Origin of the sequence: Peptostreptococcus anaerobius 653-L (genome assembly GCF_000178095.1) — a bacterium.
GTDB classification, from domain to species: domain Bacteria; phylum Bacillota; class Clostridia; order Peptostreptococcales; family Peptostreptococcaceae; genus Peptostreptococcus; species Peptostreptococcus anaerobius.
The window spans coordinates 1-81004 of record NZ_ADJN01000072.1; the positions used below are offsets into that span (position 1 = coordinate 1).

Below are 81004 nucleotides of genomic sequence, written 5' to 3' on the forward strand. Positions count from 1 at the left end.
AGGTCTACTCTCTTTTTTTAAGAACAGTTACTATAGTATTCCCATAGATTCTAATGCTTTTAAAGAACCCATTTTTGAATGATCATAAGTCATACCACCCTGGAAGTATACATTATATGGTGGTCTTATAGGTGCATCTGCGCTAAGTTCTATTGATGAGCCTTGGACAAAGGCACCTGCAGCCATGACTACCTCGTCGTCATAGCCTGGCATAGCCCATGGAACAGGTCTTACAAATGAATCAACTGGTGCAGCAGCCTGAACACCCTCACAGAACTTAACAACCTCTTTTCCATTGTGTAGCTGGACTATCTGGATGATGTCACTTCTAGGATCATCATAGGCTGGGTTGACCTTGTAGCCTAGTCTTTCATACAATCTTGCACAGAAGACAGCTCCCATGACTGCCTGTGATACTACATAAGGCGCTATAAACAAGCCCTGTAGGACATTTCTAGTAGTACCAAAAGTCAAGCCACATTCCTTTCCTATACCTGGGCATGTAAGCCTATAGGAAATTAGCTCTATAAGATCTTTTCTACCTACAACATATCCACCAGTAAGGGCAAGTCCACCGCCGGGATTTTTGATTAGGGACCCAGCCATGACGTCAACTCCTACATCTGTAGGTTCTAGGGTCTCTAAAAATTCACCATAGCAGTTGTCTATCATTACTATGACATCTGGTTTTACAGATTTAACGGCATCTATGGCCTCTTTTATATCCTCTATAGATAGGGACCTTCTCCATGCATATCCCTTAGACCTCTGCATCATTACAAGCTTAGTTCTATCATTTATAGCTGCCTTTGCACCCTCTATATCAATAGATCCATCTTCTAAGAAGTCTACTTGCTTATATGTTACTCCATATTCAGATAGGTCTCCCTTTTCTTTTCTGCTACCTACAACTCCTTGAAGTGTGTCATATGGTGCAGATGTTATAGAAAGTATCTCATCACCAGGTCTTACTATACCTTGGACTGTAAGAGATAGTGCATGGGTACCATTTACTATTTGTGGTCTGACTAGGGCATCTTCAGTATGGAAAACATTTGAGAATATCTCCTCTACCTTTTCCCTACCTATATCATTGTAGCCGTAGCCAGTAGTCCAGTTGAAGTGGTTGTCACTTAGGTGGGCCTTTTGCATGGCATTTAGGACCTTTAACTGGTTGTATTCTCTTATTTCCTTGATTTTTTCAAACTGTGGTTGAATCTCCCTATCCACATCCTTTGATAGTTCAAAAATTTTCTCATTGATTCCGTATTCTTTTAGTAGTAATTCTTCTGTTTCCTTTAACATTAAAATCTCCTCTTATTTTATAAAATCTTTTATTGCCTCGATTTGATCATCAAGTTCTGTAACCTTGTCTAAGTCTAACCAAAGGGCGTTTTCATACCTCTTAAACCAGGTAATCTGCCTTTTAGCATATCTCCTAGTTCCCTGCTTTAGTATATCTATGGATTCTTCAAGGGTCATCTTACCATCAAAATACTCTAGGACTTCCTTGTAGCCTATCCCCTTCATAGACTGCATCTGACTAGTATAGCCCATTTGGTGTAGTCCCTTGACCTCATCTAGTAGCCCCATGTCAAACATCATATCAACTCTCTGGTTTATCCTATCATATAAGATGCTCCTATCCCTGTTTAAGACGATTATTTTGGCATCAAATTTTGGGTTGTATTTTAGATCATTTGAAAAGTCTCCCATGTCTCCACCTGTCTTGTATACCTCGATGGCCCTGATGACCCTCTTAGTGTTGTTGGGGTGGATTCTTTTGGCTGCTTCAGGTGATAGGTCTTGAAGAAGCCTATAAAGGTAGTCTTTTCCCTTGTCATTTAGTATTTCTTCTAGGTCTTTTCTAATGCTAGGGTCTGAATTTGTACCTCCAAAGTCCATATCGTAAACTAGAGAATTTAGGTATAGTCCTGTACCACCAGTAACTATTGCCAGCTTTCCCCTCTTGTGTATGTCACTTATGATTTGACTTGCCATATCATGAAAGTCTGCAACTGAAAAATCCTCATCTGGATCTACTACATCTATCATATGGTGGACTACTGAGTCCATCTCTTCTTGGCTTATCTTGGCACTGCCTATGTCCATTTTTCTGTATATTTGCATGGAGTCTGCCGATATTATTTCACCACCTAAGACCTTTGAAAGCTCGATAGATAGAGCTGTTTTTCCGACTGCTGTAGGCCCAGTGAGTATAAGTATTGGTATTTTATCCGTCATTCCTACATCCTCCTCTTAAATAGCTTTTCTATTTCATATCTTGTCATCTTGACCATAGTAGGTCTACCGTGTGGGCAAGTGTAAGGGTTAGAGCATTCCTCAAGTTGTCCTATAAGGTGCTTGGCCTCTTCAATCGAAATCTTGTCATTTCCCTTTATGGCCGACTTACAAGCTATTTCTGCTATTTCGTCATACTTTGTGTCGTATATATTATCTATTTTACCTAGACCGTCTATTAGTTCATAGATAAACCTCTTTGACTCTGGCTCACCAAATGTATTAGGCAGTCCCCTAATTGATATTGACCTATGTCCAAACTCCTCAACAAGGAAGCCAAAGCTAGAGAATACATCTATATTTTTTCTGACAGTATCCATGTCATTGGCATCAAGATCCATAATTATAGGATCAATTAGCATCTGGACTGATATGTCATTGGCCTTGTACTTTGACATATACATTTCAAACCTGATTCTTTCATGGGCTGCGTGCTGGTCTAACATTATCATATCGTCATTTTTACTGAAGATTATATAAGTGTCAAAAATTATACCTATAAACTTTAATCCAATAAAATCCGGGTTTCTATCAGGACTCTCCTCTATAAAACTAGACTGTTGGTATTCCATTTTTGAATCGACTTCCTTCTTATCTTGTATGCCACCATTGTTTATATCACTTAACCTTATAGGTGTCTGTATCATATCAGCTTGGACTCTTGGAGACTCATTAGTATTTTGATTGCTACAAGAATTACTAACGTCTTCTCTAATAGCAGTGCTTGTAAGATTATTTTCCACCTCTTTGGGTGAATATGAAAAAGAGTTAAAACCAGCAAAGGAGTTTTTATTATAGAGGTCTTTACCCCTACTATTATCCTTATATCTTCCAACCAAACTAGACTTTAGGAGTATACCTCTTACAAAGTCCGAAAGTTCGTTTAGTATTTCCTCTTCTTGGTCAAACTTGACCTCTAACTTGCTAGGATGGATATTTACATCTACCTTGGCAGGGTCAACACTTATGTTTACAAAATATATAGGATACTTGTTGATCGGTATTATAGCCTTGTAGGCATCGTTTATTTTCTTGCTTATATTGGGGCTCTTGATATATCTACCGTTTATATATAGGTGCTGGTGGTTTCTGTTGCCCCTGTATATATTGTTATTGCCTAGGTAGCCACTTATGCTAAAGTATTTTGACCTATAGTCTATCTCAATTAGGTTTTCAGATATATCACGTCCGTAAATCATCCTAATAGCGTTTATGATAGACCCATCTCCTAGGGTTTCATAGATGGTTTTAGAATTATTTATATACTTTATTTTTATAGAAGGGTTACCTATGGCTATCTTGTTTACGATATCTGTTATGGCCTGGGCTTCAGCTTGGTTTGACTTTAGAAATTTCCTTCTCGCAGGTGTATTGAAAAACAAGTCCCTTACAGATATTTGCGTACCCCTATTGGCACTTGTAGCTTCTTTTTCTCTTATCTTACCTCCATCTAAGACAATCCTAAGACCAATTAGGGCTTCTTCTGTTTTTGTAAGCATCTCAAGTTTTGAAACAGCAGATATTGATGCAAGGGCCTCACCCCTAAATCCTAAGGATTCAAGAGATGATAGGTCTTCTACTGTGTTTATCTTACTTGTAGCGTGCCTTAAAAAAGCCTTGTTTACATCATCTTTGTCTATGCCCGAACCATTATCCACTATCCTGATTAGGTCTTTACCTCCGTTTTCTATCTCTATGCTTATATATGATGATCCTGCATCTATTGAGTTTTCGACCAACTCCTTGATTATTGAAGAGGGTCTTTCAACGACTTCACCAGCCGCTATCTTATTGATGGTTGAATCATCTAGTATATTTATTTTTGCCATAAGACCTCCTTACTTTGTTTTTACTTTATCTTTTTAGCCTTGTCTTGTAGCTGATATAATATATTCATCAGCTGTAATGGCGTTGTGTTCATCATATCTATATTCTTTATCTCGCTGATTATATCCTTATATGGAGATAGGTCTATTTGTTCATCCATAGGAATATTTTTCTTTGATTCCCTTTCAAGTACAAAATCAAAACTAAGCTGGCGGATTTCTTCTTCATTTTCTTCTTTAGGATATATACCAGTAGCTTGAGATATTGACTCTGAGTTATTTAGGTGATTTTTTTCTAGGTCTTTTAAGATAGAGTCTGCCCTTTTTATCAGGTCATCTGGCAACTTGGCAAGTTTGGCAACATAAATACCATAACTCCTATCAGCTGCACGGTCTACTATCTTCCTTAAAAATATAATGTCATCTCCTTCTTCTTTTACATCCACAGAGTAGTTCTTGATATTGTCATAGGTGTTTTCAAGGTCTGTTAACTCATGGTAGTGAGTTGCAAAAAGAGTCTTGGCCCCTATCCTATCATGTATATATTCTACTATGGACCAAGCAAGGGATATACCATCATATGTAGATGTACCCCTACCGACCTCGTCAAGGATTATAAGAGAGTATTTTGTTGCATTTTTTAGTATCTGGCTGACCTCATCCATCTCTACCATAAATGTCGACTGGCCTTGTGATAGGTCATCGCTAGCCCCTACCCTAGTAAATATCCTATCTAGGATTGGTATCCTTGCTGATGATGCAGGTACAAATGAACCTATATGGGCCATTAAACATATAAGGGCAGTCTGTCTCATATATGTGGACTTACCGGACATATTTGGTCCTGTAATTATATGGATCTTGTTGTTATCATTCATGGATGTCTTGTTTGCTATAAAGTTTTCTTGCCCCATTATTTGCTCAATAACAGGGTGCCTACCATCTATTATTTCAAGTTGACCTGATTCTGATACATAAGGTCTTGAATAAGAATTTTTGTTGGCTATGATTGCATTTGAAACATATACGTCAAGCTCAGCTATGGTGTTGGCAACAACTTGAATCCTGTCTATATTATCGTAAATCGTGTTTCTAATATCCTTGAAAATAGAGTACTCTAGGCTCTTTATCTTGTCTTCTGCATTTATTATCTTGTCCTCAACTTCTTTTAGTTCAGGAGTTATAAATCTCTCAGCATTGACCAAGGTCTGCTTTCTGATATATGAATCATCAAGGTCTAACTGGACTAGGGCTGCCTTAGTTATCTCTATATAGTAGCCGAATACTTTGTTGTATCCTATCTTAAGGGTCTTGGCTCCAGTTCTTTCTTTTTCTCTTTTTTCTATGTCCTTGATTATACTAGACCCGTTGTTGTATATGTCCCTAAGTTCATAGAGGTCCTTTGAATACTGGCTCTTAATGATATTTCCGTCCTTAAGGCCCTGGCTTGGTTCCTCGAGGATTGACTCATCTATTAGCCTGTATATATCGTACAGGCAGTCTATTGAAGACTTGAACTTGTCTAAAGCAGGTGAATCTGAGTTTGCTATTGTAGTCACTATCTCTGGTAGCTTGGCTATAGAGTTCTTAAGGTTTATCAGGTCCTTAGGATTGACCTTATCATAGGCTACCTTTGCACATATCCTCTCCAAATCGTATATTCTTTCAAGACTTTCTCTTAGATTTTCCCTCAGGTTAAAATCACTCAAAATAGCCTCAGTTATATCTAGTCTCCTATTGATAAGGTCTACATTCATTAGGGGTTGCTCGATAAATTTTCTGAGCATTCTTGCCCCCATAGGAGTAGATGTAGAGTCTATAACCTGTAGTAGAGATCCCTTTTTATTGGAGCTTCTAATAGTCTTTGTAAGTTCAAGATTTACCCTTGTAAATAGGTCAAGTACCATGTAGTCATTTGATTTGTATACATTTATCCTATTTATATTATTAGAAGATATCATCTGTGTATTTCTTATATAGTTTAGGACTATTGACAATGAAGATTCCATAGGGTGATTATTAAATATCATATTTTTTTCTAGGTAGGACCTATCAAAAATATCATTTAGGATATTCTTGTCCAGCAAGTCTTTATCAAAATCTTCATTCAAATAAATATTGGCAATTGCTGCCAAGGACCTAATAGAGTCCAAAAACTCAGGTCTATTTGTAATCAGTTCTTTGGGACCTACCTTGGCTATTTCATCCTTCACTTTTTTAGGATCTATCATTGTTGTATTTAGTTCACCAGTTGATATATCAGTATATGATATAGAGGCTGCATCATTCCCAAAGTATACTGCCATCAAATAGTTATTTGAAGTGTTTTCAAGACTGTCCTCTTCAAGCAATGTGCCCGGAGTAACTACCTTCACGACCTCTCTTTTTACTAGACCCTTGGCAGTAGAGGGATCTTCTACCTGTTCGCCTATAGCTACCTTGTAACCTGCTTGGATCAACCTTGTAAGATAGGATGACACTGAGTGGTAGGGAACACCACACATAGGAGCCCTTTCTTCTAGACCACATGCCTTTCCAGTAAGGGTGATATCTAGTACCTTAGATGCCAAAAGTGCATCATCAAAAAACATTTCATAAAAATCGCCTAATCTATAAAATAATATACAATCCTTGTATTCTTCTTTTGTATCTAAATAATGCTTCATCATAGGGGAAAGCTTTGACTTATCTATTTCCATATATACCTCCAATACGCTTGTAATTATGATTTTATTGCATAATCTCTAATATATTATTATAACACAAAATTCATTTATATAAAAAGAACCCAGCCAATTATTGACTAGGTTCTCAAGAATATTTCTTATGTAAGTAAGGATAGTATTTCGGATTTTAGACTTGCTCTTTTTTCTGGATTGTTTTTGCTTATTTCATCCACTGTAAATTCTTTTTTAACCATGGCTGGTTTAGTAGATAGAACATATATCCTATCTGATAGGCTGATAGCTTCATCAATATCATGGGTTATAAGCAAAATAGTCGAATTCATCTTTTTTCTAACTCCTGAAAACCAATCTATAAGAGATGCCTTAGTGATTGAGTCCAGGGCGCCAAAGGGTTCATCAAGTAACATTATATCTCTAGAGCATACATAGGTCCTCAAAAAATTAGCCCTCTGCTTCATACCACCAGACAATTGTCTTGGATAGCTTAACTCATATCCCTTAAGGTCAAATATATCGAAATAGTTCTCTACCTCTTGTCTGGCCTTGACCTTTGACATACCGGACAATACTAGGGGTAGGGACACATTGTCTATGATAGTCTTGTAGGGTAATAGGAGATCCTTTTGATACATATAGCCAAGGTGGCCATTTACATATACCTCACCATTATCCTTTTCTTCTATTCCGCTTATTATATTGAATATAGTAGACTTGCCACAACCACTTGGTCCGACAATAGATACCAATTCACCCTTGTTTAGGACTATATTTATGTCTTTTAGTATGGGTTCACCAAGATAGAATTTATCTAAATTTTTGAGATATATCTTATTTTTCTGCTGGTAAGAACTCATTAGTATACGCCTCTTTAACATTTAAGTCTTTCTTTATAAGACCATTAGATTTCATGAAATCAGCATAACCCTTCCAAGTTTCGTCCTTCATCTGTCCCCATACTGGAGCATCATCCTTGTACTTAGATGCTAAGAATTCCTGGCTCTTTTCCACTAGTGTCTTGTCTAGCTCTGGAACTGCCTTTGATAGGATAGCTGCAGAGTCCTTTGGATTTTTTATAGCAAAATCGTATCCCTTGGCAGTGGCTTGCATAAATTTCTTTACTAGGTCTGAATCTTCATCTATTATCTTTTTGCTAGTTATTATAATAGGTGTATAGTAGTCAAGCTTAGGATCAATATCCTTTATCGGTATGTAGTTTAGGTCTTCCTTAAGTATTTTTGATTTTACAACATCCCAACCTTCAAATACCCATGCAAAGTCTATGCTCTTTTTAGTAGCAGTAAAGAAGTCATCCTGACCTATATCAACTCTTTTAAGTTTGCTAAAGTCTGATCCATTTTTTTCCATAGCAAGTTTTATTATAGCTTCTTCAGACGGAGAACCCCAACCTCCATAAGTCTTTCCTTCAAAGTCCTTAGGTGACTTGATGTTCTTGGCTACTGGAGATGCAAAGCCTGATGTGTTGTGCTGAATAATAGCAGCTATTGCCTTTATTGGAAGAGGATCTTTTTCCTGTGTAAGAGCATATGTCACATCTTCCTGGTAAGATATACCAAACTGTGCTTGGTTTGTTGCAACTACAGTAGTTGAACCACTATCTGATGGCTGAACAATATTTAAGTCTATGCCCATTTCCTTGTAGTAACCCTTTTCTTTTGCTACATAGATACCAGTGTGATTAGTATTAGGTGCATAGTCCAATACTAGTGTAACCTTTTTAAGCTTATCAGATTTTTCATCTGCCTTTTTGCCAGAACCACTGCATCCTGACAGTATTCCTAGGGATAATGCCCCTACCAGAGTAAGTGATAATAATTTCTTTATTTTCATGTTTACCTCCTGTTTTTAAAATATAGATTTTTTAATAAAGTAATAATACCAACAAAAATCAAACTGAATATTACTACTAAAATTGTACATGCAAATACCTTGTCCAAGGCATATGAAGATTTTGCTCTGACCATATAGACTCCAAGTCCTATGCTACCTCCAAGCCACTCTGCAACTGTTGCTGCTACAAAAGCATAGGTTGAAGATATGGTTAGACCAGTGAAGAATTTGTCCATAGACATAGGGAACTTTAGGTGAATAAAGGTATTAATCTTGCTTGATTTCATTACCTTAAATAAATTTAAGTAGTCTCTGTCAATTGACTCTATCCCAGCCATAAAGTTGATAAGGACAGGAAAGAAACAAGTCAATACAACACACAATACCTTAGACTTGATTCCAAAACCAAACCATATAACCAATAAAGGTGCTATTGTAATCGTAGGTATCATCTGAGTTATATACATTATTGGATAAAAGCATTTTTTTATAATTGGAATAAAATCCATAAGTATACCCACAAATAGGGCAAACACAATTGAAATCAAAAAACCAATTATAGTCTCTTCAAGTGTTACCATTGAATGCATAAATAAAAGCCTGTAATCATCCCTAAATTCGAGTCCTATATCACTAGGCTTTGGCAGTATGTATGATGGCACACTCATTTTAACGCAAATTAACTCCCACACAAACAATAGGCTTATAAAGGTAATTATGGGATAGAATAATGTCGACTTATATAAGAACCTATCTTTACTAAGATTCTTAGCTTTATTATCTGTGATGTTGTAGTTTTTCATCAATTGTTATACCACCTTTTTTCTGGTCAACTCTTACGATTGTAATTACTCTTTCACATCCCAATTCAAAAGGTAAAAGGTGGATTTTTTTAGAAAGTTCGAATACATCATCTAAATCCCCCTCTATAGTGGTAGAGTTGGCTCCTATTTCATACTTAAGACCACTTTTCTTAGCAAGTTCTATACACTCGTCTACTATTTTGTACATTTCCTCTTCACAACCATATGGACGCAAAGGCATTACGGCTATATCTGCTATCACCATATCTAATATCTCCTTGTATTTTATTGATAAGCTAAAAAAAAGTCCCCGTGCTGGAGACTTTTATAAACTCCGGCATTATCCAAAGTCTTATGGGTCGAATATTTATTCCTCTCAGCAACCGCTCCCCTTACATTCAGTTTATCTATTATAATTATATCACAGAATTACAAAAATTAATCATTATTTTCATTTTAACGAATTAAGTTGTATACTGATAAATCTACCACATAAATAAATCTAGTACATAAAATCAGAGCATCTCTACGAAATTTCTTACCATATTTGCTGTTATACCCCAGATAATAAATTCTTCATACTCATAAAAAGGTATATCATAATACAGAGTAGGCCATGAATAGGACTCTTCTCCCTTTAGTGGTATATTTAGCCTTTCTAGTAGTCCTGATAGCTCTAATTTTTCGTCTGGAACAATTACAGATGCATTCTTAAATACAAGAGGCTTTTGGTCCTTGAAAAATGATATTGGCACTGTGAATAGTCGCTCTACTTCATCATTTGATATTGAAAGATCAATATTTTTATCTATCCTAGCAAGGTAACAGTGTATTAGACCTCTAGTAGGAGTTGCATATTCAAATATCCTAGATATAATCTCTAGCTGGGATTCTTCTGCCTCAATTTCCTCGCAAAATTCCCTAATTGCAGCGGCCCTTGACTCTTCATCTTTTTCTACCCTTCCACCCGGAAAAGATACCTCGCCAGGTTGGTGCTTTAGCTTAGAATTCCTAAGTTCAAAGAGTATATGGTCTTCACCAGTAATTTCTATAACTGGCAATACGACTGAAGAGTGCATCTGGTAGGTTGGGCTTAGAATCTTAGTCCCTACATTTTTAAACTTGTCTATATCATACATGTCAAAACCTCCTACTAAAATCTTAGGGGCTAGACCAAATGGTCAGCCCCTGTAAAGTCTTTTATTAAATTGCTATTTAAAAAAATTACTTAGATGATTGTTTTTTTGCCCTTATTAAGGTACTCTTTGATATGCCAGTCATCTCTTCTACTTTTTTGTAAGAATATGAATTAAGCATTTCGACTGCTTGGTTTATTTGTTCATCAGTGTACTTCTTTGGTCTACCCTCTCTAAATCCACTAGTTTTCTTGGCCTTATTCTTACCAGACTGTATCCTTTCCACAAGAAGGGCTTTTTCAAACTCATTTATAGCAAGGATTGTATCGTAGAGAATTTTACCCAAGACTGAAGAATCGAAAAGACCGATATTCAATATATGGATATTTATGCCTCTAGACCTAAGATCCCTAATTATCTCAAAGGTATCACCAATAGATGTAGCAAACCTATCTAACCTGGTAACTACTATAGTGTCATCTGCCTTAAGACTCTTAAGAAGCTTGTCAAACTCAGGTTTTGTGTTCATATCTAGAGAAGTTTCCTTTAAAATATTACAACCATAGTACCTGTCTGTTATTAAATTCTCTTGTTCCTCTAGATAGCCCGACTCTATTTGTTTTGCAGTCGTTGCTCTACAATAACCATATATCAAGTCCAACACCTCCTGATGTTTCATAACTTATAACTAAATTCTAAAAACTTACATATAATAAATCCAGTAAAAAAATGGAAAAATATCCCTTAGCACACACGTTCTTACAAGATGTATTATATCACAGGTGGGCGTCCAAAAACAATAACTAATGTTCAAAAATTTAAAAATATTTTTGGTAACTAGATATGACTGATAAAAAGACCTAAAAGACTTTATGACAACTATTTATTGGTATAAACTATAATTTATGAATACAATTTACAAATCAATTAATGAATTTTTATATTTTTCTGTCTAAAGTATTCATTTTATATATTAAAAAGTCATATATAAGTCACGGTATCAAAATGCAACTTATATATGACACTATTAATTTGATTAATTTTTCTTATTCTACTTTATTGCTATTGCTGAACTATCTTATTAAGTAGTCCCTGAATTTCTTCGCTCTCAATAAAGTCATCGAAGTTCATCTTTCTATCAAGTATTCCATTTTCACCTATAAATATTATTCTATTTGCTATAGAGTCTATAAACTGGTGGTCATGAGATGTGAATAGTAGAACTCCTGTAAAGTTTTCTAGGGCCTTATTGACTGATGTTATAGATTCAAGGTCAAGGTGGTTTGTCGGATCATCTAGCAATAGTACATTTGCATTTGATAGCATTAGCTTGGATAATAGACACCTAACCTTCTCTCCTCCACTTAGGACATTGGCTTCTTTTAGGGCTTCATCACCTGAAAATAACATCCTACCCAAAAATCCTCTTATATAAGACTCACTCTTTTCTTCTGAATACTGTCTTAGCCAGTCAACTAGTGAATAACTACAGTCATCGAAAAAATTATTGTGGTTCTTTGGCATATAGTCCTGTGATGTAGTTACACCCCACTTGAATTCACCTTCAAAGTCTGTATCATTTTCAGTAAGTATGTTGAATAGGGCTGTTGCTGCCATATCATCACCCATAAACACTACCTTGTCTTCGTTGTCTAGTCTAAATGATATATTATCTAATATCTTTACACCGTCAACAACCTTAGTTATGTTCTTTACTTCTAGTACTTCATTTCCAATTTCTCTTTCAGGCTTGAAAGCTACGTATGGATACTTACGTCTAGAAGGCTGTATTTCCTCTATATTCAACTTGTCTAACTGCTTCTTTCTAGATGTAGCCTGCTTGGCCTTAGAAGCGTTAGAAGAGAACCTAGCGATAAATTCCTTTAGCTGGGCTATCTTTTCTTCGTTCTTTTTGTTCTGGTCCTTCATAAGCTGAAGTGCTAGCTGGCTTGATTCATACCAGAAGTCATAGTTACCAGTATATAACTGGATTTTACCAAAGTCTACGTCAACTATGTGAGTACATATAGTATTTAGGAAATGTCTATCGTGGGATACAACTATTACTATAGTGTCATCTAGACCTATAATAAACTCATTTAACCACTTTATAGAAGCGTAGTCAAGGTGGTTAGTAGGCTCATCCAGTAGTAGTATCTCTGGGTTACCAAATAGGGACTGGGCAAGTAATACCTTAACCTTGTCTGAACCTGTCATTTCATTCATTAGGCTATAGTGGAATTCCTTGTCTATACCTAGTCCCATAAGAATCTTTTCTGCATTTGTCTCAGCATCCCAACCGTCTAACTCAGCGAATTCTCCTTCAAGTTCTGCTGCCTTTATACCATCTTCATCAGAAAAATCTTCCTTCATGTATAGGGCATCTTTTTCCTTCATGATAGTCCAAAGTCTCTCATGTCCCATTATAACTGTATCTAGTACAGTAAACTCATCATATTTAAAGTGGTCCTGCTGTAATACAGACATTCTTTCTTTTTCTGTTATTGATACACTACCTGTATTTGGCTCTATTTCCCCTGATAAAATCTTAAGGAAGGTAGATTTACCAGCTCCGTTGGCTCCTATGATACCGTAGCAATTTCCCTTTGTAAACTTCAGGTTTACTTCTTTATATAGTTCCTTGTCTCCAAATCTAAGACCTACATCTGTTACTTGTAACATATTAATTTCCTTTCTATTCTTGTTTATAATCTCTTTTAATCTTATTTAACGTTCGTGTTTTGTCTGAAACACACTGCCTCTATTATACCATACAGGACCAATTTAAATCTAGTCCAATAGGCTATTAATAATATAAAATACAAAAATATTGTTTATATATAGTATAAAAATAAAAGGCCTAAAATATTAAAACATATCTTAGACCCTTGTACTTATTTCTTATTTTTAATAGATGCTATCCTACATAAACATCAGCTTTGCAGCAAATAATATAGCAAGTATAATCATTACCCAAGATACATGCTCCCTATCTTCCTTCTTAGAGAATAGGTTGTATAGTAGGTTGATTACTACATATGAAAGTATACCTATTGTAAGACCGTCACCTATTGAGTATGTAAGTGGCATTGCTACAACTGTTATAAATGCTGGTAGACCTTCAGTTACATTGTGTATATCTATATTGTGTAGTGAAGATATCATCAAAAATCCAACATATATTAAGGCTGGAGCTGTTGCGCAAGCAGGTATTGCAATAAATATTGGAGAGAAGAACATAGCTAGTAGGAAAAGAACTCCTGTAGTTATAGCTGTATATCCTGTCCTACCTCCCGCAAGAACACCAGTAGATGATTCAACGTATGTAGTAACTGTAGAAACACCTAGTAAAGCACCTATAGTAGTTGCTATAGAGTCAGAAAGAAGGGCTCTACCTACATTTGGAACCTTGCCCTCTTCATCTAGCATATTAGCCTTAGAACAAACACCTACAAGTGTACCAACTGTATCGAAGAAGTCAACGAATAGTAGTGTACAAACAACAACTAGGAAATTACCTATGTGGTTTGGATGTGCTAAGAATGAAAAGTCTACCTTACCAGCTATTGGATTTATAGACTCGTACTTAAATACACCTGCTGGAAGGTATATACCAAGCTTTGTAGCTGTTTCTGGATTTATAAGTGCATAGCCCCATGCTAGGAATGAAGAAACAACTATTCCAGCAAGGATAGCCCCCTTTATATTTTTCTTATCAAAAATTCCTATTACTAAAAGACCTACAAAAGCGAATATTACAGTAGGGCTTATATGACCCATGCTTACTAGTGTTGCTTCATTGGCAACTATAAAACCACTACCCTTAAGACCTATAAATGCTATAAAGATACCTATACCTGCAGTAACAGCATGCTTCATATTAAGTGGAATTGAGTTAACAACCGCCTCACGAACCTTGAATAGTGTCAAGAAAATAAATATAATACCTTCTACAAATACTGCTGAAAGTGCAATTTCCCAAGAAACTCCACCCTTTAATACTACTGTGTATGCAAAGAATGCATTTAGTCCCATACCTGAAGCTAGGGCAAATGGTAGATTGGCTATAAAGCCCATCAAGAAACAACCTAGGGCTGCTGCTATACACGTACCTGTTACTAGGGCACCTGCATCCATACCAGTCGCTGCTAGTGTGCTTGGGTTAACGGCTATGATATAAGCCATTGTCAAAAATGTTGTGATACCAGCTACAATTTCTCTTCTCATATTAACATTCTTTTCTGCTAATAGAGGAAATAGTTTCTGAATACCAGTCAATTCGTTAGTCGAATTCATTGAATACCTCCTATATGTAATCATTATTTGACTTATTGTAAGCCTTTATATCCACTATAAAAACAGTAGAGTTTTCCTTACAATAGATGTCATACCTGCAGCCTTGCTTTTTTAATAGTTCTGAAACAAGGTAAAGGCCAAGGCCGCTACTACCAGTATCCTTGTTTCTTGATGAATCGACCCTATAAAAGGGTACGAACACATTCTTTATTTTATCATCATGGATTGTAACACCTGTATTCTCCACTATAAAGCGTATATATGTAGGTGAAAAAACTTTCTTATATTCGTATACTGATATTAATTTTTAGAATATTTTTTCAAGTGTATAACCTATACCCTTCACAGTTCTTATATAAGGAATCTTTAATTTTTTGCGTATGTTCTTGATGTGAGCATCGACAATCCTTGTATCTCCGTAGTAATCATACCCCCATATTTGATCTAAGAGACTCTCTCTTGTTATTATTTGCGGATACTTTTCTATCAGTGTTTTTAGGATGTTAAATTCCTTAAGTGTAAGTTCTACTGTATTTCCATCAATACTTATTGAATATGTATCTAAATCTAGATGCATCTTGTCAAAAACTATGCTATTAGTTGGTGAAGTCTCAGAAGTTCTTTTAAGAACAGCCTCTACTTTCTTAACTAGTAGGTTAAATGAAAATGGTTTTGTTATATAGTCGTCACAACCCAGTTCATATCCTTTTAGTTGGTCATTCTCAGCATTGAGGGCCGACATAAAAATTATAGGGACCTTAGATGTATTTCTAATCATTTTGCATGTAGTATAGCCGTCTAAATTGGGCATCATAATATCCAAGAGTATCAAATCGTAGCCTAGGTTATCCCTAAATAACTTAATGCCTTCTACTCCATTATTGGCGCAATCTACACTATAGTCATTCGCTGTGAAAAACTCAGCTAGAAGATCCTGAATACTCAGGTCATCATCTATAATCAGTATTCTATGTTGATGCATTATATCTCTCCTTAAAAATTAATCTCAGTTATTAAAAATATACATCAATTATATCATAATTTTTAACTAATATCAAAATAGCTTGTTGCAAAAGTACGAATATTTTTATTAGAATATAATTATAACATTCAGATTGGTAATTTGGCAAGTGGATTTTTATAAAGACTTTTAGGTTTTAAGTAGATTAACTGTGATTGCTAGTATATAATAGTAGTAGATAAAAAATATTAGGAGGCGACTTATGCAGCATATTGTAATGTTAAAGTTTGATAAAAAACAGGACGAATCTACACTTGGACCAATAGTTTCATCTATATATGATCAGTTGAGAGATGAATATAAGGTTATAGATTCTTATAAGTACCATACAAACTGTCTTGACCTAGATCCTAACATGGACTTAGTAATATTTGTGAATATACCTAAGGGACAAGAATTGTCAAAGTATATAAAACACCCTCGTCATGTAGACTTTCTAAACAAGATGAAGGAAATTGGCCTAGCATCAAAAGCGGCTATAGATATTGAGATATAAATAGAGGAATATAAGAAAAGAACTGGCACATACCAGTTCTTTTCTTATATCTAAATCTTAATTAAAATGGAAAAGGCTTAATTGAAAGTCTTAAAACTCCTAAGTCTTAGGGCATTTGTAACAACGCTAACAGAAGACATACTCATTGCCGCAGCGGCTATCATAGGATTTAAAAGCGGCCCTCCAAATATATGAGCAATACCTGCTGCAAATGGAATTCCTAAGATATTATATATAAAGGCCCAACCTAAATTTTGCTTAATATTTTTAATGGTTTCCCTACTCAACTTTATCGCATTGGCTACATCGCTTGGGTCATTTTTCATAAGGACTATATCGGCTGATTCAATGGCCACATCTGTACCATTACCTATAGCTATTCCAACATCCGATACTGCCAGTGCTGGAGCATCATTTATGCCATCACCTACCATTGCAACAAATTCACCGGTCCCTTGTAGCTCTTTTACAACATCTGATTTTTCAGAAGGCAATACCTGTGCATACACCTTGTCGATACCAACTTGTGAGGCGATTGCCATAGCTGTATCCCTGTTATCCCCAGTAATCATAGCAACTTTTATTCCCATAGAGTGTAAAAGATCTACAGCTCTCTTGCTGGTATCCTTTATCGTATCTGAAACGTATATTACAGCTGCAAGATCATCATTTATAGCCAAAAACATAGGTGTCTTTCCTTGCTTGGCTAGTATATTTGAATTTTTTAATATATCTGAATCTATATCAAGACCCTCCATTAGTTTTATGTTGCCTAGCATGACTCTGTCTCCAGCAATTCTAGCCCTTATACCCATACCAGTTATGCTATCAAAATCTTCTATTTTTTCTATATCGACATTCATAGACTTGGCTTTGGTCATAATAGCTTCGGCCAAAGGATGTTCTGATTTATTTTCTAGTGATGCTGCTATTCTTATAATGTCACTTTCACCATAGGCCTCGTTTACTATGCCTATATCAGTAACCACCGGCTGTCCATATGTTATTGTACCGGTTTTGTCAAATGCAACCATACTTATCTTATGGGCAGACTCTAGTGAATCTCCACCCTTTATAAGCATACCATTCTCTGCCCCCCTACCAGTACCGACCATTATAGCTGTAGGTGTAGCAAGTCCAAGTGCACATGGACAAGCTATTACAAGAACCGATATAAATATTGTAAGGGAAAATTCAAATGTCTCTTGTCCAATAAAATACCAGCCTAATCCTGAAATAAGGGCTATCGTCATAACAAATGGCACAAATATTCCAGACACCTTGTCTGCCAAGCTGGCTATTGGAGCTTTCTTGCCTTGGGCTTCTTCAACGAGTCTTATTATCTGAGAAAGGCTAGTGTCCCTACCTACCCTCTCTGCCACAAATTTAATATAGCCATTTTTGTTTATACTGGCTCCAACAACCCTATCTCCAATAGACTTTTCTACTGGTATTGACTCTCCTGTCAACATTGATTCATCAACCGAGCTCTTGCCTTCGATTACTCTACCGTCTACAGGTATCTTGGCACCCGGTTTTACTATTATTATATCTCCAACTATAACATCTTCCATAGCAACTTCTTTTTCTATGCCGTCTACTTCTATTATGGCTGTCTTGGCTTGGAGCTGTATCAGTGACTTGATGGCTTGGTTGGTCTTGTTTTTGGATCTTGTCTCAAGGTGCTTGCCCAGCATTATAAGGGCTATTATCATTGCGGATGATTCAAAGTACAAGGGCAAATGGTGCCCATTGTCCATGATAGCCATTGTAAATGAAGGGTCAAGCCACATCTTTATCGTATTATACACGGAAAATAAAAAGGCAGCTGTTGTCGATACCGCCACTAGAGAATCCATATTAGGATTTTTCTTAAATAGTGATGAGTATCCGTTTGTGTAGAACTTCTTACCCGCAATCATAACAGGTATGACAAGCAATAATTGCAGTATTGAATGATTCATTGGGCTGTGGTGTGGAGATATTATTTTTGGCAACCTAATACCCATCATAGGCCCCATAGAAATAGTAAACAGGATGGCTGCAAGGGTAATTGCCACTGTAAAATTCAACCTACTGGTATTTTCTCCAGCATCATTAAGAGCCTCTTCGTTAGTAACAAGTTTAAAACCTGCCCCTTCTATGGATTTTTTCATATCTTCAAGACTACACAGGTCTGGATTATATACTACACACGCCTTTTCTGTAGCTATATTGACGCTTGCACTAGTGATACCTGATGTCTTATTCAAAGATCTTTCAGCAGCCTTAGAACAAGCAGCACAAGACATCCCCTTTACATAGAAATCTATCTCTCTAGTAGGACTAGTGTCTGTAGAAACTGTATCTTTATTCGTGTATTTACCCAGGCTTTTGTTTCCATACCTGTCATTTTCTATGACATTATCATTGTTTTTATCTATATATTTATCGCTTTTATTAAATTCTGTCATTGTATACCTCCTATATTTCCTACAATAAGTATACCCCTCATAGGTATTTTTATCAAGTAGAGAATGATTATTTATTTAAAAATACCCCTCTTATATTTATTTAAAAATACCCCTCTTATATTTATTCAACTATATACTTAATCGTCTGCATAAATAAAGACTTAAAAATTTAGGCAAATATCTACTTGAATAGCAATTCAACTAAATTTTAAAACATCTATCCATATAGCTAACAATAGTCTGCAAACGATTGAAATAATAGAAGAAGTATCTTATAATATAGCTTATAAGAAATTATTTTTTATTTATACTAAATTATCACAGGAGGATAAGCAGGATATTAGTCTTGCTTGAATTAAAATGAGTAAATCAACAAAATATCTGCTATATTTTATAGCTATGTTCTCTGCTTTTTCTGCAGTTGGAACCCTAATATCAAGTATGATAGGTGGTCATGATGTCCCATGGAAAATAGTAATAGGTGGACTTGCTTGCGGCTTTATACTTACCTATCTTGTAAGGTCTTATGACAATGACAAGGATGATTTTATGCCAAAGAAATAAAATACTTAATTTTTCAAATTATATAAGGGCATTTTACTAGCTTTTACAATTAAAATTAAGAATGACAATTAAATATTTATACGAGATTGTATGTACAAAACGCTCCATTTTTGATATACTTATAAAGTTGACTAATTTTAATAATACAAGACTAAGATCTAGTAATATATACCAGGTTGGTTTAGTAACATAAATAAAAAGAAGGAGCGTTTTTTGTGAGTTTAGAACATAACATTATCAATATTGCGGTTATCGCGCATGTCGATGCCGGAAAATCTACCCTAGTAGATGCATTTTTAAATCAGAGTGGTGTCTTTAGAGACAACGAAGTAGTAAAAGACTGTGTCATGGACAGTAATGACCTAGAACAGGAAAGAGGAATCACAATATATTCTAAGAACTGTTCAATCAGACATGACAAGTATAAGATAAATATAGTGGATACACCAGGCCATAGTGACTTCTCTTCTGAAGTTGAGCGTGTACTTAAAACAGTTGATACAGTAATCCTACTTGTAGATGCTACAGAAGGACCAATGCCTCAGACAAGATTTGTTCTTCAGAAGTCTCTAGAACAGGGCCTAAAACCTATCCTATTTATAAATAAGATAGACAAGAAGGACCAGAGGGCTGAAGAGGTTGTAAACGAGGTATTCGACCTATTTGTAGAGCTAAATGCTACAGATGAACAGTGTGACTTCCCTATAGTATATGGTATAGCAAAGCAGGGAATCGCAATCAAGGAACTAGATGAAGAAGGCAAGGATCTATCTCCACTATTCGAAACAATAATCAACCATGTTGATGCCTACCCAGACTACGATGAAGAACCACTTCAGGTCCAGATATCTGCCCTAGCCTATGATGACTATATAGGTAGACTTGGTATAGGCAGAGTTTTCAAGGGTAAGCTAGATGCATCAGAACCTATATCTATATGTTCTGAAGGCAAGGAAGCTAGAAAAGGAAAGATTTCAAAGCTATCTGTATACGAAGGTCTAAAGCAGGTACAGACTAATGAGGCTGTATCAGGAGAAATGGTTGTAATAGCTGGTATATCTGATATATCAATCGGAGAAACTATATGTGCAGTAGACAAGCCACTTCCAATGGGAGCTATCCTAATTGAAGAGCCTACCCTATCAATGAACTTTATGGTAAATGACTCACCATTCGTTGGTAGAAGCGGTAAGTTTGTAACTACAAGACATATAAAGGAAAGACTAGAAAAAGAACTAGAAGTAAATGTAGGTCTAAGAGTTGAACCTCTAGAAACTACTGATGGATACAGGGTCAGCGGCCGTGGAGAACTTCACCTTTCTATCCTAATAGAAAACATGAGACGTGAAGGATACGAACTAGGTGTATCTAAGCCTCAGGTATTGATGCATAGGGATGAAGAAGGTAACTTGTTTGAGCCAGTTGAAAGAGTAACTGTATCTTGCCCAGAAACATACTCAGGTTCAGTAATCAACGAACTAAACCTAAGAAAGGGTATGATGGAATCAATGGAGATTCTTGAAGGAGACTATGTTAAGATACAGTATATAGTTCCTACTAGGGGGCTTCTAGGATACAGAAGTGAATTTATAAATGTTACAAGAGGTGAAGGTACCCTACTTTCATCATTTGAAAGATTTGAAGAATACAAGGGTGAAATACCTTCAAGATTAAATGGTGTTCTAATATCTCAGACACCAGGTAAGACAATGGGTTATGCCCTAAATGCCCTATCATCAAGAGGTACACTATTTGTAGATCCAGGTCTAGATGTATACGAGGGTATGATCATAGGTATGAACTCTAGAAAAGAAGACATGGTAGTAAACCCATGCAAGAACAAGAAAATGAGTAACGTCAGAGCATCTGGTTCAGATGATGCTATCAAGCTCGCTCCACCTAAGATATTTACACTTGAAGAATCACTTGAATTTATAGAAGATGACGAGCTAGTAGAAGTAACACCCGATTCTATAAGACTTAGAAAGAAAATCCTAAATGAACAGGATAGAGTCAAGTACAATAGATCTCTACAGAACAAGGTTATAGACTAATAATTTATAGATTTAAATAAGGCTGCCATTTTGGCAGCCTATTTTTTCATCTTTATATAAGTTTGTTTACTTGTTAGTTTTGGTGATATGCAACTTCCCAAAGTCTCTAGGCCCATATCTCCTATCCTGTAGATTGATATCTTCTCCCTGAAATTATTAGAAGTAAACTGATCACCGCTAGTATCTATATCCATCATGTGGTTAAATACCGTCTTATCCTCAAGATAGTCTATAAAATCCATGGATGGATAATACATTATGATATCAATGGGTCTTTTGAATTCCTCATAGGACCCTATAATATTGTTTACTACATTTATAAATATCATCTTGTTGAATGGGTTAAAAAAGAAGAACTTGTTTTCAAACCTAGATATTGCATATCTTTCTGCATAGTCATTTACAAAGAATATCTTGGTCTTGTCAGCATTTTTCTTAGCCTTTAAACCATCAAACAAGTTTGACTTTTTTGTTTGGCAAGCCTTGTATGATTTGTAGTTACTTATTGACTTGTCGTGAAATTCAGTAACTAGTTCTACACCAGTAACTCCTGCACCTGTAAAACAATTTAAAAAGAAGGCTACCCTACCCTTACCTGACCCAAAATCGACTATGTGGTCTTGGTCTGATATCTCATAGCTATCCAATAGCTTCTCTAAGACCTCATAGGGCGTTGGTTCATACCTATTGTAGAGTTTGCAGCTATCCATACGGGTCTCTGCCCTCTTTGTATCTATAGACAAGAATTTTTCATAATAAATCTCTTTCATAATAATTCCTCTTACAAGAACTTTTTCTTAACTAGATATATAGTTGACACGACACATATAAGGGCTGTAATAACATTTACTATCAAAAATCCAAGTGGATGACTAGAAAAAGGTATACCGCCAACGTTCATACCGAATAGACCGGATATGATAGTTGGAACTGCCATTATAATAGTGATTATAGTCAAGTTTGTCATAACAGTATTCTGGTTGTTGGATATTATAGCAGAGAAGGCATCCATAATCCTACTAAGGATATCTCCATACATCTTTGACATCTGAAGTGCCTGCTTATTCTCTATAATAACATCTTCTAATAAGTCATTATCTTCTTCATAGTGCTTTATAATATTTTGTTTCACTATCCTATCTAGGGTAGCTTCATTGGCTGTGAGCGACGTAGAGAAATATACCAAAGACTTCTCCAATTGTAGCAACTGGTTTAGCTCTTTATTTTTCATTGATGAGTAAATTTCATGCTCTATTGCATTAGTTCTCTTGTTGATCCTTCTTAGGTATAGTAGGTAGTAAGATGCGTTTCTATACAAAATCTGAAGTATAAACCTTGTTTTCATAAATGTATAAAACTCCTTAACGTGACCTACTATAAAGTCATTGATTATCCTAGACTGCTTGGAGCACACAGTTAAAATACAATTCTTAGTAAGAATTATACCTATAGGTATAGTTATATAATTTGATGCCTCTGTATCAGACATATCGAAAGGTATATCTATTATAAGCATTGTATAATTTTCATCATATTCTATTCTTGAAGACTCTTCATCGTCTAGGGCAGCTGATAGTATGTCTACTTCGATATCAAGTAAGTTTGCCATATCATCTATCTCATTTGATGTAGGTTCAGATATGTTAATCCAACACTCAGGTTCAAAATCATTTATTCTTTCTAGTTTTAGATTAACTGTCTTGTAGTATCTTATCATACTATCACCTCCTAACTTGTAATTTATATATCAAGGTCTTCCACTTCACCTTGGTCTACAGCCATCCTAACTTCTTTTGGCTTAATATATTGTGTTATATCCTCTTGTATATCTATAATGTATAGAGGTTCTACATCTTCTTTTAATTCTTCATACATCAATGGGCTGACCTTAAAGTCTGTCATAAGAAGGTGATCATCTATAAAGTTTAATATTTTTATATCATTAGACAGTTCACTCGTGTTCTCGTAACTAATATTGGAAAGAGCCTTAAACATATCCATAGATTTTCTATAGTAAAAGGCTGCCAAAAAGTACTCGCATCTCTTATTGCCGTATTCTGTACCCAATTTTAGGTATCTCTCTGCTTTATCGTATTCATATAGTCTAAACAGGAGTTGGGCAAGATTGTACATGGATTCAGTACATTTTAGGTTAGCTGCTTTCTCATAGTATTCTATGGCCTTTTTAGGGTCTTTAAAAAAGTTGTCGTACATGACTCCCATAGTATTTAAAGCATATATATTGTTGAGTTGGGCAGGTCCTTCTAAGTACCTTTTTGCCTCTTCATAGTTTGCCTCAAGGAAGAACAACCTTCCTGCATATAACTTGGCTATATCATGGCCGTGTTCAGCTGCAATCTGATAGTATCTGATTGCTCCTTTTGGGTTGCCGGTCCTTTCATATATAGTAGCTAGTTTAAAACAAGACTCCAAATCACCATTATCTGCTGCTTTTTTATACCAATTAGTCATGTTATCTATGTCATTCTTTTTTTCATAGATATTTGCAAGTTTGATTTGGCATGATATAGAATCAGGTATCATCTTATAGTAGTTAAGGGCAAGATCATATTCTTTTAACGCCCTACACAAGTCACCCATGTTTTCAGCTGAATTATAACAACCATCTTTTATAGCTTCCTTATAGTATTTTCCAGCCTCTTTGAAGTTTTTGTCTTCAAAAAGTATTCCAGCTAGGTTGTTTTTTGCCTCTTTGACGCCATCATCCGCAGCTTGTTTATAGTATATTCTAGCATTGTCTGTATCATTGTTCCTGTTATATAGGTTGGCCAACCTGTATTTTGCAAGGGTAAAGTCCTGTGCAACTGCCAACTCATAGTAGTGGATAGCATCAGATTCTTTTTTCTTCTTGTCTAATATGTAGGCTAATCTATATTGGGCAATGGCATTTCCTTCCTCAGCAGCTATTGTGTACACTTTCTCTGCCTCGTTAAAATTGTCGCCTAGTTCTAATAAAATACCTAAGTTTATACAAGCATTGATATGTTTCTTCTTAGTCAGTCTCTTGTATAGTTCCATAGCCCTATCATAGTTGCTCCTGTCCATTTCAATGACTGCCATGTTGTATATAGCATCCTCATCAGAAGCCTCAACACCCTTATTGTACATGGATTCAGACATTTCTTCCTTGTCTAGCTCATGGTTTAGTAATCCTAGGTTGAAATAGGATTTTGAAAATCCTTCGCCTGCCGCCTCAGTAAGTATCTTCTCAGACATCTCATAGTCTTCAAGAATATAGAAGATCACTCCTAGGTTGTTCTTAGCAGCAAGTATGCCCCTTTGAGATGCCAACTCATACCAATACAGGGCTGTATCATATATCTCATTGTTATAGTACATATTTCCGAGGTTAAATGCAGCGTAATCTATACCACTATTAAAGGCCAACTTATACCAGTTTTCAGCCTTTTCTATTTCACCCACACTATCATAGAGTTGACCAAGTATCAACTGAGCCTTGTCATAACCAGCTTCTGCTGCTTCGACAAACTTCTCTACTGCCAACTCTGATTTACCTATTTTTTCATAAAAATTCCCTTTAAGAAAATCTACTTTCGGGTTTTGCGACATGATTTCACCTCTTTGCACATAATAACTCATATTTTATTTTACAACAAAGACTGACAAGTGTCAATGAAAGACGCGACCTTGACAGTGATGGATTTTAAAAAGTGGTACCCATTTTACAATTGGATACCACTTATATTAGTTTTGATATGGAGAAAGCGAATAGTAAGTAGCGAGTATATAAGCAACCTGACTATTCACTGGTTCAACTCTTACGTCACCATTCACCCTTCTAAATGTATAATTGTATAGGTCCTTAAAGTCCTTACCCATACCATAGCTAGCTTTATAGGCTCTGATTATTTCTATATCCTTTTTTATAGCATGGCTCTGTGAAGACATCAATCTATTGTATTCTATCTTATCAGTTACTTTCAACCCCTCTGAAAGTGATTCCAACATAGAAATATAAGCTGAATATCTCAACTTTTGATCAGGAGAATTGATTAGGGCGAGATATGAATAAAACTCTGCCTCATCCTCTTTTACAACTCCTCTTTGGTATGCCATGTACTTGCCTAATATAAATGGCTGATATAAAGATGGTAGCTCGTTACTTACACTCACCTCATTTGTCAACATATAGTACCTAGCATCAAGCCCCATGATATTAAATACTGGCGACTTGATAGAGTACTTAGGTAGGCAGTAATGACCACCTAAGATAGGGAATTGGTCTGATATAATACTGTATCCCTGACTGATCTGAGCTGATATATCCCTTATGTCCCAGCTGGAATTGTCCGAATCACCAGCATCACTATTGGTATTTAAAAGTTCTTTTGTCTCAACAGCCTTTGACTCTATATACTTGTAAACTTCGACCCTTTTGGCATTGTCAGCATTTACCTTGACCTCTGTTGAATACTTGTGATTGTATTTTTCTATTAACGATGTCGATAGGTCTGGTATATGATAATTAAGTCCAGCAAGTAAAACATATATGAACATAGATACACATATGACATTTACACTGCCCCAGAACAGCCTATAGATATATGTGATCCATTTTTTGGGTCTTACTATATTCTTGATAAAGTTTATTATTGCCAATAAAATAAATATGATGATAACTACAGTTACTATATCCCCAACTGGAACAGATATCTTATCAAATATCAGACTTAGTTTTTCTCTAAAAAATCTGTTTATAACATTTGTATAAATCAATTCGGTTGCCTTGTTATACCTCGATGCCAACCCTATAAAAAACACCGACACTATAAATAGCATAATAGGTCCGATCTTAAATTTAAACATTTCCTCACCCCCAGCATGATATATTATAACACAATTTTAATCTGTTATGTATACAAAATATCCATATCTGGTCTTCTTACAATACGTTTGTAATCTAGCTGAAATTGGTCTATAAGTGAGTCATCTCCATTGATAAGTTCTTCCTTCTCTTTCTTGGAAAATCTATTTTTTATAAGGGCCTCAAGTCTCATAGCATCAGACTTTGAGTATAACTCTATATATAGTTCCAAGCTCTTCACTTTTTTATTTCGGGTATATTTGGCTCCCTTTCCATCCTTATGCTTTTTGTACCTATTGGCAATATCCGTTGTATATCCACAGTAGAGGGACCCATCCTCACACCTTATTAGATATGTGAACATATATTATCCCCTACAAAATCCCTTAGGACCAATAAAGCTTTTATGTCTATTGGGCTATTTGAATCCATTATCTGTCTAGCTTCTTCTCTTGTAACCAAAATGGTATCTATATCTTCACTGATTTCCTGGTAGTCTTTGGATATATTCCCTCTCACCTTTCCGTATACTATGGCTAGTGATTCATCTGACATACCAACGGAAGCGTATGAATTCTCAACGGTAAGGTCTTTGTTAATGTCATATAAATCAAGACCTGTCTCTTCCTTCATCTCCCTTATTGCAGACTCATATATGTCTTCATCCTTGTCTATTAAACCAGCAGGCAAAGAATATATATAGTCATTTATTGGGACCCTATATTCTTTTATAAGGACTAGTCTATCGGTATCTGCTTGCTTGTTCATACCTACAATTAATACTGCATCAGCACCGAACTCCCTATCTTTGTTTAATAAATCTGTGTAATCTTTTTTGTTTTTTCTTGAGGCTACAATCCATTTTTTGTCCTGGTTTAGTTTATTTTTATACATCACCTCGTATACATTCAGAAACTTAGATTTATATCTAACTTCAATTAATTTAATTCTATTTTCATTTTTACTATAAAAACTCATATGTTTTGCTTAAACTCCTTTACTTTCACTTAATTATGCTATATAATATATTTAATAAAACAGGTAAATGTTTTCAAAAATTCAACATAGAGATTTGTTTAAGGGGGGTGTAATTATGTTGAACGCTAGAAAAAGAAGACCTTTGAGTTTCAGTGAATTTATTGATGAACATATGAATGAGTTTGTAGAACTTGATTCATATCTATCAAGAAAAAAACTTTATGGTGTAATTTCGGACGTAGACGATTTGTCACTTACCCTAACTCATACTTCAAAAAACTCTACGATTGAAGGAGCAGATGAAAACCATAACTTATATATTCCTATAAATTCAATAAAATCAATAAAGAAACTTTAGTTACAACTAATGACTAGCCAAGATAAACTTAGCTAGTCATTTTTTATTTTTATTTACTTTATCAGTGCTTATTTACCAAACATTGACATACTGTATTTCCTCTTGTAGTTCTCAACCTTTTTAGTCATAGCAACTACTTCTTCTTTTAGGCCTGGGCTAAGTGACTTGATACCATTGTTTGTAATGTCTATCACTTCTGCTGACATAGGTAACTCACCTAATAGGTCTAGGTCGTATTCCTTCAAGAAGCTGTCCAAGTTGTCATCCTTGAATATTCTTATCTTTTCATCACATGATGGACATGGAACGTAGCTCATATTTTCAACCAATCCAATAACTGGTATATCCATCTGCTTGGCCATGTTAATAGCCTTTGCAACTATCATAGACACTAGGTTCTGAGGTATAGATACCATAACTATTCCTGTAAGTCTTATAGACTGCATTACTGTAAGGGCAACATCACCTGTTCCAGGAGGCATATCAATTAATAGGTAGTCTAAATCTCCCCATACTGTGTCATTGTAGAACTGCTGAACAGCTCCACCTACCATTGGCCCCCTCCATATAACTGGAGCCTCTTCTTCATCTATCAAAAGGTTTAGTGATACTACCTTTATGCCTGACTGAGACATAACTGGAACTATAAAATCACCATCTGAATATGCCTTAGCATCACCCATATTAAGTAACTTTGGAATACTTGGACCAGTTATATCTGCATCAAGTATTCCTACAGTGTGGCCATTTTCAACTAACTGCTGGGCTAAGAGTGTTGTCACAGTTGACTTACCAACTCCACCCTTGCCACTCATAACGCCTATAACCTTTTTGATATTGTTGTTAGGCTTATTTGTTGAATCACCTATTGCTCTATTTTCTTCTGTCATTTTAAAACCTCCAAAAAATTTATTAATTTATATTAGGGCTAGTAATTTATTTTTTACGGCCTCGGATGCAAATGAAGATTTAACAGCATTTACATATAGGTTTTTATACCCATTTTTGTCCAAATTCAACATATCAAAAACTATTGATAATTCTTTACTTAAGTTGGTATTTGATACCCTTGTATTGTCGGTATTAAAGGATACGTTAATTCCTTCTTTATAATAGTCAATAAAAGGGTGGGCATCCATTCTTTCTACTGTAGAGGTCTGTATATTACTAGTTGGACAGATTTCCAATAAAATTCCCCTATCTATTACTATACCATATGCATTAGAATTGTCAAAAATTCTTACACCATGACCTATCCTCTCAGCTCCTAAGAGTTCTATAGAATCTGCAACATTTTGTCCAGAAGCAGCTTCGCCCGCATGTATGGTAATCCTATAGCCATATGATTTTGCCAATTTCATAGCATCTATAAACTTGTGAGCAAAGCCTTCACATTCTGGTCCAGCAAGATCTACTCCTACAACACCTTTACCTATAAATTTTTTCCCAGCTTCTATGGTTTCTATTGCCTGGTCCTGGGATAAGTTCTTCATACAGCAAAGTATTATATTTCCATATATAGGATAATCCTCTGTAGCCCTGTCCATACCTCTTTTTACTGCCCCTATGACATCAGCTAGGGATAGGCCTTTTTGAGTATGCAGTACAGGTGCAAATCTCAGTTCTAAGTATACCAACCCATCATTATAGGCATCTTCAAAAAATTCATAGGTAAACCTTTCAAGGGCCTGACTTGTCTGCATAAGTTTTATAGGTAGATCAAAGCACTTCAGATAATCTACTAAAGAAGCTTCTTTTTCCTTGGCGGTAAGTCTAGACTCAATGTCCTTATAATCACCTATGTCAATACCTTGTTTTCTTGCTTCATCAATTACAGATTCGACCCTCAAAGACCCATCTAGGTGTCTATGTAAGTCTATTTTTGGCAATTTTTTTATATCTATATTATCTCTACTAAGCACATTATCCTCCATTTAAAAATATTCTATAAGAAAAAAGCCCCAAATGGGGCTTTAACTTATATATGTCCCTGCATTCTGTTCATCTCTTCAACTATGTTCTTTGAGTGGTCAGAAATTCTCTCAAGGTTTGAAATTATATCTAAGAAGTATATACCTGCTTCAACAGAACAAGATTCTTCGTGCAACCTTGCCATATGTGAGTTTCTAGCACTTTGTTCAAGTAGGTCTACCTTCTTTTCTCTTTGAGCTACTGTCTCAGCCAGCTCAAGATTGTTTGTTTTAATTGCTGTTATAGAGTCATAGAAGTTATTTGATGCTATATCAAATATTAGATCTAACTCCTTTATAGCTTCTTCTGAAAATACTACATTTTTATCAGACAATTCCTGTGAAATCTCTGCTATATTCTCAGCGTGATCACCGACTCTTTCTATATCGTTAACTATATGAAACAAGACATCAGTCTTTATCCTTTCAGCGTCACTAAGGTTTCTAGTAGTTAATTTAAATAAGAAATTAGTTATATCGTACTGTAAAGAATTAACTATTTGCTCGTAGTCAAATGATTTTGATCTTAGTTCATCACTTCCAGACTTTATTGAGTCGTAGGCGTAATTAAGAGACCTTGTAGATCTACTAGCCATTCTAATTATTTCATCCACTGTATTTGATAGGGCTATTGAAGGTGTTTCAAGCATTCTATCATCAAGGAACTTAGTAGTTGCTAGCTTTTCATCCTCATCCTCTTCGTTTAGTGGAACAAGTTTATAGGCAAGTTTGACTATATAATTACTAAACGGAAGAAGTATCACTACATTCACTAGGTTAAATAGTGTATGAGCATTGGCTATCTGTCTTGGAACATTAGTAGGGTCTACATTCTCAACTATTCTAATTATAGGTCTTGAAAGTACAACTATGAATAGTATTGTACCTATAACATTGAAACATAAATGCATAAGAGCAGTTCTCTTAGAGTTTCTGCTAGCACCTATAGTAGATAAAAGTGATGTAACACAAGTACCAATATTATCACCGTATAGAACAGGTAGAGCAGCTGTAATTGGTAACACACCTTGTGACGCAAGAACTATCAATATACCTATTGAAGCACTTGACGACTGTATAGTACCTGTAATCATAAAACCGGCCAAGACACCAAGAAGTGGGTTCCTACTCAAATACAACATGGCATTGTGTACTGACTGCATCTCTGATACTGGAGCTGCTGCTGCCTTCATAAAGTTCATACCAACGAAAAGTATACCAAAACCTATCAAGATTTCGCTAAAATTCTTTACTGTAGTGTTCTTTGAAAATAACCAAAATAAAACACCTATACCGATAGCTATCGGAGCATACTTTTCAATACTAAAAGATACAAGTTGGGCTGTAACAGTAGTACCGATATTGGCACCCATTATAATACCTATGGCTTGTTTTAATGTCATAATTCCAGCATTTACAAATCCAACTGTCATAACTGTAGTAGCACTTGAAGACTGTATGATTCCAGTAACAACTGCACCAACCAAGACTCCCATTATCCTATTGGTAGTCAACATTTCAATAATTTTTTTAAGTTTATCACCGGCTGCCTTTTGTAAACCATCTCCCATTACGTTCATACCGTAAAGGAACATACCCAGACCAGCAATCAAAGATATTGCTATCTCCATTTCTTCACCTCTCCTAATCGATTTGCTTATAAGGCATTCCTCAAATTTGCATGGCTATATATTAAGCTACATACCACAATACCCTACAGCTAATATAATATCACGAATTGTAAAAAAAATGTTAAGATAAGGTTAAATTTAACATCATCTTAACATAATTTCATATATTGAGCTCGACTAGATAAATAAACTAAACACCGAATTTAATTTTGTTAAAAAGTATGTTCATGGCCATCTTGTCGTCTAGCAATGGTTTGATAAAATATTCATTTTTCTGTAACTGACCTACATTCATATATCCCCTATTAGAAATATTTATCCTCCTTAGGTCTTCCTTGTATTCTCTATGATTTTTAGTTATTATTCCTATTCTTCCCTTGGCTTCGTATATCCTAAAATAATCACCAAGACTCTTTTCTTCACCTTTTTCTTCAAGTATGCCTTCTGTGTTGTCTATAACCTCTCTTAGGTCTAAGTAGCCTCTTTCATATACCTTTGGGTCTATGCCGTATGGGAGCAGTTCAACTAGCCTGATATCTATATCATTAGATATAGACAACTTCATAAAATCAAGCAACTCGTCATCATTAAAGCCCTTTATTGCTGTACAGTTTATCTTTACTTTTACATCTGCTGACCTACAAGCATCAATAGACAAAAATACTTCCTTAAGGTTGGCCCCCTGCATCAAGGCCTGGTACCTATACTCTTTTAGGGAGTCTATGGATAAATTTACATTTGTAAGACCCTTAGCCTTAAGGTCTAATACTCTAGTACCAAGTCCAAGTCCATTAGTAGTAATGCCTATATCTTCAATACCGGACTTGTTTGCATATTCTATAAGTTGGTCCAAACCCCTGTATTCAAGTGGTTCACCACCCACAAACTTTATTTTTTTGAGCCCTCTTTTAGCAAAGAAATCAATCGATTTTTTGTAGTCATCTAGCTTCATGGCTTGACTATCCTGATCAATAATATTTGCTTCTATAGTAGGTTTTAAATAAATTGGTTTGTGGCTATTCTCCTCGGTTAATATCAATCTTAGATATGATAAAGCCTCTTTCATTTTGTTCACTTCCTTTACAATACTCTTATTTGAATATTTTTATCAAAGAATCTTCCATAGTTTTGGATATTATCCTTCTTTGCTCCATGTAATCATAGTAAGTATCAAATTCATAACATACATACTCTAGACCTTCTGATGCTAGCTTGTTTATCCTACTAATATTATAGTCATAAAATATTTCGATACGTCCAACCTCTAGGATCATTTTATATATGCACTTGTACATATCATCTATAATCCTATTGCTGTATTCACCAAACCTATCGACTATATTTATGATACTCTCTATATTTATAAGAGACTTCTTGTAAAAACTCAAGAAATTCTTAAAGTCATCCGTATTTGAATCAGGTTCAAGTTCAAATAGTATTCTAAAGAATAAATTCCATGTCACTTCACTATTCATCTTCTCTATAAATATTGCTGACACATCAGAGAAAAACTCATCCTCAAATTTAAGGTCCTCATCTATTTCAAGTGTTGCATTAAAGTCTATGTCCTTATTTATAAAGCCGTTTATCTTCCTGTATTCCTCTGTCATAAAGGCACTTAGGGAGTCCGGATGTTTCTCATACTTATTCATAGAATAACTAAGGATGGTCTCACAAGGCTTCTTGAAGTCTATCTTAAATGAAAGCTGGTTTTCCATCTTGACAGTAATAGCGTCATATAAAAATTTAGCAAATAGGGAATGTATCTCATCTTTGCTAGTATTCTTATCTACACTGTTTCCAGACTTGAAATTATCGTATATATTTAGTAGCTGGTCATCTATCATTGTAAGATTATTCTTTATAGATGACATCATATCCTTCAAAAATTTATCTTCTAACAAGTAGGTAGAATTTTTATATATAATTTTGTGTTCAATTTCACTCCAAAAGACATTTACAAGTGATTTAATCTGGAGTTCAAACTTGATTTTCCTATTCAAGAATGTATACTCACCGTCAATCTTGTAGATTTCAAACCCATTTTTTTGTCTTAGGGGCTGCCTATCAAACATATATAGCAGGATATTCTTGTTTGCCTTTGAATAGAAAAACTTACCATCATCAGTCATGTTGAATAACTTTTTAATTCGCATAAATATTTCTTTTTCATCCTTAACAAACTTGCACTCGATCCTAACACCTATAAGGTCAGGTATATCAGATATAAGATCTTTGGCCCTATCATAGTCTACCATATATCTATTTCTAATTATTTTTTCTTTTAAACTACTTTCAGACTTGATTCTGGAGCTAACGGCTATTAACTGGCCATCCTTAATTGGGAGTGATCCAAAATACCTTACCAACTCATCTTCTATAACCTCAAGGGCTGGTGTTTGCTCCTTTAACAAGGAAATAGCATCATCAATAAATTCAAATTCTTTTAGACTCATACTGTCCTCCACGCACTCTCATTAAGTTAATTATACCACAAATTTATAAAGCTATATAGTTAATCAACAAAAAAACTGACTAGCAAGGTTAGGTATAACCTTACTAGTCAAGTATTTATACATATTATTTACTTTGCAATTTTAAAAGAACTCTTAAGAGGTACTATCCTGTTGAACACTAGATTGTCTTGTCTTGAGTATTTTGTATCTAGGCAGAAGAATCCATTTCTGATAAACTGTAGTCTTTCTCCTGGCTTAATACCTTCTGTACCAGTCTTTTCAACAAAACCATTCTTAATTATTAGAGAGTTTTCATTAATCTGATCTAAGAAGTGCTTGCCTTCATTTTCAGGATCATTGTCAAGAATTAATGGTTCATATAGTCTGAACTCAGCTGGTCTACAATTGTTGGCATCTACCCAATGGATTGTAGCCTTTACTTTTCTACCTTCAAAGCCTGAACCAGACTTAGTAGCAGGATCGTATGTGCAATGGATTTCTGTAACTTCTCCATTTTCATCCTTTATAATGTCGTTGCATTTTACATAGTATCCACCCTTTAGTCTGACTTCGTTACCTGGATACAGTCTATGGTACTTCTTGGCCGGAACTTCCATAAAATCGTCTCTCTCAACATATAGGGTACCTGAGAATGACACCATTCTCTTGCCCATTTCTTCGTTCTTTGCGTGGTTTTCTATTTCTATTTCTTCTGATTCCCCTTCAGGATAGTTAGTTATAACTAGTTTAAGTGGGTTAATAACAGCCATTGCAAGTGGAGACTTAGGCTGTAGGTCTTCCCTAAGGAAGAAGTCAAGCATCTGGCTATCTACTACAGAATCAGCCTTTGATACACCTATTTCCGCACAGAAGTTTCTGATAGCCTCTGGTGTGTAACCCCTTCTTCTAAGACCTGATACTGTAGGCATTCTAGGATCGTCCCAACCATCAGTTATACCATTGTCAACCAATAGTTTTAACTTTCTCTTAGACATTACAGTATTAGTCATATTAAGTCTTGCAAATTCTATCTGTCTAGGAACCTTAGGCATTTCACATTCCTTTACTACCCAATCATAGAAAGGTCTCTGGGCTTCAAATTCTACTGTACAAATAGAATGAGTTATACCTTCAATTGCGTCTTCTAGTGGATGGGCAAAAGTATACATAGGGTATATACACCACTTGTCACCAGTATTGTGGTGAGTAGAATGAGATATCCTATATATGGCGGGATCTCTAAGGTTGATGTTTGGTGATGCCATGTCAATCTTAGCTCTTAATACCTTAGCACCATCTTCAAACTCTCCATTTTTCATTCTTTCAAATAGGTCTAGGTTTTCTTCAACTGTTCTATTTCTATAAGGTGAATCCTTACCTGGTTCAGTAAGAGTTCCCCTGTACTCCTTCATCTCTTCGGCAGTAAGGTCATCTACATAAGCAAGCCCCTTCTTGATTAATAGAACTGCTCTTGAATACATCTCATCAAAATAATCAGACGCAAAATGAAGTTCGTTCCAATCAAAACCAAGCCATCTTACATCATTTTTGATTGATTCTATGTATTCAACGTCTTCTTTTACAGGATTCGTATCATCAAATCTCATGTTTACCCTTCCACCAAACTCTCTAGCTAGGCCAAAGTTCAGACATATAGACTTGGCATGACCTATGTGTAGGTAGCCGTTTGGTTCTGGTGGAAACCTTGTTATAATACTGTCATGTTTTTTAGATTCTAGGTCATCTATTATTATGTTTCTTATAAAGTTAGAGTTTTCTCTGTCGTAAGCCATACTTACCTCCTGATTATTAATTTATATAGATTTTAAATTTTTATAATACATATTTTATCTGGATATATGTTTGATCTCTCATCTGACCTAACATTATCTTGTTTTAACTTAATGGATTAACAGGGTATCGTCATATACAGAAATCAAATTCTTTTGAACCTGGTCAAGTTTTGACCTATCATTATCATCAAAACTTCCGTCTAGCCCTAGTTTTAACCCATCTTCAATGGACCTCAACATTTTTACCATCGTTTCAATATTGTGGGGTACATTCTTTTTAGAGTCTTTCATCTTATCATCATAGACCTTGTCCTTTATATTGTTCTTTGACTGGTCCTTTGCAACCAAGTCTATTGCTTTTTGAACCTTCTTAGGGTCAATACCGTCTACTTCCTTGATTTTATTATTCACAAGTCTTATCTGTTCCTTAACTTTTTGTGGTTCTATCTTATAGTCTCTGTCTTTTAAGGGTTGAATCAGATTACTTATATAAGTATTATACCAGTTATAGCCACTATCAACTACTGAATTGTTATAAAATTCGTATTCAACCTTATCTTCCTTTACATCTGTAGAGACTATATACTGCTCTCTATCTATTTTTTCTCCACAACCCACTAGGAGGCTGGTAGCAAAAAACAATAAGGCTATTATTTTTTTATTCGTCATAGTCCACTCTCCTATTATGATACTACCTCAGCTAGCTGCCCATTAAGCGAAAATGACTTAGGATCAGTAATCTTGACATTTACAAGCCTACCTACTAGAGACTCATCCCCTCCAGTGAAATTCACAGTCTTGTTTTGTCTTGATTTTCCAGTCATAATACTAGAATCTTTCTTGCTAGCACCTTCTACTAAGACTTCTACAATTTTACCATCGTATAGGTGATTTTTCTCACCTGATATCCTATTTATTACAGAAAGGACCTTGTCAAACCTCTTATGCTTGATTTCTTCAGGTATTTGGTCTTCCATTTTTGCTGCAGGTGTTCCCTGTCTTTTTGAATATATAAATGTAAAGGCCGTATCAAATCTTACCTCTTCACATATATCTATTGTATCCTGAACATCCTCGTCTGTCTCTCCAGGGAAACCTATCATAATATCTGTAGAAAAGGCAAGATCAGGTATCTCTTCTTTTGCCTTCTTGATAATATTTAGATAGTCTTCCTTAGAGTAGTGTCTATTCATCTTCTTTAAAAGTGATGTAGAACCTACCTGGAATGGTAAATGTAAAAACTCACAGACTTTTTTACAGTCCCTCATAGCGTATATCACATCATCTGATATGTCCTTTGGATGAGAAGACATAAATCTTATCCTCTCAAGCCCCTCTATTTCATTAACCCTTCTTAGTAAGTCTGCAAAACTAATCCTATCCTCTTCTTCCAATGTCTTACCATAAGAATTGACATTTTGACCAAGTAATGTAACCTCTCTAACTCCGCCCTTTACTAGATCTTCTATCTCAGAAATTATATCTTTAGGCTTTCTAGATCTTTCCCTACCCCTTGTATAGGGAACTATGCAGTAGGTACAGAAATTGTTGCAACCATACATAATATTTACAAAGGCCTTTATATCAAATTTCCTGTTTGACTTTAAACCTTCAACAACTTCGCCATCTATATCCCAAACATCTACAAGTATCTTGTCTGATTCAAATGTACTTGCTAGTAGCTCTGGGAACTTGTAAAGATTATGAGTGCCAAATACAAGATCTACATGTTGGTGCTTTGCCTTTATTTCTTCAACTATATGCTCTTGCTGCATCATACAGCCACAGACAACTATCTTCATGTCTGGTCTTTTTCTCTTGATTGACTTTAGGTGACCTAGGTTACCATACACCTTTAGCTCAGCATTTTCCCTTACTGCACATGTATTGTATATTACAATATCAGCAGTATCTTCTGATAGAGCTCTTGAATAACCAATTGACTCTAACATTGAAATTAACATCTCTGAGTCATGCTCATTCATTTGACAGCCAAATGTTTGTATAATAAAAGATTTTCTTTTTCCAGTTTTTATAAACTCATCCTCATTCTTTCTATGAAGCATTTCTATATATTTTTCTTGCTCTTCTATTTTTTCCTTGGATATTTCTATCTGTTTTCTTTCCGACACTTTAATTCTCCTCACTATAAAGGCACTGGTTACAGTGCCTTATTTATTTACTATATTCTATTTTACCATATAATTTATATTTTTTGTATTTTGATTTCATTGTATATATAATATTATAACACTATAGATAATAATACAACGGTTTTCAGGCGTAATTTAAGCTAAATGCAAATATTTTTAGCACTATCTATGTTTGAAGTATGTTAGCATACCTAATCCTGCCGAATCAAATGAATTTGTATTTACTACAGGATATCCTAAACAAGTATATTTATCTTCAACCTTACCATTGGATTTCAGCAACCCCACCTGTCCCGATTTCGCACCCAACTGAATTATTATTGTATTTTTAGGATAAATTAATATAAACCTCATTTTCTGCACTAAAAAAGCACCCTAACGACTGTTAAGATGCCTACATATTATAAATTATAATATCCTGCCATATATCTTTTATAGGTTTATCGTTTATATAATGGTTATTAACTAAATCCTCTGCATCCATATAAAAATCTTCAATTTCTCCAAAATCTCTTGATATAAGCAGTTCTCCCTGTGGTGCACCGATATAATATCTAACACCATATAAATCAAACTCAATGTCTAAACCCATTTCAATTGATTCTATAAGTTCTTCTAGGTTAACAAACTTATCATCTGCCATAACTAACTCCCCCTTATTAAGTCTCTATTAACAATAGTATCAGCTTTTGTTAACTCTCCACCTTCTTTTTCTCTTATATATTTTCCCTTATCCTTTTGAACAACCTTCCAGTTATGAGCGCGAGGCACTGCCGGATGTTTCTTCAGATTTCCATGGTCGGTAAAATCTAATTATTTTTCCATGATACATCAGGATACAACCCTTGTAAATCCTTATATGCGTTACTATTATTATACTTTATATCCATAAACTTATCAAGGGTATCAGCCACATTAGACGGTGTAAAGATTTTGTAGGGAAAAACTATAGACTTTACCTTAATTTCCCCTACAAATATTTTACACTAGCTTTGAAAATATCGTCGGTAGATTTTGTCTTCACCTAACAGTGAGGATTTTTTTCTACCAAGGCTAAAATGTGTAGAGCCATACTATCCATACAGCAATATTAAAGCGCCATTATATCATCATAAAACAAGTATTTGTCACCCTCAACAAGACAAGGTATACCTATATAACCACCCTCTCTGATAGGTTCAAACTCTTTTTGAGTATCCCTTATTTTTAGAAACTCCTTTAAGACTGATATATCTTTTTGTATATCGAGTAGCTCATATTGTACTTGTCTACTATTCAAATGCTCCATAGCTGGCGGACAGTCTGGACATAAATGGCTAATATATAATTTCATGATTATCTCCTATTATTTTATAATTCACCTAAACTTATCTACTATTTAACTATATCATCTATCTTTGTATCTAAGTTTGCTATTCTATGACCCTTACTTAATTTTTTCAGACTCTTAGCTAGATATACTAGGGCTACAAGACCTGATCCTATGTCACTCACTGCATTGGAGATATAGACCCCATCAACACCTAAGAACCTAGGTATCAGATAGATAGCTGGTAATAATATGCCTCCATATCTCAGTACATAAAGTATTGTAGCTGACCTTGGTTGCTTTGTAGACTGCAAAAATGTAGTCGCCAAGGAATGGCAGGCTATAAATGGGATACCCAATAGGTATATCCTAATATTTTTATTTGTAATCTCAAGAAGATCTCTTTGGCTTGTGAACATCCTAGTAAAAACATGAGGAAATACTTCTATTGCTACTAAAAATGACAATGACACTGCTAGCATTATCATAAGTGATAACTTTACAGTTTCTTCCACCCTCTCATATCGCTTAGCTCCAAAATTGTAGCCTATCAATGGTTGTGCACCCTGACCTATACCATATATTATCATAGTCACAAAAAGACTTATCGAACTTATTATAGTAACTGAAGCTAACTGATAATCGCTTCCATAATGGATTATTGACCTATTCAATACTACAGCAACTAAAGTTCCAAATATCTGCATATAAAAATTTGGTAGTCCATTAAGAGCAATATCCTTGACCTCTTCTAATGTCAGCTTGATTCTTCCTTTCCTAAGCTTGATATGCGTATCCTTATTTTTAAGGAAAAAATATATTACATAGACTGTAACAATTGTCTGTGATATAAGTGTTGCTATTGCAGCTCCTCTTACACCCCACTTGAAAATATATATAAATATAAAGTCTAATACTATATTTATTACCGAACTTATAAATACTATGTACATTGATGGCTTGGCAAATCCCAAGCTCCTCACAGTGTTGTTGAGACAATACCCAGTAAGTCCAGGAGCCCCACCCATTAATATTATAACTATATAGTCCTTAGCAAGTTTATATACCGACTCTGACACACCCAACAAGCTAAATAATGGGTCTAAAAATATCAAGCAAACTGCTGTGACTAGAATCTGTGTTATAACTATCAGTACAAGAGATGACGACAAGAGTCTTTCAGCCCCATCATAGTCTTTCTCTCCATTTTTTATAGATATAAGCGTAGACCCTCCAATCCCTATAAGAAGGACAAATGCCATCTGCATAACCTGAAAAGGCATTGTTATGCCTATAGCAGTAAGCCCTAGTGGATCTGATTGACCTACGAATATCCTGTCCACTATATTGTATATGGCTGCAATAAGCATGCTAACTATAGCTGGTATACTTAATTTCACCAGAAGTGACGATACCGAATCATTTTCTAAATCTTTGTTCATAATTACACCCTAGGACACAATAAATCTATTGTGTCCCACTCTTTCTACTATCATTATTAATACTGAAACTTATCTCAGTTCCCTCATTCTTTTTACTTTTTATTACCATTTTTCCACCATGAAGCTTAATTATCTCTTCACTTATAGCAAGCCCCAAGCCACTACCTGTCTTATGGTAGTCTTCTTGGAAAAACTTTTTAGATACTTTGTTTATATTCTGTTCATCAATACCTATGCCAGTATCTGTAACACTAATTTCTGTAACATAGGTAAATTGGTCAACCTCTAGATAAATATTACCACCCTCAGGTGTGAACTTAATAGAGTTCTGTATTAAATTGATCAAGACTTGCCTTAATCTGTTTTTATCCGCATATATTGTCTGCATATTCTGGTTTACAAACTCAAAAGAAAGTCTTAGGTTTTTGTCCACTGCAATGGACCTCAGCTGGTTGATAACACTTACAACAAGGCTCTCTATATTTACAGGCTCAAGCTGCAACTTTATCCTGTCAGATGACAACCTTGAAAAGTCAAGCAACTCTTCTACTAACTTAATCAACCTCTGGGCTTCATCCTGTATAATATTTAGGCCCATCAGTTCCTCTTCCTTGGATATATTGTCAAGCTGTAGGGTCTCACTCCAACCGTTGATTGATGTTAGAGGAGTTCTCAACTCATGCGATACAGAAGATATAAATTCATCCTTTAACTTTTCGCTCTTTTGTATTTCTTGAGCCATATTTTCAAAGGTCCTGGCCAGGTCACCTATTTCGTCATCTGAAATACGCTCCTTGTTCATCTTGATATTATAATTACCCTTTGCTAGCATATTTGAAAATATCTTTAACTCAGTAAGTGGTTCTATAATAGATTCCGCAAACTTCAAGCTAAGCCCTATACTGAATAGTAGGACTAGGATACCTATTAGAATCATATAGGCTACCATCTTTACTATTTCCTTATTGAGGTCTTCAAGGGATATTGAGAATCTTACTACACCATCAACTGTACCATTGACTTTGATTGGAACAGATACACTCATTACCCTTTCGCCTGTGTACTTTTCCTCGTAATCTAATGGCACGATATTACTTGAGTTTTGAAGAGCCTTTTTAACATCTGGATAGTTCATAGTATCCTCTGTATTAAATCCATATTGGTCTATTACAACCTTTCCACTCTTGTCTATGATATTTATGGCTATCTTATTGCTAATAGCATTGTTTTTGTTTTCTAAAATATTGATTGCCCTGTCCATAAATCCTACATTTTCAATATAGGCAGCATTAAATACTGCATTAGTATAGGATACCTGAGACATCAAGGACTGCTTGATAGATGTATAATAATACTTGGTTATAAATACAGACAACAGTATCTCAAAGGAAAAAACCACAAGTATAATGATCATTATAAAGTTCTTTAATACTTTTTTTCTTAATCCTCCAAAATGTAATGTCATTATTCATCTCTCCTAAAAGAGTAGCCATATCCCCATACAGTTTGTATGAACTTAGGCTTTGATGGGTCATCCTCAATCTTATTTCTTATTCTTCTAATGTTTACGTCTACTATCTTGTAATCATATAGGTCAGCAGAACCCCACACCTCTTCAAGTATCTGATCACGGCTAAGGCTCTGAGAGTCATTTGTCATCAGGTACTTAACTATAGAAAACTCAGTTGGTGTAAGATCTACTTCTACTTCATTTTTATATAGTTTTCTCTTGTTTGGATCTAGAAGAAATGGTGGTGTGTTTATCATATTGTTCTTTTTAGAATCAGAATCTTTCTTTACACGTCTTATTAGTGCCTGTACTCTCATAAGTAACTCCTTTATTGAGAATGGCTTAACTATGTAGTCGTCTGCTCCTGACTGGAAGCCTTCTATCTTGTCATCCTCCTGAGACTTGGCTGTAAGCATTATTACACCCATATTATCAAACTCTTTTCTAATATACTTACATATTTCTATACCACTTGTATCTGGCAACATTATATCAAGAAGAGCCAAGCTAATATTCTTTTCAGTAGATAATTTTTCTATTGCTTCGGCCCCTGTTCCAGCCTCTATAACTTCATAACCCTCTCTTTTTAGGTTAATACTAACAAAACTTCTAATTCCAATTTCATCTTCCAAAATTAGTATCTTATCCATTTTTCTCTCCTATCTAAATTTATTTATTGATTATTTCAAATGACTTTTGCACTTCCCTATAGTTTGTACCCATAAGCTTGCAGGCACTCTGATTTATATATTTAAATGTGTATATATAATCTTGATTTTCGTAAAGAACTGTATTAGACTGCTTATCGCTACTACCAGCATCCTTATTTACTCCATTATAATAGTCGCTATTTTTGTCTATTATAATTATCTTGAAATAATCAATCTTGTTACTCATTTCATCTCTAGTAGAAAATACATACTGGACCTTGTCTTCATCAGATTTTCTAGATACTGAAAGTCTATTCTGGTCATAGTCCTTTAGATTCAACTTAAAGTTGTAGTCATAACAATACAAGACCTTATTTGTATTGAGTAACTTTCTTTCCTTGTCGAATTTACCATTCCACTGGTACCAAGTTACAATACTTGATCCCTTTGGCAAGTCTTGTGGGTCCTTTTCTACATTCTGAGAAATCTCTATTATACCATCTTTGTTGATATCAAAAGAACCTAGCGTACTTATATTGTTCAGCTTGTTCTCGTATTCATCGTTAAATACTAGAACAAATTTCCCATCCTTATATACTATGTACTCGTTTATCATAAAGCCACTTAGGCCCTGGTAGGTCAATATAGACCCTCTCCATCCCTTGCCTACAAGACCATTTTTTAGGTTTGTTTTTTCAAGGTTCTCTACATTTTTAATAGTTCCTGCTTCATCAAAAAGTATATTACCATCTACAAAGTTCATTTTACATACCTTTATTTCGTATGTGCTCAGGTCTTTCAAAAGGGCTAGGCCTTCTTTTTTACCGTCTTGATCGTAGTCATAAAAATTTAAGAGCATTGAGTACTTAGAAGTATTAAATTCAGATATTTTCTTTATTGTATCATCTTCATTTTGGTATACATATATATTTTCAAAACCCTTATTTGTCACCTGAAGTACTATATTTTTTTTGCCATTATTATCTACATCTATGAAATTGGCATACTTTATCTTATCTCCCGGTATCCTGACTATTTTCTCACTTTCATCAAGGAGTTCACCGTTTTTTGACTTAAAGATATATATGTAAATACTGTTTACCCCTTGTGACTCACTCTGCTTCTTTTTGAAGGTAACAATCTCGTCATAACCATCATTATTCAAATCGACCCTGTTTATCTTACCTACTTCACCAGCATTCTGAGGAAGAGTAAAATTTGTATCAAGTGGTGTCAGTTTTCTTATCTCATCATAGATTTTCTTGTTAGCTTCATTGTAGATTGGCTTTTCTGATAGCTTTTCAGGCGACTTGATGTTGTTTGCCTTACAAGCAGTCATCATAAATAAAGGTAATAGTAAAAGAGATATCAACCAGAGGATCTTTTTGTGCTTATTCATCGAATCCCCCCTATTCCTTTTTAGGTGGTCTCGGTCCTAAGTACTGGTAATAGTATGTCCTTAACATACCATTGTATAACTTACGTTTTCTAGGAGCGTCCTGACCAAACTCGTATTCAAATTTATCATATGAAGTGATAACAAAGTAAGACCAATTCTTTAGTCCCCTAAATGCGTACCCCATCTCCTTATAGAGAATCTTTACTGCTTCTTCATCTTCTAGTCTCTCTCCATAAGGTGGGTTTGTAATTATCATTCCATACTCTTTGTCTGATTTAAAGTCTTTGACATCTGCTACAGCAAAGTCTATATACTGGTCTACACCTGCTATTTCAGCATTATGCTTGGCTATTTTAATGGATTCTGGATCTATATCATAACCATATATCTTAAAGTCTTCATTGTCATTTAACTGGTCAAAGGCATCCCTTCTTACGTCCCACCATATCTTCTTGTCTATTGTTCTCCACTTTTCGGATATAAACTCCCTATTCATACCAGGAGCCATATTCATACCTATCATGGCTGCCTCTATTAATATTGTCCCTGAACCACACATAGGATCAACCAATATTCTGCCCGGTCTCCAAGGTGTTAGTCTTACAAGACCTGCCGCCAATGTTTCCCTTATTGGTGCCTTGTTGGCTAACTCCTTGTAACCCCTCTTATAAAGGGATACTCCACTCGTATCTATTGATAGTAGGACCCTATCCTTATGTATAAATACATAGATTGGATATTTTTCCTTGTCTTCCTTTAGCATACCTCTTTCCATGTATTTTTCTTTTAAACTATCTACTACTGCCTTTTTTACTATTGACTGTATATCCGGTGTTGAATATAGTTTAGACTTGATGGACGATGCCTTGGCTACTGGAAACTCTGCCCCATATGGTATAAACCTCGACCAATCAATGGACCTAGTCTGGTCGTATAATTCTTCAAAAGACCTAGCTGTAAACTCAGCTATTTTAAGGTTTACCCTCTCAGCACACCTTAACCACATATTAGCCCTTGCTATTCCGTATTCGTCTGTTTTGTAGGTAATCCTACCATCTTCTGTCTTTTCTATTTCAAAACCAAGGTTTTTGATTTCAGTTGCAAGCATCTTTTCCATACCAAAAAAGCATGGCGACACTAAAGTATATTTATAGCTCATTTTTTCTCCTATCTTTTACTAGCTATCTCTAGCATTTTATTTTTTAGCTCTCCCTCTAGCCTCTGAATCTCTTGCTGGGCTGCCAGTCTTTTTTGACTTCCTTCAGAATGTATCCTCATCATTTCGTCAAGACTGTTTATTAAGGTGTCATTTGTATTCTTAATTGTCTCTACATCAACAATGCCCCTCTCAGATTCTTTGGCAGCCTCAATCGTAGCCATTTTAATAGTCTCAGCATTCTGTTTTAAAAGGTCATTGGTTATATCGCTGATCTGCCTTTGTGTTTTTATGGCTTCACCGGAGTTTAATGCTCCTATTGCAAGAACCATCTGGTTTTTCCATAGTGGTATTGTGTTTACAATAGTAGACTGGATCTTTTCGACCATCTCTACATTGTTGTTTTGTACCATCCTAATCTGTGGTCCTGTCTGTATAGCTATCATCCTAGTTAACTCAAGGTCATAGATCTTCTTTTCAAACCTATTTAATTGTTTCTTCAGGTCATCTACTTCCTGAACTAGTTCTTGAGAACCGCTCGTACTGGCTCTATCAATCAGGATAGGTAGGTCTGTATTTTTGATAAGGTCTATTTTTTTCTTGCCTGCTAGTATATACATAGAAATTTCCTTGTAGTAGTCCTTGTTAAGATCATACATTTGGTCTAGCATTGATATATCCTTCATCAGACCAATCTGCTGACTTTCCAAAGATTTCACTATAGTGTCTAGGTTAAGTTGGGCCTTGTCGTAATTGGCCTTTAAAATTTGAGCCTTCTTAGGTCCCTTTCTCAAAAATCCAAGAAACTTCTTTTCTTCCTTGGCATCAAAACCCTTTAGCTCGACTACCAAACTACTTATCATCGACCCGATTTCTCCTAGGTCTTTGGTCCTGATAGTATCCAAAGTCTTCTCAGAAAAATCCGATAGTTTCTTTTGAACACCAACGCCATATTCTAATATCTGCTGGGAATTCTTTATATCTATCTTTTCAGAAAATTCATCTACCATCTTAATTTCATCATGAGTTAGACCTAGATTGGCCATTTCTTCTAGTAGCTTGCCATCTTTTAACTTGTCTCCTATATCAACTGACTTAAGCTCAGGTCTTAGTGTCAATTCAATTTTATTTGTATCCATTATTTTCACCTCTTATATTAGTTTCACTATACAAACCATCCTGTGATAGCATGGTTTTGAGAACTGATATATCTGAATTTATGTCCATTGTGTCTATTGCACTTATTTGGTCTAGCAGCTTGTCATATGCTAGTTTGATTGTATCTAAGGTAGACTCTATATCTAGCTTTACCTTGTCTATGTCGCTAGTGGATATACCTTTGGATTCTATATCCCTATATGATTCAAGTAGTTTGACTGTAGTAGGCATATAATAAGAAGTAAACCTATCAAGGATTCTGATCTGATCAGGATATTTCTTGATCGCATCTACTATATTGTTTATAGACCCATCAATATCTAATACCTTGTTTTTAACATCTAAATTATCTATATCCGCTGATATATCTCTTATCTTTTCAATCTGATTTTGACATGCATCAATTAAGTTTTTGAGATCTTGGTTAGATGCAATCTCTTGCTCTTCTTTCATATTTTTTTCCCTAGATATTAAACTTGATTGGTAAAAAGAATACAATTCATCACTAGCCAAAAATATACTGTCATCTTCAACTATATGCCCTTCAATAAAGTTGCCATTTTTGATATATCTCCTAAGATCTTTTATCACCTTATTCTTTGACCTACCTGTTTTCTTTGCCATATCTTCTATCTGACCATATCCATTTTCATCTATAGCATCTGTGTATGACTTGAAGTTTAGGCAATTTAGTATTCTGTTTGCAAATATGCCCCCTATACCTGTAAACATAAGGCCGCCAACAACAAATACACCATAACTTCCTAGAGATAGACTATAAAATACTACCCCAACTATAAAGGAAATCACTGCCAAGACAAAGCTGGGAACCATAAAACCTATACTGGTGTAAAGTCCCTTTGGCTTGATTGTAAGTCTATCTAAAAGCTTGTTTTTGTTTATAAACTTCTGTCTTTTTATTTCTTTATCATAGATTGGTTTTATCAAGCTTTCTCCAGCCCTTGATGCTATTTTGTATACTGTAGACCTATTGACTTCATCGATTGCCATATCTACTGTTTTTAGTATTTTGTCATTAAGACCACCTAGGTTCATACCCCTTAACATATCATCAACAGACCTGCCTATATATGAACTGATGTCCTTGTCTCTTCTATATTCTTCATATGTATCATAATAACTGTCAGTTTCTTCATCGTATCTTGATCTGTTTCTATAGTCATGATCGAAGTTTCTCCTATTGTAGTTACTATCTCTCATATTATCACCTCACTTATAATAGATATTATACCATACTTCAATCACTTATTCCTATTATATTAGGCCTACTTATACATCTATCTTTATATTTGGACAGTATAAGGGGAGACCCAATTAATCGAATCTCCCCTTATAGCTTAACTTTTATTTTTCTACTAGATGTCCTTCTTCAATGTAGATTATCTTGTCAGCAACAGTATCTGCAAACTGTATATCATGTGTTATTATCAATATTGCCATACCAAGATTTTTAAACTTGTCTATTATAGTTTTTACATTTCCAATATTTTCTTGGTCAAGGGCTGATGTAGGTTCATCAAAGCACAAGACCTTTGGGTTAAGGGCGCATGACCTTGCAATAGCAACCCTTTGCTGTTGACCACCTGATAACTGGTAAGGATACATATCCTTCTTGTCTGACAAGTCCACCATATCAAGTAACTCAAGTGCTACCTTTTCAGCTTCACTCCTAGATTTTTTAAATACTCTAATGGGAGCTTCTGTAATATTTTCCAGTATCGTAAGGTGTGGAAATAGGTTGAAATTCTGAAATACCATACCTATTTGTCCTCTTAACTTGGAAAAGTCTGCTGAATTTTTTATTTCTGTATCATCTACTATTATAGAACCAGAATCAAAAGACTCTAGTCCATTTATGCATCTTATAAGAGTGGTTTTACCTGCACCTGACTTACCAAGTACAACACCTATCTCGCCTTTTTCAATCTCAAAGGATATCCCTTTAAGGACTTCTAAATTATTAAAACTCTTTTTTAAATCTACTACCTTTAGCATATCACACTTCCTCCCAATTACCTACTTATAATAAGAATATTTCTTTTCTAGACTAGCGAACAACTGTGTGATAAGTGCTGTAAGTACTAGATATATTATTGCTGCGTATAAGAATGGCATCAGGCTAGCTTCCCTGTTACTAGCTGCAGTAGCTATTCTAAAAAGATCGTTTAAGCCAAGTACAGATACCAATGATGTATCCTTTACCAGATTTATAAATTCATTTGAAACTGGAGGTAGTACCCTCTTTATAACCTGTGGTATGATGATTCTCCTGTTCATAGTCCACTTGTCAAAACCTAGCACCTTGGCTGCTTCATACTGGCCCCTATCAATTGACTCTAGACCTGATCTAAATATCTCAGCATAGTAGGCAGCATAGTTAATTGTAAAGGCTATAACTGCTATAGGCATCTTGTCAAATACCAGATTTTCGTTTAGCAGTGGTAGTCCATAATATAAAAACATCATCTGTAGTAAAAGTGGACTCCCTCTCATTATCCATATATAAAAACTAGTCACCGACCTTGCCAGTTTATTTTTTGAAATTCTAACTTGTGCTACCAATAAACCAAGTGGTATTGAAAATACCGTAGTCAGTACAAATAGCTCTAATACAATCTTTAATCCTTCAATCATTTCCTAATCCATCCAATCTAATTATTCTAGTTAAACCATTTGGCCTTTATCTTGTCAAATGTTCCATCTTCCTGCATTTCTTTTAATACCTTGTTGAATTCTTCTACCCTCTTAGTATCGTCTTTTCTAAATCCAACTCCATACTGTTCCTTACCAAGGTCACCATCTAGTACCTGGTACTTGTCTGCTCCCCTTTGCTTGATGTAGTACTTTAGTAATACTTCATCACCTACAACAGCCTTAGTTCTACCAATCTCTAAGTCTCTTAGAGCCTTGTCAAATGTATCGTAAGTAGTTGGTTCAGACCCCTTTATAAGACCTGTAAATTCCTTGTTGGCCTCTATAGCATCTAGAGATGCTGAACCAGCCTGTGTTCCAACTTGCTTGTCCTTTAGGTCCTTGAAAGTCTTTATATTGTCTTTCTTCATAGATACTACTATCTGCTTATTGTCCAAGTAAGGAGTAGAAAAAGCTACCTTTTCCTTTCTCTGTTCAGTTATTGAGTAACCATTCCATAGGGCATCTACGTTCTTATTTTCTAGTGACTGCTCCTTTGTTGACCAGTCTATATTTTCAAACCTAGGTTCAAGTCCCATTCTCTTGAAGGCTTCCTTTGCTAAGTCAATATCAAAGCCTACAAGTTCATTCTTTTCATCCAAAAATCCCATTGGTACAAATGTATTATCAAGACCAACTACTATTTCTTTTGATGATTTTGCACTATCTGCCTTCTTTTCAGAAGACTTACATGCTACCAAACTTGTCGCTATCACTAAACCTAAACCTACTGCCATCAACTTCTTTAAACTTTTAATTTTCATTTTGCTACCTCCGTATAATAAATATAAATTTGTGAATTACGCTATATACACCGAGCAATATGAATTTTTCTAGGCTTGAAAATAAGTATAAAAAAACTCCCATCCTCCGACATATGTCAGAGGACGAGAGTACTAAAATCAATACTTCGTGTTCCCACCTCTATTCGCCACAACCTCACGATAATGGCCTCATCAGGTACAAGATACTATACCTTAGCACTGTAACGGGTGCACCCGTGGTAGCCTACTCTAATTTCGGTACCCAACTCAAAGATGTGTTCAATAATCCTCATCAATTGCTTTTCACCAACCAGCAACTCTCTGCATGACTAATATCATCTACTAGTTCTTATCCTCGTCTTCTATTCTATAGCGTTGAATACATCTTACAACTAAATCCTGAAAGTGTCAATACCTTTTTCAGAAAATTTATTTATATTGTTACTTGCAAAAGTAAATTCCGCTCTGATCTAGAATTTACTTTTACTGAAATCAATTTATTTATCGATATTTTTATTCTTGTTGGTCCATGCAACCTGATGTACATCACCAAAAGAATAGTCCTTAAACCTGTCTGTGTACTCACCCTTATAACCTATCAGATACAAGATCACCAACTCTATGTAGGATATTCCCAGTAGGATTATATTGAACATGGATTCAAAATCCAAATATATTTTTTTATTCCTAGATGGGTGGACAACAGAATTCCTGTAAAATGTTATGGCATCAACAGAATCACTAAAGTAAGTCTTTATATTATCTGACATATCGCATTCTTTTGGTATTGACCCATCTATACCACAGTGATCTAATAATTCTCTAATATTCCTCTTAGAGCTGTGCTTGTCGTACACACTTTGCCTATAAGTATTTTCTGTTTCTACCAATACAACGTAAGAAAGCATCTCTAGGGCTGTTTGGACTGATATTATATTATTACCAAGGTTCATACCATTAATGGCCTCCATATACCAGTCTAATACATTGGATATTGTATCGTTATAATAGTCCTCTTCAAGTTTTTTACACATAAGTGACATATACTTTTCTATATTGTGGTAATTGGATATAGTGCTAGTCCAGTTAAAGACAAACTTATAGCCTGACCTAGCCATTCTATACCAGGCCCTATACACTTCCCTATCCTCATGATATCCATAAGTATTTGGTATTGATACATATCTGCCTGATGCAAAACTTAGTGCCGTAGCTATCCTGCTTATCATCTGGTCAACCTTCCTGGTATTAAAGGGCGCTTCATTTTTCCTGTATATCCTACCTGTATGAGTGATAATATTAGAAGACTTAGCCTCTAGGGATGCCTTGAGGTCTTTATTGTAACCATAACTTTTATCTATTATTATTTTATAATCATTTAAAGTAAACTCTATCCTGCCAGCATATACTAGATCTTGGTATTCTACTAGCTTACCCGGTATCTTGTCCATATTTACAATGTCAAACTGTACATAGTCAACCTTATTATCCTTTGACTTGATTACAAAGTCATTGACATAGCCTTCAATATGATTATTTTTGATACTAGTAATGTCAGCATCAATCAGTTTATATCCTAGAATCTCTAAAGTTACACTATCCATCATCAAACTAGGCATCTCCTCTTCTAATTCATCAAACTTGTATATAGTGCCCTCAAATTTAATAGAGGATGTATCAGTCATATCATAGTATACACGTCCATTAAACCTTATGTTGACTGATGAATATATACATAGATTACCTTCATAGATTGTGAGACTCTCATCCATTTGCTCTAGACTGTATTTTGAAACTATTGATTTATTACTTATAGTCATAAGTTTTGTCACCCTTTCTAACTAATCCATCTCATTAAAGGCTGTGGCAAGCATAAGTTTAATCCTGTTTAACTGATTTACTGATGTAGCCGATGCATCATAATCTATTGGTATGATATTGGCATTTGGATATTCTTTTTTGATAGCCTTTATAACACCCTTGCCTATAATGTGGTTGGGAAGACATCCAAATGGTTGCATACATACGATATTATTGCAGCCACTCTTGATTAACTCCAACATCTCCCCTGGCAGTAACCAACCTTCACCAGTCTGGTTGCCAAGAGACACAAATCTCTTTGTGTATTCAGCTACATCCTCAATCCTATCAGGCGCTTCAAACCTCTTACTCTTAGAAAGAGCTTGCCTGTATATCTTTTGATAGGCTTCCATGATCTTGACTATGGACTTGCCAATTAACATACTCTTGTATGAACCTTCAAGTTTTTTGTATTTATACAAGTTATTATAGGCACTTGTAAGAAAGAAGTTCATAAGGTCTGGTACTACCACTTCAGCCCCTTCTTTTTCAATAATTGATATTAGGTCATTATTAGCTATAGGTGAAAACTTCACTAAGATTTCTCCTACTAAACCTACCTTAGGCTTTTTGCTTTCTAGTATTTCAAGATTATCAAAATCCTTTATTATATTTCTTATATTTGATTTATAGTCACTGAATTTTGCATTTCTTAGGGATTCCTTACACCTATTAGACCACTTTTCATATAGGTCATTAGCAGAGCCTTTAATTTTTTCATAGGGCCTTACCCTCAATAATACCTTCATTAAGAGGTCTCCATAAACCATACCCATAATTATCTTGTTAATAACAGGTAGAGTAAAGTGGTCTTTTAGTCCATTGTCCTCTACGCCCTGGGCACTTATTGACACCACTGGCACCATTCCAAATCCAGCTGATTTTAAGGCCTTTCTAAGGAATCCTATATAATTGGTAGCCCTGCAGCCTCCACCTGTCTGACTCATAAGTACACTTGTATTATGAATATCATATTTGCCTGATTTAAGGGCCTGTATAATTTGACCTATTACTATTATTGCAGGATAACAAGCGTCATTGTTCACATACCTCAAGCCTTCGTCGATTATATCCGATGACTTATTTGTTAGAACAACCATTTTTAAACCCGAATCATTTAGAGCTCTTTCTAAAAATTGGAACTGTATTGGTGCCATTTGTGGTGCCAATAATGTATGTTCCTTATTTAGACGAGTATTTTTTTCATATTTAATGCTAGCTTTGGTAGTAGCTTTATTATTTCCAACACTAGTCTCTCTTTCCTTTATCGCAGCCTTCAAGGACCTTAGTCTTATCTTTGCAGCTCCTAGGTTATTACCTTCATCTATTTTGATTACTGTATGTATTTTTGATTTTCTATCTAGTATCTCTTCAACCTGCTCTGTTGTTACTGCATCTAGTCCACATCCAAAAGAGTTGAGCTGGACTATCTCTAAATTATCGTGGTCATTACAAAACTCTGCAGCCTTGTACAATCTAGAATGGTATACCCACTGGTCAACAACTCTCAATGATTCTTTTGCATTGGCCATATGACATACAGAATCCTCTGATAAAACTGCAAAACCAAGACTGTTTATAAGTTCTGGTATGCCATGGTTTATCTCTGGATCAAGGTGGTAAGGCCTACCTGCCAAGACTATGCCCTTCTCGTTTGAAGATGCTAGATAGTCTACTATTTCTTGCCCTTTTTTTCTTATGTCATCTTTAAATTCATCATACTGTTTACTTGCAAGATCAACCGCCCTGTTTATATCTTCATGTCTTATGTCTGGATAATGATAGGACATGGCCTCGTACAGCCTCTTCTTAAGCTTTTTCTTGTTGTTCAAAGATACGAAGAAATTGATATACTTTATATCTTTTTCAGCTAATGACTCCATATTGGATTTTATAACTTCTGGATATGATGTCACAACCGGACAATTATAGTGGTTGTCTGCATCCATATTTTCCAGGACCTCATGGGTAACAGAAGGATAAAATATGGTCTTTATTCCTCTTTCTATCAGGCTTTCAATATGTCCATGTACTAGCTTAGCTGGATAACATACGGTATCTGAAGCAATAGAACTTATACCCTTTTCAAATAGCTTTTTTGAAGATTTTTCTGATAATACAACTGAAAATCCTAATTCAGTCAAAAATCTATGCCAAAATGGGTAATTTTCATACATATTTAAGACTCTAGGTATACCTATTAGCCCTCTTTTGGATTGGTTTTCATCTAATGAATTGTATGAAAATAATTTTTCATACTTGTATTTGTACATATTTACAGGTTTTGTCTCTTGTTTTATTTTCTTATGGCTATAAATAGCTTCACCTACTTCACACCTATTGCCTGAGACAAATATCTCACTTTCAGAAAACTTGTTTATTGTTAGTAGACACTTATTTGAGCATCCCTTACATCTAGTAACACTTGACTCTACTTTTATACCGTTTAACTGATTTATATTTAATATATTAGACCTTTGACCCCTGTATCGCTCTTTTGATATAAGAGCACAACCAAATGCCCCCATCAGACCTGCTATATCCGGTCTAGTCACATTTCTACCTATCAATTTCTCAAAAGACCTAAGCACTAAGTCATTGTAAAATGTACCCCCTTGAACTACTACATGGTCGCCTAGGTCTGAAACATCTCTCAACTTTATAACCTTAAATAGAGCATTTTTGACAACAGAATAGGCCAAACCAGCAGATATGTCAGCTACACTTGCACCTTCTTTTTGAGCCTGTTTGACCCTTGAATTCATAAATACAGTACACCTAGACCCAAGATCAACCGGATTATTGGACCCAATACCCTTTTGTGCGAAATCCTTGACATCCATATGGAGTGACTTGGCAAATGATTCTAGGAATGATCCACACCCTGAAGAACACGCTTCGTTGAGGATAATTTGGTCTATTACACCATTTTTTATTTTTAGACACTTCATGTCCTGACCGCCTATATCAAGTATAAAATCAACATCTGGATCAAAAAATTTTGCTGCCTTGTAGTGGGCTATTGTTTCTATCTCACCACCGTCAATCCTAAGAGCCTTTTTAAGCATCTCTTCTCCATAGCCAGTAACAGTCGCCTGTGATATACATGATCCCTCAGGTATTTGTGAATATATATCTTTCAATATTTTTATACTCATATCAAGAGGACTACCCTCATTTGAGCCGTAATGAGAGTAGAGTATCTGCCCCTCATCTCCCATCAATATGGCCTTTGTGGTAGTAGATCCAGCATCAAGTCCTAAATAAAATCTTCCCTTGTAAGAACTTATATCTTGTCTTTTAACACACGCCTTAGAATGTCTATCAACAAAATCATTATAGTCGTCATCATCTTCAAATAGGGAATCAATTTTTTCAGCCTGAGAGTCCTCAAGACTATCTACTGAGTCTACTTTTTTAATCAAACTACAAATAGAGTTTATTTTTTCCTTTTTAGACAATAGGGCTGCCCCCAAAGCCACATATAACTGGGCATTTTCTGGAAAGATTATATTTTTATCTTCAAGCTTTAAAACATTTTTGAACTGCTTCCTAAGCTCGGACAAAAAGTATAATGGTCCACCTAAAAATGCAACATTACCCTCTATTTTCCTACCACAAGAAAGTACGCTTACAGTCTGTACAACAACTGCATTAAAAATACTCATTGCTATATCTGCCTTTTTTGCACCATCATTGATTAGGGGTTGTATATCAGTTTTTGCAAATACACCACACCTTGAAGCTATCGGGTATATTACTGAATAGTCTTTTGCAAGCTCGTTTAGTCCACTAGCATCTGTCTTTAATAGAGATGCCATCTGGTCTATAAAGGCTCCTGTTCCACCTGCACATATACCGTTCATACGTTGGTCAATGCCACCTGACAAAAATGTCACCTTTGCATCCTCTCCACCCAACTCAACTACTACGTCAGTTTCTGGATTGTAGTGTCTTATAGCTTCGGTACTAGAAATTACTTCTTGCTCAAATCTTAGGTCTACTTTCTTAGATAGACCTATTCCTCCCGAACCTGTGATAACAGTTTTTAAACTAACATTACCCAACTTATCATATATCTTCTTTAACTGGTCGCTAACTGCCTTTTTAACATCTGAGAAGTGCCTTTTATATTCACTAAATAACATCTCATTTTCTTCTGTCAAAACTACGGCCTTCACTGTTGTAGAACCTATATCAATTCCTAATTTTAAGATTCCATTCATTATAGCCCTCCTAATAAACATACTATTATACTTAGATTTCTTATTTGTTAAACCATCTTAATAATATACACTAATTATACGTCACTTGAATAATGAATGTCAATAATATGCTATAGTTTAAAATATAAGTAAATGACAAAGAATACTATTTAAAACACATAAAAAAAGGAGGCTAGCCTCCTTTTTTTTACATATACTTAATCATTTAAATTCTTATTTCATCTTTTCTGATACGATATTTACAAGGTCATGAGTTCTAGTTGCATATCCCCATTCATTATCATACCATGAAAGTATCTTTACTAATCCATTGTCCATTACCATTGTTGAAAGTCCATCAACTATTGAAGATCTTTCATCTCCCTTGTAGTCTACAGATACAAGAGGCTTGTCTGAATATCCCAATATACCCTTTAATTCACCTTCTGATGCTTTCTTAAGAGCTGCATTTACTTCTTCAGCAGTTATGTCCTTTTTCCTTACATTTACAACTAAATCAACTATTGAAACTGTCTGAGTTGGAACTCTTAGAGAGAATCCATTTAATTTGCCCTTTAACTGAGGAAGTACAAGAGCAACCGCCTTAGCTGCACCTGTAGTTGTAGGTATTATTGAGGCTCCACAAGCTCTAGATCTTCTAAGGTCCTTGTGTGACTTGTCCAGTACCTGCTGGTCATTAGTATAGGCATGTACTGTAGTCATCATACCATTTTCTATACCAAATTCTTCATCTATTACCTTTGCAACTGGAGCTAGACAGTTTGTAGTACAAGAAGCATTAGATATTATATTGTGTAGGTCATTGTCGTACATATCTCCGTTTACACCAAGAACTAGTGTTATATCTTCGTTCTTAGCTGGACAAGTAATGATAACCTTTTTAGCACCTGCATCTATATGTCCCTGTGCATCTTCTCTCTTTTTGAATTTACCAGTGTTCTCTACTACTATGTCAACACCAAGTTCCTTCCATGGTATTTCCTTTGGACTAGCTGCCCTAGTTATCTTTATTTCTTTTCCGTTCACTACTATTGTATCATTATCTTTTACTTCAACTTCACCCTTGAATGTTCCGAAACTTGAATCGTACTGGAATAAATGTGCTAATGTTTCTGCATTTGCCCTAGCATTGATGGCAACGATTTCATACTTTGCATTCGCATCCGCTTCTACTAGTCTAAGAACTGACCTTCCTATTCTACCAAATCCATTTAATCCTACTTTTATTTTCATACTCTTCCTCCGTCATATATTTTCGTTATTGGGGACTTTAAATTAATTAGTGTATCATATATATCCCCTCCTCGACTATATTGTATATCATTTTTATTTTTTTTGCAATAAATATCAAGAAAAAAATGTTTTTTTAAGCTTGTTATTTATTTATTATAGTATTTAGCCTGTATTTTGATATACTATATATAAAAAATACCTAATAAACTATACATATAAAAAGACTGCATAAAAATGCAGCCCGATTTTTTATTTAATTTATGTAATTTGTAAATCTATGAGTTTCTGAATAATCGTAGAAAAGCTATCACTAACTATCCTTAGAAAGGTTATCAATAACCAATCTCAGAAAAGCTATCAATAACTAATGCTTATAGTATCTCTTTACAATGATATCTGGATCTATTCCCCTTCGATAGGCCCTCTGAAAGACTTGCATATCCCTCATAACCATGAGTATGCCTATATCAGTAAGAGGCGGTTTGTTAAACCTACCCTTTCCAGTGTAGAACCTCCTAGAAGAAGTGACTATCCTAGTATCTATCTGGACAAGATCATATACACCCTTAGCCCTGATAGAAATATCATAGTCCTCCATAATCCCTATCTCTTTATAGCCACCCAGTTTTTCAAAGGCATACCTAGTAAAAAATACGCCCTGGTCACCAAAGGCTATTTTCCTTTTCTTGGCCCTAAACCTCGACATAAAACCGCATATCTTCATAAGGATTCTCGAGTCATTAAAGTAAATTGACATACAGCCAAATTCAACACCCCTGTTGGCAGAGCTAATTATATCATCAACCATTCTTAATTCAATACTACTATCGCAGTGAAGAAAGAGGATTAGGTCATGCTTAGCCATTTCAAAGCCCTTGTTCATCTGTCGGCCCCTGCCCTTGCCCGACCTAATATACTTGTATTTTGGACCTATTATATCCCTTAAGAGGTCCGAGTCAGATTGACGATAGCCATCAACAAATATAACTTCAAAATTATCCTTGCCTATTGAGTCTAGTTGCCTTACAATATTTTTCACATTTTCTAATTCATTATAAATAGGTATAACTATAGATAGCTTACTATACATTTACTCTCCCTTTATTTTGCTTTTGTACTTATCTTCTAATAGTTCTAATAGATGTGCTTGTGCTTGTGTTTGTGTTTATGCTTGTACTTTTATTTATATTAGTCCAGCTATTAGAATCTTCTAATCTTCTATAAAGTCTCTAACTAGCATATCTAAGTAGTCAAGGTCTAGATATGCCTTTAATTTGTTAAATGTAAATTCATTGAGCAAGTCTTTTTCTGACTTGTTGTACTCAACCCAGGCCATGGCACACCAAGTTACACCCCTCAAACAGTTCATCCTAATATAAGAATAGACCTTGTCCCTGAAGCTTTCAAATTGATCTAACTTAAACTCATAATATTCAATACCGTAAAATTCCTCAAAGTAATATTTTAAGAATCCCTCTACTTGGTCTCTTGTAAATATTATATCCGTCTTCCAAAATGAAGTCGTAGGTGCTAGAAAATGGCCTAGGTCTTGTTCTTTTTCACCAATAATAGGCTTTTCCCAGTCTATAAGGTAGGTCCTGTCACCTATTATAAAATTCGATGAATTTAATTCAGTATTTATTATTGACTTATTGCCTTCTTTATCAGTACTATTTTGACCATCATAACTAATATCGAGTCTGTCACATATTTGCTGGACCCTTGCGAAAATCTTTTGAACCCTCTCATCAACCCTAGGATCAAATAGGTCGCTTGACCTGTACTTACTGTACATATTAGTTGATTCCTCAAGTATAGCCTTAAATGGATTGTCAGGTTCTACCAAAGAGTTGTCGTCTGGTATACAAGTTTTGTGAATCATGTTCAAACATTTGGCAGCCGTAAGTAGGTCCTTCTTGTAATCCATAGGTCTCCCCTGGATAAAAGCCATCACAAGATAGTCTCTAGGGAAGTCCTTTTTAGAATCATCATAAAAATATGGTACTGGAGTAACCCCGCTTTTGCAAACAGCCTCAAGCCCCATAAATTCATATGCTATCTGGTTTTTCAAGTTCATTTGACTGGCATAGTTTATCCTAAATACCATATCGTCTATTTTCCTAGCCTCGTATATGACCTCAATCCTATAGTTACAGTTATATTCTCCATTTGCTAGGAAACTAGTCTTGAACTCTAGCTTATCTATATTATTTTTTAGGTCACTAGGAACCACAGGAGTATTTCTTTCTCCTTTATCTATTTCTAAGCCTCCTATATGTTTTTTACTTATTAAATAATTATAGTACCTGTCAAAAAACGCACGAGACTTAACAAATCTAGCAACATCTCTTGTATCTAGCATATCAACCATATATTCCAAGTCCTCCTCTAGTAATTTTAGTATCCCAAACTCACGAGGTATTCATAGGTATTGGGATATGTATGTCTATCAAACTTATTTACGATATTTATGATATCCTCTTCTTCATCAATATCGACTAGAGGATCATTTATCTTAATCTTATCAGTCGTCTTTTTAGCTAGTTCTATAGTCCTCTCAACAACTGTCTGTCCCTCATACTCGCCCATATCAAAGACCTCATTGTCAAGGTTATTCATACCAATCAGGCAATAACCATCGTCCTCTGTAGGTGTGATTACAATGTCACTATCATCCAATGCCTTGAGAGAACTATTAATATGTACTGAGCAAATCTCAGGTATATCGGATCCTATCAAGACTAGGCTATCATAGCCCAAGTCAAATGAATCAGAAAAGGCGTTCTTCATTCTTTGCCAAATATCCTGTCCTCTCTGTTCTATAAAAACATCAGCATACTTAAATATATCCTTCAATACACCCGGACCTATATAAGACTCAGCACCAGAGTTTGTAAATACAATTAAGCTGTCCCCCTCAATTCTACTAGTCATCAGTTCTAGGTCATTGAGAAAACAAGTATGCAAACGGGCACACTCTAGTTGGGACAGCTTTTTTTCAAGTCTAGTCTTAGTATATCCAGGGATTGGTATTCTTGTAAAAATAATTAACCCCTTCTTCAATACATAACTCCTTATATTTTATATTTTTATCGATTAGATTCTGCTACACACATTTAAGCCACAATCATTTAAGTAATCCTTAGGCTTATCGAATATATACTGCATATGGTCCATACCCTCAATAATCTTTATCTCTCCTGAATGAAGATTCTTTATTTCAGGTAGGTTCATCCTTGCCTTGTCTTTCTCACCGAACAAGAACTTTATCTTTGTATCCGGTCTATAGATGGCAGATGGCAATGTATAGTCGTAGCATGAAAATGAAAGTTTTTTAATTGTGTCATTATCCAAATTCTTATATACATTTAGTATATACTCTTTATCACTCATAGAAACATACTTATATCTTGGGTCATTATCAAACACCTTCATGCCCCTAGTCTTAAATTCCTTCACTAGCTTTTTAAGCTCCATATAGAAGAACATCCCTCTGACCTTACTCTGCTTTAGAGCCGGTGCATCAAGAACAGCTACATCTATTTTCAACCACAATTCCTTTAGTATTTCAAATGCAACGGCAGCTCCAAATGAAGCACCTAATAAAAATCCTATATGATCTATCTTGTTTTCTTTTAACCAAGAAACTATCTTGTCAGCCTGATATACTCTAGGTGTAAAATCGTGGTGTGGATAGTCCAACCCTTCAAGTCTAGGAACAACTACATAATAGCCCTTCTCTAGATACGGTATTATACCCCTGTAGTTACTTGCACCAGGATAAAAAATACAGTGTATTAAAAGTGCGACAGGCTTAGTCTTATCGCCGTATGTTTCAAAAATCATAACGTCCTCCATAATATTATTACCTTCTATCTATGAATACTATACAACCATAAACTAAAAATGTCAATTCATTTTATAAATGAAAGAAATAATATGATTCTTGCATTTATATGTCACTTTATTAAATTAACTGTCGGTTTTCGCTTTATATAATTGTATTTTTGACTTTCAAATTGATGCACAATTTGAAATTTTCTTCATTTAGTAGTTTTACGTCATTTCCATAGGCCAAAATTTCCAAAAATCTGTTACATTCCTCTGAATTGTAAAATGTATTCTTGTTCCTTCCTTCGCCAACTATTATATAGTCTAAGTCCTCATCAATAACATCTCTAACCTCTGCCCCATCATTGATTAAACGTATTTTAAGATCATTACTATTCATAGTTGAAAGATCGTTATATAGGTAAAACTTACTTCCCAAAACACTAAACTGGTCAACTAATTCACCCTTGGTTTTTGAAGGATATTCTATTGATAATTCATCATTTAGTCCGTCAAATTTATGTCTAGCCGTATATTCTTCTAGATAATCAATTTTAGAAGTCAATAATTTTTTATCTATAACCTTAATTTTCTTGCCCTTTATATTAAAAGACAAAACTCTTTTTAAGTTTGGATTTTTTTCATCAAATTTTAATTTTTTTGATTGATTTGAGAAAGTGGCTATATCATCCACAATCAAAAAGTTAGTATTAGAAAACACGTCCCTATGAAGCCTAATATCAAACTTCTTCAACCTCTTCTTAAAACTATGAAAATCATCACTTGAAACCGACATGTCAAAGGACAAAGAGCTTCCTATAATATCAAGTGCCAAATAGTCCTCTCTCTTCATATTCTCATAATGGCTATTCCAATTTTTTGCATTTAAAGACTTCATTGTCCTATTCTTAAGTATACGATTCTGTTTATTATGCCTGTCTTCTATCCAATTGGCAAATAGCTTATCAGGTATAGATGAATACTTTGCCTCTATATCCTTGTAAAGATTTATATAACAGAGATTGGTCCTATAGGCATCTGAACTAGCCCTGTGTGTATCTATGTTTTCAATACTATACTTGTTACATAGGTTTACAAGAGAGTACTCCCTATCATCAAGAAACACTCCTAGGGCCTGTGTATCTATATATTTATTTGTAAATTCCTCACCAAAAACCCTCATGTAGGTATCTTTTAGTAGGTTTATGTCATTGTTTACACCATGCCCAACCAAGATGCTATCACCGACAAAGTCCCTGAATTTTTTTATTACATCAGCCTCTTTTTCAGCCTTATGGATGGATATATTGTCTATTCCAGTCAAGCTCTCTATAAATTTATCTATATAGTATATCTTATCTCCAAATTCTTCACATTCAGATAGTAATCTACTGGATTTAGTTACCTTCCTAGATCGAGGTGGCCTAATCAGTGACGAATATTCATCAACCACCTCAAAATCTATGACTTTAAAGGCACTTATCTCTATCATATAGTTAAACTTTGAATTTCCTGTTGCCTCTAGATCAAACGATACATATGATTTAGGTAGGAAATCAGCATGTCTAGATGCTATTAAGTTATTTTCATGTTTTTCTTCCACTTGTCTACCTCCGAATTCCTACAAATATTATACCATAATCGTTTATATATTAATATTGAATAGTTAAATTAATTATTGGAGGACTATTTATGTGGGTAGATAATTAATATATATCCTTATTATATTTAAGACTTTTAGTCTTAGGAATGGAGAATTTATGAAAAAAAATTTAAATTGTATAAGAGCTTTAATTCAAAAATTTGATATTGGAGATAGTTATTCAAGAGCGGCTGAGATGTCTTTCTACCTCACTATGTCAATATTTCCGTCTCTAATTTTCGTCATATGTGCCTTGGCCTATGTGCCAGAGGTCAATGTAGTGACAACATCAGAGCCCATCAAGAATATAATACCTGCTGAAGCCCATACAATCGTTGTATACTTTATAAAGTCAGCAGTGACCCACAAGAGCCAAAAACTCCTAATCGTATCTGCAGGACTTGCTGTGTGGACTTTTTCAAAGGCTGTCAATTCTATCCTAGTTGCTCAAAATGCCTACTATGGCTTTGAAGATAAGAAGAACCCTATTATTGCCAAACTTACGAGTCTTATATTTGCAGCCCTATTTTTTATAGAAATTATACTGTGTATAGTCTTTTTGGTATATGGTTCTAAAATATCTGAATTTATAATAGGTCTACTTGGAAACGTTGAGGGTTCCAATATGGTTCTCGGTATAATATTTACTATTGTGAGATATCTTGTTCCTATCTTGGTTATGATTGTAATATTCCTAGGAATCTACAGTTTTGGACCATCTAAAAAGATACCTTATAAATACTGTTTGCCCGGCGCTGTAGTGACTAGTCTACTTTGGTTGTTGTTCTCTATGCTATACTCAGTATACGCCAACAACTTCTTCAATGGAGAAATATATGGAAGTATATCTACCATGATAGTTCTTATGACTTGGCTATACTTCTGCTCCCTATCTGTTTCTGTGGGATATAAGGTCAACGCCCTTATATATTTCTCAAAGAACGAAGAATTCATAAGTGCGTGTTAGTATAAATACCTATAATAAAACCTCTAATCTACCATCCCTTTAGATGATTGATTAGAGGTTTATTCTTATATTGATTTTATCATTTCATCGAAGCTTTGTGTCAATTCTTCTAATCTTCTTATTGCTACTGAATCAGACTTATCATGTGTTCCTATATATATCTTTATCTTTGGTTCAGTTCCAGATGGCCTAAGGGCTATCCACGAACCGTCATCCAAATAGTATTTTAATACATCAGATATAGGGAAGCCTTCTACTCCCTTTTTGAAGTCATCTAGCCTAACTACCTTTGACCCATTTATTTGGTTCAGGCTTTGACCCCTCATAGTATCCATTATCTCTTTTATCTTTGCAGAGCCTTCCTTGCCCCCTAGGTAAATAGAGTTGGTATTTTCTCTGTAATAACCATTTTCTTGGTATAAATCTATAAGTGCATCATAGATACTCTTACCCTTGCTCCTGTAATAAAGTGCCATTTCAGCTATCATAAGAGTAGCTACTACACCATCCTTGTCCCTGCACTGGTCGCCTACTAGGTATCCATAACTCTCCTCATAGCCGATTGTGAAGTCCTTTGACCCATCTTTTTCATATTGGGTCATTTTTTCACCCAAAAACTTAAATCCAGTAAGTATCTCAACGACTTCAACTCCCATGTCCCTAGCTATATCAGCACCAAACTCAGAAGTTACTATAGTCTTTATCATGCAGGCCTTGTCTGTGAGTCTATTAGTTTCCTTTAAGCCCTTTAGTACATAGTCAGTAAGTAGACCACCTATCTGGTTGCCACTTATTAGTATCGGCTCTGAATTCTTACCTCTAACAGCTATGCCTACCCTATCACAGTCTGGGTCGTTTGCTATAAGTATATCTGCCTCTTCCCTTACCATAAGGGCTATACCACGTTCTAGAGCTTCCTTCTCTTCTGGGTTAGGCTTGTCTATACCAGCAAAATTCTTGTCTGGCATTTCCTCTTCAGGAACTACTATTATATTTTCAAAACCACAGTCTCTAAGAACTCTAATAACTGGAACCCTGCCAGTACCACAAAGAGGTGTATACACAACCTTAAAATCCTTGGCGTACTTTTTAATTATATCCTTTCTTATGCTGTTTCTTTCTACAGCCTCAATAAATTCATCATCCAGGCTTGAATCCAGCATGACAGCCTTGTCCTTATTAGCTTTTTCATCTAAAAGTGGGAGTACATCCAAGCTAGAATCCCTGTCTATTGTCTCCAGCACTTTCTTGGCAACATCAGGCATTATCTGTGCTCCATTGTCTCCATATACCTTGTAACCATTGTAGTTTGAAGGATTGTGACTTGCTGTGATCACTATACCACCTATACAGTTGAGTCTCCTAACAGAATAAGATAGCATAGGCGTTGTCCTAAGATCATCAAAATAATAAACCTTCATGCCCATACCTGATATGACTCTTACAGACTCCATACAAAATTCCCTAGACATTTTTCTATTGTCATGGGCTATAACAATACCCCTATCTGCTGCATCTTCAAAATTATCCATGAGGTACTTAACAAGACCATATGTAGTTTTTCTCACTGTATATAAGTTCATCCTGTTTGTACCAGCCCCTAATATACCTCTTAAGCCTGCTGTTCCAAACTCTAAATCTCTATAAAACCTATCCTCTATCTCTTTTTCATCGGACTCAATGGCCCTTAGCTCATCCTTAGTTTCATCATCTATATATGAAGCTTCTATCCATTCCTTATACAATTTCATGTAATCCATAGTTACCTCCTCATACTGATAGGGATTTTTGTTCCCTGCCACATCTATATTTTAAGCTATAGTATAAAAAAAGTAAACAATATAATAAAAAAAGCACCCCTCAGGTGACTGTCCTAATAAAAGGATCAACCCCCAAGTGGTGCTATTGAAAACTTATACTACTTCATTGCATTTAAGTTAGCTTCGATCTTTTCCTTTGGCATAAACCCGATTTCTCTAGATACTTCTACTCCATCCTTGAAGAATATTACTGTAGGAACAGTGTTTACTCCATATTCCTGAGCTACTTCCATAGCCTGGTCTATATCAACCTTTGCAAAGTAGGCAGCATCCTTGTTAGCTTCTGCTACATCTGCAAATACAGGACCTAGCATATTACAAGGACCACACCATGTTGCGAAAAAGTCTACAACTGCTAATCCCTTAGCTTCCTTTACATTCTGTACAAATTCACTTCCATTAATTACTTTTGCCATTTTAAATTCCTCCCGATTATTTTAGATTTTATTTTACATTAAATCCATCTATCATTTTGATATCATCTTTAACTTATACTATATTAATACCAAAAACTATAGATTTAAAACATATACTTATTTTCTTTTGCCCTTGAGTTCTCTGCCCCTTGGCAATTCAATGATAAAGCTAGTACCTTCTTTTAATTTTGACTTGACTCTAATGCTACCACATAGGGTATTGGTTATCAGTTTTGCTATTGAAAGACCAATTCCAGAGCCTTCTATGTTCTCTGCCCTAACTGCATCACTCCTAAAGAATCTTTCAAAGACTCTTTTTTGGTCCTTGGCGCTTATGCCAATTCCCGTATCTTTTACTTCAATTACAAGCCTGTCCCTTCCCTTAGGACTTGCGATTAACTCTATAGAATCATCTGTATTTGTATACTTAAAGGCATTGTCTATCAATATTCTCAAGAGCTGAGATAGTTTATTTTTATCTGTATACAAGATTGGATTTTTGATAGAGCTAACATCGTACTTGAAGTGCTTGCCCTGGTATTCAGCTATTTCATTATAGGATCCACTCAACTCATTAAATAAATCAATTATACTCACAGACTCTGTATTTATCTTTACTATTGATTCCTCTTTTGTAAGTGACAATAGTTCAGATATCATTTTTTTGAGCTGCCTAGTCTCTCTCATGGCAACAGCAACAGTCTCTGCCTCTTCTTCGATAGTACTCTCTGGTGATTTTAGGAGAGACTCAAGTTTTGACTGTATTATAGCAACCGGCGTCCTCAGTTCATGAGAGGCATCCTGTATAAACTTGACCTGGTTGTTCCAAGATGTCTCAATAGGTTTGAGTGCCTTCTTAGACAAGAGCTTGGCTATTATATAGGACAAGAGCAATGATATAGAGTCTGATAGAATCAATAGGGTTATAAGGTGGCTTAGTCCCTGCATTTCAGAGTCTATGTTCCTCATAATCCTAAACTGGTACTTGCCACTTTTAATATAAAAAGTCCTAAATTTATAACCGCCGTATATCTCGTTAATGTACTCGTCTTCTATATTCGGCCTTATACTAGGCATCTGGCTGAAATACCTATTCTGGGTATAGTACCTGATTTCATCACCCTCATATATATATACTATATCCCTTGGGTCTTGTAATATAATAGGATTTAATATAGAATCCTTGTCAAAAGCGTTGCTGACAAACTTATACTCTTCTTGAAGAGAAGTATCTATATTTGACAGTATGGATACCTTAAAGTAATTGAAAATAAATATGCTGACAAAAATCATAAAAATCTCAACTACAAACATAATTGTAAATATAAGATTTTTCCTTGTCTTTATAAAGGCATTATTATTTATCATCTAGTATGTATCCGACCTTTCTCTTTGTCTTAATATACTTGTCATAGTCAAATTTTGATAGTTTTTTTCTAAGATTACTTACATATACTTCGACTATTTCTATTGTAGCATCAGAATCTATTCCCCAAATCCTATCATAGATCTGCTCCTTTAATAAGATTGACCCCTTATTTAGAACAAAGTATTCAAGTAGCTTAAACTGCTTGTTCTGTAGCTCTATTTCTTCGTCATGGATAAATACAGCCTTCTTCTCAGAATCTATCTTTAGGTCCTTAAATTCAAGGTATTTGTTGTCCTTTATCCTACCATTTGTCCTAAGGATGGCAAATGTCCTAGCAACCAACTCATCCATATAAAATGGTTTTGTAAGGTAGTCATTGGCACCAAGAGTAAAGGCTTCCATCTTGTCATCTAAGGATTCTTTGGCAGTAAGTATCAGTATTGGTGTATCTATACCAGACTTTCTAGCCTCCTTTAATATAGTCATACCATCCATATTAGGTAACATCAAATCCAGGATTACTAGGTCATATATTCCCTGTTCAATCAGATAAAGACCTTCTTCTCCATCTATACATGTTTCTATTTCAAAATGCTTCGATAATTCTTTTTTCATATCCGCTTGAAGAGTTTTATTATCTTCAACTATTAATACTTTCATATTAACCTCACTTTCCATATGGCAAACTTTCACCATATATTATAATATATCATAAAAAATAGTGAATATCTAGTCAACAAAACACTAAATTAAAATATATTATCAATATCCACTATTATATAATTCTAGCCTATTTACCTTTAGAATCCCTTTATATCTAACATTTTCAAGTAAATAACTAGAAATATAGGTCGATATGATATATAATTATGACTGAAAGGGGTTTGACTATGACGATTAAACAAGTTGGGTTTGAAGACCTATTAAATAAGACTGATTCAAAGAGCAAAAAACAAAAATCCGATAATAAAGAAGTAAAAACGAGTTCAGCAAAATCAAGTGCTAAAAATACAAAGACTAGAAAAACAACCACTAAAAATCCAGCAGCAAATAAAAAGAATTCAAAAACTGGTTCAGCTGCTGTTACTAGAAAATCAAGTCCTAAAAGGGTTTCTCTTAGCCAAGATGACATGGACAAGCTATGTGAAATATACGACTGGTACCTACTAGTCAAGGACCTTGCCCCCCTAAAGAAAATCAAGCTATCAGACAAGTCTACAAAAATAGACCTAGAAAATGATATAGTAAAGGAAAGTAAAAGGGTCAGCATCAATATAGACAAGGAGATATGGGAGGACTTTGACGCTCTTTGCTCCAATATAGGGCAAAAGAAAAACGAGGTGCTTACACAGGTTATAAAGGACTTTATAAATGATCATAAGGATTTGGTATAATATAAAAGACAGGAAATATCTCCCCAAGTAAACTTATGCTTGGTCGAGACAACCTGTCTTTTTTTGTGATTTTTTGTTGTGATTTTTTTGTTGTGATTTTTAGTCTTGCAAAATCAATTTAGAGTACTTCCTACCAGCATCCATAAATATTTCAATATTTTCGTCACTTGTATAAAGTGGTAAATTACATCCTGGAGTAAGTATAAATCCTTTTTTACATTTTTTTCCGGCCATTATTGAGTCTATAACAGCGTCTTCAATCATTTTCTTGTCACCCTTTGATATTATCTTTACCGGGTCGACATTACCTGCTATAGGTAGGTAGTCTGAGAAATACTCACAAGCCTCATGTATGTTCATTTCATTGTCTATACTAAACATGGAAAAGTTAATATCCTTTATATATGTCCATATCTTCTTTGTGTTGCCACACACATGGTAGGATGGCTTAGAATTGTTGACCTTCATCAAATAGTTGCATATTTCTTGGGTTGGACCATAGACAAACCTCTTATACATCTTAGGACTAATCATAGTAGTCGATGCTATAGGGTCTGCCATAGAAAATGATATTCCAATCTTAGAAAACTCATCTATTACAAGCTTTACGCACTCTACAATATATTCTAATAGCCTATCTACCTTGTCAGGATACTTGATCATGGCCTTTAAGAGCCTGTCAGTTCCATAGCAAAATCCAGCCAGGGTAAGAGGGCCTGACAGGGATGCTCCAACAGGGCATATGCCATCACCTATTTCCCTTAGCCTGCTCGTAGCATTATAGTAGGTCATAAGGTTACCTGAACTAAGCTTTATTATATCCATATTATTGACATCATCTAAGTTGTCTATAGCTAGTTTTTTAACTGTTATCAGTCCATTTTCAGGATAATTGGCCTCAATACCTATTGCCTCTGCTATTCCATAGGCATTGGGTCCTACACCCATACCGTCATAGCCAAACTTGTTGAAGGCGGCTATATCTGCGTTTACTAAGTTGTCCTCATTTAACCAGTACTCTCTTGTATTTTTACCTATATACCTAGCCTTTATCTCACCCAAAAATGGATCCATAGGCAACCTATCATATTCTAGACCATTTGATATTGCATACGACCTCTCTATGGGTGTCATCTTGTCTTTTTTGTTTATAATTAAGTCCATATTTTCCTCCTAAAAAGTCATCGCCTTGGCAAAAGCCCTATCAAAACGCTCTTCGTTGGCAAGTTCAAAATAATCTATAGAAGAAGCAAGTCTATCTAATTCATCTATCATGTCTATTAACTTATCACTCGAAGCCTTATCTAGAATATTTTTTCTATATTTAGTAGAAGCCTTACCAGTATCCTTATTTTTATCATAGTAGACCCTAATAAACTTAAGAGCCCCGTTTTTTGATGAATTGCCTAAATAGGTTATTTTATCTTCATATTCCTTGTCTATTATACCCAGTCCAACTAGAGATTCCTTAGGTAGGTGGTAGCCAAACTGACCTGCTATCAATAGCTGATCAATGTCCTCGACACCTAAACCCTGTCTTTTCAGTATCATCATAAGCGATGAATATATAGCACCCTTGGCTAACTGTACAGCCCTTATATCTGCTTGATTGATATAGATGTCCTTGTCCTTATCTAGGTAAAACCTCTTTTCAGAACCAACACTTTCAAAATGGTCTATAAGCGGGTCATCTTCTTCTAGTTCTTCTTTTTTAGCCAACTTCCCCCTCTTGTTTACATAGCCATTTCTCACTAACTCCCTTACAAGGGCCAAAATTCCACTTCCGCATATTCCCCTTATCTCTTGGGATCCTATGGACTTAATCTCTATATTGGAATCAGACTTGTTTTTCTTATCTACTACTACATCTTCAATAGCTCCATCCTCTGCCCTCATGCCGTTGGATATATTCATGCCTTCCAGGGCTGGACCTGCTGCACAAGAGCAAGTGACTATATTACCCTTGTCTATTAGGGCTATTTCACCATTTGTACCTATATCTATAAATAGATACCTCTTTCTTACGTCTATAGGTCCTATACTATAGAGTCCTGATACAATGTCTCCACCAACATAGGCAGACACCTGCGGCATCAATACCAGGTCTGCATTCTTCAAATTATCAATACCCAAGCTAGTAGCCTTTGTTAAAACAGTATCCTTAAATTCAGGTGTAAATGGGTACCTTCCAAGACCATCTACAGATTCACACATAAGAATATGACTCATTGTACAGTTTGCTGCTACCACAATAAGACTAATCCTAGAACAAATGTCCTCCCCAAATGCACCCACCATTTCATTTATTTTTGACACGATAAGCCTATTCAGGTTTTTAAGTCCTTTAGGATTTTCTTTACAATAAGAAATACGACTCAGGACATCTAAACCATAGTTTTTTTGTGGGTTCGTTTCAGAAATTTTCAATATTTCTTCTCCAGACTTGCTATCGACCAAGACCATCTCTATGCCTGTAGTACCTATATCAAGGGCTATGGAAAGATTATCCGACAATACCTTGTTATTGCTAGACCCCAAGCCCCTATATAATACTTTACTTGAGTCACAATTAAGGATAAGCTCCATATCTTCCTCAACCCTAGTCTGACAAGCAAGTACAGATTTATTACGGTCTTCATTTGTCCTTACATATACCCTACACTTTGAACAAGTTCCGTTACCGTTACAGGGGGCTTCAATATCTATGTGATTTGCCCTCAGAATTTCAAGCAGATTTTGCCCCTTTTTAGATTCAATAAGTATTTGTTTGTCTGATGTTTCTATTTTTACTTTTAACTTGTCATCCACTATATCACTTCCTATCAAAGAGGCTACAAGCGACCTTTACAGCCTCTGTAGCAGAATCTGAATATCCATCAGCCCCTATTTCATTTGCAAACTTCTGTGTTACAGGACCACCGCCTACCATGACTTTGACCTTGTCCCTAATACCCATCTCTTTTAACCTGTCTATAACATCCTTCATAAGATACATTGTTGTAGTCATAAGAGACGACATACATACGAGTTTGACATCCTCATTAACTACTGTATCTATAAATCTATCAACCTTGACATCCTTTCCTAGGTCTATCATTTCAAAACCAGCAGTCTCCAGCATTATCTTAACTAAGTTTTTTCCTATATCATGGGTATCACCCTCTATTACCCCTATAACTGCCTTTATCCTATCTCGGCTGTCTAATTCATCTTCAAGACCTTTTTTTAATACTCCTATACCTTCATACATTGCATCAGAGCAAAGGAGCAACTCGGCTATATAGTATTCTTCCTCATCATAGAGTTTTCCAGCTTCATTCATACCCCTTACCAATCCGTCCATTATACCATCATTGGCATCATATCCTTCATCGAGGTAAGTCTGGGCTAGGTCTGCTATGGTTTCATCCTCCATATCTACAACATATGAAGCCAACTTATCTATTAGTTCTTTTTTTCTCTCTTCTGACATAATATCTCCTTATATTGCAAAACATAGATTTTATTATTCAGTCATCCTATTTTAAGCTCTCTACTTGCATCAAATTTCTTGTTCCTATATCAGTATTTCTTCTAGAAATACAGGCACCTGTCACAATATACCTCGGTGCTGGCTTTAGACTTAGATAGTCATTCATAAGAGAATTTACCCTTTTTAGGTCTATAAGACCGACTTCTTCTAAAGAGCGTGCCATTTTAGGGCACATATATATCAAACACTTGCCATCAGCAATCTTAAGAAGCTCCATAAAAAACTCCCTAGTAAAATTATCATATATGTATTTGACCTTTTCAGGCCCCACTATAGATATATCCACCGGTGAGTCACTTATACTTATTATATCGACTCCCAAGTCTATGAGGTCTCTAGAAAAATTTATAAGATGATCTTTTAGGAGGTCCAAGACTATAGCCATAACCTGCTTTTTTTTGACCAAGCCCTTGTATACTGTCGTAGAATCAAGCAGGCCATTCAATATTGTAAAGGGACCTGACAACTCATATATGACTTGTAGGTCATCATTTTTCAAGATGGAAATAGAGTCCTTTACCCTAGTTATCCTAGGAGATTCCATGGGACTTGATATATTATCTATCAAGTCTTCAACTTTTGATAGGACAGGGCTATTAATCCTAATCCCGTAGCTGTCCGATTCTATCCTAGCCCCAAATGATTCAGCCTCCAGAGTATGGCAAAAGGGTAGCTGACAAAACTTATCCTTCTTAACTTCTTTAATTTCTAGGGCAAGTCTACTAATAGTTTCAACATCGAAATAAGGGTCCTTGTTTGTATTCTTCAAGGTGTCCGATTCGTATAGGCTTGGGGTTTGTTTGTTAGGACAAAATAGGTAGTCAATCTTATCTGGCATAGGCCACCTCCTAGTGGTAATATTCTAATTAAATGGGTTGCTGATACCTGCTATATTCACCATATCAATGAATGAATACTTTCCACCTATGCTGCAAATGCTCAGGTACTTTTCCCACGCTTTTTTATAGTCTTTATTCATCAGTTCATAGAAGTCCAAGGCACACAACTGGGCCAATACATAGTCTATATAATAAAATGGGTCCTTGTATATATGCCCCTGCCTAAACCAATAACCACCCCTATTAAGTAGGTCCAAATCTTCATAGTCCCTACCTGGCAGGTAGTCTCTTTCAAGCTCTCTCCAAGCAGACTTTCTCTCATCAACACTCATATTAGGATTTTCATATACTAAATGCTGAAAATGATCCACTAGGCAACCATATGGCAGAAACTTGATGGCTGAATCATGGTGGTACTTCTTGTATTTTTCTGTGTCATCTCCAAAGAACATCTCCATCCATGGGTATGTTAAAAACTCCATCGACATAGAGTGGATTTCACAAGAATCCAGGGTTGGAAATACTAACTCTGGAACAGGTATATCCCTAGACATATACATCTGGAAGGCATGACCAGCCTCATGGGTCAAGACATCTATATCGTCAACCGTTCCATTGAAGTTCCCAAATATAAAGGGCTCCCTATAGTCAGGAAGTATAGTACAATATCCACCCATGGCCTTATTTTCTCTTGCTGCAACATCAAATAAGTTATTGTCTATCAAGAACTTATAGAATTCTTCTGTTTCACCAGACATATTCTTGTACATATCCTTACCCTTTTCGATTATATATTCTCCATCTCCCACAAGCTTGGCATTTCCATCCAAAAACTCCAGCTTTTCATCATAGTAGGTGATTTTATCTAGGCCTATTCTTTTGGCTTCTTCCTTATTTAAGTCTTCAATAATAGGCAGGTATTTATTCTTTACATTTTGGCGTAACTTGGCCACCATATCAGAATTATAAACGGTCCTAGACATCCTGTAGTAACCCAACTCAACAAAGTTTTTGTAGCCCAGCTTCTTTGCCATAGAATCCCTCAACTTAACTAGACTGTCAAAAATACTATCAAATTTGTCTTCATTGTCTTCAAAGAACTTGGTATGGGCCCTGATAGCAGACTTTCTTATATCCCTGTCATTGTCAGACATAAATATAGACATATCAGATAGGTTTCTCTTTTTACCTTCAAAATCTATTGAAGCAGATGCAAGTAATTGAGTGTACTCTGACATCAACTTGTTCTCTTCCTGTAAGAGTCCAATTATATCCTTAGAAAAAGACTTAACACTACATCTTATAAGGTCTATATACTGCCTTCCATACTTGGTCTCTAGTTGGTCAACATAGGAAGAATCCAGTATATTTTTGTATAGGTCCATATCTAAATCAGAAAACATTGGACCTAACTCATCCCAGTAGTCATTTTCTGCAGAATAAAAATCATCTGTTGTATCTATGCTAAACTTTATTTGGGCAAGTGTCTTCATAGTTTCCAACCTGTTTCTCATATTATTAATTTTATTTAACAAGTCTAGATACTTATCAAACGACTCAGCCCTATCCATTTTTGACAGGATATCCCTATAAATCTCTTTATATTCATTATAATTTATTCTTTCATACTTTATTTGATTAAAATCCATTATATTCCTCACTTTCATCTATATTTAAATTATATATCATAGATATACAAAAATCAATTTTTACTAAACTACTTGAATTTACTTATAAAATACTGTACAATATTGTTGTCATGATATATATGTATATATTGTCTATATACAATAACTGGAGGTTAAAATGAAAAACAAAAAAAATTCTCTTGCCTACAGACTTTTTCACCGTTACTTTATAGTAGCAATGAACGGCATGGCCTTAGGATTATTTTCAACCCTAATCATAGGACTGATTATAAATCAAATCGGTCAGGCTATACCGGGGTCATTGGGTAGCTTTTTGGTATCAATATCACCAGTCGCTATGGCTCTTACTGGGCCAGTAATCGGTATAGGTATTGCTACATCACTTGAATCTCCAAAGCTAGTTACACTTTCATCAGGTGTCGTTGGTTTTATAGGTGCTTTTGGGGCCGTATTTGCAAATGGAAAAATAATAAACTCATTTGGCCAACTAATTATCAAGGGATCTGGAGACCCCCTTGGCGCATTTATAGCTGTAGTTATAGCAGCAGAAGTTGGAAGACTAGTATCAGGCAAAACTAAAATAGATATAATAGTAACGCCACTCGTAACAATAATAACAGGTTCGTTAATTGCTGTCCTATTAGGACCTCGCCTACTTTATGCTATGAAATCAATCGGTAGCTTTATACAGATGGCGACGAATCTTGCACCTTTCACTATGGGGCTTGTAATCTCAGTAGTGATGGGCATGCTACTGACACTACCTATAAGTTCAGCAGCAATTTCTATTATACTTGGTCTATCAGGAATATCAGCGGGTGCTTCTGCAGTAGGTTGTTGCTCACAGATGATAGGCTTTGCAGTTATCACCTACCATGTGAATGGTCTGAATGGCGCCTTAGCTAATGGTCTTGGAACATCAATGTTACAAGTTCCTAATATACTCAAAAAACCTGTAATATGGATACCACCTATAGTCTCTAGTGCTATATTGGGACCCATATCATCGGTAGTACTTAAAATGACAAATAACCCTGCAGGTGCTGGTATGGGCACAGCTGGACTGGTAGGTCCTCTGATGGCATGGCAGTCTATGGCACCTAATGTATCTGGTGCTATTTTACCAATGGAGATACTTGCTATGCATTTCGTGCTACCTGCAATTATTTCACTAGCAGTATTTAAATTCATGGTATCAAAGAAAATAGTCTCACCAGAAGACTATAAATTAAGCCTATAGAATCATAAATTCATAGTTACTTGGTAGGGGTTTGCTCCTATTTTTTGCAAATGTTTGAGGTATAACCTCGAACTAATTCCAACAAACAGAGGTCGGGCATCAATAGTATGCTCGACCTCTAGTTTATTGTTTGTATTATATATTCTTATTGATTGCTATTAGTAAATCGGTGGCAGGGCCTTCTTGTCAACCTTACCTATTGGAGTTACGGGCATTGACTCTAATGATAGTATATGCCTAGGAATCATATGAGGTGGTAGGTTCTGTTTTAGAAAATCAAGAACCCTTGATCCATCAAAAGATTTGTCATAGGCAACAATATATGCATCTAGGTATTTGTCACCGTTTTGGTCTTCTTTGGCAACAACAACGGCATTTTTTACTTCAGCTAGCATATTGATCATATTTTCTATTTCAAACAACTCTATTCTTATACCATTTATCTTTATCTGTGAGTCCATCCTACCCAGTACAGCTATATTGCCAGATTCATCAATTATCTTTGCAAGGTCTCCTGTCCTATACATCAGCCTAGTATCATCATCATGGGCAAATGGGTTACATACAAAAGACCCTTCGTTCAGCTCTGGCCTATTAGAATATCCTTCAGATATCTGGATACCTGATAGACATAATTCTCCGGGCATACCTACAGCACATAGGTTGCTATTCTTGTCTAAGATATAGGCCTCTGTATTGTATATAGGTCTACCTACAGGCACTAGCTCATAGTACTTGTCAACATAGAACTGACTACATAATACTGTAAATTCAGCTGGTCCGTACTCGTTGTATATCTTGTAGTTCCTATTTGTATATCCCTTAAATTTGTCACCACCAACCTGTAGGACCTTCAAGCCATCACATGGACAGTTATTTACGAATAACTTGCCGAGTATAGCAGGGAGTGCCAGTATAGTAACACCCTTTTTCTTACAGTAGTCTTCTACTGTATATTCATTTTTTCTAGACTCTTCCGGCAAGACATCAACTGATGCACCAATCAAAAGATATGGGAATATCTGTTTAACTATAGCGTCAAAGCTAAAACTAAGGTATATACCACAGACGTCATTTTCATTAGCCCCTATATAGTCTATTGCAAAGTGGCACATATTCATCAGACTCTCCTGCCTGATACTTATGCACTTTGGTCTTCCTGTGGTTCCAGACGTAGATATCCTATATGCTATATCCTTTGGTCCTGATTTTTGACTTATCTCATATTGCTTTTCAATCCTATCCCAATGGTCTAGGTTAAGGTACTTGTACTTGGAATGTTTCTCCTTGACCCTAGGGCCCAACTCCCTACAAGTAAGGACTAGGTCAACCTCGCCATCTTCAAGTAGGTAGCCCACTCTTTCATCAGGATTGGTCCTGTCTATAGGGAAAAATATGGCTCCAGATTTTAGTATGGATATAGCAGCTAGTACAACATTCTTTGTCCTTACTTGTAATACAGCAACCGTAGAGCCAACTCCTATACCTATATGATTGAAATATCCTGCCACCTTGTCAGTGAGCTCGTCTACTTCTTTATAAGTCATAGATGAAAACTCGTCTGATACTGCAATTTTATCAGGAGTTCTCCTTACCTGGTCTCTGAATAGGTCTATATAACTTAAGTTTCTATCAAATGAAAATTTATTGTCCCTTTGAGAACCTATATATATATCCTTGTGGACATCCTTTATATTCTTTATGTCCCTCAACCTAATTTTTGGCTTGGCTATTATTTGATTTATAATGTGCTTAAATAGGTATATTATACTCCTAGCAGTCACCTTGTCATAATAAGATGGCTTGTACATAAGCTTTATAGACATTCCCTTTGTAAGACTGACCTTCATATATAAATCAAGGTCTTTCTCTTTTATCGTGCTTGAACACCTATCTGCAAACACATCAAAATAAAAGGCAGTATTTATCAATTTATCATTTAAACTATTTAGGTGGCCTTCTGAAGATATCATATAGTAGTAGTATTCCATGGAATCACTTGTCTGTCTCATAATATCTCTTGCAAGGTCTGTAAACCTCATGTCCCTACTAGATGGATTGACTCTTATAGGAAGGTGTATCTTATTTTTGGCAAACACGATGTCATCTTCACATGAAAATCTTTGAAGAACTATGGCAAATACAGTATCTAAAACAGAGTCTAGACTCAGCTTATTAGAATCACAAAAACTCAAAAGGCTCGAATAAGTAGCCTTCTTTATCTCTTTTTGTATCATACTAAATTTGCCCGTATCATCCTTGAAATAGTCATTAGGGAACCTAGCCATACTAGTATAGTCCCTTAACAGATTATTCCAATATGTTTTAGCCTTTTCATAATGTTTGTTATCTGGCAAAACTACACCTCCTCTACTTAGTTTTTGTTTAGATCAATAAATTCTGCTATCTTGTTGACAGACCTAGCTTGCTGTTTTTCAGGACTAATAATAGCTTCTTCATCTCCTGATACCAACTCTATATCGGCAAAATTTGTGCTATTTCCACCCTCTATAGCATAGTATTTAGACTTGCTCGGTAGGTTTTTCTTGGCTTCCTTAATTCTAGTAAAATCAAGAAGTCCGTCATTTGTACCCCATATAGACAATACCGGCATATTTACTAGGTTCAAGTCGTCACCCTCAGGTACTGCACCCATAAACACAAAGCCTTTAATATTCTTATTTTTTAAGGCATCCTTGTAGGCTATACTGGCCCCACTTGCGTGTGCTAGTATAAACCATTTCTTAATATCTGGCTTGGACTCCATAAGGTCCTTACCCTTTCCAAAAGACAGGTCTGGTTGGTTGAGTCTAAGCTTTAGTATGCTTACTTTATAGCCCTTTTGAGCCAACAATCTAGCCATATTAGCATAGGATACAGGCTCCACTTTTTCACTAGGATATATAACTATTCCTGTGTCTTTTACAGCATTTTGCGGAACAAAGTCAATACTTCCATTGTTCTGCTTTACAACGCTTATTCCCGGTGTTTGAATCATGGCCTGCATAGCCCTATCATTTACCTTAAAGGTCTTTTGCAACCAAAATAGATAGCTGACACACACTATAATAAAGGCTATAAATACCCCCTTTAAGATGTTTTTTTGTAGCTTTCTTTTTTGGATGTTTCTAACCCTAATTTTTTCTTTTTCTAATTCTTCATGTATCGTAAGTGATTTCTCTAGCTCTCTTGTTATACTCAAACTGTCAAAAATATCCTTGTTAGACTTGCTTGATTTTTTCTTTGCTCTTATTTTTGAATCCTTAAATTCTTTCAAACCACGTCCCCCCTAACATATATACTATTATACAATATTATCCTAGTATATTATACAAAGAAAGGGTTACTTTTGGCTTAAAAGCTACTAGCAACCCCCTTATTTATTTACATTATTGTCATATTTAGAATTCTGCGTTCTTTGGAGTTCTTGGGAACGGTATTACGTCTCTTATATTTGACATACCTGTTAGGTACATGATTATTCTCTCAAATCCTAGACCAAAGCCTGAGTGTGTAGCTGTACCGAACTTTCTAAGTTCTAGATACCACCAGTACTCTTCCTCATTTAGTCCCATTTCTCTTATCTTGTCCATAAGTACGTCATATCTTTCTTCTCTCTGTGATCCGCCTATGATTTCTCCTACACCTGGAACAAGTAAGTCCATGGCTCTTACAGTCTTGCCATCATCGTTCATTCTCATATAGAATGCCTTAATGTCCTTAGGATAGTCTGTTACGAACACTGGAGCATTGTATACTTCCTCTGTGATATATCTCTCATGTTCTGTCTGTAGGTCACAACCCCATTCAACTGGGTATTCAAACTTGTGGCCTGACTTTAGTAGTATATCAACTGCTTCTGTGTAAGTTATTCTTACAAAGTCTGAAGATACTATCTTGTCTAGTCTTTCAAACAATCCCTTGTCTATAAAGCTATTGAAGAATGCCATTTCTTCTGGGCAGTTTTCAAGAACATAGTTGATTACGAACTTGATCATGTCCTCTGCAAGTTCCATAAGGTCTTCTAGGTCTGCAAATACTATTTCAGGTTCTACCATCCAGAATTCAGATGCGTGACGGCCTGTGTATGAGTTTTCAGCCCTGAAAGTTGGTCCAAATGTGTATATATTTCTAAATGCCAATGCCATTATTTCTCCATTTAGCTGACCAGATACTGTTAGGTTGGTTGGCTTGCCGAAGAAGTCCTGGCTGTAATCTATCTTACCATCTTCTGTAAGTGGTGGGTTTGCCATGTCTAGTGTTGTAACCTGGAACATTTCTCCAGCACCCTCTGTGTCAGAACCAGTTATAAGTGGTGTATGAGCATATACAAAGTTTCTTTCATTGAAGAACTTGTGCAGGGCAAATGCAACTACTGATCTAACCCTAAATACTGCTGAGAATGTATTAGACCTAGGTCTTAGGTGGGCTATTGTTCTAAGGTACTCAAATGTATGCTTTTTCTTCTGTAGTGGGTATGAAGAATCTGAGTCTCCCTCAACAATAAGCTTAGTAGCATGAATTTCTATAGGGTTCTTGGCATTGTCAACCTTGACAAGTTCACCTTCAACTAAGATGGCTGAAGATATAGCTAGCTTAGATATTTCCTTAAAGTTATCTAGCTTGTTTTCATCAACTACTATCTGTATATTTTTGAAGAATGATCCATCGTTTAATTCAATAAATCCAAAACTCTTAGATATTCTAGCAGTCCTAATCCATCCTGCTACACATACCTTCTTACCTACATATTCTTCACTCTTTCTATAAAGTGACTTTACTTCCAAAAAATCTTTCTGCATAAGTGCCTCCTCATTAATTGTTTTCATAATTCCATTTATCAAGATTAATTTGTAATCCCTATTTGTTCTGACTCAAATACACTTGAAATCAGTCAAATAAAAAACACACCATCCCTCAAAGGGACGATGTGTGTATAATCGCGGTACCACCCTAATTACTAGCTATGCTAGTCACTTAGTAGGTCTATATCGGAACCTATCCGCCTGAGCCTACTCGCTAACTTTTGGTCAGGGACTCAGAGATGTTCTTCACAAAAAGTATTATACTGGACTTACACCACCACCAGCTCGCTAGATAAGGAACTCCTTGCTACTCTTCTCTTCACAGTCATATATAATTTTAACTCAATATGTTGAGTATACCAATTTGATGACTATTTGTCAATATTAAAATTATGTTTTATATTTATAGCT

Annotated in this window: 68 protein-coding genes and 2 other annotated features; of the genes, 7 read left to right on the forward strand and 61 right to left on the reverse strand. The window is 35.4% G+C overall.

Going from position 1 to position 81004, the window contains the following annotated elements; translation table 11 throughout:
- Positions 1–30: 30 nt before the first annotated feature.
- The 14 genes from HMPREF0631_RS09185 to HMPREF0631_RS09250 all read right to left on the reverse strand — a co-directional run bounded on the left by HMPREF0631_RS09185 (position 31) and on the right by HMPREF0631_RS09250 (position 15879).
- The gene (locus HMPREF0631_RS09185) at positions 31–1305 is read right to left on the reverse strand and encodes a methionine gamma-lyase family protein (protein WP_002844699.1); all 1275 of its coding nucleotides are present in this window, start codon (positions 1303–1305) and stop codon (positions 31–33) included.
- 12 nt (positions 1306–1317) lie between these two features.
- Positions 1318–2244 carry a tRNA (adenosine(37)-N6)-dimethylallyltransferase MiaA gene (gene miaA, locus HMPREF0631_RS09190; protein ID WP_002844687.1) on the reverse strand — a complete coding sequence of 309 codons (927 nt, stop codon included), beginning with the start codon at positions 2242–2244 and terminating at the stop codon, positions 1318–1320.
- A gap of 2 nt (positions 2245–2246) precedes the next feature.
- Positions 2247–4130 carry a DNA mismatch repair endonuclease MutL gene (mutL, locus tag HMPREF0631_RS09195; RefSeq protein WP_002844713.1) on the reverse strand — a complete coding sequence of 628 codons (1884 nt, stop codon included), beginning with the start codon at positions 4128–4130 and terminating at the stop codon, positions 2247–2249.
- A gap of 20 nt (positions 4131–4150) precedes the next feature.
- Positions 4151–6826, reverse strand: a complete 2676-nt coding sequence (gene mutS / locus HMPREF0631_RS09200) for a DNA mismatch repair protein MutS (RefSeq protein ID WP_002844716.1) — start codon at positions 6824–6826, stop codon at positions 4151–4153.
- Between the two features lie 125 nt (positions 6827–6951).
- A complete protein-coding gene (locus HMPREF0631_RS09205; protein ID WP_002844718.1) occupies positions 6952–7668 on the reverse strand; it encodes an ABC transporter ATP-binding protein in 717 nt (238 codons plus the stop codon).
- Positions 7643–8662, reverse strand: coding sequence for an ABC transporter substrate-binding protein (locus HMPREF0631_RS09210; RefSeq protein ID WP_002844714.1), 1020 nt, complete (start codon positions 8660–8662; stop codon positions 7643–7645). Before HMPREF0631_RS09210 ends, HMPREF0631_RS09205 begins: the two co-directional genes overlap by 26 nt.
- Before the next feature lie 2 nt (positions 8663–8664).
- Complete coding sequence (locus HMPREF0631_RS09215) at positions 8665–9465, reverse strand: ABC transporter permease (protein ID WP_039866555.1); 801 nt, start codon at positions 9463–9465, stop codon at positions 8665–8667.
- Positions 9440–9730 (reverse strand): MTH1187 family thiamine-binding protein, encoded by a 291-nt coding sequence (locus HMPREF0631_RS09220; RefSeq protein ID WP_002844722.1) that lies wholly within the window; start codon positions 9728–9730, stop codon positions 9440–9442. The genes HMPREF0631_RS09215 and HMPREF0631_RS09220 overlap by 26 nt, the downstream gene beginning before the upstream one ends.
- Positions 9731–9980: 250 nt before the next feature.
- Positions 9981–10604 carry an NUDIX hydrolase gene (locus HMPREF0631_RS09225; RefSeq protein WP_002844675.1) on the reverse strand — a complete coding sequence of 208 codons (624 nt, stop codon included), beginning with the start codon at positions 10602–10604 and terminating at the stop codon, positions 9981–9983.
- A gap of 85 nt (positions 10605–10689) precedes the next feature.
- The gene (locus tag HMPREF0631_RS09230; protein ID WP_227214060.1) at positions 10690–11265 is read right to left on the reverse strand and encodes a recombinase family protein; all 576 of its coding nucleotides are present in this window, start codon (positions 11263–11265) and stop codon (positions 10690–10692) included.
- A 398-nt stretch (positions 11266–11663) separates the two neighbouring features.
- Positions 11664–13283, reverse strand: coding sequence for an ABC-F family ATP-binding cassette domain-containing protein (locus HMPREF0631_RS09235; protein WP_002844696.1), 1620 nt, complete (start codon positions 13281–13283; stop codon positions 11664–11666).
- 240 nt (positions 13284–13523) lie between these two features.
- Positions 13524–14897 (reverse strand): NCS2 family permease, encoded by a 1374-nt coding sequence (locus HMPREF0631_RS09240; RefSeq protein ID WP_002844669.1) that lies wholly within the window; start codon positions 14895–14897, stop codon positions 13524–13526.
- 10 nt (positions 14898–14907) lie between these two features.
- The gene (locus HMPREF0631_RS09245) at positions 14908–15198 is read right to left on the reverse strand and encodes an ATP-binding protein (RefSeq protein ID WP_080547818.1); all 291 of its coding nucleotides are present in this window, start codon (positions 15196–15198) and stop codon (positions 14908–14910) included.
- Positions 15199–15204: 6 nt separating this feature from the next.
- Positions 15205–15879: a response regulator transcription factor gene (locus HMPREF0631_RS09250; RefSeq protein WP_002844705.1), complete on the reverse strand. Its 675-nt coding sequence runs from the start codon at positions 15877–15879 to the stop codon at positions 15205–15207.
- Positions 15880–16120: 241 nt separating this feature from the next.
- Between HMPREF0631_RS09250 and HMPREF0631_RS09255 the strand changes: the two genes are divergently transcribed.
- On the forward strand, positions 16121–16414 hold the full coding sequence (locus HMPREF0631_RS09255; RefSeq protein WP_002844688.1) for a Dabb family protein: 294 nt from the start codon (positions 16121–16123) through the stop codon (positions 16412–16414).
- 77 nt (positions 16415–16491) lie between these two features.
- On the opposite strand, the gene HMPREF0631_RS09260 is transcribed toward HMPREF0631_RS09255, so the two are convergent.
- Positions 16492–18867: a heavy metal translocating P-type ATPase gene (locus HMPREF0631_RS09260; protein WP_002844698.1), complete on the reverse strand. Its 2376-nt coding sequence runs from the start codon at positions 18865–18867 to the stop codon at positions 16492–16494.
- Positions 18868–19227: 360 nt separating this feature from the next.
- Here HMPREF0631_RS09260 and HMPREF0631_RS09265 point away from each other — a divergent pair, with 360 nt between their 5' ends.
- Positions 19228–19431, forward strand: coding sequence for a hypothetical protein (locus tag HMPREF0631_RS09265; protein ID WP_002845584.1), 204 nt, complete (start codon positions 19228–19230; stop codon positions 19429–19431).
- A 215-nt stretch (positions 19432–19646) separates the two neighbouring features.
- Complete coding sequence (typA, locus tag HMPREF0631_RS09270; RefSeq protein ID WP_002844745.1) at positions 19647–21485, forward strand: translational GTPase TypA; 1839 nt, start codon at positions 19647–19649, stop codon at positions 21483–21485.
- Between the two features lie 38 nt (positions 21486–21523).
- On the opposite strand, the gene HMPREF0631_RS09275 is transcribed toward typA, so the two are convergent.
- The 6 genes from HMPREF0631_RS09275 to HMPREF0631_RS09300 form a co-directional block, all read right to left on the reverse strand.
- Positions 21524–22255 carry a hypothetical protein gene (locus HMPREF0631_RS09275; protein ID WP_002844721.1) on the reverse strand — a complete coding sequence of 244 codons (732 nt, stop codon included), beginning with the start codon at positions 22253–22255 and terminating at the stop codon, positions 21524–21526.
- 11 nt (positions 22256–22266) lie between these two features.
- The gene (locus tag HMPREF0631_RS09280; RefSeq protein WP_002844690.1) at positions 22267–23202 is read right to left on the reverse strand and encodes a magnesium transporter CorA family protein; all 936 of its coding nucleotides are present in this window, start codon (positions 23200–23202) and stop codon (positions 22267–22269) included.
- A 23-nt stretch (positions 23203–23225) separates the two neighbouring features.
- Positions 23226–25076 (reverse strand): SEL1-like repeat protein, encoded by a 1851-nt coding sequence (locus HMPREF0631_RS09285; RefSeq protein WP_002844700.1) that lies wholly within the window; start codon positions 25074–25076, stop codon positions 23226–23228.
- Between the two features lie 135 nt (positions 25077–25211).
- Complete coding sequence (locus HMPREF0631_RS09290) at positions 25212–26333, reverse strand: DUF3810 family protein (protein ID WP_002844724.1); 1122 nt, start codon at positions 26331–26333, stop codon at positions 25212–25214.
- Positions 26334–26377: 44 nt separating this feature from the next.
- A complete protein-coding gene (locus HMPREF0631_RS09295; RefSeq protein ID WP_002844738.1) occupies positions 26378–26695 on the reverse strand; it encodes a GIY-YIG nuclease family protein in 318 nt (105 codons plus the stop codon).
- Positions 26680–27309, reverse strand: a complete 630-nt coding sequence (locus HMPREF0631_RS09300; RefSeq protein ID WP_002844701.1) for an NUDIX hydrolase — start codon at positions 27307–27309, stop codon at positions 26680–26682. The genes HMPREF0631_RS09295 and HMPREF0631_RS09300 overlap by 16 nt, the downstream gene beginning before the upstream one ends.
- Before the next feature lie 115 nt (positions 27310–27424).
- Here HMPREF0631_RS09300 and HMPREF0631_RS09305 point away from each other — a divergent pair, with 115 nt between their 5' ends.
- Positions 27425–27667, forward strand: coding sequence for a hypothetical protein (locus HMPREF0631_RS09305; RefSeq protein WP_002844707.1), 243 nt, complete (start codon positions 27425–27427; stop codon positions 27665–27667).
- 68 nt (positions 27668–27735) lie between these two features.
- Here the strand turns inward: HMPREF0631_RS09305 and HMPREF0631_RS09310 are convergent, their stop codons facing one another.
- From HMPREF0631_RS09310 to HMPREF0631_RS09450, 28 genes are all read right to left on the reverse strand, one after another.
- Entirely contained in the window at positions 27736–28557 is an 822-nt protein-coding gene (locus HMPREF0631_RS09310) for an Mrp/NBP35 family ATP-binding protein (RefSeq protein WP_002844695.1), read from the reverse strand.
- Positions 28558–28584: 27 nt separating this feature from the next.
- Positions 28585–29589 carry an adenosine deaminase gene (gene add / locus HMPREF0631_RS09315; RefSeq protein ID WP_002844678.1) on the reverse strand — a complete coding sequence of 335 codons (1005 nt, stop codon included), beginning with the start codon at positions 29587–29589 and terminating at the stop codon, positions 28585–28587.
- Between the two features lie 56 nt (positions 29590–29645).
- On the reverse strand, positions 29646–31268 hold the full coding sequence (locus HMPREF0631_RS09320) for a Na/Pi cotransporter family protein (RefSeq protein ID WP_002844727.1): 1623 nt from the start codon (positions 31266–31268) through the stop codon (positions 29646–29648).
- Between the two features lie 190 nt (positions 31269–31458).
- Positions 31459–32334, reverse strand: coding sequence for a radical SAM protein (locus tag HMPREF0631_RS09325; protein ID WP_002845591.1), 876 nt, complete (start codon positions 32332–32334; stop codon positions 31459–31461).
- Between the two features lie 25 nt (positions 32335–32359).
- Positions 32360–33724, reverse strand: a complete 1365-nt coding sequence (locus HMPREF0631_RS09330) for a GTP pyrophosphokinase (RefSeq protein ID WP_002844710.1) — start codon at positions 33722–33724, stop codon at positions 32360–32362.
- 128 nt (positions 33725–33852) lie between these two features.
- On the reverse strand, positions 33853–35517 hold the full coding sequence (locus tag HMPREF0631_RS09335; RefSeq protein ID WP_002844676.1) for a glutamine--tRNA ligase/YqeY domain fusion protein: 1665 nt from the start codon (positions 35515–35517) through the stop codon (positions 33853–33855).
- A gap of 108 nt (positions 35518–35625) precedes the next feature.
- Positions 35626–36186, reverse strand: coding sequence for a hypothetical protein (locus HMPREF0631_RS09340; protein ID WP_002844689.1), 561 nt, complete (start codon positions 36184–36186; stop codon positions 35626–35628).
- 14 nt (positions 36187–36200) lie between these two features.
- Entirely contained in the window at positions 36201–37649 is a 1449-nt protein-coding gene (gene miaB / locus HMPREF0631_RS09345; protein WP_002844717.1) for a tRNA (N6-isopentenyl adenosine(37)-C2)-methylthiotransferase MiaB, read from the reverse strand.
- A gap of 415 nt (positions 37650–38064) precedes the next feature.
- Positions 38065–38313, reverse strand: a complete 249-nt coding sequence (locus HMPREF0631_RS09355) for a hypothetical protein (protein ID WP_002844677.1) — start codon at positions 38311–38313, stop codon at positions 38065–38067.
- A gap of 447 nt (positions 38314–38760) precedes the next feature.
- A complete protein-coding gene (locus tag HMPREF0631_RS09360) occupies positions 38761–39003 on the reverse strand; it encodes a glutaredoxin domain-containing protein (RefSeq protein WP_002844694.1) in 243 nt (80 codons plus the stop codon).
- Between the two features lie 41 nt (positions 39004–39044).
- On the reverse strand, positions 39045–40421 hold the full coding sequence (locus HMPREF0631_RS09365; RefSeq protein WP_002844681.1) for an MATE family efflux transporter: 1377 nt from the start codon (positions 40419–40421) through the stop codon (positions 39045–39047).
- Positions 40422–40446: 25 nt separating this feature from the next.
- Entirely contained in the window at positions 40447–41886 is a 1440-nt protein-coding gene (locus HMPREF0631_RS09370; RefSeq protein ID WP_002844726.1) for a sensor histidine kinase, read from the reverse strand.
- The gene (locus HMPREF0631_RS09375; RefSeq protein WP_002844668.1) at positions 41886–42581 is read right to left on the reverse strand and encodes a response regulator transcription factor; all 696 of its coding nucleotides are present in this window, start codon (positions 42579–42581) and stop codon (positions 41886–41888) included. The genes HMPREF0631_RS09370 and HMPREF0631_RS09375 overlap by 1 nt, the downstream gene beginning before the upstream one ends.
- 19 nt (positions 42582–42600) lie before the next feature.
- On the reverse strand, positions 42601–43980 hold the full coding sequence (locus HMPREF0631_RS09380) for a hypothetical protein (protein WP_002844703.1): 1380 nt from the start codon (positions 43978–43980) through the stop codon (positions 42601–42603).
- 10 nt (positions 43981–43990) lie between these two features.
- Entirely contained in the window at positions 43991–45139 is a 1149-nt protein-coding gene (locus tag HMPREF0631_RS09385) for a THUMP domain-containing class I SAM-dependent RNA methyltransferase (RefSeq protein WP_002844680.1), read from the reverse strand.
- A gap of 8 nt (positions 45140–45147) precedes the next feature.
- On the reverse strand, positions 45148–46275 hold the full coding sequence (locus tag HMPREF0631_RS09390; protein WP_002844734.1) for a toxic anion resistance protein: 1128 nt from the start codon (positions 46273–46275) through the stop codon (positions 45148–45150).
- Positions 46262–47515 carry a 5-bromo-4-chloroindolyl phosphate hydrolysis family protein gene (locus HMPREF0631_RS09395; RefSeq protein ID WP_002844743.1) on the reverse strand — a complete coding sequence of 418 codons (1254 nt, stop codon included), beginning with the start codon at positions 47513–47515 and terminating at the stop codon, positions 46262–46264. Before HMPREF0631_RS09395 ends, HMPREF0631_RS09390 begins: the two co-directional genes overlap by 14 nt.
- 144 nt (positions 47516–47659) lie before the next feature.
- A complete protein-coding gene (locus HMPREF0631_RS09400; RefSeq protein ID WP_002844674.1) occupies positions 47660–48310 on the reverse strand; it encodes an amino acid ABC transporter ATP-binding protein in 651 nt (216 codons plus the stop codon).
- A 21-nt stretch (positions 48311–48331) separates the two neighbouring features.
- Positions 48332–48949 carry an amino acid ABC transporter permease gene (locus tag HMPREF0631_RS09405; RefSeq protein WP_002844731.1) on the reverse strand — a complete coding sequence of 206 codons (618 nt, stop codon included), beginning with the start codon at positions 48947–48949 and terminating at the stop codon, positions 48332–48334.
- Between the two features lie 26 nt (positions 48950–48975).
- Positions 48976–49770, reverse strand: coding sequence for an amino acid ABC transporter substrate-binding protein (locus tag HMPREF0631_RS09410; RefSeq protein WP_002844746.1), 795 nt, complete (start codon positions 49768–49770; stop codon positions 48976–48978).
- A gap of 116 nt (positions 49771–49886) precedes the next feature.
- Positions 49887–50135 (reverse strand) — a binding site (T-box leader).
- A 132-nt stretch (positions 50136–50267) separates the two neighbouring features.
- On the reverse strand, positions 50268–51590 hold the full coding sequence (locus tag HMPREF0631_RS09415) for a hypothetical protein (protein ID WP_002844723.1): 1323 nt from the start codon (positions 51588–51590) through the stop codon (positions 50268–50270).
- Positions 51591–51611: 21 nt separating this feature from the next.
- Positions 51612–55856, reverse strand: coding sequence for a 2-hydroxyacyl-CoA dehydratase (locus HMPREF0631_RS09420; RefSeq protein ID WP_002844728.1), 4245 nt, complete (start codon positions 55854–55856; stop codon positions 51612–51614).
- 213 nt (positions 55857–56069) lie between these two features.
- Positions 56070–57089, reverse strand: a complete 1020-nt coding sequence (gene gap, locus HMPREF0631_RS09425) for a type I glyceraldehyde-3-phosphate dehydrogenase (RefSeq protein ID WP_002844711.1) — start codon at positions 57087–57089, stop codon at positions 56070–56072.
- A 364-nt stretch (positions 57090–57453) separates the two neighbouring features.
- The gene (locus HMPREF0631_RS09430; protein ID WP_002844693.1) at positions 57454–58179 is read right to left on the reverse strand and encodes a TIGR04283 family arsenosugar biosynthesis glycosyltransferase; all 726 of its coding nucleotides are present in this window, start codon (positions 58177–58179) and stop codon (positions 57454–57456) included.
- Positions 58180–58299: 120 nt separating this feature from the next.
- On the reverse strand, positions 58300–59460 hold the full coding sequence (locus tag HMPREF0631_RS09435) for a phosphotransferase (RefSeq protein ID WP_002844702.1): 1161 nt from the start codon (positions 59458–59460) through the stop codon (positions 58300–58302).
- 26 nt (positions 59461–59486) lie between these two features.
- Entirely contained in the window at positions 59487–60152 is a 666-nt protein-coding gene (locus HMPREF0631_RS09440) for a TIGR04282 family arsenosugar biosynthesis glycosyltransferase (RefSeq protein WP_002844719.1), read from the reverse strand.
- Positions 60153–60185: 33 nt separating this feature from the next.
- Complete coding sequence (locus HMPREF0631_RS09445; RefSeq protein ID WP_002844737.1) at positions 60186–60935, reverse strand: alpha/beta hydrolase; 750 nt, start codon at positions 60933–60935, stop codon at positions 60186–60188.
- Positions 60936–61080: 145 nt separating this feature from the next.
- A complete protein-coding gene (locus HMPREF0631_RS09450; RefSeq protein ID WP_002844683.1) occupies positions 61081–62523 on the reverse strand; it encodes a 3'-5' exonuclease in 1443 nt (480 codons plus the stop codon).
- 157 nt (positions 62524–62680) lie between these two features.
- On the opposite strand from HMPREF0631_RS09450, the gene HMPREF0631_RS09455 reads away from it, so the two are divergent.
- A complete protein-coding gene (locus tag HMPREF0631_RS09455; protein ID WP_002844685.1) occupies positions 62681–63529 on the forward strand; it encodes a YihY/virulence factor BrkB family protein in 849 nt (282 codons plus the stop codon).
- A 65-nt stretch (positions 63530–63594) separates the two neighbouring features.
- Here HMPREF0631_RS09455 and HMPREF0631_RS09460 read toward each other — a convergent pair whose 3' ends face one another.
- The 4 genes from HMPREF0631_RS09460 to HMPREF0631_RS09475 all read right to left on the reverse strand — a co-directional run bounded on the left by HMPREF0631_RS09460 (position 63595) and on the right by HMPREF0631_RS09475 (position 67794).
- Entirely contained in the window at positions 63595–65289 is a 1695-nt protein-coding gene (locus tag HMPREF0631_RS09460; RefSeq protein ID WP_002844725.1) for a phospho-sugar mutase, read from the reverse strand.
- A gap of 158 nt (positions 65290–65447) precedes the next feature.
- Positions 65448–65765 (reverse strand): thioredoxin, encoded by a 318-nt coding sequence (trxA, locus tag HMPREF0631_RS09465; protein ID WP_002844672.1) that lies wholly within the window; start codon positions 65763–65765, stop codon positions 65448–65450.
- A gap of 117 nt (positions 65766–65882) precedes the next feature.
- The gene (locus HMPREF0631_RS09470; RefSeq protein WP_002844692.1) at positions 65883–67133 is read right to left on the reverse strand and encodes a sensor histidine kinase; all 1251 of its coding nucleotides are present in this window, start codon (positions 67131–67133) and stop codon (positions 65883–65885) included.
- Positions 67123–67794 carry a response regulator transcription factor gene (locus tag HMPREF0631_RS09475; protein ID WP_039866565.1) on the reverse strand — a complete coding sequence of 224 codons (672 nt, stop codon included), beginning with the start codon at positions 67792–67794 and terminating at the stop codon, positions 67123–67125. The genes HMPREF0631_RS09470 and HMPREF0631_RS09475 overlap by 11 nt, the downstream gene beginning before the upstream one ends.
- A 230-nt stretch (positions 67795–68024) precedes the next feature.
- On the opposite strand from HMPREF0631_RS09475, the gene HMPREF0631_RS09480 reads away from it, so the two are divergent.
- The gene (locus tag HMPREF0631_RS09480; RefSeq protein ID WP_002844732.1) at positions 68025–68528 is read left to right on the forward strand and encodes a hypothetical protein; all 504 of its coding nucleotides are present in this window, start codon (positions 68025–68027) and stop codon (positions 68526–68528) included.
- 99 nt (positions 68529–68627) lie between these two features.
- Here the strand turns inward: HMPREF0631_RS09480 and HMPREF0631_RS09485 are convergent, their stop codons facing one another.
- The 5 genes from HMPREF0631_RS09485 to HMPREF0631_RS09505 are packed head-to-tail and all read right to left on the reverse strand — an operon-like array spanning position 68628 to position 74548.
- Positions 68628–69692 carry a methylcobamide--CoM methyltransferase gene (locus HMPREF0631_RS09485; protein ID WP_002844671.1) on the reverse strand — a complete coding sequence of 355 codons (1065 nt, stop codon included), beginning with the start codon at positions 69690–69692 and terminating at the stop codon, positions 68628–68630.
- A 9-nt stretch (positions 69693–69701) separates the two neighbouring features.
- Entirely contained in the window at positions 69702–71336 is a 1635-nt protein-coding gene (locus HMPREF0631_RS09490) for an ASKHA domain-containing protein (RefSeq protein ID WP_002844733.1), read from the reverse strand.
- A gap of 4 nt (positions 71337–71340) precedes the next feature.
- Positions 71341–72000 carry a corrinoid protein gene (locus HMPREF0631_RS09495; RefSeq protein WP_002844747.1) on the reverse strand — a complete coding sequence of 220 codons (660 nt, stop codon included), beginning with the start codon at positions 71998–72000 and terminating at the stop codon, positions 71341–71343.
- 46 nt (positions 72001–72046) lie between these two features.
- On the reverse strand, positions 72047–72898 hold the full coding sequence (locus tag HMPREF0631_RS09500) for a uroporphyrinogen decarboxylase family protein (protein ID WP_002844744.1): 852 nt from the start codon (positions 72896–72898) through the stop codon (positions 72047–72049).
- A gap of 24 nt (positions 72899–72922) precedes the next feature.
- A complete protein-coding gene (locus HMPREF0631_RS09505) occupies positions 72923–74548 on the reverse strand; it encodes a M3 family oligoendopeptidase (RefSeq protein ID WP_002844673.1) in 1626 nt (541 codons plus the stop codon).
- 157 nt (positions 74549–74705) lie between these two features.
- Between HMPREF0631_RS09505 and HMPREF0631_RS09510 the strand changes: the two genes are divergently transcribed.
- Complete coding sequence (locus tag HMPREF0631_RS09510; protein ID WP_002844686.1) at positions 74706–75788, forward strand: PTS transporter subunit IIC; 1083 nt, start codon at positions 74706–74708, stop codon at positions 75786–75788.
- A gap of 158 nt (positions 75789–75946) precedes the next feature.
- On the opposite strand, the gene HMPREF0631_RS09515 is transcribed toward HMPREF0631_RS09510, so the two are convergent.
- The 3 genes from HMPREF0631_RS09515 to asnS all read right to left on the reverse strand — a co-directional run bounded on the left by HMPREF0631_RS09515 (position 75947) and on the right by asnS (position 80590).
- Positions 75947–78145, reverse strand: a complete 2199-nt coding sequence (locus HMPREF0631_RS09515; protein ID WP_002844741.1) for an AMP-binding protein — start codon at positions 78143–78145, stop codon at positions 75947–75949.
- Positions 78146–78162: 17 nt separating this feature from the next.
- Entirely contained in the window at positions 78163–79065 is a 903-nt protein-coding gene (locus HMPREF0631_RS09520) for an alpha/beta hydrolase (protein ID WP_002844682.1), read from the reverse strand.
- 124 nt (positions 79066–79189) lie between these two features.
- Positions 79190–80590 (reverse strand): asparagine--tRNA ligase, encoded by a 1401-nt coding sequence (asnS, locus tag HMPREF0631_RS09525; protein ID WP_002844740.1) that lies wholly within the window; start codon positions 80588–80590, stop codon positions 79190–79192.
- 116 nt (positions 80591–80706) lie between these two features.
- Positions 80707–80925: a binding site (T-box leader), on the reverse strand.
- Positions 80926–81004: the final 79 nt, after the last annotated feature.

What these genes read in the sequence shown, in the direction of transcription:
- HMPREF0631_RS09185 (WP_002844699.1), bottom strand. Translation starts at nt 1,305, where the DNA reads ATGTTAAAGGAAACAGAAGAATTACTACTAAAAGAATACGGAATCAAT.
- miaA (WP_002844687.1), bottom strand. Translation starts at nt 2,244, where the DNA reads ATGACGGATAAAATACCAATACTTATACTCACTGGGCCTACAGCAGTC.
- mutL (WP_002844713.1), bottom strand. Translation starts at nt 4,130, where the DNA reads ATGGCAAAAATAAATATACTAGATGATTCAACCATCAATAAGATAGCG.
- mutS (WP_002844716.1), bottom strand. Translation starts at nt 6,826, where the DNA reads ATGGAAATAGATAAGTCAAAGCTTTCCCCTATGATGAAGCATTATTTA.
- HMPREF0631_RS09205 (WP_002844718.1), bottom strand. Translation starts at nt 7,668, where the DNA reads ATGAGTTCTTACCAGCAGAAAAATAAGATATATCTCAAAAATTTAGAT.
- HMPREF0631_RS09210 (WP_002844714.1), bottom strand. Translation starts at nt 8,662, where the DNA reads ATGAAAATAAAGAAATTATTATCACTTACTCTGGTAGGGGCATTATCC.
- HMPREF0631_RS09215 (WP_039866555.1), bottom strand. Translation starts at nt 9,465, where the DNA reads ATGAAAAACTACAACATCACAGATAATAAAGCTAAGAATCTTAGTAAA.
- HMPREF0631_RS09220 (WP_002844722.1), bottom strand. Translation starts at nt 9,730, where the DNA reads ATGGTGATAGCAGATATAGCCGTAATGCCTTTGCGTCCATATGGTTGT.
- HMPREF0631_RS09225 (WP_002844675.1), bottom strand. Translation starts at nt 10,604, where the DNA reads ATGTATGATATAGACAAGTTTAAAAATGTAGGGACTAAGATTCTAAGC.
- HMPREF0631_RS09235 (WP_002844696.1), bottom strand. Translation starts at nt 13,283, where the DNA reads ATGTTACAAGTAACAGATGTAGGTCTTAGATTTGGAGACAAGGAACTA.
- HMPREF0631_RS09240 (WP_002844669.1), bottom strand. Translation starts at nt 14,897, where the DNA reads ATGAATTCGACTAACGAATTGACTGGTATTCAGAAACTATTTCCTCTA.
- HMPREF0631_RS09250 (WP_002844705.1), bottom strand. Translation starts at nt 15,879, where the DNA reads ATGCATCAACATAGAATACTGATTATAGATGATGACCTGAGTATTCAG.
- HMPREF0631_RS09255 (WP_002844688.1), top strand. Translation starts at nt 16,121, where the DNA reads ATGCAGCATATTGTAATGTTAAAGTTTGATAAAAAACAGGACGAATCT.
- HMPREF0631_RS09260 (WP_002844698.1), bottom strand. Translation starts at nt 18,867, where the DNA reads ATGACAGAATTTAATAAAAGCGATAAATATATAGATAAAAACAATGAT.
- HMPREF0631_RS09265 (WP_002845584.1), top strand. Translation starts at nt 19,228, where the DNA reads ATGAGTAAATCAACAAAATATCTGCTATATTTTATAGCTATGTTCTCT.
- HMPREF0631_RS09275 (WP_002844721.1), bottom strand. Translation starts at nt 22,255, where the DNA reads ATGAAAGAGATTTATTATGAAAAATTCTTGTCTATAGATACAAAGAGG.
- HMPREF0631_RS09280 (WP_002844690.1), bottom strand. Translation starts at nt 23,202, where the DNA reads ATGATAAGATACTACAAGACAGTTAATCTAAAACTAGAAAGAATAAAT.
- HMPREF0631_RS09285 (WP_002844700.1), bottom strand. Translation starts at nt 25,076, where the DNA reads ATGTCGCAAAACCCGAAAGTAGATTTTCTTAAAGGGAATTTTTATGAA.
- HMPREF0631_RS09290 (WP_002844724.1), bottom strand. Translation starts at nt 26,333, where the DNA reads ATGTTTAAATTTAAGATCGGACCTATTATGCTATTTATAGTGTCGGTG.
- HMPREF0631_RS09295 (WP_002844738.1), bottom strand. Translation starts at nt 26,695, where the DNA reads ATGTTCACATATCTAATAAGGTGTGAGGATGGGTCCCTCTACTGTGGA.
- HMPREF0631_RS09300 (WP_002844701.1), bottom strand. Translation starts at nt 27,309, where the DNA reads ATGAGTTTTTATAGTAAAAATGAAAATAGAATTAAATTAATTGAAGTT.
- HMPREF0631_RS09305 (WP_002844707.1), top strand. Translation starts at nt 27,425, where the DNA reads ATGTTGAACGCTAGAAAAAGAAGACCTTTGAGTTTCAGTGAATTTATT.
- HMPREF0631_RS09310 (WP_002844695.1), bottom strand. Translation starts at nt 28,557, where the DNA reads ATGACAGAAGAAAATAGAGCAATAGGTGATTCAACAAATAAGCCTAAC.
- HMPREF0631_RS09320 (WP_002844727.1), bottom strand. Translation starts at nt 31,268, where the DNA reads ATGGAGATAGCAATATCTTTGATTGCTGGTCTGGGTATGTTCCTTTAC.
- HMPREF0631_RS09325 (WP_002845591.1), bottom strand. Translation starts at nt 32,334, where the DNA reads ATGAAAGAGGCTTTATCATATCTAAGATTGATATTAACCGAGGAGAAT.
- HMPREF0631_RS09330 (WP_002844710.1), bottom strand. Translation starts at nt 33,724, where the DNA reads ATGAGTCTAAAAGAATTTGAATTTATTGATGATGCTATTTCCTTGTTA.
- HMPREF0631_RS09335 (WP_002844676.1), bottom strand. Translation starts at nt 35,517, where the DNA reads ATGGCTTACGACAGAGAAAACTCTAACTTTATAAGAAACATAATAATA.
- HMPREF0631_RS09340 (WP_002844689.1), bottom strand. Translation starts at nt 36,186, where the DNA reads ATGACGAATAAAAAAATAATAGCCTTATTGTTTTTTGCTACCAGCCTC.
- HMPREF0631_RS09355 (WP_002844677.1), bottom strand. Translation starts at nt 38,313, where the DNA reads ATGGCAGATGATAAGTTTGTTAACCTAGAAGAACTTATAGAATCAATT.
- HMPREF0631_RS09360 (WP_002844694.1), bottom strand. Translation starts at nt 39,003, where the DNA reads ATGAAATTATATATTAGCCATTTATGTCCAGACTGTCCGCCAGCTATG.
- HMPREF0631_RS09365 (WP_002844681.1), bottom strand. Translation starts at nt 40,421, where the DNA reads ATGAACAAAGATTTAGAAAATGATTCGGTATCGTCACTTCTGGTGAAA.
- HMPREF0631_RS09370 (WP_002844726.1), bottom strand. Translation starts at nt 41,886, where the DNA reads ATGACATTACATTTTGGAGGATTAAGAAAAAAAGTATTAAAGAACTTT.
- HMPREF0631_RS09375 (WP_002844668.1), bottom strand. Translation starts at nt 42,581, where the DNA reads ATGGATAAGATACTAATTTTGGAAGATGAAATTGGAATTAGAAGTTTT.
- HMPREF0631_RS09380 (WP_002844703.1), bottom strand. Translation starts at nt 43,980, where the DNA reads ATGAATAAGCACAAAAAGATCCTCTGGTTGATATCTCTTTTACTATTA.
- HMPREF0631_RS09385 (WP_002844680.1), bottom strand. Translation starts at nt 45,139, where the DNA reads ATGAGCTATAAATATACTTTAGTGTCGCCATGCTTTTTTGGTATGGAA.
- HMPREF0631_RS09390 (WP_002844734.1), bottom strand. Translation starts at nt 46,275, where the DNA reads ATGGATACAAATAAAATTGAATTGACACTAAGACCTGAGCTTAAGTCA.
- HMPREF0631_RS09395 (WP_002844743.1), bottom strand. Translation starts at nt 47,515, where the DNA reads ATGAGAGATAGTAACTACAATAGGAGAAACTTCGATCATGACTATAGA.
- HMPREF0631_RS09400 (WP_002844674.1), bottom strand. Translation starts at nt 48,310, where the DNA reads ATGCTAAAGGTAGTAGATTTAAAAAAGAGTTTTAATAATTTAGAAGTC.
- HMPREF0631_RS09405 (WP_002844731.1), bottom strand. Translation starts at nt 48,949, where the DNA reads ATGATTGAAGGATTAAAGATTGTATTAGAGCTATTTGTACTGACTACG.
- HMPREF0631_RS09410 (WP_002844746.1), bottom strand. Translation starts at nt 49,770, where the DNA reads ATGAAAATTAAAAGTTTAAAGAAGTTGATGGCAGTAGGTTTAGGTTTA.
- HMPREF0631_RS09415 (WP_002844723.1), bottom strand. Translation starts at nt 51,590, where the DNA reads ATGACTATAAGTAATAAATCAATAGTTTCAAAATACAGTCTAGAGCAA.
- HMPREF0631_RS09420 (WP_002844728.1), bottom strand. Translation starts at nt 55,856, where the DNA reads ATGAATGGAATCTTAAAATTAGGAATTGATATAGGTTCTACAACAGTG.
- gap (WP_002844711.1), bottom strand. Translation starts at nt 57,089, where the DNA reads ATGAAAATAAAAGTAGGATTAAATGGATTTGGTAGAATAGGAAGGTCA.
- HMPREF0631_RS09430 (WP_002844693.1), bottom strand. Translation starts at nt 58,179, where the DNA reads ATGTATAGTAAGCTATCTATAGTTATACCTATTTATAATGAATTAGAA.
- HMPREF0631_RS09435 (WP_002844702.1), bottom strand. Translation starts at nt 59,460, where the DNA reads ATGGTTGATATGCTAGATACAAGAGATGTTGCTAGATTTGTTAAGTCT.
- HMPREF0631_RS09445 (WP_002844737.1), bottom strand. Translation starts at nt 60,935, where the DNA reads ATGATTTTTGAAACATACGGCGATAAGACTAAGCCTGTCGCACTTTTA.
- HMPREF0631_RS09455 (WP_002844685.1), top strand. Translation starts at nt 62,681, where the DNA reads ATGAAAAAAAATTTAAATTGTATAAGAGCTTTAATTCAAAAATTTGAT.
- HMPREF0631_RS09460 (WP_002844725.1), bottom strand. Translation starts at nt 65,289, where the DNA reads ATGGATTACATGAAATTGTATAAGGAATGGATAGAAGCTTCATATATA.
- trxA (WP_002844672.1), bottom strand. Translation starts at nt 65,765, where the DNA reads ATGGCAAAAGTAATTAATGGAAGTGAATTTGTACAGAATGTAAAGGAA.
- HMPREF0631_RS09470 (WP_002844692.1), bottom strand. Translation starts at nt 67,133, where the DNA reads ATGATAAATAATAATGCCTTTATAAAGACAAGGAAAAATCTTATATTT.
- HMPREF0631_RS09475 (WP_039866565.1), bottom strand. Translation starts at nt 67,794, where the DNA reads ATGAAAGTATTAATAGTTGAAGATAATAAAACTCTTCAAGCGGATATG.
- HMPREF0631_RS09480 (WP_002844732.1), top strand. Translation starts at nt 68,025, where the DNA reads ATGACGATTAAACAAGTTGGGTTTGAAGACCTATTAAATAAGACTGAT.
- HMPREF0631_RS09485 (WP_002844671.1), bottom strand. Translation starts at nt 69,692, where the DNA reads ATGGACTTAATTATAAACAAAAAAGACAAGATGACACCCATAGAGAGG.
- HMPREF0631_RS09495 (WP_002844747.1), bottom strand. Translation starts at nt 72,000, where the DNA reads ATGTCAGAAGAGAGAAAAAAAGAACTAATAGATAAGTTGGCTTCATAT.
- HMPREF0631_RS09500 (WP_002844744.1), bottom strand. Translation starts at nt 72,898, where the DNA reads ATGCCAGATAAGATTGACTACCTATTTTGTCCTAACAAACAAACCCCA.
- HMPREF0631_RS09505 (WP_002844673.1), bottom strand. Translation starts at nt 74,548, where the DNA reads ATGGATTTTAATCAAATAAAGTATGAAAGAATAAATTATAATGAATAT.
- HMPREF0631_RS09510 (WP_002844686.1), top strand. Translation starts at nt 74,706, where the DNA reads ATGAAAAACAAAAAAAATTCTCTTGCCTACAGACTTTTTCACCGTTAC.
- asnS (WP_002844740.1), bottom strand. Translation starts at nt 80,590, where the DNA reads ATGCAGAAAGATTTTTTGGAAGTAAAGTCACTTTATAGAAAGAGTGAA.